We start from the raw sequence: 115343 nt of genomic DNA, 5'->3' as shown, positions 1-115343 counted from the left end.
CCCGTTGGACATCCCGATACTGAAGAAGGATCACATACCAATTCCAAGTCTGGGACAGCATCGATAAAACCTATCAAGTCCTCTTTGCTGATGAGGCTTACTGGAGAGTCAATCCCAATGGAAGACAGACTGCCTTCAGAAAACCCAAGGCCGACATCACTAAGCGAAGGAAAGGAAAACAACGGAGGCATCCTCACGCCTGCATAACTCACCGAACCGGGATATCCATTGGAGAATTTGGACACCTCATAACTGGCACCGAAGTCTAGATAGTCGAGATATCCATTTTCGAAGTCACGACGCACGCTAGCTTCACCACTAAATTTCTCATTGCGCCCCCAAAATGTCGTTTCAGCAACACTGCTGAATGCAGTGTTATCCGGGTTTTGAAAGTAATCGAATCCAGCTTCCGACAAAAGAAGATCCGGCAATCCTCCCTCACCAGCGGTTCGCGGAGCAAAAAGTGATAAAATGCGCCCCTCAACAGTATCCGTTGCTGAAGAAGCAACATAGCTCGAATCTAGAACCTGATTAGGAAACGACGTAGTGAGAGTTCTTTCAGGATTTGTTCTGCGTCCATTCGCATAACCGGCTGCATATGTGAACCGCCACTTATCAACTTCCGATTGCCCTCGAAAACTGTAGACATCTGTCAGCTTTTCTTCATTTCGAAGAGCGTACAATGAACCGCCGTAAACTGATCCATTCCAGCCCAGGGCCGAGCGTGCCTCTCCTCCCAACGCCAGAACCGGTCGCACACTATATGAATTCGATGAAGACAAACTCGATTGCCGCCAAACTGTAACATCATCTTGATCCAGCCTTTGAAAATCAAATGATAATTCTGTGTGATCGCTAATCCGCCATGCTCCGGAAATAGTCAGCGCAAGATTTTTTGTCTCCGCGTCATCAAGATTTACACTAAATCCGTCGGCATAAACTGCGGCAGCGGCGCCTTCATAAGGAAAAGGAGTGCGTGGATCAATTTGTGAAACTGAGGTTACAGGCGAACCGTCCGCGTGCAGCGGGAGATATTGACCAAATCTCAGGTCGGTAGAAAGGCGCACTTTGCTAACGTCGCGATCGCGATATTGGACTGATGCCGATAGTCCAAACTGATCCTCTCTTCCGAAGGTGCCCGAAACTGTGCCTGCAGCCAGAAACGATTCATTAAAGTCATTCGCCCGCTTTGCGCCTTCCAGCGTAAAGGAGGCATATCGTCTAGGCCGGTCCAGCGGCGTTTTGGTCTCGATCTCGATGAGAGCGCCCGTGCCTGAACTGTCCTGATTGGGCATCAGCGTTTTCGAAATCGTGACCTTGGATATGGATTCGGTCAGCACATTGCTTAAACTGGCCGAGCGTCCAGTGCCGCTTCCCTCCGGTAATTCGACGCCATTCAGCTTCACCGTGTTCAAATCGGGCTCCAACCCTCGCACGATGATGTTCGCGCCGTCGCCCGTCTGCGCATCACGTTCGAAAATTACACCGGGCGCACGGCGGAGCGATTCCGACAATGTCGTCCCCGTAAAATTACCGAGCAGATCTCCCGATATCACCGTCGAGACATTCTCCGCCGTTCGCTCTTGGTTGAGCGCCTGCGCCCGCGCAGATCTACTGCCATAAACGACAACAACATCGTCGCCCGAACCGCCTTTCATCGCGAAACTTTGGTCGAAGCGCCGTCCCGGTGCGACGTCGATCGCCGCCACAACATCGCGATACCCGAGATAAGAAATCCGCAAAGTGTAAGAGCCAGGGCGAACGCTCGGAAATCGAAAGTTACCCAAATCGTCAGTCGATGTGGACTGACCGGTCTCCTCGATCTCGACAAGCGCGCCTTTAAGGTTGCCGCCGGTGCGCTCGTCCTTGACGCCGCCGGTTACCGTGACCGGCGCGCCGTCGCCGGACGGGCCCGTCGCGCGTGGTTCGACCGACATGCCTTGCGTCGCGTTTTCTGTCTGCGCCACCGTAATGACACCGCCGAGATCGGCCTGCCTTGCATTTGCGCGAACAGCAAATGCGCCGCCTTCGCCAGCGAATACAGAAAGGCCGGTGCCGTCAATCAGCTTACCGAGCGCGACATCCGGCTCGAATTCGCCTTCGAGACCGTTCGTTTTGTAACCTTCGACAGCGTCATAAGCGAAAACCACCGAAGCATCGGCCTGTTTGGCGAAGGCATTCAGCGCTTTCGCCGCCGGCCCTGCGTCGATGTCAAACTTTTTCTCTTCCGCCAATGCTGGCGCAGTTGCGGACACGAGCATTGCGGCAAGCGACGCGCCTGCCAGATAACGCGTCTTGCGGCGCTCGATTTGCGCGTGATCCCCTTTGAAGTTATTGGCGGATTTGGTCATGGATTGACTCCTTCGTTCCCCTCCGGCCGCTCCCTTGCGTGCAGCCCTTCAATCCACCGACGCCTCAGCTCCTTTGCGCCGCCAATCGGATTTCAAAAAAACTTCAAATTATTCGCCCACGGAAATCCCTGTTGCAAATTAGCCACGCACTGAATTGCCGCGCGAAGTTGCGATCAGCACTAACCGTGCGAAGCGTCACGCAGCATAATCAGTCCATCGCCCTCGCGATCGACCTCGATGGAGAGGCCATGTTCCAAGACACTCAAGAGACTCTCGACATCATCGGTCCTGAAATACCCCCCGACGCGCCGATCCCGGATTGAATCATCAACGATGATAAAGCGCGCTTCGGAATACCGGCTGAGTTCAGACACAACATTTTCCAGCGGCTCGCCCTCAAAAATCAGCATGCCGCGCCGCCAGGCGAGCTCCCGGTCGATTGCGGCTTCGGAAACAGACGTAACTTTCTCCGGCTCCGTCATGTCGGCGCCGAGCCGTTGACCGGCCTCCAGATAAACCGTGGCGAGCGGTTTCGGTTTTTCAACAACTTCTGGTTTGTGCGCCGTTGCTGGCCGGGGCGCCGGCATATCTTTCTTCGTCACCTCGACCTTGCCTTCGGTGACGAGCACTTCGACCGGCGCATCCGGCGTCAAGCGAACATTGAAGGCGGTGCCGACGGCGCGAACCGCGGTATCGCCCGCCATTGCGATGAAAGGCCGGTCGGGATTCTTCGCCACCTTGAAATGCGCCTCGCCCTTGGAGAGCCGCACCAGGCGTTTATTGTCCGCATATTCGACATCGACGATCGAATTCGTATTGAGCTCGATGACGGACCCGTCCGCCAGTTCGATGGTGCGCTGCTGGCCGACGGCCGTCGCATAGCTCGTTGGCGGATGGGGCGCATTGCGCGGCGTTGCGATAAATAATGTCAGCGCTACCGCCAAAATCAGCGACGCGGCGATTGCGCCATAGCGCAGCACGCCGAGCGGGACCGGAACAAGACGCTGGCGTTCTTCTTCATCAACGCCGCGCTTGACCGTTTTCAGTTTTGCGTCCTGCTTCAGAACGGCGAGCTCATCGAGCCGGCCCCAGACCTTTTTGAACTCTTCGACGGCGCGTGCATGGCGCGGATCTTTTTTCAGCCATGCATTGAATTCCGCGCGCAGCTCCGGCCCGGCGTCTTCCGCATCAAGGCGCCAGACCCATTGAGCGGCCTCTTCTTCGAGCGCAGTCCGATCCTTAAGATGGTGCACGCGGTTATCGCGATCGGACGCCGTCATGAGCGGCCTCCGCGTTTATCTGCACCCGACGATGCTGAATCCCTGTCGTCATAACCGTCGTCATGCACATTCTCGCCGGCGTCATGGCGCGTAAGAAAGTCCCGGCACGCGACAATGCCGCGGCCGACATGTTTTTCTATGGTGCTGGGGGCGATGCCAAGCACGTCCGAAATCTCCTTATGGGAAAGGTTGTAGACTTTCCGCATGATAAAGACGCGGCGCGCCTGCGGCGGCAATCGATCGATCGCTTCCGCGAGCGCCCCGAGCCGCTCGCGCGCCACCAGCAGATCATCCGCCGCGGCGCACATATCCTTGACGCTTAAGGCGTCCACATCCTCCACTGCCTCGATCGGCGAATTGCGGTTTTTCCGGTAGCGCTGAATGAAGAGATTGTGAGCGGTGCGAAAGAGGAATGCGCGAGGGTTCTCGATGTCCTGGCCGCGCTGGGCTTCGTAGACTCGGAGATAGGCTTCCTGCTCGATTTCTTCGGCCTCATGCGGCGAGCGCGACAATTGCAGAAGATAGCGTTTCAGGGCCGCGGAATGCCGGTGGACATGGGCCAGGAACCAGCCGCTCCCCCCGTCGGTCCTTTCTTTTTTTTCGTCCTGGTCGGCCATATCCTGCAGGCTCCGTCACGCCCCATCAAACCACGCCCGGCGCGCCATTCCCCTGTTTTTGCTTAGGATTTTTTACCCGCCGGCAAGGCTTAGGATGACGTTTTTTTGAAAGCCCGTCCAGATGTGGCGCCGGGAACGCAGGGCCGGCTGAAAAAACTTTCAACATCGACTGGCGGCGCCCGGGGCCCCAGGCGTCAAAGGTATGCAGGCATTTTGCAGCGACCTATCGGTGCCCCACACAGCCCTCTAATTTCGCCGGTCTGGCGGAATTTCCGCTCCAGAGCGTCATAAACCATACGGGATGCCCAAGAGGGCGCGGCGGCGCAAGCCGGCGCGGGGATTTTCTATGAAACCAAGATTTTTATTGCTCGCTTCACTTGCGCTCACTGCATGCGCAACCGGCTCGTCCGGCGGACCGGAAGATGCGGGGCGCCGCGGCGAAGAAATCGACACCGTATGTTTCACCGGCGGGCTCTCCGGATTCTACGAAGCGGGGAGCAACGCGGTCATCCTGCGCCGCAGCCCGAGCGAGTCCTATCTCGTCGAGACCGGCTACTGCCCCAATATGAGAGCCGTTGAAGGCCTCAAAATCGACGACCCCAGCATGTGTCTGAAGCGCGGCTCGCGGCTTCTCGTATACGATACGCAGTTCCCCCGTTCCGGCGAACCTGCCGACCGGCCGGATCGCTGCCTAGTGAACCGGGTCTATGAATGGCTGCCGGCGCAAAACGAAGAAATGATCGCGCTCGCTGCGCCGCGACAGGCGACGAACAAAAATACGCAATAATCGCCCCTTCACTCCGCATAGATCAGCAGAATTGCGCGCCGCCCGCGCGGCTTGCGATGGATACACGCGCAACGCCTCTGAATGCAGCGTTAATGCGCGCTTGCGCGCCTGTCCCCTATCGGCCAACCGTTTGAAAAACACGATCAAATGAGCGCTTCTGAGTGGCGGCATGGTCGCCGCTCTGCGTCTTATCAAATGGAACGCGCGTGCGTGAGGCGATCCTCAATGCGCCGCGCGCCGTTTCGGTAAAGCGCCCTCTGGACCGGAGCAGCGTTCCACCTATTCGCCTGAAGCAGCGCGGGACGCCGTGTTCCCGCGCTGCTTCTTTTTCAAGTTTGTGACCGGAATGATGACAATGAAACAGACGATGTTGAAGCTGACCAAAATCGCTCTCCTCGCCGCAGCAAGCCTCGCCGTACTTTCGGCATGCAATAATGAGCAAGCATCGACGCCCAAAGCAGCGGCGGCCGCGGCGGAAAGCGCAATGACGGCGTCCAAAGTCGACGGCGTGCGCTTCATCGAAAAGGTGACGCGCGGGGAAGGCGACGACTTCGTCATTCCTTATGAAAAATACGCGCTCGACAACGGGCTCACCGTGATTCTTCATGAAGACCATTCCGATCCCCTCGTTCATGTAGACGTCACCTATCATGTCGGCTCCGCGCGCGAGGACATCGGCAAGTCAGGCTTTGCGCATTTCTTCGAGCACATGATGTTCAACGGCTCCGAGAATGTCGCCGATGAAGAGCATTTCGGGCTGATCACCGACGCCGGAGGTACGCTGAACGGCACCACCAATACCGACCGGACCAATTATTTCGAGACAGTGCCCAACAACCAGCTCGAACGCATGTTGTGGCTCGAAGCCGATCGCATGGGCTTCCTTCTGCCCGCCGTCACCCAACGGAAATTCGAAATCCAGCGCGCGACGGTCAAGAACGAGCGCGGCCAGCATATAGACAACCAGCCTTATGGGCTTGTAGGCGAAAAGCTGAATGAAGCGCTCTACCCGGAAGGTCATCCCTATTCCTGGCAAACCATCGGCTATATGGAGGACCTCGACCGGGTCGACGTCAACGACCTCAAAGACTTCTTCCTACGCTGGTACGGGCCGAACAACGCCGCTCTAACTATCGGCGGCGATTTCGACCGCGACCAGGCGCTAAGCTGGGTCGCAAAGTATTTCGGATCGATCCCACGCGGACCTGAAGTGGGCGAGCCCGAAGCGCCGACATTTACGATCAACAAGAACCGCTATCTTTCCTACGAGGACAATGTCGCCCTGCCGCTTATAGTCATGTCCTGGCCGACAACCACACTCATGGACAAAGACGAAGCGCCGCTTGACGTGTTGATGTCGATCATCGGCACCGGGGATACGTCGCTCCTTTACAAAAACCTCGTCAAGAACGGCCTTGCTGTGCAGGCGCAGGCCGGCCATGGCTGCCAGGAGCTTGGCTGCACATTCACGGTGAATGCGCTGCCAAACCCCAATGGCGGCGCGAGCCTCGCCGATCTCGAACGTATCATCCGCGAGACGTTCGAGGAATTCGAAGAGCGCGGCGTCTCGGACGCCGATATCGACCGGTTCAAAATGCGCATTGTCGCGGGCAAGGTCTTCAGCCTCGAGAGCGTTTCCGGCAAGGTCTCGCAGCTCGCCGCCTATCAGACCTTTTTCGCCAATCCCAATCTCTCGACGGAAGACATCGCACGATATGAGACGGTAACAGCCGAAGACGTGATGGCCGCGTATGAGAAATATCTCAAAGGCAAGCCGGGCGTCATCCTAAGCGTTCTGCCGAAAGGCAAAGCGCTCGCGCCCGCCAAGCCCGACAACTGGACCTACACGCCGCGCACCCTCCCTGTATATCAGCCGCTCTCGGAGAATGATCTCGAGTTCAGGACGGCGACGGATGATTTCGATCGCGGGGAGAAGCCGCCGGTTGGACCCGCGCCCGAAATCCACACACCGCCGATCTGGCGCGACACGACGCCGAACGGCATCGCGGTTCTCGGGGCTGAAAACAATGAAACGCCGACGACGGCGCTGCAATTGCAGATCCATATCGGTCAGCGCGAGGAGCCGCTCGACAAGCTCGGGCTGACGGCGCTCACATTCGCCATGCTCGATGAAGCGACCACCGGCGCCAGCAAGGAGGAGTTGAGCGACAGGCTGCAACGCCTCGGCTCCGGCGTCTCGATCGGCGCCGGTGACGATTATGCAAGCCTCGTTGTGTCAACGCTTACGGATAATCTGTCCGACACACTCGACATCGCCGCCGCGAAACTGTTCTCGCCTGCGTTCAATGAGGACGACTTCTATCGCGTCAAGGACCAGTTCCTGCAGGCCATCGCCCAGAAGGAAAAGAACCCGGGCGCGCTTGCCGATGACGTGCGCCGTCTCCTCATTTATGGCGGCGACAACGCTTTCGCGAATGCGGATATGGGAACCGCCGACACGATCAGCGCCATCACGCTGGACGACGTCAAAGCTTTTTATGAAGAGAAAGTTCAAAAAGCGAAGGCTCAGATCGTTGTCGTCTCGGACCTGCCGCAAACAAAAGTGATCAGCGAGTTCTCGGCTTTCGCGCAATGGAAGGCGGGCGATGCAAAACGCGCTGAGATCCATGCGTTCCCCGCGCTCGAAACCAACGCTATCTATCTCATCGACAAGCCAGACGCGGCGCAGTCGGAGATCCGCATTGCGCGCCGAGCCATGCTCTGGGACACCGCCGGCGAATATTTCAAAGCGAACATCATGAACTTCCCGCTTGGCGGCTCGTTCAACAGCCGCATCAATCAGAACCTACGCGAGGACAAAGGCTATACTTACGGCGCGCGCAGCGGCTTCGGCGCCAACGACTATGCGGGAGCCTTCACAGCTAGCGCCGCAGTGCGCGCCAATGCGACCGGCCCTGCGCTTACAGAGTTCTTCAGGGAAATAGACGCCTATCGCGAAGACGGCGCCACGGACGAAGAACTCGTCTTCGCCAAGAACTCGATCGTTCAGCGCGAGGCCCTAGCCTATGAGACGCCGGGCAAGAAAATCGGCTTCCTGTCGAACATGCTCACCTTCGATCTGGAGCCGGATTTCGTCGACGATCAGCGCGCGGCGCTTAACGCCATGACGCTAGCGGACGTCAAATTCCTCGCCCGGCAATATCTCAATACGGACGACATGATCGTCGTCATTGTCGGGGATCGCGACCTCATCCTTGAGGATCTCAAAGGCTTTGGCCGCCGCATCATCGAAATCGACGCAAGCGGCGCGCCGATCGCGGCAGAATAGTTGCGGCGGGGTCATGCTGATTTCGGCGCGAAAACGCCCCCCGCAGTTTTCCCTCATTCTGAAGCGGCCCGGCGCCGGCTCCATAAACTCAACCTGGGCTGAGACAATCTCGCGGACCCAGCGTTATCCCTCCTACGTTTTTCCGAAAGTCAGAATATCGCTCCCCAGGAAGGCGCTGCCGACGGCCGGCGCCCGCTTGCCTGTGGGGAAAGAACGGACCGGGCCGGAGTAGGAGAGCGCCATAAGAGCCCCCCTCGCCTGCAACTTCTGCCGCGACGCTCGCGGCGGATAGGTCGCGAATCTAAGTGGCGTGCCTTGCGATCTACAATAACGTATGCCTGCACGGGGCGTGGATCTAGTATGGCACCGCAGACGAGGTTCGCAAGGCCGTCGCCGTCATGCTGGCGGCGAGTCCTGACTCGGACGCAGAAGAACGGGCGCCATGGTGGTTTCGAGGGCACGAGCGTTTCGGAATATGCCGTGTTTGACGAGTTTGTGCCCTTGCCGAATTCATCGGGGGCACGGGAGACTTGGATCGATGCTCGGGGAGCTAGTATTAGAAAGCGTAAAATGCTCGGCTTTACGCAAATTCAGCAAGGTCAGGTTGCGTTAAGATCGGCGCAAAAAGTTCGAAGGATAAACGAGGTTGAGAATGGAAAAATGGCTATTGCAAATGGCTATTGCACACCCTAATGCACCTGCGGTGCGGACGGGCTGGCGCCCGCCTGACCATAAGCATTTGAATCTCCGGACTGAAACTTTCAGCAAGGCCGTACACAGAGTAGCGCCACGTCGATTACCCCGGCGCATGCGGCCTGTCTTATGACGCTGATCGCGTTGTCTCTTTTCCTCCGTACACGCGATTACGCATTTTCAATCCTTGCGCATGTTTGTCCTCGTTTGCGCGCTCTAACGTTCGGGCTCGCGATCCATGGCGCGGTTGCGCTGTTTCAGGTCCGGTCCGCGCGACGATCCGCCGTGCTGTGCGGGCCCCATGATTAGCTGAATCTGGCGCGCGATCTGCGCCAGTTGCGCCGCAATTTTCGCGCTCGACTGACGTTTTTTTGTATGTTCGAAGGCTCGATTTTGCGCGGGATTCAGCTCCCGATTCATTGGTTTTTGATCAAGCGCCGGCCGCTCCAGTGCGGATGAGGGCGCGCGAATCTGATCTTGCTTCAACACAAATCCGAGCGTTTTTGCTTCCTCCCGCCACGCTGAAAACAGCACTCTCGTCTCGGTTTTTTCTTTCGCCCGTCGGGTTCGCAGCGTCGCCAATTCCATGCCGCGCGGGGTCGAATAGCCATGCGCTTTTGCGGCTTCCGTAATGGCCTCGCGACGTTTGGAAAAGGCTTGTTCGACATCGCGCGGGATCGCCGCCACGCGGAAATTTTCAGCGGTTCTTTCAAGCGCGATGCCTTCGCGTTCGAGGCCTTTTGCGAACTCGTTCCGGTATTCAAGGCCGGCCTGTTTCTGGGCGAGATAGAGTTCCTTGCTGAGGATCGCGCCCCAGCTTCCGTCGCGGCGCGGCGCCAGGTTGAAGATGAAAGTATGGGTGTGAATCTGCGGGTCAAGATCGCGGCTCGTGTGGTGATCGAACTGCGCCGTGAGGAGGCCGGCCGTGCGTTCGCGAATGCGCCCGCCCTTGCCTCTGCGGGCCCAGGCGGCGTTCTGTTCGAGATATTTTGTGGCCTTCAGGACCGCGTTTCGCTGCGCGGCTTCGATGATCTGACGGTCCTGTTCTGACGAAAGCGCCCACAGGACGGAGACGGATTTGGGCGCCGAGAACGTCATGTCCCAGCCGGCGGAATGGGTGTTCTCGCGCCCGCCGCGGGCGACAAGGTCGAGCCCGGATTTGGGGTCGCGGCCCATCAGGGCCGCCTCGAATTCATGTCTTGTGACCGGGCCTTCAAGAGAGAGCTGGTCGGCGCCGCGGCCGGCCCAGCGGCCCGGCGGCTCGCCCTCACGGGCGTAGTAATTGTCGGCGCCGAGATGGCTGTAATAGGCGAGCGCCGCCTTCGCGCCGCCCCTTGCAGAGATGGTCGCGACCATCAGGATTTGAGCTTCCGGATCGCTTCGGCGCGCGCGCCGGAAATCCCTTTTCGGACCCTTCGAGGGCGCGTCGGGATCGGGTTCCGGCGGCTCTTCATTCGTCTTGGGTGGCTTTGAAGCGGCCCTTGTCCAGCGCGCCGGGACGGATGAAGGGCGCAGTTTTTCGAGCGTAATGTAAGGGAAAGTCAGCTCGAAAATGTCCTCTCCGACGCCAAGGATGAGCGCCTTCACGCCCTTTCGTGTCGGCCCGAGCCGGGTAGAGAGTTCAGACGGCGAAACGACGAGGCGCCGCTCGCGGTCCTTGCGCCAGGTGACGCTCATTCCGTTCGGGGTCTGCGTGCGGCTCTTGACGGTTTTTTCCACTTCCTGAAAGCCGATCAGCTCCGAAATTTCCTTCGCGGCGTGGGATAAATTGAGGCGCCCGACGATCTGCGTGCCGATCATGCTCATCCAGCCGTCGCCGCGATTGCGGCCGTAGGTTTCGCGCAATTGCGCGATGTCCTGGGCGCCGATCACGGTGATAATGCCCTTAGACCGGCCGAGATCGATGAGCGTCGAAAACTGGTCGAGCCGGGGCAATTGCGGGAATTCATCGAGGAAAAGCCAGATGCGGCGGTGCTTCGATTCCTCAAGCGCGGGGCTCCCCACGGCCGAGGCGAGAAGCGAGATCAGCCCGCCCATCCACGCCGCCGAAAGCTTCGGATAGCGTCCGTCCTGCTGCAGGATTACGGGGCGGAACGGCGCCGGATTTTCGAGCCAACGCGACACGGAAAAACGCTGGTTTTCGTTTTCCTCCCAGGCGTCGGCCAGCGTTGCGACCACGTTCATATGCGACTGGAAGGTCGAAAGGATGCCTTGCGTCGTCTTCGATTCTGGATGTTCGAGGCTGCGGGTTGCGTTCGGATGACTGCGCGTGGCGATCTCCAGAAGCTTGTCGGCGCTAAGCGTCGCGGTCTCCTGAAGGTCGCGCCAGGTCCAGTTTGCACCCTTCGTTTGCTGCAGATGGACGGCGCAGGCGACGAAAATCTCGCGAGCGGCATCCGCCCACATGGGATCGGAACTTGCCGGAATGATGCGCGCGGCAAGCTCGCGCGCGTCCTGCTTCGTGCGGCAGTCGCTCGCCACATCCCATACGGCGGACCGCGCGTCCTGAGGCGCGATCAGGACCGGATCGCCGGGGAGCGATGCGGTCATGTCGCCCTTCACATCGAGCACGATGACGCCGTCGCCGCGCTTAATGGCGCCAAGGATCAGGCCCAGCATGATCTGCGTTTTGCCGGCGCCGACGCTGCCCGTAACGAGAAAATGCCGGGATTCCCGGTCTCGACTCATGGGCAGGCCCCGCGCTAGATCGAGCCCTTCTCCGGAGAGTTCGCATTCTTTTCGAAGAGCCCTCTTGATGGCCCGTTTGGCGTTCGCGCCTGCATACCGCACCGGGCCCCAAACCACTTTCGCGGCCGGTTGCCTCAGGCGCGACGCGATGGCGAAGGCGAAGAGCGAAAGAAGGCTCAAGCCTGAGAACGCCAGCAGCGCGTTGATGCGGAATTCGAGCGCGCCGAGCGCGCGGTATCGCGCGAAATGCACCTTGCAATCGTTCCAGTAATATTGCGCGGCCTTGTCGCCGAAAAGGCTTAGCGCCCTGTCATGCAGACACTGGCGCATGTGATCGGCAGGCACGGGATAAGGGCCGTTCTGCGTCGCCGCCATCACGGGGAATGCATCGCCAAGAGCGAATTTATAAATGGCCACAGCGATTGCGAAGCAAAACACGGCGGCGAGAATCAACATGCGGGCTATGTTCATCGGTCGGGCTCCTGGATTCCTGAATCTTCAGTTTGTTTGTCGGTCAGCGCATCGAGCAGCGCTTCGAACATCGCGAGAAGCCGGTTCATCGATTGAAGGGCTTCCTCGGCCTTGCCCTCGTGAGCGGCGAGACGCCGGTCCATGGTCCGAAGTCGCTCGGCGATTCCCTCGAAATCGGCGCCGGACAAGCCTTTCAGGATCAGATCCCGCGCGACGCCTGCGGGCGTGCCGTTGACTGTGTAGGCGCGCGCTTTCAGCGCCTCGTGGGCGTTTGCGGGCAGTCGCAAGCTGAGCGGCCGCGCGGGGTCAGGCACGGGACTTTTCCGCATCGGCGGTCGATGCGCAGACCTTCGAGCGCATCCAGCTCAGGAGTTCGCGCCGCGGATAGCGCACGGTTTTGCTTCCGAGCTTGACAAAACTCGGGCCGCCGCCGCGCGAGCGCCAGGTTTCCAGCGTTTGCACGGGAACGCCTGTCAGCTTGCTCGCGGCTTTCGTATCGATCGCTTCTTCGAGCCAGCCGGGATTGTCCGACAGGATGGTTTCGAGCGACGGAAGGGATGGAGGAAGTTTCAGCATGGGACGCTCCGTTCACGAAGGAAGAACGTCCAAAGCCAATCACTGGAATGATCGGCGAAAAAGCAGTTTCATTTCCTCAAAACACCGCAGAGTTGCGCCGGTTTGGCGCCATTCGCGCCAATGTTCGCAAAAACGAACTACAAGGCTAGTTGTTGAGGATTTCCTTCATGCGGCGAAGAATGGTGTTCTCTGAGGGCACATCGAGTTCGTCGCAGTGCTTCAACGCTTCCTGGCGCGCCTCATGGGCGAGAACCTTATACGGTTTCTCGGGATCGGCGTCGCGTAATATGACAATGTGCTCGCGCACGATCCGCCAGCCGGGCAGCTCGGGACGGCCCTGTTCTTTCTTCCGTATGATGGTCTCGGGTATTTCAGTCGCGGCGCCTTCAATCGTTAGACGGATATCGCCTAGCTCCCTGAGAATTGGCGGCGCCGGATAGCCGTTTATCGCCAGCCATTTGGCGATGCGCGTCCGCGAAATCCTTATATCCCCTATCATTCTCCGGCCGGTCTCGGGGAAATCCGACAATGGGGTTGCCGTGAGGTGGTTGAATACCTCGCTCCTTTGAGCAGGATCATATATCCATTGATGGAGAAGGCCCTGTTCGCCCGGAAGACCGCCCTCGCAATAAATGACGCTGGCGATGGAGTCCCGGTTCATCTCGTAATAGCGAGTTACGCGCGTTTTCAGTGCGCGCTCAATCTCGGTCATTTCGCATTTCGGAATGACGACCGCAATCCGTAAGTATTCGCGACCTGGCTTGGTTCGCTCACGAACCGGCGCATCGAACTCACCGCAAAATACTGCCTGCTTGAGCCGTTCCAACATCTGATCGGCGGTGAGAAACGCATCCTCGCTTGCGATAAGCTCTGCGGCGCGCTTCAGTGCAAGATATTGCGGGCCGTCTGCTGCTGCGGATTCTGACATGATCTCACTCCTTACTCTTGGCACGAACAATACAGATTGGCAGCTGGACGAGCCGTGTCAATGTGCAGTGATCGTGCAATGAGCGCCTGAGATTGTCTGGCGTTGTCTGGCGTTGTATGGCGTTGTCTAACGTTGGATATTCTTCGAAATTTTTAGAAGGATTTTTCGCTATAGTTCAGGCGATGGTATTCCGAGCCGTGTTGCGCGCCCGGCTTCAGCCGGACCGGGCTCTCGTAAACCGAGCCCGCTTACGCGGTCTCGGCCATCCGGCTTCGATCCCTCGCGGGGTAACGGCCCGTTACCACCGGCCTTCGGCCAGAGGCCGGGCCTATTTTGTCCTTGCCACTGCGTTCCGCAGGGGCGGGCTTTATTGTTTTAGTTGCTTAGGGGCCAGCCCCTCGGCGCGCTTCAAGAGAAACAGGCGGTCTCCCGAGGCTCGCCAGCGATAGGGGCCGGCTGCGCCCGCCGCCGGTTTCTCTCTTCCGCTTGCACACCCCGTTCTCGGCGAAGGCCAGGGTTGCATTTGCAACCCCTTTCTACGGGAGAACTTCATGAGCAAGCCGGAAATCGAAATCAGAATCTATGTCGCCTGCCTTGCGGCGTACAACAATGGAATCCTTCACGGGCGCTGGATCGACGCGCTTCAGGACGCGGACGCCATCCTTAAAGAGATTGGAGGGATGCTTAAAGCGTCGCCTATTGCGGGCGCCGAAGAGTTTGCAATCCATGACTATGAGGGATTCGAAGGCGCGCGGATTGAAGAATATCAGAGCATCGACAGCGTGGCCGAGATTGCAGAGTTTATCGGCGAACACGGGAAGCTTGGCGGGAAGCTGCTGGAATATTTCGGCGACCTTGAAGACGCGCGAACTGCGATGATGGAAGATTACAGGGGCGAGTATTCATCGCGCGCCGACTTCGCGCAGGAGCTGACCGAGGAGACGACGGAAATCCCTCAAGCCTTGCAATACTATATCGACTATGAGCGCATGGGGCGCGATCTTGAAATTAACGACGTGCTCGCCGTGGAAGCGGGATTCGAAGAGTTTCACATATTCTGGCGGCGATAACGTCTAATCTTGCCCCCTCGGTATACAATTGCACCTCGGGCGAGAGACGCCCTACCCCTGCCGGGCTAGTATGTCCCGTATCTCCCCGGGATTGAAAGCGACGTCCCAGCACCATACTCCAAACCCGCCACAACCGTTGATGGCCTTCACCCATTGATCGAGAGCGTCGCGTTTCGCCTTGTTTTGGGGACTGTCTTTTCCCTTGATCTCGAGTGCGAGGATTTTCCCGCTTTCGAATTTCACCAGAAAGTCGGGAAGGTAACGTCGCCGCGATCCGCCCCACATGTACTGAATCTGGAATCCCAGATGATCGTTCTTAGCATAGGAGGCAACTTTGCCGCTCTGTTCAAAAACGTTGGCGGCATGCCCTTCCCACGCGGAGTCGCCCACAAGATGACTGATATGAGATTTGACCGCTGGAAAGCATGGTTTCGCGGTATACCACGTCCGCATGTGGCCAGTCGCACCGATCGGCCAGTCTTCATCGAAAATTGGCGTCAATTGCTGGGTATTCTGTTCGTTCACATACCGCATCAAATGCTGCACCACGAGATCGATGTTCAGCGCAATCAGAATGCGCCTGCGCAACGGGTCGGAATGGAATAGCGAGGGAATATCCAGCCGATCCGAATTTAGAAAGGTCTCGACGATTCGTACTAGTTGCGACGCCAGATAATCTTCCGTGCCCCTGAAATTGTGCCTCAGTTCCGCAAAGCCCTTGCGCGTCGCCTGAAAGACAAGACGCTGAAGTCGGAATCCATCTGGGAGTTTTTCAAGATCAATCGCCGAAACCTTGCTCATGTCAGTGGCGCCGCCAAGCGCCGGCGCCAGTTCCGCTGTGATAGGCGTAGACGCAGGATCGAGCGTGAGCGGCTCTACCTTGTCCCAGTCAACAGTCAGCTTTGGCGTGACGATTGTTTCGATGCGGAGAACATTCGGCCATTTAATCTCGAGGCTTGCACGTTCGGGCACCACTTCGATCTGCGTTGTCGGCTTTGGAGGAGGTGGCGGGTCACCGCTGTCCCCTGCTTCGGAGATCGAAAGCGGTACGCCAAAGACATTGACATATTCGGGAAGGAAAAGTCCGTTGTCGTCGGTATCGTATGATACGCGCCGAAGGCCGCGACCCACGACCTGTTCACAAAGCAACTGTGACGTAAAGGCGCGAAGCCCCATGATGTGCGTGACATTCTTGGCGTCCCAGCCTTCGGACAACATCGCCACCGAGATGACGTTCTGCAAATCTTGGCCTGCCGCTCCGCGTTTGCCTACATTGTCCACGATCTCGCGGAGCAGCTCTTCCTTCTTCAATGCTAGAAGTACTTCCTTGCGCGTTTCGGGAATGTCAGCTGCGCGGATAATATCCTGAAGTCTCTCTTCGTAGTCCTTGTCGGAGGTGGCGGCTTCGCCGATTTCCGCCTTGTCGAGCACTTTGGAGTCAACTCGCAATGTGCGGTCCGGCGATTGCAGTTCAGGCCAGTGCGAATCGCCCTGATTGAAATAGTGCTCGACCCGCGCCGCCGTCTCTGTCCTATTACAGACCGTCAGCATGACCGGAGGTGAGTGATGTCCTGCCGCCTCCCAGTCGCGCTTCGCTTCGCGCCAGTCCGCGCCAAGCAGCGTGTAGGCGTCCTGCACGAGCTTCGGCAGCGGCTCATGCTGTTCGGCGCCGGACCGGTTCAAGTCCTCCGAAACCGACGGATCGCGGTAAATATGATAGAGCTTTGACTTGAGCGTTTTCGCGTCAGGCAACGCATCATCGCGCACGACAATGCGTGGCGTCTTGACGAGACCGGACTCGATGGCGTCGTTCAAACCGAAATCCGAGATGATCCAGTCGAACAGCGCAGTGTCGGTGCTCTTCTTGCCCGTCGGGGCGAAAGGCGTCGCGGAGAGGTCAAAGCAGCGCTGTATGCGCCGGCACTTGTGTATGCGGTCAAGGCCCTCGATCCAGCGCGTCGCCTCATCAAGGTCGATGCCCTGTTCCGCCGCCTGCTTCTTGCTAATCTTGAGTTCCGGCGGCTTGCGATAGGCATGGTGCGCCTCATCATTGATGACAATAATGTCCTTATGCGCAGCAAGTTTGCCAAGAACCCGCCGCGTAAAGGCTTCATCGGACTCCTTTCCTTTCTTGACGACGGAGCGCGCAACCTCCTTCGGCGGCATCAGCGTGTGCCAGTTCTCGATCAGCACGTCGGCCTGATTGAGCTTTGATCGCAGCGCCTCCGAAGGGCACATGTTGAATTCGTCGTAATAGCTACCTTCTGTCGGCAGCAACACCTGAAGCCGACCTTTCACCGTCAGCCCGGGCGCGACGATGAAGACCGCCTTGCTGAAATCCTTGTTGCGTTTCGGGTAGGTCAGTGCATTCAGCACCTGCCAGGTGATGATCATCGCCATCACCGCGGTTTTGCCAGCCCCGGTCGCCATCTTGTTGCAGAGCCGCTGCCACGCGCCGCCATCCCCTGGTATGTAAATGCCCTGTTTGTAAGCTTCTGCGCCCTCAACCCACCAGATCAGCGTCTCGATAGCTTCAAGTTGACAGAAATAAAACGGGTATTGACGAGCCTCATGATCATGCCAGTGCCCAAGAAGTTTGCGCGTAACAATTGTAACACCAGGATAACCATCGGCGCGCCATTGATCGACGCGCTCGCGGATCGTGTTGACGAGACCAAGATTTTCCGTGCGTTTAGTATTATTTTGCGCGTCGAATATGTCATAGCTTGCCGGACGGCGCACCTGAGTGACTTCAAGCTTGCCACCCCGGGCTTCGGTCCAGTGCTGTTCCGGTCGCACATATGGGGAATTGATGATCAGGGACACGAGGACTCAGTCTTCCAGGGAAACGATCTTGAGGGACTCGATCCCGCGATCATCGACGATTTTCACCGCCACGCGTTTGTTGTCACCCGCCTCGAATGGCAGAGAAATGGTCCCATGAAACTGGTCAAGCAGGTCCTCGTCGAGTTCCGCGCGGATCGTCTTCTTCAGGCGGTTCCATCCGCCCTTGGCGTCCGCCATTGGAAAGAACACCTGATGCGGCATCAGCGAGCGCTGATCGTAATCGGTATCGAGCGACCACATGGCGATCTGTTTCGTGCCGCCGCTCTCGATCTCACCGGTCTTCGGATTGAAATAATCAAATCCATGAACCTCGACTTCCCAGTGGTCGTCTTTGCGCTTGCGCACCTCGACGTCCGGCTGTCCCATTAGCCAGAAGCTTTCGTTCGACGCCCGCTTCTTCTTGAGGTCCTCTGTTAGGAGATCGGTGTTCATCTGAACTTTGAGAAAGGTGACGCCCGGCACGTTCAACTCATCAATGTCTTTCGCCGCCTCCGGATCGAAGGTGAAGGCGCAGAATAGAATGAATTTCGGCTTCGGCATCAGCGTATAGGCTTCATTCAGCGCCTCCTCGACCTGCCGCTGTTCCAGCGCAGCGTGCTCTGGGCCGAAACTGACGACGACGCGCTCGCCAGTGTCGGCCAGCGCGCCCGACGCGTGGAGATAGCGCGTCCCCGGCAGCGTCTCGAATTCAGCGAATTTCAGCATGGCGCCGTCCTTTCCGCGCACGCCTGTCTTCAGGAGTTCATCGCGCCAAAGCGACTGGCGCGAGGTCTCGCCTGAGCGCGCGACGCTGTCGTCCGCTTCCGCCGGCGTGAAGTTTTCATCAAGCGACAACACGGTCGGCGCCGGCACCGCCTCCACCGAGAAAGGCCCGGTGATCCGTAGACGGTTCTTATCAATGGTCGGCTTGTCGTAGAGCGTTTCTTGTTCGGAGTGATCGGCGATGGAGGAGTCCATCTCCTTCTGCATCGCCTGTCGGGCCCCGTGGAAATCATCGAATGCTTTCCGCGCCAAATCGGGCCAGTCATCAGGCCAGTCGAACGGAACCTCCCACTCGTGCAGGGACTCGCCCTGGGCGAAATTGACAGCCTTGCCCTTGCGCACGCCTTGCAAGGGCGTCAGCGGGCCGGGCGGATTGGCGATCAACGCCTTGTTCAGCGCGCCGAGCGCCGCTTCGATCTTCGGATGATGCATTTCATAGATGGTGTCGATGTCCGGGTTATTCGCGATGCTGCTCAACATAATATGAGGCACGGTTTCGTAATCGAAGCCGCCCTTCAACCCCTCATGTGGGTAACGCAGGGCATAGTAGTCGAAACCGGCGGTCATCAGCCGCTGCTTCGCCAGCGTGATGGCGACGCGAGATGTGTCGCAAGTGATCCAGCGACGTCCCCATTTTTCTGCGACGAAGGCGGTGGTGCCGGATCCGCAGGTGGGATCAAGCACGAGGTCGCCAGGATCGGTGGTCATGAGCATACAGCGCTCGACAAACTTTGCTGCCGTTTCGACAACATAGCTCTTCCCCTGGGCGGCTGGCTTATCAGTCCAGCAATTGTCATATTGCGACAGAGGGAAGTCGCGTTGATATTGTTTGTAATAAGGGTCTTTGCCGAGCTGAAATAGTCTGTCGGCTTTAATTACGCGAGCCATTCCCTCAAAATTGCTTGACCAACTCTTGTTGCCGGACGGCGGAAATTTCATGCCTAAAAAAGGTAGATCGAACGTGCACGAGGGGGTGAAACCGGACGAAGTTGCATTCCGGCGACGATAGACTCGGGCGAGGAATTCCTTGCTCTTTCGATTTATGGGGGTTTCCACATCTTTGATCGGATCTATGAAACGATATTCCTTGTCGTCGCTGACGTCTCGATCCCGGTAAATTTGCCTGAATTTCAAATCGGGCAAAGATTTGCCGTACCAAAGGATATGATCATAGACTTTCGCAAGTCCCTTCTGGCCAAGTGGGTCCGTGGCTTTAAAAGCAATTTGAGCCGCGAAATTGGTCGGCCCAAACACATCATCAAGAATGTTCCGAACAGTGTGGAAGTTTTCATCGCCAATCTGGACGAACACCGACCCGCTCTCGCTCAGCAGTTCCCGCGCAAGCATTAGCCGGTCGCGCAGATAAGTGAGGTAGGAGTGGATACCCAATTCCCACGTGTCCCGGAACGCCTTGATCATTTCGGGTTCCTGGGTGAGGTCGTCGTCCGAGCGATCCTTAACGTCCCGCTTGTTCGTGAAGGGCTGAAAGTTTGATCCATATTTGATCCCGTAAGGCGGATCGATATAAATCATCTGAACCTTGCCGCCCATGCTCTCCTTGGTGACTAAAGAGTTCATGACGAGAAGCGAATCGCCCGTCACCAACCGGTTCGACCAGCCCTTTTCATGTTTGTAGAAATCGAGCGCCTGCCGCAGAGGGAGGTTTTCAAACGGCGCAGCGAACAAATCCGCCTGTTGCCATTGCGCCTTCGCGTCTTTTCCCTTTAGTCGCTTCGCCGCGTTTGACAGGATGGTCGACGGGTCCACGCGTTCATGAACGTGGAGCGAGACAGTATCGATCTCGAAGCTGGTCTTTTCCGCCTTGCCGGTCCAGTTGAGATAGGGCGCCTGCAGCCGCTTCAGCTCCGCCAGCGCATCACGCATTCGGTCCGCGTCGCCGCTTTCCAGCGCATCATCTATCAGCTTTTCAATACCGGCCCGCGCACTATCGAAGTTGAGCGCCGGGTCCAGATGCGGATCATAGGCCCATGTTGTCTTCGCGCTATCTGGGTCCGTATCCGCATGAACCATCCCAACTTCTGGGTTGTTCACCCGCATGTCGCCATGGCGATAAGCTGACACCTGAACAGGCTCGCCGGATTTCTTTGTTGCCTTCTTCTTTTTCGTTGATTTTCTCTTTGCAGGCTTAGCCGGCTCAATCTCCTGCGTCGTCAATTCGAGGTCCGTTATGTCCGACCGATAAATCGACCCGCCGCGGCCCTTACCCTTTGCCAAAACGCCCTCATCAACGAGCCTATCTCGTGCGGCCTCGTAATCCGCGTCGCTCACATTGGGTAAGCGTTCGCGCAGCAACGCGAGAAGAGCTCCGTTGCCGATGGAAGCCCCATCCTCAGGGGTGAGAGCTAGAATTAGGTCAGCAAGTCGGTCCGCCATCAAATACGCGCCATTTTCTTTCAAAACTTCAGATAGTTACCGTGAGTCATCAACGGGGGACAGCCGAGAATCACCGGTCAGGATAGATTTGAAACTACAGTATTTTCTAAGTAAAGCTGTAAATATCCGCCATGCGCCTCACAAAGTCTCTCATAGCTGCCTTTGATCAATGTCCGAAGCGCCTATGGCTTGAGGCGCATAAAGGCGCGCCAACCCAGGAAAGCCCTCAAGCAGAGCTCCGGAAGGCCGAAGGAGAGCGCATCGGCGTTATAGCACGAACGCTTCGGCCTGGTGGAACCCTTGTCGACTCGCATCTCGGTCAGGAAGAAGCCCTTGCATTCACGCAAAAACTTCTGGCAGCGACGCCGCCTGCTCCGATCTTTGAGGCGGCTTTCCTTCATGACAATACCTACATCCGTGTCGATATACTAACGCCGTTGCCGGGCGGCTCGTGGTATCTTGTTGAAGTCAAAAGTGCGGCGAGCCTCAAGGATCATTATGTGCGCGACCTCGCCACCCAGCTCTATGTAGCGAAAGGGGCTGGATTAAACATAGGCAAAGCAAGCGTATGGCATATCGATAGCTCATTCATTCTCAGGGCCATCGATGAGTATGACGGTCTCTTCTCCGAACAAAATGATACAGAGAACTTTGACGTAATCGTTGACGGGCGACCGCAGGATATCTCTACCGCGCAGCACATTTTAGATGCTGATGAACCGGATGTTGATGTGGGCGATCACTGCACTTCGCCGTACGATTGTCCGTTTCAGGATTACTGCTCTTCGTTGCATCCAAGCCCACCCGATTGGCCGACGACCCTGTTACCTGCCGCCGCCGGTAAGAAAGCCGCTGCCGCACTTGCCGACCTAGGAATTGAGGACCTTTTGCAGGTTCCTATCGGCTACTTCGACGATCCAAAATTGCACCGCATCCACCAAGCCACCGTTTCGGGTATTGCCCATCACGAGCGAGAGGCAATACGAAAGAAGATCGCAGAATGGCGCTATCCACTTCATTTTCTTGACTTCGAGACCATCCAATTCGCCGCGCCTATCTGGCTAGGCGGGAAATCCTACGCTCAAACACCATTTCAATTCTCAAATCACATTCTTCAAGAGGATGGTGCGCTATCACACCATGAATTTCTTGACCTGTCAGGGAACGATCCACGACGCGCTTGCGCTGAGGCGCTAGTTGAAATTCTCTGCGCGCCGGATGTGGAGGAAGGCTCCATCGTCGCCTATTTCGCCGGTTTTGAGAAGCAGTGCATCAAGGGCCTCGCGCTCATATATGACGATCTGCGCGAAAGCCTGATGGGCATTCACGAGCGCGTCGTTGACCTGCTTCCAGTGGTGCGCGAGCACTATTATCATCGAGATCAGCGCGGGAGCTGGTCGATCAAGGCAGTGCTTCCGACCGTTTGTCCGGAACTCGACTATGCTGATCTTGAAGTGAAGGATGGAACAAACGCTCAATCAGCTTATGTTCAGGCAATTGATCCCAGCACCCCGCCGCAGAAAAAATCTGCAATCGGCAGTGCGCTCAAAGAGTATTGCAAGCGCGATACACTAGCTATGGTGAAGCTGTTGTTGGCTCTATCCGAATAGCCAATATCAATGTCTTGATTACAAAATTCCCGCTTGACGGGTAATACCGCGGATCTGAATTCCGATAAGAAAATTTGTGGCAATGCCCTGCAGAAACGCAGAGGCACTCGAAAGTTCCGCACCGCGATTATTCGCCATCCTCTTCCTCGAGATCTTCATCGTCATCGTCGTCGTAGTAGTCCTCTTCGTCATCATCATAGTGAAACGCGCTATCATTCCAGATGGTCGCAAGGCATTTTTCGTCGGCCTTAGGAGTCAGCGAAGTGCGCCCCGTCAGTAAAAGTAAGTCGCGATAGGCGGCGAATGCGAGCATGTCGAAAGGATTGTCGAAGCTCCGAGCGTCATGATCGGTGAGGCGCCAGAGAATGAGCTTCTGCGCAATCTCTTCGAAGGTGCCGGCCCGCGTTCGCGCTCCGAACTGGATGAGTTTCTTCTCAGCGGCAAACCAGGCGCGCTCATTATCCTCGACCGCTGCAAGTTCAGGGCAATCGTTGAAAGTTTTGTACCGGGCTGACGCGTCTGCTTCGACACGGTTTCGTTCGGCCATAATACTTTCGAGTTGGGCGACCATGTGACGGTATTCGCTGATTAGTATGCCGAATGGCGACTCTGCCGCCGTCACGTCAAAGGGATTGTTTAGATCGAAATCGGCCGGGGCGATCAGCGAGGCGGCGCCTTGGAGAATTGTTCGACGAGTTGTCATTGGGCTTTCTCTCCCGTCTCGCGGAATGCGAGATATTTCGAAGGAAGATTCGAGATTTTGCGAATCGTTAGGCGCATGGGTGACCCTCCACGACTTGCCAAAAGTAACGATAATTTATATTCTAATACTATTTTTTATATCTTGCGACAAGCGCTTTTTTATATTTAGTTGCGTTTTTTGATATCCTCTGCCCATTGTTCCGGGATGATTACCCCAGAACAGTGTCGGGCGGCTCGTGGCTTGCTGGATTGGACCCAGCAGGAGCTGGCGGCGAACGCCAAGATCAGCAATCAGACTGTCCGGAATTTTGAACACAGAAGCAGCGAACTGCGAGACAGCACCGCTCAGCTTTTGCGGATGTTGTTTGAGGCCAATGGCGTCGTTTTCATCGACGAGAATGGTGGCGGTCCGGGTGTGCGGCTGGAAAAACCTGTGAAAAGCGGTGATTAGCCGAAGCCTCAATTTCGGACGGCCGTCTATTCGCAAGACACCGTGTCTTGCTTCGCGTCATCGCAATTTACCGGCAAAACAGAATTCTGCCGGTAAACCGGGAACGGCCTATCGTCCACTGTCCATGGACCGTGGACATTCGTATCCCCCGAGAATGGCGGCGGGCCGGCCGTCCGCCAGGCAAAACCTGCCAGAAATTAGGAGGGGTAGTTGGAGCCTTTAATAGCGAATTTTCTTATTAAAGGTTCGCGCGCCTACCTTAAATAAGGCTCTCCGGACCGCTTGCTGAAAGGCTGTTTCTGGTTCAAGACTATACCACAAATTATCTTTTGTGGTATATTGAGCGGCTATGACACCGATCCCACTGACTTTGCAGACGCTCTATCAGGACCTTCTTCAGGCCCATCTCGACCGCGCGCCTGAAGAAATGACCGGCTCCCCGCATATCAGGAAAAGCGGCGGAAAGTCATTCTGGTATGTGACGGTGCGGGCGCCTGGCGGGGCGCACCACCAACATTTCGTCGGTCCTGACAACGAGGATACGCGGGCGCGCATCGAGCGCTGGAATGCGGCGCGAAACGACGCGCGCGCATTCCGGGCGAATGCGTCCGAAAAGGCAGCGGCCTTGAGATCTGCGCGTCTTCCCGCGCTCGACATGACCACCGGCAAGGTTTTGCGCGCCATAGCGCAGGCCGGCGCATTCCGGCTCGGGGGCGTCCTTGTCGGCACGCATGCATTCCGGCTCTATGACTTGGAGCTTGGGGCGCGGATTTCATCGGGCGCAACTGCCATCACCGCCGATATCGACGTGGCCTCATTTGAAAAACTGTCCCTGGCCGTCGATGACCACGCCGAGCCGCAACTTCCTGAAGTCCTGCATTCTCTCGGCATGAGCCCCATCGGTTCGCTTGATGCAAAGAAACCGACACGGTGGCGCATGGCTGACAGCGATTTCGTTGTCGATTTTCTGGCGCCATCGTTCGACGAACGGGAAGGACCGCAGAAGCTCGAAGCGTTGGGCGTGTGGGCGCAAGGCCTGCATTTTCTGAATTTTCTAATCCGCGATCCAATATCGGCGGTAGCGCTCTATCGAGAAGGCGTCCTTGTGCAGATTCCGCGCCCCGAACGCTTTGCAATCCATAAGCTGATTGTCGCTGCGCGTCGCCGCGGCCCCGGCAAAGCCAAGACGGAAAAGGATATCGAGCAAGCGCGAGCCCTGATTACAGCACTCGCCGAAATGCGCCCCCAAGAACTTACGAGCGTTTACGAAGAAGCTTTGCAGCAGGGAGAAGCATGGCGGAAAGCCATCGAAGACTCATTGAAGCGCGCGCCTGACATACGCGAACTTATCAAAAACGCGATTTGAATATGCATCGAAAATTATTTCGTCCTAATGCTGACAAACATGCGCAAACGTGATACAGAATAGATCATGTTTGGGAACTGAATTACCCAAGCGTAATGAAGTGTTGGTATGATGCTTGGTACACGGATGAACAACCTCTCGCAGCATTTTGATAGTAAAATCAGACTCGGGACGGCTGATTCCTCTCCTGGCACCAAAATCATTGAAATATTTCGCAGATTCCGCCTTGATGGCCCTTGCCCGCGGCAACCGGTTGATGTCGCTCATATTTGACCGGACAATTTCCATCTAACACACTCATATCCTGTGGATTGAGGAGTTTCGGGCAATTCCGACCGACGCCCGTTTTGGCAAGGATATGCATCAAGCAACACCGCCCGGAGGCGCAGACAAGCACGCCTTCGTGACAACGGACCTGTCAAAGGTCTATGGCGAAGGGCCGGCGGCGGTTCACGCCCTGCGCGGCGTCGACCTCGAAATTCCCACCGGGGAGCTTGTGGTCCTGCTAGGTCCTTCAGGCAGCGGGAAGTCGACCCTTTTGAATATTCTCGGCGGGATCGACCGGGCCTCGAGCGGGCGCGCCTGGTTCAAAGGCGACGAACTCACCGCCATGAATGATCGCCAGCTGACTGCTTATCGGCGCCGCCATGTGGGGTTTGTTTTTCAGTTCTACAATCTCATGCCGAGCCTCACCGCGCTTGAAAATGTGGACCTCGTTGCAGAAATCGCCGCCGCGCCGATGCCGGCGCTGGAGGCGCTCGATCTCGTGGGCCTTAAAAATCGCGCCACGCATTTTCCTTCCGAACTTTCAGGCGGCGAGCAACAGCGCGTTGCTATCGCCCGCGCCATCGCCAAAAACCCGACCGTCTTGTTTTGCGATGAACCCACCGGCGCCCTCGACAGCACAACCGGCGTCGGCGTCCTGAAAGCCTTGCAGGAGCTCAACACAAGGCTCGGGACAACGACGCTGATCATCACGCATGCGGCGGCGACCGCCGCCATGGCCGACCGCGTCATCCACTTTGCCGACGGACAGATCCGCGAGGTCGTCAAGAACGACCACAAGGTCTCTCCCGCTGAAATCAGCTGGTGACGTTTCATGCTCTCGCTTACCAGTATTCTTGACCGCAAGCTTCTCCGTGATCTCTGGCGCATCAAGGGACAGGCGGCGGCGATCATCTTTGTCATCGCCGCCGGGATTTCCCTGTTCGTCATGTCCCACGGCATGATGATCTCGCTCGATGAAACCATGCGCGCCTATTATGAGCGCTATCGTTTCGCAGACATGTTCGCGCCGGCGAAGCGAGCGCCTGATCATATCCTTGAGGAGTTGCGCGCGCTGCACGGCGTCAATGACGTCGAGGGACGCATCAGCGGCGGCGGGCTTGTCACCCTGCCCGGCGTGTCGGCGCCGATCAGCGCGCGGGTTCTGTCTTATGATCCGGAAGCAGCGGCGCCGATCAACGGCGTTCATTTATCATCGGGGCGGATGATCTCGCCAACGCGTACGGACGAAATCTTGCTGCTCAAATCTTTCGCCGACGCCCATGAGCTTGAGCCGGGGGATACCCTCCCCGTCACCATGAACGGCGTTCAGCATGAGTTTATCATCGCCGGCCTCGCTTTGTCGCCGGAATTCATTTACGCCCTGCCGCCAGGCGAATTCGTGGTCGATCCAGGACGCTTTGCAGCTTTGTGGGCCAGCAAGGAAGCCATGGAAGCCGCCTACGACCTTGACGGCGCGTTCAATGAAGCCATCCTGACTCTTTCTCGCGGCGCCAGTGAACAATTTCTAATTGATGAGCTAAACCGCATCCTCGCGCCCTATGGCGCCACCGGCGCATATTCTCGCGCCGATCAGATATCCAACAAGTATCTTGTGGAAGAACTGGCGCAGCTCGACACGATGGGCCGTGTCATGCCGCCAATCTTTCTCGCTGTTTCCATCTTTCTATTAAATATCGTTATCACCCGGCTAGTGCAGACCGAGCGTGAACAGATCGGCCTTATCAAGGCGTTTGGGTATTCAAACGCGGATGTCGCCATCCACTATCTCAAATTCGTGCTGGCGATTGCGATCGGCGGCGCGCTGGTCGGTTGGGGCGGCGGCGTATGGCTTGGACGTATGATCGGAGAGATCTACCGGCTCTATTTTAATTTCCCGTTCCTCGTATTCATCGCTGATTTCTCCACGCTCGGCTTCGCTCTGGCGATCAGCGCCTTCGCCGCCGCCGCCGGCGCATTTTTCGCCGTCCGCTCCGCCATCGACCTGACGCCGGCCGTCGCCATGCGCCCGCCAGCGCCGCCGAAATTTGCAAGCGGAAACGGGTGGCAACAAGCCGTCAGCCGCTTCATGGACCAGCCGAGCCGGATGATCCTGCGCCGCCTTGCCAGAAATCCAACGCGCGCATTGCTGACCGCGTTCGGCATCGGCGCGGCTATGGGCCTTTCCGTAATGATGCGCTTCAACATCAACGCGACCGATTACATGCTCGATGTCAGTTTCAATGTAATCGACCGCAGCGATGTTCTTGTCACTTTCGTCGAACCCATGTCCGACAAGACCATTCTTGAAATTGCACGCATTGACGGCGTCACCTTGGTGGAGCCGTTCCGGTCAACAGCCGTCATGTTCAAGAATGACCGAAAGGACTATCTCGGCGGCATTACGGGGCTGCCCGATAATCCGGTGCTGAACCGCGCCGTCGACTCCAACCTCAATGACGTAGACATTTCAGGCGACGGCATCGTTCTTTCCGAACAGCTTGCGGAAATCCTGAACATCTCCGTCGGCCAGACCTTGACCGTTGAAGTGCGCGAAGGGCGTCGCCCGACGCTCGGCATTCCTGTGGTTGGGCTCGTGGAAGCCTTGATCGGCACACCCGCCTATATGGATATGGAAGCGCTCAACCGCCGGCTGAAAGAACCGAACCATGTTTCTGGCGCTTACTTGAAAATCGACCCCCGAATGCGCGCGGAGGTCTATGATCAGATCAAGGCGATCCCCATGGTCGCCGGCGTCAGCCTGCGGCGGGAGGCCTATGAAAATTTCGCCAAGATGATTGACGAAGGTCCTGGCGTCTTCCGCTACATCATGACCGTCTTCTCGATCGTGATCGCCGCAGGCGTTGTCTATAACGGCGCACGCATCGCCTATATCGAGCGCCAGCGCGATCTCGCGAGTCTGCGTGTGCTTGGCTTCACCAAGATCGAGACGGGCTATGTTCTGCTGGGGGAACTGGCTGCGCTCGCCATCATCGCCCTGCCTATCGGCTCGGCGCTCGGCTTTCTGCTCTGGTCTTATATGGCGACCGCCCTGTCAACGGAACTTTACCAAATCCCTATTATCTACAGGGAAGATGGGCTTGGCTATGCAGCGATTATCATTTTCCTGGCGACCGCAGTCGCCGGGGCGTTTGTACAGAGCGACGTTTCAAAAATTGATTTGGCGAGCGCGCTCAAAACCCGGGACTGAGTAAGATGAAGGGATTGAAATCACGCAGCACGGTCATCGCCGCCGCCCTTGGGCTGGTCGGCCTGTTCATGCTCTACGCCTTTTGGCCGCGCCCGATGGCTGTCGACCTCGGTGAGGCTGCGCGCATACCGATGATGGTGACGATCGACGAAGAAGCCAAAACGCGAGTCCGCGACGCCTATATCGTATCAGCGCCGGTCGCGGGCAGGCTTTTGCGCGTCGATGTCGAACCGGGCGATGAAGTGATTGAAGGCGAAACCGTGATCGTGCGCCTAACCCCTGCAAGCCCCGGCGTTCTTGATGTGCGCACCGAAGAACAGGCGCGCGCCGCCGTGGAAGCCGCCGAAGCCGCGTTGACGCTCGCCAAGGCGGAAGTTCGCCGCGCCGCCGCCGATGCGGACTATGCGCGCGCCGAACTGAACCGCACCCGGACATTAAGAGAGACGGATACGGTTTCCGAAGCCGCGCTCGACCGCGCCGAACGCGCTGAACGCGCCGCCAGCGCCGCACTCGACACCGCGCGCGCCGCCGTATCCTTGCGTGAAGCCGATCTCGACAACGCCCGCGCCATGTTGATGACGCCGACAGAAGCCGATGCAAAAGCGGCCGGTACAAACCCGCACCCGCAAACCTCAATACCGCTGCGCGCCCCCATATCCGGCCGGATTCTGCGCGTTATTCAGGAAAGCGAGACGGTGCTTCCCGCTGGCACGCCAATTCTTGAAATCGGCGACCCCCTGGGCGATCTTGAAATCGTGGCGGAGCTCCTCTCCACAGATGCCGTCAAAGTGTCGCCTGGCGACCGCGTCATTGTCGACAAATGGGGCGGCGATGATCCGCTTGAAGGCCGCGTTGAAAAAATCGAACCCTGGGGATTTACGAAATACTCCGCGCTCGGCGTCGAGGAACAACGCGTCAACGCCGTGATTCAATTCTCAGGACCGGAGGATGCGCGCGTAAAGCTCGGCCATGGTTTTCGTGTTGAAGCGCGGATTGTTATCTGGGAGTCCGAGGACGCGCTGGCGATCCCTTCAAGCGCCGTTTTCCGTCATGGCGATCAATGGGCGGTATTCGCCGTGGATAAAGGGCGCGCGCGTTTGCACATTATCGACGCCGGCCGCAATAACGGAATTATGACAGAAGTCCGCAGCGGCCTTGAAGACGGCGACAGCATTATCCTGTATCCAGGCAATCGCGTCAGAGACGGCGCGCGGGTCAAACAGCGCGAACTCGAATAAGTTCGTTCTTACCAGTGTTCGAGCTTACCGAGAAAATACTCGTGCAAGTCGCGCTCATTCTCGTTGGTGAGATCCTTGTCGTAAACGCCAATCAGTTTCGCCGTCGTTTCCGCAGGCAGTTTTTTTCGCAAAATGCCCAAGGCCGCTGGCGGGGCCGCCACCACGAGTTGGTCGAACCGGCCTTTCCTGTCTGCTTCCGCCACTTCCTGCGCGCAATCGACAAGAAAATCCTGTCCTGCCTTGTCATGCTCGGAGCCGCCCTCTACGGCGAAAGGCGCGCCGGTTCCGATCGTGCGCCCGCGCGCCGGACGATCACGCCCAAGATCGCGTGAAGGTTTGCGCGCATCATCGTCAGCGACGTCTTCTATCTTTGACCATGTGCCATGAGGCCCGGAACTTTCAATGATGCGGGACTTTGCGCTATCGGCGATTAAAAACCATGTTGTGCGTTTTGGCAGCTTCATAAAGCCTCCCTGTCGTCAGCCATATTGAAACGGCCCGGCGGGCTATCCTGAATAGACATTAAGGATATAGGCGCGGTATGACTTGCAACAAGGCCGTCCGCAGTGCGACGTTTACGCATGCCGAAGGAACTTTCCCCTGAAACCGCTCTCTCCCTGGCATAGCCTTTCCCCTCATGAAGCGTTCGAAAAGCTCGACGCAAAAAGCGAGGGACTGTCCGAAGCGGAAGCGGCGCGGCGCCTTGAGGCTGACGGTCCGAACCAATTGCCGGAAACCGGCCGCCCATCGCGACTGCTAATCATTCTCCGCCAGTTCAATAATCCGCTGATATTCATCCTGTTCGCGGCGGCCGCCGCCGCCTTCATCCTTGGCGAGACAGCCGATGGAATCTTTATTTGCGCGGTTGTCGCCATCAACGTGCTTATCGGCGCGCTACAGGAGTGGCGCGCGGAAGCAAGCGCCGCTTCCCTGAAGAAAACCTTGCGCATCAAACCGACAATCATCCGCGACGGCGTGCGCCGAGTTGTCGACATTGAAGATATTGTCGCCGGCGACATTATCTGTCTCGAGTCCGGCGCCGTCGCGCCAGCAGATATGCGGCTTGTCTCGGCGCACGATTTGCGCATGGATGAATCCCTCCTCACAGGAGAATCGGCGCCCGTCGCAAAGCAAAGCGATATTGCGCTCGCAACGGAAACAATGCTGGGCGACCGGCGCAATATGGCGCTCGCCGGCACGATGGTCGTCGCCGGCCGCGGCGCAGGGCTTGTCTGCGCGACAGGAGAAGATACGGAACTCGGCGCCATTGCGACCATGCTGGGCGCGCGCGGGGCGCGGCCGCCGCTTCTTATTCGCATGGAGGCCTTCTCTGCGCGGGTCGGCCTCTTGATCGTAATGCTCACGGCGCTTCTGGGCGTCGCGTTTTTTGTTCAGGGCGCATCCTTTTCAGACGTGCTTCTCCTTTCGGTCGCCCTCGCCGTATCGGCGATACCGGAGGGCCTGCCCGCCGCCATCACCGTCACGCTCGCCATTGCCTCCTCACGCATGGGCAAACGTAATGTCATCGTCCGTCGATTACCCGCGGTCGAAGCGCTTGGCTCCTGCACCCTCATCGCAACCGACAAGACCGGCACGCTGACTGTCAACCGCCTGACGGCGAAGAAAATCATTCTGCCCGACGGCGCGGAATTCGATGTCACCGGCGAAGGGCTGGAGCTCTCCGGCGAGCTGTGCGCGGCGCCCGGGGCGCCCGGCGATGAAAGCGGAAGAAGCCGCGTCCTTCGCCTTTCGCGCGCGGCGGCGCTCACCAATGAGGCTGACATCCGGGAAACCGACGGCGTTGTCGAAGCGCGCGGCGATTCGGTGGACATCGCCTTTCTCGTGCTGGCGGAAAAACTCGGCGCCCGTAAAAAGGACCTTCAGGATACATTTCGCCGTCACTCGGCCCTGCCCTATGAACCGCAGCACGGCTATTCCGCATCCCTCGATATCGAAACAGAGAATGGTTTTATCTCCGCAAAAGGCGCGCCTGAAATTGTTCTCAAAATGTGCGCCGGCGTTGACCGGGAAATCGCTGACGCGGCGCTGCACCGTCTCGCCAGCGCCGGTTATCGCGTGATCGCGGTGGCGCAAGGCTCTGCGCCTTCGGACGGCGCCGAGCTCTCCGTCGAGCATCTCGGCGATTTGGAGTTTCTCGGCTTCGTAGGGCTCATCGACCCCCTTCGCAAGGAAGCGCCGGAAGCCGTCGCATCCGCGCGCTTAGCAGGCGTCGATGTGCGCATGGTGACAGGCGATCATCCCGAGACCGCCCTCGCGATCGCCCGCCAGCTTGATCCGTCCTGGGCGCCGGATTGCGTGTTGACCGGCGCCGAACTTTCCAAACTCACAGGCGATGCTTTACGCAGCAGCATCAATAACGCCCAAATTTTTGCGCGCGTTGAACCGGCGCAAAAGAACCTCATCGTTCGCGAGCTTCAAGCCGAGGGCCATTTCGTCGCTGTCACCGGCGACGGCGTAAACGATGCGCCGGCGCTGAAAGCCGCCAATGTCGGCGTCGCCATGGGCGCCGGCGGCACCGATGTCGCCCGCGCCGCCTCCGATCTGATCATCACCGACGACAATTTCGCCTCCATCGTCGCGGGCGTTGAAGAAGGCCGCGCCGCTTATGACAATATCCGGAAAATCGTCTGGCTGTTGCTCGCCACCGCTGTGACTGAAGTCCTGATCTTTGTTCTGGCGCTCGTTTTCTCCATGCCGATCCCGCTGACGGCGGTTCAAATCCTCTGGATGAATCTCGTCACGGAAGGCGTTCAGGATGTGGCCCTCGCCTTTGAAGGCAAGGAGCCCGACCTCATGAAACGAAAACCGAGAAAACCGAATGAGCCGATTTTCAACCGGCAGATGATTGAGCAATGCCTCATCATTGGGCTTTATGTCAGCATCATTTCCTTTGGTCTGTACTATTACCTTCATGAAATTCTCGGATTTGACGTCGAAACCGCGCGAAATCTCAATCTGTTGTTTCTTGTCTCCTTCCACAATTTTCACGCCTTCAATTGCCGGTCTGAGACCCGCTCTGCCTTTCAGGTTCCGCTTAGCGCAAACCCCATTCTGATCTTCGGCGTCGCCGGGGCCCAGCTCATCCATATTCTGGCCATGTACACGCCCGTGATCAGCGATGTTTTGGAGATCGAACCTGTAGCGTTATGGGAGTGGGCGGTTGTATTTACGCTTGGAGCGACCGTTGTGCTGGTCGGCGAGCTTTATAAGTTTTTTATCGCCCGCCCCCGGGCGCAACGCCGCCACACCGGACAGAGAGAAAGTCCCGTCCATGCCTGATGACAGCAGCCAAAACGATCTGGAAAGCGGCGGCGGCAAGCCTGCGCCAACTCAACAGCAGCGGCGCACGCCGCGACTGATCGCAATCCTTGCGGGCGTCTCCGCTCTTGCCGCGCTGGTTCTTTTCATCGCCCATAGCGGCGATATTACCGCTTTCGCCCGGCAAGCCGCCAACGCCAAGGCAGGCCCGCTTGCCGGCGCTGTCGCTGTCCAAAGCCTTCCCTACATTCTCGCCGCCTATGTATGGCTTCTGTTTTTGAGACGCATGGGGACAGCGCCAAAACTCGCCTCGCTCATTCCTTTGTCCTTCGCAAAATTGTTCGCGGATCAGGCGCTGCCGTCCGGCGGCATATCGGGCGCCGCGTTTTTCCTGTTTGCGCTCACGCGACGCGGCGTGCCGGACAAGACGGCGTTTCGCACCTTCGTTTTTGCCACATCCGCCTATTTCCTCGCTTTCCTCATTGCGGCGATCATCAGCCTGATCGCGCTTTCCACGGCGGAAAAAGCCCCGCCCGCGCTTTCGGCCAGCGTCTCCGCCTTTGCCGGCCTGTTCTTGCTGCTGACGCTCATTGCCGGCCTTGTCGTTCTTTACAAACCTGAAACGGCGCCGGCTTTCGTGCGTAAAAGACGGCTGACGGCAAAGGCGGCGGAATTCGCCGGAGCCGCCATCCATGACATTCGCACGATGCCCTCGCTCTTTATGAGGATGACAATCATCCTCATCGCCGTGCGGGCGGTCGACGGCTTTACGCTGATGCTGATTTCAGAGGCGATCGGCGCGCCCATCAGCTTTTCCACCGGCTTTATCGCCGTCGCCATCGCCTCTATCGCCGCCACCATAGGCCCCGTCCCCATGGGGCTCGGCACTTTTGAAGCAGGCATGATCGCAAGCCTCAGCGTTTTTGGCGCTTCAGTCGAGGATGCGCTCACCATCACCCTGATTTACCGAGGACTGACGCTGTGGCTGCCGCTCCTGCCCGGATTCCTGATTATTCAGCGTGAGTTCTTGCACCGCCCGGCTGCTCTTTCCGTGAAAGGGACTGATGCTGATCAATCTTGAAATGCGGGTTTACAACTAAGATATGAAATAAAGGCAGAAAAAGGGAGCGTTCCCTTGTTCAAGGACCGCCAGCAGGCTGGAAGATTGCTTGCGGAGAAACTCTCGGGTTTCGCCGCTGCAAATCCTGTTGTTTATGCCCTGCCGCGCGGCGGCCTGCCCATTGCGGAAGAAATCGCCCGCCGGCTGAATGCACCACTCGATCTGATCCTCGTGCGCAAGCTTGGCGCGCCGGGGCATGAAGAACTCGCCATGGGCGCTCTTGTCGACGGCGCCGCGCCCACGACGATCCTTCACGACGATGTCATTGCCGAGCTCGCGGTTCCGGAAAGTTATATCGAACACTCAAAAGCCGCCGCCTTGCGTGAAATTGAACGCCGGCGAAAGCTTTACATGAAAGACCGCCCTGCAATCTCACCGCAAGGACGCACCGTCATCATCGCCGATGACGGTCTCGCCACCGGCGCAACCATGGAGGCGGCCGTCGCCGCCATGCGCAAGGCGAAGGCGGGCCGCATTGTCGTCGCCGTTCCCGTCGCGCCGGATGATACGGTTCAAGCCCTCCGGCACAAAGCCGACGACGTCATCGTGCTTCAAAAACCGAATCCATTCTGGTCCGTAGGGTCGTGGTACGAATCCTTTCCACAGCTCGCCGATGAAGATGTCATCGCAACGCTTGAGCGGACATATGCGGCGCAGGCGGCGCCATGACCGGTTATATCGCCTGGTTCTCCGACATATCGAGACATGATGTCGTGCGCGTCGGCGGCAAGAACGCGTCCCTCGGCGAACTTGTCAGAAATCTTTCCGCCGCCGGAATTCAGGTTCCGGGCGGTTTCGCTGTCACTGCCGCGGCCTACAGAAAATTCCTGGAAGCGAATGAGCTTGGTGAAAAGCTCTCGCGCGAATTGGCGCGATATGAACAAGATCCGACCATGCTCGCCGATGTTGGGCGAAAAGTGCGCGCGTTCATATTGGACGGCGACATGCCCGCCGACATCGCTGATGCTATCCGCGATGCTTATAAAAAACTTGCGGGAAGCGGTCCGGCGCCCAGCGTCGCGGCGCGCTCAAGCGCCACGGCGGAAGACCTTCCCGAAGCGAGTTTCGCCGGACAGCTTGAGACTTATCTCAACGTAGAAGGCGACGCCGCCCTGATCGACGCCTGCCGCAAATGTTTTGCTTCCCTCTATACGGACCGGGCCATCAGCTACCGCCGTAATCAGGGATTTGGCCAGATGGATATCGCCGTGTCCGTCGGCGTTCAGCGCATGGTGCGGTCGGATAAAGCATCTTCGGGCGTCATGTTTTCCATCGATACCGATAGCGGCTTTCCCAATGTCGTCTTGATCAACGGCGCCTGGGGCCTTGGCGAAACTGTTGTTCAGGGCATGGTCGACCCTGATGAGTATGAAATTTACAAACCGCTATTGAGCGACGAAAAGCTGACCCCCATCCTGCGCAAAAAATGCGGCGCCAAAGAACAGAAAATGATTTACGCCGACAGCGGCGACCGTCCGGTCGCCCTGACGGACACATCGACACAAGAGCGCAAGGCGTTTGTCCTCAGCGAGTCTGAAATCCTGACGCTCGCGCGCTGGGCGGTGAAGATCGAAGACCATTACGGCCAGCCCATGGATATGGAATGGGCGAAAGATGGGGAAACGGGCGAGCTGTTCATCGTTCAGGCGCGCCCGGAGACCGTGCAGGCGCGCAAGGCCGCTGGCGCGCTCAAGACCTATCGCCTGAAACAGAGCGGAACGCGGCTGCTTGAAGGCGCCGCGATTGGCGACGCAATCGCCTGCGGCAAGGTCTGCCGCATTGAAAGCGCGGACCGTATCGCCGATTTTGAAGAAGGCTCGGTGCTGGTCACGCAAACGACTGACCCCGACTGGGCGCCGATCATGAAAAAAGCCGCCGCCATCGTCACCGATCATGGCGGCCGCACCAGCCACGCCGCCATTGTCAGCCGTGAGCTCGGTCTTCCCGCGATTGTCGGCGCCGCGAACGCCACCAGTCTGCTTCATGACGGACAGGACGTCACCGTTTCCTGCGCCGAGGGCGAGACCGGTTATGTCTATGACGGCCTCCTCGACTTCGATTCAGCGGATCTTGACCTGACGGCCATGCCGGAAACGCGCACCCAAATCATGCTCAATATGGCCAATCCCTCAACCGCCTATCGCTGGTGGCGGCTGCCAAGCGACGGCGTTGGGCTCGCGCGCATCGAATTCATTATCAGCGATATCATCAAGATCCATCCGCTGGCGCTGGCGCGTTTTGACAGTCTCGACGATGAGGCGGCGCGCCGCGAAATTGAAACGCTCACAAGCGCCTATGAAGACAAGGCGGAGTATTTCGTCGATCTCCTGTCACGCGGCGTCGCACGGATTGCCGCTGCGCATTACCCAAAGCCTGTCATTGTGCGGCTGAGTGATTTTAAAACCAACGAATATGCGAGTCTGATCGGCGGCAAGATGTTTGAACCGCAGGAAGACAATCCGATGATCGGCTGGCGCGGCGCCAGCCGCTATTATCATGAAAATTACCGGGACGGTTTCGCGCTTGAATGCAGGGCAATGCGCCGCGCGCGCGAGGCGTTGGGGCTTTCCAATATCAAGCTGATGATTCCCTTCTGCCGCACTTTGGAGGAAGCCGATCAAGTGCTTGAGGAGATGGCGCGCAACGGCCTCAAACGCGGCGAAAAAGACCTTGAAATTTACGTCATGGCGGAAATTCCGTCGAACGTCATTCTCGCCAATGCGTTCGCTGACCGGTTCGACGGTTTTTCCATCGGTTCGAATGATCTGACCCAACTGACGCTGGGGATTGACCGGGACAGCGCCATGCTGCAACCGCTCTTCGACGAGCGCAACGCGGCCGTCACGACACTCATCTCGGAGCTTATCAAAAAAGCCGCGGAGACAGAGACCCCGGTCGGCATCTGCGGTCAGGCGCCAAGCGACTATCCGGAATTCGCGGCGTTCCTCGTGGAAAAAGGAATAAGCTCGATTTCCGTGAACCCCGACAGCTTCCTCAAAGTGAAAGAAGCCGTCGCCGCTGCGGAAAAAACCGCTAGCGCATCATAAAGACCGGCATTTTCGCTTCATGAATCATGTGGCGGGTAAAGCCGCCCAACACCGCCTCGCGCCAGCGGCTATGGGAATAAGCGCCCATCACCAACAGGTCGGGCTTTTCCTGGCGGATTTCTTCATCAAGCCGCGCAGTGGCGTTTTCGTTATCCTGAACCTCGACCTTCTGCCGCGCCGCCTCGACGCCATGAAGGCGCAAATAGGCCGTGATTTCGTCGGTATTGATGAAAGGATCATCGGCCTTGCGCACGGAGATCACGGTCACTGTTTCGGCGTCTTGCAAAACCGAAAGCGAAGCCGCGACGGCGCGCGCCGCCTCCTGACTGCCGTTCCAGGCCACGACAATCTTTTGCGGCGCCGCCGCAAGGCCGCTTGCCGGCGTCAGCAGCACGGGCCGGCCCGACTGAAACAACAGACTTTCAGCGACGCTTTCTTCCATGGGATTGGCGTCATCGCCGGCGGCCGCAAGAACGGAGAGATCGTGCGCCGTCGCCTTTAGCGCGTACTCCACCAGCACATCCCCCTCTCCCTCAGACCAGGACGCCGTCGCGCCATGATCGTCCTTGTGCTCTTCAAGACTGACGACGCCAGCGCCAATCTCCGTGCACAGCTTGCCAAAAAGCGCCTTCAACCCGTCAGCGAGTTTTTCTTCCGCCTGTTGGAAGCTTTCCGTAAATTCCGTGGAGACGCCGCCAAGAGGAAAATAAACTGTCGTTGCAGGGACCGGGCGACTGCGGACATGAACAGCGGAGATATGCGCCTTGCTTTCCTTCGCGAGCGCCGCCGCCGCGCGAAAAGCGGTTTCAGCCGACTTTTCCTCAAAGAACGGAACGAAAATCGATTTTAGCGCCATGATCGTTTCTCCTGAAACAGGAAGGCTACCCTACGCCGCAGCGGCGTTTGTTGATCAGCGTCAACGCGCCTTCCTTTGCGTATCTTACTCTTCTTCAAGGGCGCGGCGCAAACGCCGCAGGATCACATTCCGGGCGCGCTCATCCGCCGCGTCTTCCAGCGCTTCGCGAATATCAAGGGAAAGCTTGGCCAGATCATTGTGCCAGTCGAGATTAACGACCCCCGCCTGCCCCAGACGCCGGGGGCCGGCGCGCATAGCGACGCCTTTCCTGCCGAGTAGATCGACCTCGTCATCGAGCTGCGGAATAATAACCCGATCTTTTTCAAAACCGCGGGCGACCAGACGCTCTTGCAGCGCATTAAGCCCTTCCTCTTCGCCATGCGTTAAAAATACGCCCCGTGTCACGGGCTGGCGCGCCATCATCCAGTCAACAAGGCCGTTGGCGTCCACATGTCCGGAATAAACATCTATGGACTGAATATGCGCCTTCACGCGAATTTCCTCGCCTTGAATGCGCACCGCTTTGGCGCCCGCTTCAAGAATGGCGCCCAGCGTGCCCGGCGCCTGATAGCCTGTCATCAAGATTGTGTTCTTCTCATTCCACAGCCGGCGTTTCAGGTGGTGACGAATCCGGCCGGCTTCGCACATGCCGCTGGCGGCGATGATAATGACGCCGTTTTCGTAATTGTTGATAGCTTTGCTTTCATCGACAGTGCGCGTGAAGTGAAATGCAGGATTTTGAAAAAGCTGGCCATTCCGGCCGAGATCTTCAAGATCGCCCGCATGACGCTGGAACGCTTCCGTCGCCTTGATGGCCAGAGGCGAATCCAGAAATACGATCCGTTCTTCGATGTCGCCGTTCTTCATCAACATGCTGAGGTCGGCGAGAAGTTCCTGTGTGCGCTCGACGCTGAAAGCGGGAATAACGAGAACGCCGTCGCGCGCCATCGCCTTGCGCACAATATCGGCCAGCACCTTGCGCCGCGCATCGGGCTTCAGGACCGGGCGCTCGCGCGCGCCATAGGTCGATTCGCAGATCACATAGTCGAGATTGCTTGGACCGTCAGGATCAGGATGGAACAGTTTATGATCGGGCCCGATATCGCCGGAAAATAAAAGCCGCATGATGCGCGCATCATCTTCGCCCGTTTCGATTTCCACTTCGATTGACGCAGAGCCGAGAATGTGACCGGCGTTCCAGAAACGCGCCCGCACCCCCGGCCCCGGTTCAAACCAGCGTTGATACTCTCTGGCGATAATTTCTCCCGCGGCGGCGGCGCCCTGTTCGCTGGTGTAAATCGGTTCAACCGCCTTTCGCCCGCGTTGCGCATTGCGGCGATTGAGATAGCCGACCTCCATTTCCTGTATGTAGCCGCTGTCCGGCAGCATGAATTGCAAAAGATCTTTCGTTCCTTCCGTCGCATAGACCTCGCCGTCAAAGCCATTGCACATCAGTTTCGGCAGCAATCCACTATGATCGATATGCGCGTGGGTGAGCAGTACGAAATCCGCATCATGGGTTGGAAATGGAAAGTCGCCGTAATTGAGTTCCTTCAGGGTTTTCGATCCCTGAAACATGCCGCAGTCGATGATAAAGGCGCCTTTTTCATGTTCTATCCAATAGCAGGAGCCTGTCACCGTCCCGGCGGCGCCGCAAAACTTCATACGCATGCTCATTACGCCTCATCCTTTTCCACTATCGCGGCCAGCAGCGGTGAAATTTCTATTGCATTCGTCTCATGCGCAACCGTGTCCGTAGACCGGATCGACGCGATGCCCGCCTCCAGCATGCGTTTTTCATCGGCTTTATTAAATAGCGCATGCACGACAAGCGCATCGATGCGCGCAGCGCCATAGCGCTTGAGAAGCGAGGCCGCAGCTGAAAGCGTCGCGCCTGTGGAAACGATATCGTCCACAAGGTAAACATGTTTTCCGGCGATGTTTTCCGTTTCCTGCGCCAAAATAGAGACGTCACGGTCGCCGCTGCGATGTTTTGCAAGGATCATGAAAGCCGCCCCGGCCGCAGCGGCGACGGACGATGTCCAGCTTTGCGATTCGGCGTCAGGTCCGACAACAAGTATGTCAGCGGCGACCTCTCCGTCGCGCCGGATCAGCGCCGCCAACAACTCGGCAGCCGGCAAAGCCGAACTTTCAATGCCCGGCATAATGGCTGTCAGTGTTTTGGTGCGATGAAGATGCGGCTCCACGGTAATCACACGATCGAACCATTGCGCCAGCAGCGCACCGATAAACCGTTGTGCGACCGCTTCGCCCGGATGAAAGGCTTTGTCCTGGCGCATATAACAAAGATAAGGCGCAATCAGCACAAGCCTTTTCGCGCCCGCCTCCCTCAGCGCGGAGGCCGCCAGCCCAAGATCAACCAGCTTCCCGTTCGGATCGTTGAGTGAACAATACAAAAACACTGTTTCCGCCGCAGCAGGCGCCCGCACAAGACTTTCCCCGTCCGGGAATTTATGGACGCCGATTTCGGCGAGCGGAAGGCCGGTTTCCGCCTCAAGTCTGCGGGCCGGTTCAATATCCTCCGGCATCGCCGCAATCAGGCGCTTCATCATTCCTTTATGCTCCCGCGCACGGCGGCGCCGTTCACGGTGACGCCGGAATCTTCATGCGCCATCGCCTTGGCGAATTCAAAGTCGGACGCAAAACAGGAATGAATGCGATAAAGCGGCTCGCCCTGTTTTACGGAATCGCCAATCTTCCTGAACAGATCGATGCCAGCGCCCTTATCCATCGGCGCGCCTGCAAGGCGTGCAATACGCGCCAGACGGAAACAATCCATGGCGGCGACAATACCGTCATGGGTGGCGACAATCTCCGCCGCCAGCTCGCCCGCGCAGGCAGGTGACGCAGCACGCCCCTGCGCCTCGATGATGCGCTCCATGGCGGCGAGCGCTTTTCCGGAATCCAGCAATTCCTGCGCTCGCACCCGCCCGGCGCCGCCGCGAAGCGCCGGATCGAAATCGAGCACATGCCCCGCAAGCAACAGCGATCGCGCGCGCAAATCCGCCGGCGCATCCGGCTCATTTTTCAAGACCGCCATCACATCCCGCGCTTCCAGCACCGGGCCAACGCCGCGGCCAACAGGCTGGGCCCCATCCGTAAAGACAACATCGATCACAAGCCCGATTTCCGCGCTGACATATTCCATGAGTTTGCGCAGGCGCACCGCGTCGCCTTGTGACCTGACCTTCGCCGTCGGTCCAACCGGAATATCGAGCACAATATGCGTCGATCCCGCAGCCAGTTTTTTCGACAGGATCGACGCGACCATTTGTTCGCGCGTATCAATCGCGAGGGGTCGCTCCACCGTAATCAGCACATCGTCAGCAGGCGACAGATTGACATGCCCGCCCCAGGCGAGACAGGCGTTCTCGCGATCCACAACGCGCTTCATGTCCTCAATGGAAAGCGCCACATTAGCGAGCACTTCCATCGTGTCGGCTGTGCCGCTGGGCGATGTGATGGCGCGCGAAGAGGTTTTCGGCATTTTCAACCCATGCGCCGCAACAATAGGGGCCACGATCATCGACGTGCGATTGCCCGGAATGCCGCCGATACAATGTTTATCGACGATCAGCGGCGCGCCCCATTTGATCTCTGCCCCGCTTTCCGCCATCGCCCGCGTTGTCGCCAGCAATTCGTCCGTTGTCGTAAAACTTGCTGATGCGATCAGATAGGCGGCAATCTCCATAGGCGAATAACGGTGCGCGGCGATGTCCGAGATAATCGCCCCGATGTCTTCTGCGCTCATCACTTCGCCGCCGATCTTGCGGCGCACGGCATCGAGACTGCGCGGCGGCGTTGCTTGCGCAATCTGCACTTTCGCGCCTTCCGCGAGGCCGAGCCTTCGAAACGCCGGCGCCCCGACGCCAAGCTCATCGGGGGCTGTAATTGCGTGATCATCGGTGACGACAAGCGTCGCGAGAAGTTTTTTGGGCCCGGCGTTGACCTCAATCTTTTTCAGCGCCCGGAATTCTTCCGGGCGGTAAACGGTGCATTGGCGGGACAGAAAGACGGTATTTTCCGGCTCTGTATCAATCGCAACGCGCTTTATTTTGAGATAATCAGTCTGCGCGGCCATTTTGTCTGCTCCGGGCTAATCACTGAGCCTGATTCTGGCGATATCATTTATCGCCGGTCATCCGCAATCAGGCTATGTGTCACTCTTGCTCTATCGGAGGCCGCGACGGCTTTCATCAAAGTACTGGAGACTGCTTTCCAGAAATTGATCTGGTGCAACCGATTATCAAAAAGAGGCCACCTTAAGCGTCTCACTACCGGTCGTCAGCGCGTAATCCGCTTACGCATCCAGCAACGGCCCAGCCGCGCCACGGCGCGCCTTGCCAATGACGTTGATTGGTGCTGCTATTCGCCCGTACAGGCGCTAACTTTGGTTAGGCGCCCGCCCCTGTCGGAAGCAGATAGCGCCGGTCCCGAGGATGACAGACTCTCACGCCGCCATGATCGATCAGGATCACCTGCGCGAGATGATCGAGGTCATCAGCGGGGAGCTGGAGCTGCGCCCGCTATTGACCATTATCGTCCAGAAAGCCTGCGAGCTCCTGCACGCAGACCGGGGATCCATCGGCCTCGTCGTTCCCGATGAAGGCATTGTCAGGATCGAAGCGGTCTACCGCATGCCGAAGGAAGAACTCGGCTCGATCTCTCAACCGGATGAAGGTCTCGCCGGCAGCGTCTACGCCCGTTGTGAGCCGGTGTTGCTCGAAACCTATGGGTCGCTCAAAACGCCAAAGCTGCGCGGGATGGATGAAGATAGCGTCATCGGTATGCCGATCATGTGGCGCGGCGATATTATCGGGACCTTCGGCATCGGCGCCGCTCCGCCCAAACGGTTCGGCGACAATGACATCCGGATGCTCGGCATATTCGCGCGGCACGCCGCCATCGCCATTCACAACGCCCGTTCCTATCAAAGGGAAAAACATTATGCGGGGATGAAAGAGCGGCAACGTCTCGCCCGCGACCTTCACGATAATGTCAGTCAACTGATCTTTTCCCTGTCTCTGGTCGCCCAATCCATCGGCGCCGGATATGAGCGCAGCAAGGAGGAAGGCGACGCCCGCACTTCCCGTCTCCTCGATATCGCCAGCCTCGCCCAGCGCGAGATGAAGGCGCTCCTGTTTGAGCTGCGCGGCCCGCCCGATGACGACAATTCGCTCGCCGCCTACGCCCGCGCCAACGGGCTCGCCAAAGCACTGGCCCGCCATTGCGGCCTCACGGCGAATGAATACGCCACTGTCTCCATCGACGTGGATGACAACCGCCTCGACCAGGATCAGACCGAGGCGCTTTTGCGCATCGCGCAGGAAAGCGTGGCCAACGCCATCCGCCATGGAAAAGCCGATAACATCTTCATATCGTTGGAATATCAGGAAAATGACCTGACTTTTCGCGTGCTTGATGACGGCCGCGGCATGGCGGCCGGGCGCCCGGAAGAAAGCGCCTCGACACAGATTGGTCTTGCCAGCATGCGCGCGCGCGCCGCCCGCCTTGGCGGTGAGCTCCATGTCGCCAATCGCACCCCCCGTGGCCTCGGCGTTGAGGTTCGCCTCCCCCTCGCTTAAAAGACTGCCGAGGGAGAAGGCCAGATGACGGAACGCGCCGCCATACGCCTCATGATCGTCGACGACCATCCCATCGTCCGGGAGGGGCTGCGCACGCTATTGAGCGACGAGCCCGGCATCGAGATTGTCGGTGAAGCTGGTGACGCCGAGGAAGGCGAGCGACTCGCCGCATCCTTGAACCCTGACGTCATTTTGATGGATGTCGCCCTGCCAGGCCGCAGCGGCATTGAAGCGGCGGCGGCAATTCGCAAAAAAGGATTATCGTCACGGGTGATCTTGTTGACGAGCGCGCTTGGCGATGACCTGAAACTTCAAGAGGCCATCGACGCTGAAGTTATGGGCTATTTGCTGAAAGACGTCTCTCGCGGCGAATTGGTCTGGTCCATTGAAAGCGCTCATCGCGGCGCGCCGGTTTTCCATCCCGCCGTTCAAAAACAACTTTTGCGTCGCGCCACCGGCGAACGGTTGCCCCATGAAAAGCTGACGCCGCGCGAACTCGATATCCTGAAAGCCATCGCCAACGGTAAGAGTAACAAGGTCATCGCTTACGACTTCAATCTGACGGAAGGCACAGTGAAGGGATATGTGAGCGTGGTCCTGTCAAAGCTCGGCGTCGCGGATCGGACGCAAGCGGCGCTTTACGCCGTCAAAAATCAACTTGTCGACCAATAAAAGCGCGCCCGCCCCCCCAAAAAACATTTGCGCTAGTAACAAAACAGGCTCTTCCCGCTGGGAAAAGCCTGTTTGAAACGCAGCAAGCAAAGTCTTTTAAATGGCTCGCCTAACTGGGGCCCCTTAATTGAGACCCGGCAGGAAGAAGCTTTGCGAGACGACCTGCGACGTGACATTGCTCACACGTCTTAAGTTCATGGCGAAATCGTAATTCGTCACCTGAACGTTCATGATCCTCTCCTGAGAAATGAACACGTTGTTGCGCGAATTATTGATGACGGTGGTGAGCCCGTTCGCTTCAATGCCCCGAAGGCCTTGCGGCTCAGGCACATCTTTCAACGTTGCCGCCATGTTCGCCTTTGTTGCTGGCGGGGTCTGTGCGGCGCTGGCCGGAGGCGGTGCGCTCGCAACTGAGGTCGGCTGCTGCTGTTGTTGCGACTGCTGTGGTTGCGGCTGAGTTGGCGCCGGCGCCGGAGGAGTTGACGCGACCGTAATAGCGGGCTCTTGCGGAGCTGGCGGCGTCCCGACCGTATTTTGCGCTGACTGTTGCGGCGGGGGAGAAGCAGGCGCTGGCGCAGGGTTTGAAACCGTCGGCGCAGGGCTTGGCGCATTCGTCACAGTATTTGTCGTCTCGACAGGCGAAGGAGCCGGCGCTGGCGCCGGTTGCGGCGTTACAGTCACAGCAGGCGCCGATGGCGCAGGAGCCTGTTGCTGGGGCGACGGCGCGCTGGAGGATGACGGCGGCGTCGCGGGCACAGCCGGCGCAGGAGGCGGCGCCGATTGCTGCTGTGTGGGAGGAGGAGGAGCCGCAGGCGGCGGCGTTGCTTGTGCAACATTCTGAGGCGCAGGAGGGAGCGTATTGTTCTGATTGGCGTTGTTGTTATTGCTGTTGCCATTTCCGCCAAATGGTCCGCCATTGCCACCGAATGGGCCGCCATTTTGTCCGAACGGACCTCCATTTTGACCGAAAGGTCCGCCGTTAGATCCAAAAGGACCGCCGCTGGACCCGAAGGGACCATTGGGCAAAGGATTGACAGTCGGCGGCAAGACCTGAACGCCGATATTGAAGTCCAGGCCGCCGAAGCTGAATCCGCCGCGCGCTTCGCCAAGCTCATTCACCGACATCGGCTGTTCATCGAGCTCAAGCAGCCCTGCTGAGAAAAGATCATCCGGCTCGCTGGCGGCCGCCGCGCTGATCGAAATCAGGCTTGCTGCGCCCATGATGCTGGCGGATTTCACGAATAACATTACCGAACCTCCACAACAGTATTGATCGTGAATCCGGAGAAGGACGGACGGGTCTGGTTCAGATAGAGCGACTGAAGCGGCTCATCATCACGCGCCCGGTCGTGCGGCGCCGAAGGCGCAAGGCGCCAGTCGGCAATCTGATTGAAACTTTGCTTACCGCGCACAACATCTGAACGAATGAACAAAATCGTTCCATCCCACCGTTGCTCAAACATGTTACGCGGCAACGATACAACTCCTGCAGACGGGTCGCCGATCAATACGACCTCGTCCGTTATGCCTTTAATGACGACGAAATGTTTGTATCCGCGCACATCGACAAGCGCGATGCCGGGAACGCCAATCTCCTGAACCCGGTCGAGACTTAAAACAAAGCCGTCGGCTTTCAGGTCAAGGCTTTCAAGGTAACGCTTCATTTCCAGAAGCGAGAAGCCAAGTTCGCGAATGCGGGCCTGGTCGCCAACATCCCACATGGCCTTGAACGCGTCGGTCTCCGACGTTTCCCGGCCGTAATGATAAGTCAGTAGAGTCGCCAGCGCCGCAGAGCCGCAGCTGAAATCATATTCCTGCTTGACGACCGTCGTGTATTTGCGTTCCGCCATGCTGACGACGGGAACGCGCGCCGAAGCGCCGCCGACAAAAAGGTCGATATCGCCCGCATGCGCGCCGGTAGAGCCGAAAAAGGAAAGAGCAATCGCAATCGCCGCCCCGGCGCTGAAGCGCCGTCCGCCGCTATTAATGCGATCAAAGAAGCTCATTTTTCCCCCAAAGTCTCTAACGCTACTGCCCTGCGCCTTGCAGGAAAATGTTCAAGTTGACGACGCTCTGCATCACAACGCCGGTCCCGGTGTTGTTGAACACGGTGGTGATGCCGCTGTTGTCGGAAACAACGTTGTTCGACACGTTGCCGCTGGTGGAATTGTTGGCGTTAACGTTGTTAACGCTGCCATTGTTCTCCGCGATATTGACGCCGAGATTGGCGATGTCGATCGCCGTCTGAGAGCCGCCCGAAGCCGTCGCCATGGTCGCGTCATCAAGCGCGCTCACACCGGCCAACGAGGCGACTTCATCAAAAACATCTAGCATTTCTTCGGCGGCAACTGGCGCGTAAGCGTCAAGTTGAGCCTCTTTCTGTACATCAGAAAGTTCGGGGTTCGATGCGATCAGCACCGGCGTGATAATGAAACCCCACGCACTCATACCCATTGTTTATCTTCCCCCTGACACAACTTCCCGGCGCCTTTCGAAAGTCATTTCGCGTCTTATGCGAAGGCCGGAAAGTTGATGTCTGTAATCTAACACTGTTTTCAAGATCGAATAGTTATCTTTTATTAAGGCAGACGCTGCAGGGAAAACTCCCTGCAGCGCCCAAGGCTCGCGTGCTTAGTTAGGCACGTTGACCGTACCAACGTTGACGTTCTGCGAGTTCGAGAAGCTGCCAACACCGGTGTTGTTGTTGTTGATCGTCAGACCACGGTTGCTCGACATGGACTGGTTGTCGATGTTGCCAGTCGTAAGCGAACCGTCGAACGACGGCGTACCGAAGTTCACGTTGCTGACGGAAGCTGAAAGCTCGTTCGCGTTCAGCTGGACGTCGCCGATCGTGAGCTCCAGCGTCGTGTTGTAGGAGTCATTGATCGAGTTGTCGGAGTTGTCCGAAGCATCGACGTCAACATCAACATCGACATCGACCGAATTATCGGAGTTGTCGACATCGACCGAGCCGCTGTCGTTAGCGACGGCGGAACCGCCATCGGCCATGTTGTTGTCGGAGTTGTCGGAGTTGTCCGAATTGTCCGAGTTGTCGGAGTTGTCCGAGTTGTCAACGCTGACAGAACCGCTGTCGTTAGCGACGGCGGAGCCGTTGTCGGCGTCGTTGTTGTCGGAGTTGTCCGAGTTGTCGCTCGCCGAAATGGCGATCGAACCGTCATTGGCCGACGCGCCCTGGTCACCAGACTGTGCATTGTCGCTGGCGTCAACATCCAGGTTGCCCGAATCGTTGATCGAGTTGTCGGAGTTGTCGGAGTTGTCAGAATTGTCCGAGTTGTCCGAATTGTCGATCGACGAACCGTTGTTGGCCGAACCATTGTCAGCCGACGAGTTGTCGTTGCCGGAATCGGTGACGTCAAGATCGAGGACATCGCTGTCTTCACCCGTGAAGGCGTCAACAGAGTTGTCCGAGTTATCGGAGTTGTCGGAATTGTCCGAGTTGTCCGAGTTGTCGTTCGCGGTTACGGCGATAGAGCCGTCATTTGCCGCGGAAGACTGGTTATCGGCGCCGACATTGTCCGAATTGTCGGAGTTGTCGTTGCCGGAATTGTCGACATCAAGAACGTCGTTATCGGAACCGTCGCCCGAGAACGCGTCAACTGAATTGTCGGAGTTGTCGGAATTGTCCGAATTGTCGTTGAACGAATCCGTCGTGTCGACGTCGAGCACGTCACTGTCGTCGCCCGTGAAGGCGTCAGTGTCGGTCGAGTTGTCCGAGTTGTCGTTACCGGAATTGTCAACGTCGAGCACGTCGCTGTCATCACCCGTGAAGGCGTCAACAGAGTTGTCAGAGTTGTCCGAGTTGTCCGAGCTGTCGTTGCCGTTGTCCTGGACATCGATGTCATTCACGTCGTTGTCAGAACCATCGCCCGAGAACGCGTCAAAGTCGGCATTGCCCGAATCATTGATCGAGTTGTCCGAATTGTCGGAGTTGTCCGAGTTGTCGTTGCCGGAATTGTCAACGTCGAGAACGTCGCTGTCATCGCCGGTGAACGCGTCGGTGTCCGTCGAATTGTCGGAGTTATCCGAGTTGTCCGAGCTGTCGTTGCCGTTGTTATAGATGTCGGCGTCGAGCACGTCATTGTCGGAACCGTCGCCCGAGAACGCATCAGTGTCGGTCGAGTTGTCCGAATTGTCGTTGCCGGAGTTGTCAACGTCGAGCACGTCGCTGTCATCACCCGTGAAGGCGTCGACAGAGTTGTCGGAATTGTCAGAGTTATCCGAATTGTCCGAGTTGTCCGAGCTGTCATTGCCGTTGTCCTGGACATCGATGTCGTTGATGTCGCTGTCCGAGCCGGTGAAGGCGTCGAGATCGGCATTGCCGGAATCGTTCACGGAGTTGTCGGAATTGTCCGAATTGTCCGAGCTGTCGTTGCCGTTGTCATAGATGTCGGCGTCGATGACGTCGCTGTCGTCGCCCGTGAAGGCGTCGGCATCAGTCGAATTGTCGGAATTGTCGGAGTTATCCGAATTGTCCGAGTTGTCCGAGCTGTCATTGCCGGAATTGTCGACATCGAGAGCGTCGTTGTCGGAACCGTCGCCCGAGAACGCGTCGAGATCGGCGTTGCCGGAATCGTTCACGGAGTTGTCGGAATTATCCGAGCTGTCGTTGTCGTTACCGTTGTTGCTGAGGATATCAGCGTCAACAACATCGTCGTCCGTGGACTGGTTGCCGTCGCCGCTTTCCTGAGCGCCGGTGCCGGACTCAGTCGGTTGGGCCCAGGCGGCGCCCGCAGAAGCGAGCAGCGCAGAGGCCGCAATCGTTGTCAAAAGCTTAAGTTTCACTTGATCGTCTCCCACTATGGTTTCACTGCAAAGCGACCCTCGCACCCCTCCCCAATCTCTCTTTGGGAAAGCCACGGTGATCGCTATTGGGAGCTTGTCCCCCCCAACGCCCACTTCTTTTGCAATCGCTGTGCCAAATCGGGTCGGAGCCGCGAAAAACTTCTTTAACAATCTGTAAATGCTGGATGTTCTTTGTTACGAAACGGAAAGAAAGCGGGAATGCTGCGCTGCAAAAATGTGTTCAGATGCTGATCGAAATGCACAGCCGGTTGCGCATTCCCCGTCCCGCCATGTTGCGGACGCCGCGCTCGGATAACCGGCGGCTGGTCCCTTAAATTCATGGCCCCGGAATTGCTCGACAAGCCATCATTGATGATCTTCAATATGCGCTAACGCAGCGTCCGCCGCCGCTGTCGTTTGGGAAAGTCGGTTGGGGGAACAAGTGAACGTCACAACAAATCGGCGCCAAAAGGAAACGTCATGAACCGGTTTCTACCGGCGCTGGCGCTTGTCGCGGCCGTAGCCGCCCTGCTTTTCCTTGAAACGTCGCGTTATTCAGAAATCCGGCGCCTGCGCGACCGCACCGACACGCTTGAGCAGGAAGTGCGCGCCGCCGGTGAAAAAGCCGACGCCGCCCTTTCCGCCGTTATCGCACCGGATACGCTCGCCCATGCGACAGGCTCCGTTTATCTCATTGTCGTCAATGGCGCATCGCGCGGCACTGCGTTCGTCATCGACCGGGAGCGCGGTCTTCTCGCGGCGGCGGCGCACACCGCAAACTCGCTGCCGCTCGACGAGCCGGAGGCCAGCGTTTATCTCCTGAACCGCGCGTCGGGCGCAAAAATCCCCGTTGTCTCGCGGCGCCTTCACGCCGGCTATGGCGCGTTTCGCGCGCTGGTCGAGGATCACCAGCCGATCCGCCCTTATTCCTCCGTTTATGAGCCGAAAACAGCGCCTTTGCGCGATCTCGCCTTTGACGCTGCGCTGCTCACTGTTGATCCCATTGATCCGGAAACCGGCGAGAACAGGCTCGGCCCTGATCTTCCCATTGCGCCGGAAGAGACGCTGCTCGCGCTGGAGTCCGGAACGCCGATCGCCGTTATCGGCTATCCTTACGATACGCTTGATGATGGCTTTGCGCCTGACGCTGCAACCCCGCGCGTGGAGCGCGGCGTGATCGCCGCCATTACGCCGCCGCTCGATTCGGCTGCGGAAAAGCCGGACCCCGCGATCGCCAATCTGATCATCCACCGTCTCGCCACCGCGGGCGGCAATAGCGGCAGTCCCATTCTCAACGCAGCGGGCGAAGTGATCGGCATTCACACGCACGGCATCGAATCAAAAAGTTCGAACGCCGACGGCGCCGCGCAACGCGCCGAAGTGCTTTACGATCTCATATCCGAGACGCGCGAACAGGGGCGCCTGGATGACCTTTTCCTGCCAGCGTGGAAACGCCTGCTTGATCACTGGACGCGTGCGGAAGTGGCCCTGCCATGGTCTTTCTACATGGAGTACGCCCGCCCCGGCGAAAAACCGGCGCCGACCGTCGGCGCACTGGCGTCCACCGCCGCGCCGCCTTTCGCGCGCAGCATTGAAACCCTGGAATTCGAACCCGCAGCGCAAACGCGCCGTGTCGAAGCGCCTGAATTATCGGCCGCACTCACCGCGCCGGACGGCGTCGAGACCGGCGCACGCAGCTTCATGATTCGCGAAGAAGGCGAATATGCCGAGTTCTGGCGCACGGTGGACCGCCGCAGCGAACATGTGCTGTTCGCGTTCGATTACTCCTTGCGCTCACGCACAGGCTTTTGCCCGCTGACATCTTACTGGCGCAAAAAAGGCGATGAGCGGCTCCGGGCGGCCCGCGGGCGCGCCTCCTTCGAATTGCACTTGCCGGCCCTGCCGCAAGGGGGCGTCGAAGATTATCAGGTGCTGATCCGCCGCTCTCCAAAATGCGACCCGGTGAGCATGGAGTTTCTGGCCGGCGCGATCAGCTGGCCCGGCGGCGATGACACTGGCGCGCAAACCGTCGCCTATTCGACAGCTCAAGACGAGGAACGCCAGAATACGGCGACGAGCCGTCGCCCGGGCGCGGTTGCCGGCGCCAACGCGGCCTGGCGGCGCTTCCGCGACTGCAGGCTGAAACCCCGCAGCGCACGGCCGGACTATTGTCTTCCGCCGGAATATATTGAGCTCGACGACGCTGCGGACGGCGAATAAAGGCGCAAGTCCGTGTTTCTTTCGCGCTAAAGGCGAATTTTAGCGGGCCTCATGAATATTTCCCACCACGCAGCCGAATTCAGTTGATTCCTGCCGCGGGTGGTCTAGCTTAGCCGGCACAGCACGTTCTGCTGTCGTGTGGGAGATATAGGCCAAGCTCTTGGGAGAGGGACTGGCTGCAAAAGTGGGCGCCGTCTTCGGTGGGAAGACGACAGCGTCTATATGCGCATCAATTCCATAAGACTGAAGAACGTCCTACGCAGCTTTGGGGGAAGCGAATGGATGATCAAGAGTACGACGGCGCAAGCCGTTCGTCTGCCTACGACCAACCTTATACGCCAAGCGCGTATTCGCAGGAAACCTATATTCCTTCGAATGCAGTACGGCGTTCGGAAAGATCCCCGGCCAAGAGATCGCCGGAATCAGTTCCATCTAATCTGATCCAGCTCCGACAAGAGCCTCGCGTCAAATCGCGCACGATCCTGCCGCCGCCGGAGATTATCGGCTCCAGCAGCAAGGCCGTCCGGCTTCGTGAAGAGATCGAAATCTACGCCGATGACGACGCGCCGGTGCTGATCACCGGTGAGACCGGCGTCGGCAAGGAGCTTGTAGCGCGCCATCTGCATCTCGGCGGATCACGCGCAAAGGGCGCCTTCTCGCCGCTTAACGCCGGCGCCATGCCAGAAACTCTCGCCGCATCGGAATTATTCGGTCATGTGAAAGGCGCCTTTACCGGCTCGGTCGCCGAGCGCGAAGGCGCAATCGCGCTGGCGAATGGCGGCGTGCTTTTCCTTGATGAAATCGGCGACATGCCGCTCTCCGTTCAGACCCACCTCTTGCGGGTGCTCGAAGACGGCATGGTGACAAAACTTGGCGGCAAGACGCCTGAAAAAATCGACTTCCGTCTGATTTCCGCCACCAACGTCAATCTTCAGGAGAATGTCTGCGCCGGAAAATTCCGGCCTGACCTCTTCTACCGTATCAATGTTTTGATCATCGATGTGCCGCCCTTGCGTGAACGCGGCGATGACATGATTGAAATCGCGGAGCGGATGATCGCCAGCCACGGCGACGAACGGAACCGGAAATTACGGTTAACGCCGAAAGCCGCAGACCGTCTCAAATCCTACCGCTTCCCGGGTAATGTCCGCGAATTGCGCAATGTCCTGTTGCGGGCCATGCCTTATGCGCGGCGGGAAAAAGGCAAGATTTTGCCGGGACATCTGCGCTTCGATTTTGAGCATGCGGCGACAACGACGACGTCTTTCGCCGTCGAAGACGCCACCGCGCTGATGAACCGCTATATGCTGTTGAAAGCGCTGAACGCCGCGGACGGCAACATCGCCAAGGCCGTCACCCTTTCGGGCCGGTCACGCGGAACCTTTAACACTTTGAAGAAAAGTCTCGAAGGCGAGGATTTTGCATCGGCCTACCGGTCGGTTTGCGCCGAAGTGAAAGCCTTGTTGAACGATTGCTAAGAACCCCAGGGGGAAGCCTACATGAAACCGCACCTGCTACGCTGTTGCGCCGCAGCCGTTCTCGCCACCGCGTTAACCAACACCGCCTATGCGGAACAGGATCCGGCCGTCACGGACACGCCGGCCGGCAGCGACACGGCGATGATGCCGAAGCCCACGATCGAAGAAGACCTTGTCTATCTGAAAGACATCGTGGCGCTGCAAACCCTGCGTCTTGACGAAGCCGAAGAGTTGATCGCCAGACAGGCCGCCCTGATCGATGCGCAGGCGAAACAGATCAATGCGTTGAGCCAAACAGTCACCGCCATGAATGACGGCGCGGCGCCGCGATACGCTTCCGCCACATCAGATTATCGGGTGAGAAGCGGCGATACGCTCAGCTCTATTGCACGCCGCAACAACACGACCGTGCGCGCCATCGCCGAAGCCAACAATCTGCGCCCGCCCTATCCGCTTCGCGCCGGCGCGACGCTGACGCTGCCGGGCCAGCCGGCGCCGATGCAGGTTGCGCAGGCAGACGCCACCCCCCAACCCGCAGCGCCGACCCAGAAAGCGCAGCCTAAAACCTCGAACGCGCCGCAAGCCGCGGCGTCATCGCCGCGCACACAAACCGCCTCTGCATCTGCACCCTCTTCCAGCGGCGCGCAGCCGACGCGAGTCGCGGCCAATGATACAAAGCCGAAACCCCAGGACGATCCGAAACGCGATGGCTCCTTGCCGACGGAGGTGGGCGTCAGACCCGAAGATGAGGACGAACGGCCTTATCTCGCGATTTTCTCTGACATTGGCGGCATCCTGACGCCGCGCGGCACCATGTATGTGGAGCCGGCGATTGACTACACCGTCGCGTCCGACAACCGGTTCTTCTTCCAGGGCATTGAAATTGTCGACGCGGTGCTGATCGGCGCCATCGAGGCGACCGACACCGACCGCCGCGCCGTCACCGAAAGTCTTTCCGTGAAATACGGCATCACCAGCCGTTTTGAAATTGACGCCCGCGTGCCTTACGTATCGCGCACCGACCGCATTTCCGGCGTCGCGATCGACGACGCCACGACAACCGTTCGCGATCTCAGCGGCAGCGGCCTCGGCGATATTGATTTCGGGCTCCACTACCAGCTCAACAACGGAACGAAATGGCCTTACGCCATCGCCAATCTGCGCGTGAAAGCGCCGACGGGCACGGGGCCGTTTGATGTTGCGCGCAATACAGACAATGGCGTTGAAACAGATCTGGCGACCGGTTCAGGCTTCTGGACCATCGAGCCGAGCATGACCTTCATTCTGTCGAGCGATCCCGCCTCGCTCTACGCGAATTTCGGCTACCAGTATAATATGCCGACATCCCCGAACGAAGTTCTTGTTGATACCGAATCAGGGGTTATGCCGGCGCCCGGCAATGACAGCTTCGTTCTTTCCGACGTGGCGCCCCGGCGGTCAACATTGCTCGAATATGATCCGGGCGACGCGATCCGCACCAGTATCGGCGTCGGCCTGTCGCTGAACGAACGCCTGTCCATGAACTTCGGCTACGATCAGAGCTTCTTCCTGAGATCGAGCAACGAGTTTGAAAACATCTTCCGCAACCAGATCTTCCAGGTTGCGACAAGCACGGCTGAGAATCCGGATTATGACCCTGCCGGCGATCCTGTGCCGGCGCTCGATCCACAATCCAGAACGCCGATTCCGCTCATGATCGGCGATCAGCTCGTCTTTGGCCCGGCGCAAACAAATCTTATCTTTTCAGAATCACCGGCGACGACCGTGGGCTCCTTCCTGTTTGGCGGGTCCTACGCGGTCAACAGCCGCCTGCGCATCAATCTCAGCGGCGCCATCGGCGTCACAGAAGAAGCGCCGGATGCGCGCATCTCGCTCCGGGCGCAATATCGCCTGTTCGACTAAGCAAAAAATTATCCGAACGAAAAAGGCGGGGCCACGAGGTCCCGCCTTTTTTATTGCCGATTTTATTGCTGGCCGCCGGCGAAGCTGACAAGCGCGGCGATGCGTTTTTCAATCGGCGGGTGGGTGGCGAAGACGCCCGCAAAGGGTTGCGTATTCTCCACCATCATCTGCTGAACGTCATTCGGCGCATCGATGCGGCTATGTCCCGATATCTTTTTCAACGCCGAAATCATGGCGTCCGGATTGCGGGTCAGTTCCGCAGCGCCTGCATCCGCCAGATATTCGCGTTTTTGCGACAGGGAAAACCGGATCACCAGCGCCAGAAGATAGGCGATCACGATCATCGCAATGGCGATGAGAATGAGCACGCCGCCGCCGCGGCTATCGCCGCTTCGGGACCGCGTATGCCCGCCAACGCGAACGCCGCGATAAAACATATTGCGGAAAACAAGCTCGCCAAAGAAAGAAAAAACACCAACGAAAATCACGGCGATAATCAGCAGCCGCACATCTTTATTCATGATGTGGGTGAGCTCATGGGCGAGCACCGCCTCTAGCTCATCCTTGTCGAGCGTCTCGATCAACCCGCGCGTCACCGTCACCTTGTAGCTTTTCTCGGTCAGTCCGCTGGCGAAGGCGTTGAGCGCATCGGTTTCGATAATATTGAGCCTCGGCATGGTGAGGCCGCGCGAGACGCAGAGATTTTCCAGAAGATTGTAAAGTTCAGGCGCTTCCTTGCGCGTCAGACCGCGCGCGCCGACAGACGCTTCGATCATTTTCTGATAGGAAAAGAACGCAATCACAAACCAGAGCCCGGCGCCGAGAAGCGCGAACGGCCAGAGACGGCTCATGTGATCGGCGGCAAGAACCATCCCCTCGCCGATACTGTTGATCGGCTCCACAAGCCCGACATAGCCGACGGACAGACCATAGATCAGCAACAGGAGGAGCACCGGAAACCCCGCCAGCAGGAAGACGGATTTCAGATTGTTGTTCCAGATATGGGTTTGCAGGCCGAAGGCGCCCACCGCGTCACTCCTCCCCGAAAATGAAATGCGCAGCGGTGGCCGCATGAAGGCCCGTCGTATCAAAGACGGGAATATCGCAGTGCTCCTGCCCGAGGATCATGCAAAGCTCCGTACAGCCGAGAATGACGCCGTCAGGCTTGATGCGGTCGATGATCGCCAACAATTCCTTGCGCGAAGAATCGTACACATTGCCGAGCACCAATTCGTCGAGAATGATGCGGCCCACTTCGGCTTGCTCTTTTTCAGCCGGAACCAGAACCTCGCCATCATAGCGCCTGGCGAGCTCATTGCGGTAATGCGCCTCACCCATGACGACAGGCGTGCCGAGCAGCAATGGCCGGCGGGTCTTTCTCGTCTTCAATTCGCCAGCCAGCACATCGAGCATGTGAATGAGCGGAAGATCGACGGCGGCGCCGACGGCGTCAGCGGCCACATGCGTTGTGTTCGAGCAGATGACAAGCCCATCAACGCCCGCAGCTTCAAGATGTTTGGCGCCCTTCACCACTTCAGCGCTGAAGGCGTCCCAGTCGCGATTGTCGTAATGCTCGACCATGACGCCGTAATCGAGCGCATACAGCATTACATTCGCCGAATGGAGCGGCCCCAGACGCGTGCGCGCCGCCTCGGTCAACAGTCGATAATAAATCGCCGTCGCTTCGGGGCTGACACCACCGATGAGCCCGAGAAGTCTCATGATGCGCCTCCCGCCAATCCTGGCTGCGCAGGCCGCATCATGGCGAGCAGCGGCGGCGCACCGTCAGGCAATGGCAGCGGCGCGATAACTTCAAAGCCGAGCCGTTCATAAAGCGGCGTGTTTTTCGGATTGGAGTTTTCAAGATAGGCGGGCGCCCCGTCTTTTTCCGCGCGTTTTAACCCCTCGCGAATGAGCCGTCCGCCGAGCCCGTTGCCCTGGGCGCTGTTTCGGACGCCCACAGCGAAAAGATAGTAATGGGGCTCGTGAGGATGATGCCGGGCGAGCACTGCCGCCGTTTTCTGCGCGCGCCGGATTGAAGCCGGTCCATGATGCAGCAGGGCCGCAGCGGCAATGCGCAATTCGTTCGCCATGGGCAGCTTGATCTCCACGCCTTTGGGCAGCCACAGCGTCGCCGCCCAATCTCCTGAACTGCCGCCCGCCAGATGTCCGAAACCGTCTTTCAGATAGACGCCGCGCGCAAGCTCGCGAAAGACCGTGCGGAACGCCCCTGCGCCGCCAAAGGTCCAGTTCATCACCGGATCCCCGGCGAACGCCTCTGCAAGGATGTCGGCGATGAGGTCAGCATCGCCTCGCTCCGCGGCGCGGATTGCACAGTCCCGCCGCGCCCCGTCCATGCGCTCTAGAATTTCACTTCCGGCGCCGCCTCGATCTGGCCGCGGCTTCCTTCGGGGATTTCGAAATATTCCTTGGATCCGAACCCGCCCATGGGCGCCACGAGATTGCCCGGAATCTGCTGGATCGCCGTGTTGTATTCCTGAACCGCGTTGTTGAAGAAGCGGCGTGCGGCGGCGATCTTGTTTTCAACGTCGGAAAGCTCGCGCTGCAACTCCATGAAGTTGGTGTTGGCTTTCAGGTCCGGATAGGCTTCTGCGAGGGCGAAAAGCTTGCCCAAGGCGGCGCCAAGAACGCCTTCCGCGGCGCCTTGCGCTGCGGGCCCATGCGCGGCTTGCGCGGCGTTGCGCGCCTGGATCACAGCATCAAGCGTATCTTTTTCATGCGTCGCGTATCCCTTCACCGTCTCGACGAGATTAGGGATCAGGTCATGGCGCTGGCGCAACTGCACGTCGACATCGGCGAAAGCCTGCTCCGTGCGCTGAGAAAGCGCGACGATGCGGTTATAGATGCCGATAATGAAGACGGCGAGAACGACGATAAGGCCAATGAGAATGAGAATGCCGGACATGCGGTCTCCTTTAGCGTGGGCGCGCGAAGCAATATGGGGCGCAAGCCCCTGATATATAGGGCGCTTGCCGATCCCCCGCAATGTTTGCGGCGTTATTGCGCCGTGATGCCGCCGTCAATCTTGAACTCGGAAGCCGTGATATAGCGCGACTCGTCAGAGGCGAGATAAAGGACGCAATATCCCACATCCTCCGGCTCTGCGAGACGCTGCCAGGGGATCTGTTGCACCAGGCGCTTCTCGCCCTCATCGCCGCCGCCGCCCATGGCGATCAGCGGATCGATGATCGGCGTTCTGGTGAACACGGGGTGTACGGAATTGCTGCGAATGTCATAACCCGACCTTGCGCAATGAAGCGCAATCGATTTCGACATCATCCACACCGCCGCTTTCGCCGTGTTGTAGGCGAGCATGTTGCCGTCGGCGATCATGCCGGCGACGGACGAGATATTGATGATAGAACCCGGCTGGGAGTCTTTCAGATAAGGCATCGCCTCTTGCGTGCCCATGAAAATCGAATCGACGTCAATCGCCTGCGTCCGGCGCCAATCTTCGTCTGTTGCGGTTTCAATATTGCCGAACGTGCCGATGCCGGCGTTATTGATAAGCGTGTCGACGCCGCCCATGGCGCCGGCGGCGGCTTTAAGCGCGGATTTCCATTCGTCGCGGCTGGTTACGTCATGGCGGGCCGCAGCCGCGGCGCCCGGATGTTTTTCGTTGATCTTGGCGGCGGTCGCCTCAGCCCCCTCGCTATTCACATCAGTGATGAAAACTTTCGCGCCTTCGTCGGCGAGCATGCGCGCAAAACAGGCGCCGAGCCCCTGCGCACCGCCCGTGATAAACGCCTTTTTACCGCTGACCCGTCCCATGAACCGTCTCCTCTTGATCTCTTGCGCGGCAGCTTATCCCAGTTGGGATGGAAACGAAGGCGCTTTAGCAGTTGCCGGCGCTATGCGGGCGGCGTCATGCCGCAATGCACAGCGCCCTCGCCGGCATTAGTTCATAGCGTGGAGGCGTTGCGCATGATGAAGACACCCCACCGGAAAGGCGTCAGCAAGGGCATTGATTGGCGGTTGACCAGATTTTTGCTCTCACATCTCGCCCTTGGCGCGGTGAGCGGATGGATCTTTGTGGGCGCGCTTTTCTATTTCAATGTCGGCGGCCTTGGCGATCTGATCGCCGATCCGGTTTCAGGCCCGCTCGCCGCCGTCATGCTGTTGATCGTGGTGACAATCACCTGGGGCTCCGCCGCCATGGGCACGGCGGTTTTTCTTCTCCCGCGCGATGAAGAGGATGAAGACAAAGGCGGAGGACGCCGGGCGGGACATTCACTTCTGGCGCCAGCGCTGCAGCCCGCGCCCGTGAGCGTCAAAACGCGCCGCCGGTAAAACGCCTACTTGGCGCCGGATGTCAGAAGATAAAGACCGAGACCGCCATAAACGCTCGCTGAAATTGCTTTCATGCGGTTCTGGGCTGTGGGCGATTCAACAAGCCTGCGCCGCAACGCCCCGGCCGCCAAAGCCACCAGGATCAGGACGCTGGTTCCGGTAAAACTGAAAAGCGCGCCAAGCGTCATGATCTGAAGCCAGACGGCGCCTGTTTCCGGATTTGCAAAACCGGGCAGAAAAGCGAGAAAGAAAAGCCCGACCTTTGGATTAAAAAGATTTGTAAACGCGCCGGCGCGGAAAGATTGCAAGGGGCTCGCCCGGCCCTCCGCCCCGATGGGCGCAGGCTTTTCGACAATCGTGCGAACCGCCAGATAAAGAAGATAAAGACCGCCGACAATCCGGATCAGTGTCAGCGCATGCTCAGACGCCGCAAGCATGGCGGCCAGTCCCACCGCCGTCGCCAATGTCCAGCCAAGCGCGCCGGCGCCGACGCCGATCGCGGCGGCGATGCCTGCGCGTGCGCCGCCGCGCGCCGTTGAGGCGAGCGTGAAGGCCATGTCCGGCCCTGGCGTGATATTGAGGAGAAGCGCGCCGCCGAGAAAAAGTGCAAACGGCGCTGCTTCCATCATGTCACACCACCGCTATGTCAGGCTTATTCGCCGTTTTGAAGTTGTTTCACAGCTTCGGTCATCATCTCCTCCATATGGCGGCGGATCTGATGATCGGACTGGTTGACGCCCGCAGCGTCGAAATCGGCGCGCAGCTTGCGGAAAACGTCTTCATCGCCGGCTTCTTCAAAATCAGCCTTGATGACTTCCTTTGCGTACGCGTCGGCCTCGTCTCCGGTCTTGCCCATCAGCTCAGCGGCCCAGAGCCCCAGCAGCTTGTTGCGCCGGGCCTCAGCCTTGAAGCGAAGCTCCGCGTCATGGGCGAATTTGTTTTCGAATTTGTCCTTGCGGTCGTCGAAGGTCGTCATCGGGGCAAAACTCCAGATCGTCAGCAAAATCAGGTCGGCGGGCTGGCCGGTGACCGCGTCTTTATAGGCGACCGGGGCCCGGCGCAACGCGCCTTCCTAAAATGACGCAACGCGCCTGTGGAAAATGTAGCCCCAATGTAAGGGCTGAGGACTATCATTCAAAGGACAAGGAGCGTAAACCCCCGCTTCTCCCACCGCGCCAGCCGTGCTAGCGAAGCGGGAAGGCCAGCCTCTTGAGTCGGCTGGACCCGCCCCGAGCCGCTATTGCCGCGCCGGAAACATGGCGCGCAAGGCACTGAAAGGATTACGGAAATGGCCCGCCGCAAGCAGATCTACGAAGGCAAGGCGAAAATCCTGTTCGAGGGCCCGGAGCCAGGCACGATCATCCAGTATTTCAAGGATGACGCAACGGCGTTCAATAACCAGAAAAAAGCGGTGCTGGAGGGCAAGGGCGTCCTCAATAACCGCATTTCCGAATTCATCATGATGGGGCTGGAGCGCATCGGCGTTCCCACCCATTTCATCAAGCGCCTCAATATGCGCGAGCAGCTGGTCCGCCATGTGGAGATTGTGCCGCTGGAAGTCGTCGTCCGCAATTACGCCGCCGGCTCGATTTCCAAGCGCCTCGGGATTGAGGACGGCGTCGCCCTGCCCCGCTCGGTGATCGAATTCTATTTCAAGAATGACGATCTCGGCGACCCGCTGGTTTCCGAAGAACACATCACCGCCTTCAACTGGGCCAACCCCCAGGAAATCGACGACATGATGGCCCTGGCGCTCAGGGTGAACGACTTCCTGTCCGGGCTCTTCGCCGGGGTCGGCATCAAGCTCGTCGATTTCAAGATCGAATTCGGCCGCCAGTATGAAGGCGATATGATGCGCCTCATTGTCGCCGACGAGATCAGCCCGGACTCGTGCCGTTTGTGGGACATGGAAACCGGGCATATCATGGACAAGGACCGTTTCCGCCAGGATCTTGGCGACGTCACCGACGCTTATCGCGAAGTCGCCCGGCGCCTCGGCGTCCTGCGCGAGGCGGAAAGCTCCGGTCAGAGCGGCCCCGTTCTGGTCAGCGACAACGAGAAATAAACGAAAATTAAGCTGGCGCTAAGATTCACCGGGCATGGTCCCGCAACGCGCCAGAAGGCGCTCGTCTATCCAGCCTCAAGGAACTGTGCGGGTTTGAACGGCCGGGACCGTTCAAGACCTTGGTAAGCATGGTGAACAAAGCCTTACCGCATTAGATACAATGCAAACGGTTTTCCTAAGCCGCCAGCAATCTGTGTTCTGATAGCGTTACAAGGTTATGCCATACGCGGTTTACACATACGGCTCCGGACGAACTGGCTCAACGCCAGTGTCGGCTCTGCGCGCGACAGCGCCGGGCCGGCAGCCCGCGAGCGCGCCCAGCCGGGAGGACGACGCCCTTTCGGGCAGCTCCTTACGCAACGCTGACGCCCGCAAGCAGGAAGCTGCGCAGGCGACGTCCACAGACCGGCAAGAGGCGGAGCGCCGCGTCGCCGATCGCGCGGATGACCGCCAGCTTCAAAATCAGCGCGCCGCCGAAGAACGCGGCGCCGCCGCAGACCGCAATACCGAAAATCAGCGGGTCGCCGTACAGAAAAACGAAGCCGCGCTGCGTAACGCCGAAGCTGAGCTTCAGCGCATCGAAGCCGGCAAAAAATCCGATGAAAAATCGGCTCAGGCCGAGGCGGCCGAGGATATCGACGTCAGCGATGCGGAGGTGCCAGCAAGCCGGGAAGTGCGCCCCGAGGACATCAAAAAGCTGGAGCAGATCCGGGCGGATGCGCTTTATCCGTCTCCCCCCACCGCAGAGTCGCGTGAAATCGCCCAGCGCGCCCACACACAGATCATCCGCGCCGAGGCGGAACTCAAGGCCACGCGCCTTGAAGAATCCATGCAAAAAGCCCGCGACCAGGCGATCGCCCAATTTAACGCCGATCAGGCCGCCGCCGCCTACCGCCAGCTTGAGACTTACGCCGGCGAAGGGACCGGCCTTCTCAACTGACAATCAGCCTTCATGGCCGCCTTCATAGCGCCAGCATGACGCCCGCCCCACATTGCGCCGCCTGACGGCCCGGTGTATCAGCCCCTGACAGGCGAAAAGCGGGCACAGCTCATGAAAGCGAAAATCACTATCACCTTGAAAAACGGCGTTCTCGATCCGCAAGGCGCCGCGATTGAAAGCGCCCTCGCCGGGCTCGGCTTTGACGGCGCCCAAGGCGTGCGCCAGGGCAAGGTGATTGAGATGAAACTCACCGAAACCGACGAGGCGGCGGCGCGCGCGACAGCCGAAGAAATGTGCAAAAAGCTGCTCGCCAATCCGGTGATGGAAAACTATTCGATTGAAATTCTGGCGTAGCCTTCGGACGGGGACGTGTTCGCACAACCACATTACATACGCGAATACCAACGGCTCCTGCGCAATCTTCGCAAGACCAGCGCCAGCGAAACCGAAGCTCTCGAACGCGCCGTGGGCGGCTATTACAAAGCCGCCGGAAAAGCCCAGGCGGCGATCATTTCCGATCTTGCGCCCGATGGCCCGTTCCATGTCATTGATGTCGGCTGCGGGTCGGGCCGGCTTGCCGCCGCCTTGCGCGACGATGAGCGCGTCGCCTATTCCGGCTTTGACATCCTCCCCGACCTTGTGGCGCACGCAAAGAAAGTTTGCGACAGGTCCGACTGGCGTTTTGAAACGATTTCGTCGCTGGCCTTGCCCGTCGATGATGCAACCGGCGACATGATCGTCTTCATGTCGGTGTTCACCCATCTGAAGCCTGACGAAATCAAAACCTATCTGGGCGAAGCTGCGCGCGTCCTGAAACCGGGGGGCCATATCGTCGCCTCCTATTTCGACGCCGGCGATCCCAAACACGCAAAACTGTTTCCGCCGAAGCCGGTGCAATATCTCGCGCGCATCCTGGGCCGGGACGTCTTGCGCGTCCGCCAGCCGCGCGAGGAGCTTGAGGCGTGGATGCAGGAAGCGGGCTTTAGCGTGGAGCGCGCCATTACGGAAAGCCCGCTTGGACAACATGTGCTGATCGCATGCAAACAAGGCGGCGCCGAACCAGACGGCCAGGCGCCGTCATGATCACGCTCGCCGCCCGTCCTGATCCGGTTGACGTCGCGCTCGATCAATCCGCGCTCGTCGTCGTCGACATGCAGAATGCATTCGCCTCCAAAGGGGGCATGCTCGATCTCGCCGGTCACGATATTTCGGCGGCCGCGGCGGTCGTCGACATCAACAAAAAGATCATCGCCGCCGCGCGCGAGGCCGGCGTCAAGATCGTTTATCTTCAGGTCGGTTACAAACCCGATCTCAGTGACGCCGGCGGGCCGTTATCGCCGAACTATCACAAGGAGCTTTCCTTGCGCACCATGCGCGAGCGGCCGGAGCTCGACGGCAAGCTGCTCATCCACGGGACATGGGACTGGGAAATCGTTGACGCCCTCAAACCGCAGCCGGGCGATCTTGTGATCCGGAAATCACGCTATAGCGGCTTTGCGGGCACGACCCTCGACAATGATCTGCGCGCCCGCAATATCCGCTATCTTTTCTTCACGGGAATCGCCACAAATGTCTGTGTGGAAAGCACGGCGCGCGACGCCTATTTCGAGGAATACTGGCCCATCATGGTGGAGGACGCCATGAACCACGCCGGCCCCGATTTTGTGCGCGATGCGACCATATGGAACTTCGAAAACGTCTTCGGCTGGGTGACCGACTCGGACAATCTGATCGGGGCCTTCAGGAACAGAACCAATCTCTCATGAGGCAGTCATGAAAACCGCAGTCATTGTCTTCCCGGCGTCGAATTGCGATCGCGACATAGCGGTCGCGCTGGAACAGGCGACGGGCAAGAAACCGGCCATGGTCTGGCATGGCGACACGGACGCGCCGGAGGTCGACCTCATCGCCCTTCCCGGCGGCTTTTCTTACGGCGACTATCTGCGCGCCGGCGCCATGGCGGCCAAATCACCAATCATGCGCTCCGTCATCGAGAAAGCGAAAGCGGGCGTGCCGGTCATCGGCGTTTGCAACGGGTTTCAGGTTCTGTGCGAGACCGGACTGCTGCCGGGCGTTCTCATGCGCAACGCCGGGCTCGATTTCGTTTGCCGCGACGTCTCTCTGCGGGTCGAAAACAACCAGTCGATCTTCACCCGCGGTTTCGAAAAAGGAAGCTATGTCACCTTCCCGGTCGCCCATCATGACGGCAATTATGTTGCCGATGAAGAAACGCTCGACCGGATCGAAGGCGAAGGCCGCGTCGCGTTCCGCTATGTGGAAAACCCCAACGGGTCAGCCCGCGATATCGCCGGGCTTATCAATGACGCGGGCAATGTCCTCGGCATGATGCCCCATCCGGAACGGGTGATCTCGCCGCTGCTCGGCGGCATGGACGGCGCAACATTCTTCAAGGGACTGGTCGAGGCCGTTTCCTAACCGAACACCGCTGGCTTGCGCCCGGCCCAGGGCCGCGCCTCCTCCATCTCGAACCCGAGACCGATCAGCAGGTCCTCACGTCCCATGGCGGCGCCGAACATGGCGCCGATGGGAAGCCCCTCCGGCGACATGGAGAGCGGCAGGGAGATCGCCGGCGCGCCGGAGACATTGTAAAGCGGCGTGTACTGAACGTAGTCGGTGAGCCGCCCGATCAAGGTTTCATAATCAAGCGCGCCGTCCATATAGCCGATTTCCGGCGGCGGTGTGCACAGGACAGGCGACAGGATGACGTCATAATTTTGGTGAAACTCCGCCATGACGTTTTCAATGGCAAAGAGGCGCGCAAGCGCGTCTTGAAACCCGGCCTGATTGGCCTGAAAGACTTCAGCAAGGCCAAGCGTGAACGGTTCGAAAGCGAGCCCGTTGCGCGGCATGCCTGTCGCCTGTTCCCAGCTTGTCATCACCTGGTCTGCAATCGCCGCCCAATAGAGGCTGAAATCGGCGGAAAAGCCCTCATCCACCGGAAAGACGGCCTCTTCAACATGATGGCCGAGATCGGCGCACAGCGCCGCGACGCTTTCCGTCGCCTCTTTCACGGCGGGGTCGGCGGAATAGCCGCCGCCGGGCCCATCCATGACGACGGCGATCCGCAAACGCTCTTTGAGCGGCGCCGTCACAAGCTCCAGCGGGGGCAATCCGCTTTCCGCCGATGGCCGCGCCATCGCCGCCGAAACCGCCGCCGTATCGCGCATGGTGCGGCTTTCAACGCCATGGGTCGACAGCGACAACGGCATGTCGGACGGCTCGCCCCGCGGCGTGCGCCCTCTTGAGACCTTCAAGCCCACCGTGCCGCAACAGGAGGCGGGAATGCGAATCGACCCGCCGCCATCGGTTGCATGCGCAATCGGAACCACCCCGCTCGCCACAAGCGCCGCCGCGCCGCCCGACGATCCGCCGGTTGAATAATCGAGATTCCAGGGATTGCGCGTAGCCCCGGTGGCGATCGATTCCGTCGTCGCCGTAAGGCCGAATTCCGGCGAAGTCGATTTGCCGAGACTGACGACGCCGAGATTTATAAACTCCGTGACAAAAGGCAGTTGCTCGCCGCCCACATAGCCCGGAAAGGCGCGGCTGCCGAAGCCGGAAGGAACGCCGGTGACGTCATAAAGATCCTTGATGAAGGTCGGCACGCCGGCCATGACGCCTTCAACATCAGCAGCGTCTTCGCGCGCCGTGTCGAAGGTCTGCGTCGCGATGGCGTTGATCTCTTTGTTGATCCGTTCCGCCCGGTCAATCGCCGCGCCAACCGCCTCACCCGCGGAAATCTCGCCGGACTTGATGCGCGCCGCCGTTTCTGCGGCGTCAAGATCGGCGAGATTGTCCGCCTGTTTCTGATCGGACCGCGAACAGGCGCCGGCCGCCGTTAAGAGCATGGCGCCAAGGCCGCCCGACTGCATCAGATGTCGCCGCGTTAAAGACATGCAAAGCTTCCTTTTATTCCCGCCCCGATTCCGGCATCATCGGATGCTGAAAGGGCGCGCGCCCGAAATCAAGGCAGATGCGCAGGAACATGCGCAACGGGACCAAGGGGAACAACATGAAAAGCCAGGCCTTCGCGTGTGCAGCATTATTGCTCGTAACCGCATGCGGACAAAAAGACGAAGCGGCGGCGCCGGCGGACGCCTCCTATCAAGAAACCCTGATGAGCCAGCTTCTCGATGCGCAGCCCGGAGACACGATCGAAATTCCCGAAGGCCGTTTCGCCTTTGACCGTTCGTTGAGCCTCACCGTGGACGGCGTCACCATTAAAGGCGCCGGGATGGATAAATCCGTCCTCAGTTTCGCCGGACAGATCGCCGGCGCCGAAGGGCTTTTCGTGACAGCAAATGATTTCACGATTGAAGACCTCGCCATCGAAGACACAAAAGGCGACGCCCTCAAAATCTCGGAAGCGGAAAATGTCATTATTCGCCGGGTGCGCACGGAATGGACCGGCAAGCCGAAAACCGAAAACGGCGCCTATGGCATTTACCCGGTGCAGGTGAAAAACCTGTTGATGGAAGAGAGCGTCGCCATCGGCGCCTCCGACGCCGGGCTTTACATCGGCCAGTCGCAAAATGTCGTCATCCGCAACAATCGCGCCGAATACAATGTCGCCGGCATCGAGATCGAGAACACTTTCGACGCCGATGTCTATGGCAATGTCGCGACCAACAATACCGGCGGCATTCTCGTCTTCAACATGCCGAACCTGAAACAGCCGGGCGCGCGCACTCGCGTCTTCAATAACGAGATATACGAGAACAACACGAAGAATTTCGGTCTCGAAGGAACGCCGGTCGCCTCTGTGCCCGCCGGTTCCGGCGTTGTCATCAATTCAAACGATGAGGTGGAAATCTTCGACAACGATATTCGCGACAACAAGACGGCGAATGTCATTGTCTCCAGCTTTTATTCGTCCGGTTTTTCCGAAGACGGCATGCAAAGCGACTTCGACCCCTATCCGCAGGGGGTCTATGTTTATGGCAACAGCTTTGACGGCGGCGGCGACAACCCGGACGGCCTTAAATTGCAGGCGCTGAAAATCGCGGTCGCGGGCCCCCTTGGCCGCATCCCCGATGTGTTGTGGGACGGTTATGTGGACCCGGCGCTCACCGGCGCGAGCGATGTTCTCTGCGTCCAGAATGGCGAAGCGAAGGTCCTCAATGTGGACGGACCCAACGACAATAAGAGCCCGCAAGTGGCGGAAGACGGCGTCCATGACTGCGCCTTTGATAAACTCCCGGCGATCAGCCTGACCGGGCCGCTTTCCGGCTTGTAGACGCCACACGCAAGGCGGGAAAAACACCTCAAAAAGCATGAATTTGGCCGGTTTTTTGAGGTTTGGTGAAGAGTTATCCACCGCCTTTGCGGCTGGGTTATGATGCTCACCGTCGTCATCCCGGCCGTTACAGGCGCCAACTGCGAAGCATTTGGTTTGCGTCTGTTAGAGCCGGGATCTCGTGAAGTTTGGCGGGAGATCCCGGGTCTGCGCCGCAACACTGCGTGCTGCAGCGCGCCCGGAATGACGAGAATGGAACCAAGGCCCACGAAAGCAGAAGACATGCGTAGCCAAGAGCAAAAACCAGACAACGCCAGACGGCGCCAGAAAAATGCGGTTCTCGCCGCTGCCGTACTGCTGCTTTCGGCCTGCTCACAGCAACAGACCGCGGCGCCGACTTATCACGCAGAAGAAAACCCGGCGCAGTTGAGCGACTGGGGCATGGTGAGCGTGAAGGACCGCGCACTGCGTCTTGGCGACGGCGTCACGCCTTATGATCTCGCGACGCCGCTCTTTTCCGATTACGCGCTGAAGCTGCGCACTGTGTGGACGCCGGACGGCGCGCCCGCAATTTACGATGCGGACGAAGCCTTCGACTTTCCCGTGGGCACGGTCATCACCAAGACGTTTTATTATCCGACCCCGGAGAATGAATGGAACGGCGATGTTTCCTTTGGCCGCGAGCGCAGCATCAATGACGGAGAAATGTCGCTCGATCACCTGCGTCTTGTCGAAACGCGCGTGCTGGTCCGGCGCGAGGCGGGATGGGACGCCCTGCCCTATGTCTGGAACGACGACCAGAGCGACGCGGTGTTAAAACGCACCGGCGCGGTGATCCCCATGACGCTGATCCGCGATGCTCATGAAGATGGGGGGCGCATGGAGCCTTTCGCCTATCTCGTGCCCAACGCCAATCAATGCGCCGGCTGTCACGCCACCAACGCGACGACGAAGGCGATCAAACCCATCGGCCCGAAGGCGCGGCACCTGAACAAGCCGTCAAGCTTCGCCGAAGGCTTCAACCAGCTCGATCACTGGCTGGCGAAAGGCCTCCTCACCGGAGAGATCGCGCAACCGGCGCCGCGAAACGCCGTGTGGACCGACCAGGCGGAACCGCTAAACACCCGCGCGCGCGCCTATCTCGATATCAATTGCAGCCACTGCCACAATCCGAACGGCCCGGCGGATACGTCCGGCCTCAACCTTGAACCTGACGCAGCGGGCCCGGCGCTCGGCAATTGCAAGACGCCGGTGGCGGCGGGGCGCGGCACGGGCGGGCGCCCCTATGACATCGTGCCCGGACGGCCCGACCTTTCCATCACGGTGTTCCGTATGGAAACCACTGACCCCGGCGCCATGATGCCGGAGCTCGGCCGCGCGGTGAGGCACGAAGAAGGCGTGAAGTTAGTGAGCGAGTGGATTGCGGCAATGGAAGGCGGATGTAGTTGAGCGCCGCCCCGCCGCCTGATAGCGTCCGCCCGCATACCATAAGGGGAGCGAGATGAGCGATCTAAATCCGCAACGAATCATTGAGACCGGTATGGCCTTCTGGCCGTCTAAAGTGCTGCAGTCGGCGACCGAGCTGGAGCTCTTCACAAAACTCGACGATAAGGCCCTCACGGGCGGAGAATTATGCGAGCTGCTTGAGTTGCACCCACGCGCCAATCCTGATTTCTTCGACGCCCTTGTCTCAATAAAATTTCTGGAACGCGATGGCGACGGCCCGAACGCACGCTATCGCAACACACCCGAAACGGCCGCTTTCCTTAACAAGAACAATCCCGCCTATATGGGCGGCATGCTCGAAATGGCGAATGAGCGTCTGTACCCGTTCTGGGCTGATCTCACCGAAGCGCTGAAAACCGGCAAGCCGCAATGTGAAATCAAACATACAGGCAAGCCGATGTTTGAAGAACTTTACTCAGATTCCAAGCGGCTTGAGCAATTTATGGAAGCGATGACAGGCGTTTCCGCCGGTAATTTTATGATGCTTGCGAAAAAATTCGACTTTTCCAGCTACAAGACGCTTTGTGATATCGGCGGCGCCGCGGGCGTGCTTTCCATGATGGTCGCGCAAGAACATCCGGATCTCGCCCTGATCTCAGCGGATCTTCCAAGCGTTACGGCGATCGCAAAGAAAAAGATAGCGGCGGCGGGGCTTTCCGATCGCATCGACGCTGTCGACCTGGATTTTTTCAAGGATGATTTTCCTAAAGCGGATGTCATCACCATGGGAATGATCCTTCATGACTGGAATCTCGACAATAAGATGATGCTTATCCGCAAGGCCTTTGACGCCCTGCCTGAAGGCGGCGTTTTTATCGTTGTCGAGCAACTGATTGATGATGCGCGCCGGGAAAATGTCTTCGGCCTGATGATGTCGCTCAACATGTTGATCGAATTTGGCGACGCGTTCGATTACACCGGCGCCGATTTTGACGGCTGGTGTAAGGAGGTTGGCTTTTCCCACACGGAAGTCATTCCCCTTGCAGGGCCTTCCAGTGCGGCGGTGGCGTATAAGTAGCTAGGCTCCAGCCATCATTTTCCGCACGCGCCCCATCGCCATCAGCGGGAAATAGTGGCGGTAAAGATTGTAGTTGATCATGAAGGCGCGGGAGAGTTCAGGCCCCTGCTTCAGCCGTTCTTTCAAGAGCGGATCGTTGAGCTTGATGGTTTGCCCGACGCCGTAACCGGGAAAGCCCGTGCCGGTATATTCCGGCTCTTCCCAGGTGCCCTGCTTTTGGCGCTCGATCAGGAACTGTATGCCGTCGGCGATGGCGCGTTCATCCTCCGCGCGGCCCACCGCGGCGAGCCCCATGAGCGCCCAGGCGGTTTGTGACGCCGTCGACTTGCCGCGGCCCATTTGCGCCGGGTCCATATAAGACGCGCAGCTTTCACCCCAGCCGCCATCTTCATTTTGATGGAGGATCAGCCAGTCCGACGCCTTGCGAATATAAGACTGCGTCATGTCTTCGCCGATTTCCCTCAGCGCCGGCAGGACTGCGCCCGTGCCATAGACATAATTGACGCCCCAGCGGCCGAACCAGGCGCCGTCCGCCTCCTGCTCCGCCCTGATGTAATCAAGCGCACGCACCATCGAGGGGTGGTTCTTGCCAATGCCGAGCTTGCCGAACGCCTCGATGATGTGCGCCGTGACGTCGACCGAAGGCGGGTCGAGCGCCTCGCCAAAATCGCAGAACGGAATCTTGGTCAGGATCTGTTTGTCATTATCCTTGTCGAACGCGCCCCAACCGCCATTCTTGCACTGCATGCCGATGAGCCAGTTGAGCCCCTTTTCAATCGCGGTCTCAACGCCCTTGCCTTTCCAGTTCGCATCATTGCGGAAGGGCGCCAGCGCGATCAGCGCTACCGCCGTATCGTCCGTATCGGGATAGAAGTAGTTTTTATATTCGAACGCCCAGCCGCCGGGTTCGAGCTTCGGCAATTTGATGCTCCAGTCCCCGGGCCTCAGCACCTGCTGATCGAGCAACCAGTCTATCGCCTTCTCAACTTCCTTTTCCTGACGCTCGTTGAGATCACAATCCTCGAACGCAAGCAACGTCAACACCGTGTCCCAGACCGGGCTCGTAGAGGCTTGTATCCAAGTCGCCTCGCCCACATCGACGCGCCAGCGCGGATCGTCGAGCGCGGCGAGCCCCTTGGCGACCACCGAATGATCATGGGCGTAGCCTTCATTGTAGAGGGCCATCAACGAATAGATCCATGGCGGCTGGATGCCGCCCCAGACGCCGTCGGCGTCCTGATGCTTGATGATCCATTCCAGCGCGCGGGAAATGGCGCCCTGACGCAGGAGGCCAATGCCCGCTGTTGCGCCCAGGCCCTGCAACCCGTGCAGGATCTTGTCCGCGGTCAGGAAGAAGGCGTCGAGGAAACCGGCGCCCGGTTTCGCCGGATAAGCGTAATCATATTTGTCGCGGCCTTCGGGAAACAGTTCGTCCAGCCGCCGCGACGCGGGCAAGGCGCGCGACGGGCGGCGCGCCGACAACACAGCGATCGGCATCAAGGTCGCGCGGGCCCATTGTGCGAAATTGTAAATCGAAAACACAAACCAGTTCGGGAAGAAAATCACTTCCGGCGGCAGGTTCGGCGTCTTCTCCCAAGGCCACTCGCCGATCAGCGCCAGCCAGTAGCGGGTGAAAACACGAATGTTTTTAAGACCGCCCTTGGACATGATCCAGTCGCGCGCCTTGACCATATGCGGGGCGTCCTTGCGCTCCCCCACCGACCGCAACGCCGCATAGGCCTCAACCGTCGTGTTGATGTCGCCGGCGGGCGCCTCATGATAAATCTGCCAAGAGCCGTCTTCGCGCTGGGTTTCGCGCAAGGATTGCGCCAGACGCGCACGCAAGGGATGGGTCTCAAGCCCCATGAACCAGAGGGCGAGAATCCACTGCGCCTCCATGCAGGCGTTGGATTCAAGCCGGCCAACCCAATAGCCCTCGGGCTTTTGCCGTTCCGCCAGCCAGTCCGCCGCCGCCCCTATCGACGCCGTCAATTGCCGGTCAAAATTCGAGCGCCGTTCAGACGCCGCCTCTTTTTCGTCGAACATGCCATAACCCTTTGACGCCCAAGCACTTAAGGCAAGAGGTTCTTAGCGCGTGGCGCACCTCCCCGCTAGACCCTGACGGGGCGCCGGGCATGGGCCGTCAACAGCCGCCTCGCAGCCCCTTGCAATCACAAATATATCACTTATGTAAAGTGATAAGTATAGGGCCAACCGATGACGAAACCTGTAGCAATCAAAGAACTGAAAGAAAACGCGGACGACGTGTCTGCGCTACTCAAGACCATGTCCCATTCAAACCGCTTGCTGATCGCCTGCGCCCTTACCGCGGGCGAAAAAAACGTCAGTGAGATTGAGGATGAGATCAAGGTTCCGCAACCGCATCTTTCCCGCGAGCTCGGCCGCCTGCGCGATGCGGGGCTGGTGACAGCGAGACGCGCGTCAAAGAATGTCTATTACAAGCTGTCCGATCAGCGATTGAGCAATCTGATTGCAGCGCTCTGCGACGCCTTCGGTTCAAAAACACAACAATCCCGGAAAGGAGACCGGTCATGACGCCTGTTGTTAAAACCTTTTTCGACGAGGCTACTTTCACCGCCAGCCATGTGGTGATGGATTCGGCGACAAAGAAATGCGCCATCATCGACTCGGTGCTCGATTATGACCCCGCGTCAGGCCGCACCACCACCAAATCAGCGGATGAGATCATCGCCTATGTGAAAGATAACGGCCTCACCGTCGAGTGGATTCTCGAAACCCATGTCCATGCCGATCACCTCACCGCGGCGCCTTATCTCAAGGAAAATCTTGGCGGCAAGACCGCCATCGGCGACAAGATCGACGTTGTCCAGGGCGTCTTCGCAAAGGTGTTCAACGCCGAAAGCGCCTTCAAACGCGACGGCAGCCAGTTCGACAAGCTCTTTGCAGACGGCGAAACGTTCAAGGTTGGCGAGATTGACGCCCACGTCATTCACACGCCGGGGCATACGCCCGCCTGTTCCACCATTATCATCGGCGACGCCGGTTTTGTCGGCGATACGCTCTTTATGCCCGATTACGGCACGGCGCGCTGCGATTTTCCGGGGGGCGATGCAAAAACGCTCTATCGGTCCATCCAGAAGATCTTCGCACTCCCTTCTGAGACGCGCCTTTTCATGTGTCATGACTACAAGGCACCGGACCGGGACGAATTTGTCTGGGAGACAACCGTTGGCGAGGAACGTGAGAAAAACATCCACGTTCATGACGGAATCACCGAAGAGGAGTTCGTCAAGATGCGCGAGGCGCGCGACAAAACGCTGGCTATGCCGCGACTGATCCTGCCTTCCGTGCAGGTGAACATGCGCGCCGGGGACATGCCGCCGGCGGAAGACAATGGCGTCGTCTATCTTAAAGTGCCCCTGAACCAATTCTGATTCCCGCAACCGGGTGGCCCTGATGCTCAGTCGTTATTTTCCTGTCCTGCGTTGGGGCCGAGCCTATTCGCCATCGCTTTTCGCCGATGACGCGCTCGCGGCGATTATCGTTACGATTATGCTGATCCCGCAATCGCTCGCCTATGCGATGATTGCGGGACTGCCGCCTCAAGTCGGGCTTTACGCCTCCATGACCCCTCTCATCGCTTATGCGGTGTTCGGAACCAGCAACACGCTCGCCGTCGGCCCGGTCGCCGTTGTCTCGCTCATGACGGCCTCCGCCGTCGGACGCATAACAGAGAGCGGCGGGCCGGATTATATCGTCGCCGCGGCGGCGCTGGCGCTGATCACCGGAATTATTCTTCTGGCGCTCGGTCTGATGCGTTTAGGGTTTCTCGCAAATTTTTTGAGCCACCCGATCATCGCCGGGTTCATCACCGCGTCAGGCGTTCTCATTGCCGCCAGCCAGCTAAAGCATGTCCTCGGTGTGCCGGCTCATGGCGAAACGCTCGTCGCCATTCTTCAAAGCCTCGCCAGTCATATCGCACAAACTAACCTGATCACACTTATCATCGGCGCCGGGTCAATATTATTCCTGTTCCTGACCCGTTCTTACTTGCAAAAGCTTTTACGAAAGGCAGGTCTTGGTGAAAAGCTCGCCAGCGCTATCGCAAAGGCCGGGCCGCTTCTCGCTGTGATCGGCGCCACCCTCATCGTCGCCGCGCTTCATCTTGATGCTAAAGGCGTCGCAATCGTCGGTGATATTCCAAGCGGGCTGCCGCCGTTAACCGCGCCAGCATTCGACACCGACTTATGGCGACAACTCACTGGCGCCGCATTCCTCATCGCCATCATCGGTTATGTGGAATCGGTCTCCGTGGCGCAAACACTTGCCGCCAAAAGGCGCGAGCGTATCGACCTTGATCAGGAACTGATCGGCCTCGGTACATCGAATATCGCCGCCGGAATGAGCGGCGGCTTCCCAGTGACGGGCGGCTTTGCACGCTCCGTCGTCAATTTCGACGCCGGCGCCAGAACGCCTGCGGCCGGGGCGTTCACCGCGGTCGGCATCGCGCTCGCAGCGCTGTTTTTGACCCCGCTTCTATACTACCTGCCACAAGCGACTCTTGCAGCGACAATCATCGTCGCTGTTCTGTCACTCATCAATCTGCGCGTTATTCGTGAGACATGGGTTTATTCCAAAAGCGATTTCACCGCGATGGCGATAACGATCGCCGGTGTCTTTTTCTTCGGCGTGGAAGTCGGCGTTGTCGCCGGCGTCGCCTTATCGATCCTTCTGCTTCTTTATCGCGCCTCACGCCCCCACTGCGCCATTGTCGGACAAATGCCGGGCACAGAGCATTTCCGCAACATCAGCCGTCATGACGTTATAACGAGTCCTATAGCCGTATCCCTGCGTATTGACGGCAACCTGTTCTTCGCCAATGCACGCATCCTTGAAGACAAACTTTTAGGCCTCGCGACCGACTCCCCTGCGGTGAAACATGTAGTTCTCATGTGCTCGGCGATAAACGAAATTGACGCCAGCGCGCTGGAAAGCCTTGAGGCGATCAATGAGCGCCTGAAAGACGCCGGGGTTGTCTTTCATCTTTCAGAAGTCAAAGGCCCCGTTATGGACAGGCTGAAGAGAACGCATTTCCTTGACCACCTGACGGGACGCGTCTTCCTCAGCCAGTATGACGCAATGCACAGCCTCGACCCGGAAACCTTCTTTTTGCCAAACGGCGCCCCCTCGCCTTGAGTGCTCAAACCGCTTAAACAGGCATGATGACCAACAAAAATTTCTTTGCGACGCTTCAAGCCGCCTATGCGCTCCACCCGGAACGCCCTTTTTTGACCCTGCCGGACGGCGCCAGCATTTCTTACGGCGAGATGGACGCCCGCGCCGCAACTATGGCTGGCGCGCTGCGCCAGCTGGGCGCGAAACACGGCGATCGCATCGTTGTGCAGGTTGAAAAGTCACCCGAGAATGTCGCGCTCTATCTCGGCGCCATGCGCGCGGGGCTTGTCTATGTGCCGTTGAACACGGCTTATACAGACGCGGAAGTGAGTTATTTTCTCGACGACGCTGAGCCGGTGATTTTTGTCTGCGCGCCGGAGAATGAGAAAATGCTTTTGCCCGTCGCAAAGCAGCAAAATATAAAGCATGTGCTGACGCTCGGAACGACTGGCGACGGAACGCTCCTTGAAGCAGCGGCGAAGGCTGCGCCTTTTGAGGACACCGCCGCGCGCGCCAAGGACGATCTTGCCGTCATCCTATATACTTCAGGCACGACAGGCCGCTCCAAGGGCGCGATGCTCACACATGAAAACCTGTCGTCAAATGCAAAGACCCTGAATGCCCTTTGGGGATTCTCAAGCAAAGATGTTTTGCTGCATGCTCTGCCAATCTTTCATATTCATGGGCTGTTCGTAGCGCTCCACACAGCCATGCTCAGCGCCTGCGAGATCATCTTTCTGCCGAAATTCGATGTCGCCGAATTGCGCCGGCGTCTTCCAAAAGCGAGCGTCCTCATGGGCGTGCCGACCTTTTACACGCGCCTTCTCAACGAAGAGGGTTTCGGCAAGACGGATTGCGCCAACATGCGGCTTTTCATTTCCGGTTCCGCGCCGCTAACCGTTGAAACGTTCAACGCATTCGCAGCGCGCACCGGCCAAAGCATTCTAGAGCGCTATGGCATGTCGGAAGCCGGTATGATCGCCTCCAACCCGCTCGAAGGGGAACGGATTGCGGGGACTGTGGGGTTTGCGCTTCCGGGTATTTCCGTTCGCATCGCAGGAGAAAAAGGCGCGCCCGGCGAAGTCGAGGTGAAGGGACCGAATATCTGCGCCGGATACTGGAAAAAGCCGGACAAGACCGAGGAGGCCTTCACGGAAGACGGCTGGTTTCGCACGGGTGATGTCGGAACGCTGGACAAGGATGGCCGACTGTCGCTTGTGGGCCGGGAAAAGGATCTGATTATCGCTGGCGGTTTTAATATCTACCCAATTGAAATCGAACAGATTCTCGACAAGCTTCCCGGCGTCGTGGAAAGCGCCGTTATAGGCGTTCCTCATCCCGATATGGGAGAAGGCGTTGTTGCAGTGATCGTCGCCAAGAATGACGCGCCGGACGATGCAGCGCTTGCGGACGCCTTGTCGTCACTGGCGAAATTCAAACGGCCGCGGAAATTCTTCCGGCTCGACGTCCTACCCCGCAACACGATGGGAAAAGTGCAAAAACAGGCGCTGCGCGAACAATTCAAGGATGCATTCCCCGCTGCATCCTGATGTCCTGGAAGTGCATTTCCTTTTTACAGGCGCCGAAACAGCATTGCGTCCCAGGCCCGAATGCGCCGTTAGCGCAGACTATTGAGCACACTGCCCTCGCGAGTTTGATGCGCTGACAGTGAAAAACGCTGACGATAGAGATTATCCATGAGGCGCAATAGGCCGGTGATAAACATTGATCGCTTTGCCATTATAGTGGGCTGAAGCGATAAAGGAAAAGCCGCACTTTTCAGCAATGCAGATTGATGGCGTATTCTCAACGCCGATAATGCAACACATTTTCTTCTTTTCAGAAAAATTCGCATCGCCCCACCGGATTGCCGCGCGCGCCGCTTCGGTCGCGTAACCCTTGCCTTGATGGTCGGGTGAGATAATCCAGCCAATTTCCGGCATTTCACGCAAGGACGGCGTCAAATTACGGTGAAAATCGGCAAAGCCGACCTGGCCGACAAGAGCGTCGGTATTGCGTTCGAAGACGTGCCAATAACCGTAACCGACAAGTGGCCACAGCCCTGCATTGCGCAACAGGCGTGTCCAGGCTTCCTCTTCGGTGAGCGGTTTGCCGGTAATTTCACGCGTAAGTTCAGGACGCGCCCACATCGCCGCAAAGGCCGGAAAGTCTTCCACTTTCGGGCCTTTCAACTGCAACCTTTCGGTGTCAATGACCGGAATGCTTTCGCTCACTCAGCGCGCGCTTTCACCTCGTCGATGTAGTCATCGATCCGTTCGCGAAGAATATCGAGAGGCAAGCCGCCGCCAGTAAGCACCGCATCGTGGAACTCGCGGATGTCAAAATCATCGCCAAGCTCACGCTCCGCCTTCCGCCGCAACTCCCAGATGGTGAGTTCGCCCATTTTATAGGCAAGGGCCTGGCCCGGCCAGGCGATGTAGCGGTCAACCTCGGTCTGAACATTGTGCAGCGACAACGCCGTATTGTCTGCGAGGTAATCCATCGCCTGTTCTCGCGTCCATCCTTTGGCGTGAATGCCCGTGTCGATTACAAGACGGCAGGCGCGCCACATTTCCATGGAAAGCCTTCCAAAATCGTCATAGGGCGTTTCATAAACGCCCATTTCAAGTCCCAGCTTTTCCGAATAAAGCCCCCAGCCTTCGCCAAATGCGTGCGGATAAAAGTCCTTGCGGAATTCCGGCGCGTTTTCGATTTCAAGCGCCAGTGCATTTTGCAAATGATGCCCCGGCACAGCTTCATGCAGGGTAAGCGCAGTCATTTCGTAATAAGGCCGTTTGTCGAGAGCGTAGGTGTTGACCCAATATTGTCCGCCGCGCGTACCGCCCAAAGGCGCACCCACATAACGCCCGGTCGTATAGTTCGGCGCAATCTCCGCCGGCACCGGCTCCACCGAATAAGGCTGCCGCGGTAATTTGCCGAAATAGGCGGGAAGCCGGCCGTCGATATCCTTTGCAATCCACGCCGCGCGCTCCAGAAGGTCTTCCGGCGTCTTTGGGTAGAACTGTTCGTCGGTGCGTAAGAACTCGATAAAATCCTTGAAATTGCCCTTGAAGCCTGTCTTCGACATGACGCCGGCCATTTCCTTGCGAATGCGCGCCACCTCTTTTAAACCAAGCGCGTGGATGCTTTCCGGCGTGACCGTCTCGAGCGTCGTATAATAGCGCACAAGCGCGCGGTAATAGTCACGCCCGTTCGGCAACTCATAAGCGCCAAGGGTGTCACGCGCGCCCGGTGTATATTCATCCTTCATGAAATCGAGCAACCGCGCGAATGCCGGGATCACTTCTGTTTCGAGAACCTCGCGCGCTTCCTGGCGCAGCGCCGCCTGACGCCGAGAGGAAATGGAATCCGGCATTTTCACAAAAGGTTTGTAGTAAGGATGGGCCGCAGCGTTGTCTTTTACCTGCGCCTCGAAAGAGGGGAGAATATAAGGGAGAATTTCTTTGGGTTGAGTGAACCCGTCAGCGAGCCCTTGCCGCATATTCTCCACATGCTGATCCAGGAAACCGGGAAGGCCTTTGAGGCGCTCGATGTAATTCTCAAAATCTTCTTCAGTCCTGAAGCTCGTCGCGCCGACTACATATCCAAAATTGGTGTGAAAGCCGGTGTCGGCGAGAAACGGGATGCGCCAGCGATCGAACTCCGCAAGCGCCAGATCATGCTTCAGAATGAATTCAAGAAGATCCGCGCTCAACACGTCCCCTTTGTCGAGCTGGCTGCGGTCGATGGCTTCAAGGCGGTCGTAAAAGCTTTGCGCTTGCGCAGTGCGACGCGCCTGGTCTTCCGGCGTCACGCTTGGAACCTTGTCTTCATAACCGGAAACGCCTGAGCCTGTGGCACTGAACGGATTCTCCGCCATCTCATTGGCCCAGTACTCATCAAATAGGGCGTGGAGGTCATCCGCTGGCGCCGCCTGCGCCGCCCCAGCCATCAGAACGCCCGCAAGCGCCACAAAAGCCGTTAAAATCCGCTTCGCCATTACCCGCTCCCTCGCCGGCCCTATCACCCGCATCCTGCCGCTTTTTCTACCATGTATCGCTGCGGCGCCGAAACCCGCCCCAAAAGCGGCGGAACGATTGGATTTCCTGCCTGTTCGAACAAAGAGCCATCCTTATTTCCCCGAATCAGCAGGCCACGAGTTCTGATGAAGCCGTTTCCACCACTTGTTGTGCAGGCCGCGCCGGATAGCGGCGCAGATGAAAAAACCACCGACGCGGCCAAAGACGCCGCAAGCGAGGTTGAAAGTTTCATGAGCGGAGTCGGCCCGCGTCTGGAGGAAGGCTGGGCGTGGATCCAGGCCAACGCCTCTGAATTTTCTATCGCCGTTGGCGCCTGGATTGCGATCTTTCTGGCCTTGAGGATCCTGCGCGCCGTGATCGCCGGCTTCATCCGCAGGAAGAAGAAAGACCATTATGCTGTTAACAATGTGGCTGCGCGCCTCATTAGCAGCACATCAAGCCTGTTTCTGCTTGTTCTTTCAGCTGCGCTGGTCGCGCCCTTCTTTCCCGTCATCCCGGAAGGCTGGGGCGTTTATGCACGCACCTTCGCCATTATCATCGGCATTCTGCAGGCGGCGGCATGGGCGCGAGAGCTTTTGACAGCCGGGATTGTCGGCTACGCCCATTCGCGGGCGGAACACTCCGGCGTTCTGACCAATGCGGTGAACCTCATCAAGACGCTTGTCGCCATCGGCGTATGGACAATTGCGCTGTTGATGATTCTTTCCAATCTCGACATCGAGATCACAGCGCTGATCGCCGGTCTTGGCGTCGGCGGCATTGCAATTGGCCTCGCGGCGCAAAGTCTCTTCAAAGACCTTTTCTCTTCACTGGCGATTGTCTTCGACCAGCCATTCTTGCGCGGTGATTTCATCACCTTCGACGATGGTGAATATCTTGGCGATGTTGAACGCATCGGCATGAAAACAACGCGCATCCGCTCTCTCAGCGGAGAGGAAATTATCATCGCCAATTCGCAATTGCTGGACAAGGAAATCAGAAACTACCGGCGCATGGACGAGCGGCGAATTCTGTTTTCCGTTGGCGTCTTGTACCAGACCCCTCACGAAAAGCTGCGTAACATTCCTGACCTTATCAAGAAAGCTGTTGAAGACGCCGACAAGACGCGCTTCGACCGTTCGCATCTGAAGGAATACGCCGACAGCTCCATTACCTTCGAAACGGTATATTGGGTCAAAGACCGCGACTATAGCGTCTATATGGAGGCCAATCATGAGGTCCTCCTCAATATTCACAAAGCTTTTGAAGATGAAGGCATCGATTTCGCCTATCCGACCCGAACGCTGCATGTGGAAAGCTTTCCGGAGGGCCCGGCAAGCGAAAGCTGACTGACGCCTCGCAGCGCCGTGAACGCATTTGATTTGCAGCGCTCGGCGAAGGCGGGCTAAGGGGTGATGCCTTTAAGATGGAGCCCCTTCATGTTTCGCCTTCTCGCCCACAAAAGCCTCGCCGTGCTGGCGCTTTTCCTCGCCGCGCTCACGCCCGCAGCCGCCTTCGCTAAAGACCCTGTTTATACGGGACGCTTTTCCTCCCTCGCTGTCGACGGCCATGATCCCGTCGCCTATTTCACCGAAGGCGCGCCCGTGAAGGGAAGCAAAGAATTTTCAACGACTTATAATGGCGCAGAATGGCGCTTTTCATCCGCCGACAACCTCGCCGTCTTTGAAGCCGAGCCGGAAAAATATGCGCCCCAATATGGTGGTTATTGCGCATGGGCCATATCGCAGAATTATACGGCGCGTGGTAATCCGAACAACTGGTCGATTGTCGATGGCAAACTCTACCTCAACTATAATGACGAGATCCAAAAACGCTGGGAGGCGGACATTCCAGGCTTTATCGCTAAAGCAAATGAAAACTGGCCAGATGTTCTGAACTAAGAAAACCGTCTGAAATGAGTTTAAGTAAGGGCTGCTTTCGGGCGGTCCTTTTCTTTTGACGGCTTAGGCGCCTTCTTCCTCGCCAGGCTCTTTTAGCGGAACGAGTTTGAATTCGCCGTCATTGACGAGCTGGCGCACGACTGACGTGACTTCCCGCTGGGCCGCTTCACCGTCTTCTTCGGAAGGCGTCTCCATTTCGGCGAGTTCTTCTTTATATTGCTCGACCATGCGCTTAGAGATGTTGCCGAACAGGAATTCCACTGTCTCCTGGGCGTTGGTTTCGCCATATTTAATCGCTTTCAAGAGCACTTCACGATCGAGATCGCGCAGGAGCGCCGTTGCGCCTGACGCCGGCATACGGACATAAAGCTCCTCGAAGGTAAGAACGGCGCGCCGGACTTCGGCGCCTACTTCCGGATCAGCTTCCTTGAAATGCTCAAGCAGGGCGTCGCGCTTGACGCCTGGAAGATAGTTGATGATCTCGCCAACTTTTGCGCCAGCATTGCCTTTCGCCGCCGCTGGCGCCGGCTCTTCGTCGCCGTCTTCGTCTTCGGCCGCGCTTGGCGCCGCTCTCAGAAGCTCCTCCTCGAGAACATTCGAGATCGCTTCAAGCGCGTCAGGCGATGACGGCTTTTTACGGGCGATCTCGAGAAGAACTTTTTGGGCGTATTCAGCTTCTGCGAGATTCAACACCGCCGCAGTTTTCTCATAGGACAGTTTGGACAGAATCGTCGCCGCAATCGGCATGCGCTGGGCCTGCACATATTGGGCGAGCTCTTCATCCTCGACTTTCTCAACGCGAGACCAGACCGCCGATTCTCCGCCGCCCCCCATATCGGCGAGGATGCGGTCGGCCCGCTCTTCTTTCGCCATCAACGTGAGCACGCGGCGCGCTTCGTCGGAGCCGCCGGCAAGGTCATTTTGTTCAGGACTGCTCGCGGCGGCGAGAAACTCTTCCGCCACCACTTCGAGAAGCTGCGGCGAGACGGTCTTGAGATCGGAAAACGCTTTTGCAAAATTGCGCAATTCGTCGTCAGACATTTCATCGACGATGGCGGCGGCTGATTCAGCGCTTAAAGATGCAAGTACGATCGCCGCCTTATGCGCCTTTGTAAACCAGCTTTCTATGCGGGTGTCGCTGCGTTCACCTGCTTTCGGCGTCCGCAAATCCATTTTTTGCAAAGCCGTCGCCATTACGAATACCCTCTCACCAAGGCGCCGGAAACGGCGACCCAGCCATTAGTCAACACGAAAAACGCCACCTTGAACGGCAACGATACGATTGCCGGCGGCACCATCATCATACCCATGGCCATCAGGATCGACGCCACCAGCAGATCAATCACCAGGAACGGCAAAAGAACGATAAATCCGATTTCAAAGGCGCGCTGAATCTCAGACAGCACAAAGGCTGGCACAAGCAACGACAATGGCGTCATTCCGTCTTCCGCGGGCGATGTTTCTATGGGCCGCGCATCTTCCAGAATATCGACGGCGCCCGGATCAACCCGCGCTTCCATAAAAATCCGAAACGGCTCCATCATTTTCGGGAACGCTATCTCTTCGGTGATTTCACCGTTCAAGAGCGGCGTTACGCCAGCGGCCCAAGCGTCTTTAAACACCGGTTCCATGACGAAATAGGTAAGAAAGAGCGCGACAGAAACGATCAGCATGTTCGGCGGCGCCTGTTGCAGGCCCACGCCCTGACGCAGAATAGACAGGACAATCAGCATAAAAGGCAGGCAGGTGACCATCATGGCGATGCCGGGCGCAAGGCTTAGCACCGTAACCATGAGGAACATCTGAACAACGCGGCGCGTCAGCCCCCCGCCAGCCGTTGCTTCCGAAACAGCCGCATCAAGCGCGTCGGGCTGCGGCGCAATATCCTGCGCGGCCGCCGGCGCACCGGCGAGCGCCGCCAGCGCCAACAGCAATAGAATTATAACCCGCGAACGCCCCATGCCCGTTGCTTTGTCCTAGTTCCCAATTCTAACAATTTCGAGAAGCTTCACACCGATGCCGTTTTCATTGTCAGTCGCCTCGACAAGTTCGCCTTTCGCGATCAGCCGGTCGCCGACAAAAATATCCACAGGGTCATCGATCAGCTGCTCAAGATCGATCACGGTTTCCTGGGTCAATTCCAGAAGCTTTTGTACAGTGATCTTGGCCGAGCCAATGGATACCACAACACGCACCGGCAATTCGAGAATGTTGCGATTACCGGCGCCGCCATCACCGCCATTCAAAACATCGGCGACGATCTCATCATCGCTCGGGTCAGCTTCGACAACCTGATTTTCGTCACTCATGACTCATCTCCTTCAGCGCCGCCGGTTTCTTCGTGGAGCGCCTTCAAAACATCCTCGATAAAACTGTCGGGATCGTGGTAAAGACCGCCCTTTTTCCACTGCGCATCGACCGTTGCGGGAGCACAGGACTCATCGGATTTCAACGTCACTAAAGGAGTTTCCTTCAACACCTTTTTTTCGGCTTCGGAAAGATGCGCGATCAACGACGGATGCGTGCGCAATGAAAGCTCCGAATGGTCACGTTGAGCACGCTCCTCAACAATATGCATGATGTCAGCAAGCGACGACTTTACCGCCAGTGTCGGCGCCACCGCGCCGAAAAGACGTTCGATAAGACTCAAGGCTTCCTGACGGTACCGCGTTTCCATTTCGGCAATCATGTCGCCAATGCTGTTGACGAACGTCTCATGACGGGCTTTCTGCTCGGCCATTTCACCGCGAAGTTCCGCCATTGCTGCGTTGTAGCCTGTTTTATAAGCATCGCATTCAGTATCCACTTGTGGCGCACCGGGCTGGCGGCCAGGCAAGGATGGAATGCGTACGGCCTTTGCCGCACTGTCGCCTTCGTTGATCTGGAGAGCGCCGCCGGCCATTTACGCCGCCCGCTCTGTGTCGCCGAGCCACTCTTTCAAGAGCGTCGCCGTTTTTTCCTTGTCGGAGGTCGAAAGATCACGCAACTCTTCCAAAGGCGTGCGCGAAATCATACCGGCTTCAACACCAATGTCTTCCGGCATGCCGACTTCAGCAATGGCTGTTGAGCCGGAAATGTCTTGCGTGAGAACGGGTTTCAACACGAACATGCCAAGAATAATCACGACAATCGCCGGTATGACGATCTGCAAGACCGACATAACGTTCTGCTGCAGCCACAGCATGATCCCGCCAGACTCTTCAGGTGTTTCAACGGGCGCATATTCGTGGAATGGCATGGATTTCACGGTGACGATATCGCCGCGCGCTTCGTCAAAACCGACAGCCGCAGTAACAAGGTCACGGATCGATTGAAGCTCTTCATCGGCGCGCGGCGCGGGCGCGGCGCCGTCGGCTGCGGGAACGTCATTGACAAGCACCGCCACATGAACTCGCGAGATAGCGCCCGGCAATTTTTCACGCTGACGGTTCACTTCGGAAATATCGAACCGGGTTGTTTCATTGGTTTCCGAGCGCGATGAATTCGATTGGGTTCCGGCAGCGCCGTCGCCTTCAGGCAGGTTGCTGGCCACCGTCACGGCGCTCGAACCGGAGCCCGACTCCGATTGAGTCATATCCGTCGTCTCGCGGCCCATCATCACCCGGCTTTCAGGGTCAAGAATACGCTCCGAGACGGTTTCCCGCTCCCGGTCGATGTCCAAGGAGACTGTGACACGCGCATTTCCGGGGCCCACACGGGCCTCGAGAAGGCTCATAAGATTGGCTTCGAGCCGGGTTTCACGGTCGAGGCTGTCGCCTTCGGCGTCGATAATCGGGTCCCCGGCCCCCGGTTTCAATATGACGCCGTTGATACTGTCGAAAATGCCGACCTGTTCAGCCTCCATATCAGGGATTGCAAGCGCGATCAGATAGCGCATGGCCATGGCCTGTTGCATATCGAGACGTCCGCGGCTCATGGTGATGGTCGCCGAGGCCGTGGGCGGGCGCCGCCGCCGGGCAAAGGAAGAGGATTTGGGCACTGCGATATGGACGCGCGCCGACTTTACGCCCGGCGTCGCCAGCAAGGTGCGGGCGAGCTCGCCCTCTTTCGCACGCCAATAGGCGGCGTCAAACATTTCTGAAGTCGTTGCAAAACCGTTTAATTCATCAAGCAATTCGAACCCGGGCTGGCCCTGTTGAGGCAGGCCCTGACGAGCGAGCGCCATACGAAGAGAGTCGCGGCGATTCTCGGGCACATAGATAGCGTCGCCCCGCACCTCGGGGTCTACATCCATGGTCTCGAGCGCGCTCAAAATATCGCCGGCCGCAGAAGCGTCCAGTCCGCCGTAAAGGAAGGCCATGCGTGGCTTTGCCGCCATATTCATGACGGCTGAAAACACAATCAGCGTCGCCACAAGAACCCCTACAAGGATCACCTTGCGCGAGAGCGACATTTCATTCCAGACAGAGGCAAGTTTGAACATACGATAGGCCACCGGTGACGCGGGATGCGTAGAAAACGCATTCCTGAAATTTCTTGGTTAATTTCCGGGGCTTTGATTAAATAAGCGTTTACGTCTCGGCGCCTATGGTGCGGCTGGTAACCATAAGGCGCCTCTCTTTTGTCTGACGTCACACCTATAGCGCTCGACCTCGATCTCGGCGAACTCGAATCGGAAGCCGATGGCGAGGAAGCTGCGCCGAAAAGTAAAGGCCTGGGGCTTATCCCCATGGTCGCTGCGGCGGTCGTTGCGGCGGGTGTCGCTGGCGGCGCAGCCTTCGTGCTGACGCCGGGCGCCAAAGAGGTCAATCCAGCCTGCATCGATCCAGCCGAAAGCGGCGGCGAGGCGCATGGAGACGATCACGAGGCTGACGCATCCCATGGCGAAGATCATGATGGCGAAACGTCAGACCATGGTGATGACGCTGCATCCCTGGAAGAATGCGTCGCCGAAGATCACGACAATAAAAAAGAAGAGAAGAAGAAAAAGAAGAAAGCCGACAAGGGACATGGCGGCGGAGACGCCGCCGAAAGCGACGTCAAACCTTTGGGCGCTATTCAGCATTCTGAACACGCGACCTTTCTCGTTCTTGATCCCATGGTCATTTCGATACAGCCCATCGGCCGTTCCAAACATCTGCGCGTCTCACTTGTTTTCGAAACGGACGATGAAGGCGCGGAAATTCTGCTGGATAACGGGTTTTACGTACAAGACGTTCTCAACACTTATCTTCGGTCTGTGGACCATACAGTGCTTGAAGACCCATCTTCCATGTCGCGCCTTCGCGCACAAATCCTCCGGCGCATTCGCGTCATCGTTCCGGACGCTTCGGTTACAAACGTCCTCATCACTGAATTCATCCTAACGTAAGGGGCACTCAAATGGAGATGATCATTGACTTTATGTTGCTCGCCGCCTCCGGCGCCGCAACATTTTATTGCTTCATCCTCAGCCGCAAGCTCGAAGCCTTGAAGAGCACGGAAAAAGGCCTCGGCGCAACGATCGCGACAATGTCGCATACGGTGGACCAGGCCCGCGCTACGGTGACGCTCGCCAAGGAGTCGAGCGCCGAAAGCATTAACGAGCTGACGCCCTTGATCGAGGAAACCAAGGAAATTCTGCCGCAACTAACTGAAATGATCGATGTCATTTCCGAGCTTGCCGAGATCGCCATTCGCGACGTCAGCGAAGCCTCCGGCAAAGCAGGCGCCGAACTCGACGCTCGCCTCGCCAAGGCTAAAGAGCTGCAGGCGCGTCTTGATGAACAAATCGATTTCTTTCTCGTCGACAATCCCGATCCGGATGGTCCCGGCACACGGATGACGCCAAACGGGCGCAGCGATGAAGATGTCGCCTATCTGGATGATGATGAGACCGACCTCCCCGCAAAAACTGCACAAGCGAAAGCAAAAGCCAAAACAACGTCTAAGGTCACAGCGGTTTTGATGCAGGCGCGCAACCAGCGCAAAATGAGAAAGCTCGCCGGGTAAATCATGAAGACGAAAGCGCTTTTTGTCCTGGGGCTGGTGTTTTTCGGCTCTTTCGTGGGACGTATTGCAGTTTTGGCGTCGGAAGCGACAGCCAAGACCGGCGGCATGCCCCATGAAGGCGACATTGCAGGAGTAGCCTCCTGCATAGACGGTGATCTTGCGGCTGCGGTGAAAGACCGCATGTATTCGCTCGACACGCGTGAACTCGCCATCGCGGATCGCGAGGCAGAGTTAAAAACTTATGAAGCGCAGATCGACAAGCGTCTCGCCGAACTCGAAGACGCCAACCAGGAACTGCAGGACAAAATCACGGTCGTTCAGGACGCCCGCAATGCCGATATTCAAAAACTGGCCGCCATTTATGAGGGGATGAAGCCGGCGCAAGCTGGACAGATCATCAACGAGATGGACGCCAAGTTCGCCGCCGGTCTGATTTCGTCAATGAATAGTGAACAGGCGGCCCTCGTCGTTGCAAATATGGACGCTCAAAAAGCCTATCTCGTCACTGTCATTCTCGCCAACCGCAACCAAACCGATCAATAAAACTTGCGGGTTTCAGCGAAGATTAACTTCTTCGTGAAAATATTCGTTAAGCGAATAACTAAATTTGTTCACTTTTAGCGGGCTGTTATGGGACCAATTCTCGGCATCGTCATCACGCTGGGCATGGTGTTCGGCGGGTATACTATCGCCGGTGGTAAGATGGGAATCATCACCCATTCCTTGCCCTATGAAATGATGATGATCGGCGGCGCCGCAATCGGCGCATTCGTCGTCGGCAATGATTTCGGCGTCATCAAACAGGCTGGCGGCGACATCATGAAGGCGTTAACCGGCTCAAAGTGGAAGAAGAAAGACTTTCAAGATCTTCTTTGTCTTATGTATGAGCTCCTGCGCGTCGCGAAAGAGAGCCCGGTACAAGCCGAAGCTCATATCGAGAATCCTTCCGAGTCATCTATCTTTCAACGCTACGAGAAAATCGCAAAAGACCACGATGCCGCTGATATTATTTGCGATACAATCCGGTCTATCCTGATGAACTTCGACAACCCGCATCAGGTCGAAGACCTTCTCGAAAAACAACTCGAGGCCATGCACCACGAAAGCATGCATGGAGGTCACGCCTTGCAGAAAATGGCGGACGCTCTGCCGGCGCTCGGCATTGTCGCCGCCGTTCTCGGCGTTATCAAAACCATGGCGTCTATTGATAAGCCGCCGGAAGTACTTGGCCAAATGATTGGCGGCGCACTTGTGGGCACCTTTCTTGGCGTATTCCTCGCCTACTCCATTGTTGGCCCGCTGGCCGAGAAAATAATGGCTGTACGGGAACAGGAGCAGCAATTTTACAAGTTGATCCGAGAATGCATAGTGGCGCACCTCCAGATGCATACGCCGCAAATGTGCATCGAGGTCGCACGGCGAAACATTCCAGGCCATGACCGCCCCGGTTTCTCTGAAATCGATGAGGCTTTGAAGCAGCTCAAGAAGGAGGCCGCATGATCACTCGCGCCCTCCTCATTCTGGTTACTTTTCTCACTCTCACGGCCGCCGCTGCAGCGGGTGAAACCTTATCTGTGCGCGCCGGCGAGCACGGTGACTATTCCCGCCTGGTCATCCCGAAAGCGCCTGCAGACTGGAAGATTGCAACCTCTGACCGTAAAATCGAAATCACTTTTCCGAGCAAGGATTATGCTTTTGAGCTTGGCGACATTATCGACAAGCGCAAGGCTCACCGCGTTCTCAATGCTCGCATTCTTGACACGGACGAGACCCGGGCGCTGGTGCTGACCCTGACCTGCGACTGTCCGGTGCGCACGTCGAAAAGCGCTGGTGACTCTATTGTCATCGATATTTTCAACGAAGCTCCGGTCACTCTCGCAGAAGAAGAAACACCGAGAGAACCGGTCTCGGACGCCGCCCGTAATACTGTTTCCGGGACGCCGGAATCCATGCGTGAAGCGCGGGACCGGATGATCGCCCTCCTCGCCGAGGCGCGCCACCAAGGCGTCGTCCAGCTTAAAACCGACAACAAAAAAGAAGAAAGCCACAGCACCGCCATCGAAGCGAGCCCGGCCTCGCATTCACCAGAGCCCGAACCCGAAACACCACAGGCGCCTGATCCCCATGCTGCACCGCTGCCTGAACATGCCGCCGCGCAAGTCACGGAAGACACCCATGGCGATGCCGATCAACATGGCCCCTCCCTGGCGGACGGACCGCCCCAGCCGCTCGTCATGTCGGAACATCTCGCCAATGAAAATTGCGCAGACCCGTCGCTTTTCCACGAGCCGGAAGACGGCGCGCTGGACTTTTCAGCGATCGCCAATCTGCGCCGGAAATTCGATGAAAGCGTCACCGAACAAGACCGTGCGGATATCGCCGCCACGCTGGCGCTCGCCTATATCCATATCGGCTTTTTCGAAGAAGCGGGCGCCATCGCCTCTCCGCTCGCCAACGCGGGCGATCATAATATGGCCATGGCCGCCGGCCTTGCCGATCTCGCATCAGGAACGCGGCCGCGCGCCTCGCGTATTCTTGCACCCTACCGGAAGTGTGGGCCGTTCGGTGAACTTGCTTTCGCCGCCGCCGCATCCATTGATGACGATCGGGTTGTTTCCCTGCAAGAAAAACACATCGCCGCACTGAAACCGGTGACGTCTGAGCTACGTGCGCCGCTTGCCGAGTGGTTGGGCCTCAATGCTATTGAGCGTAATGAACTGACCATCGCCAAGGAATTCTACGACGTCGCCAAAACCGCGCGCGGCGGCGATCGCAGCCCCGCGCTCGCTATTATGGAAAACGCCCTCTTTGACCGCATTGCCGAGACCGGTCATGCGGATGATGGTCATGACTCGACGGCGAAACCTGAAGCGCAAAAGGCGGAAGCCAGTCACGGACCAACGCCTGTCATCACTGATGAACTGAGACAGATCGCACAAACGCCCGGGCCATTACAGGCGAAAGCGCTTTCCATCCTCGCTGAAGATTACGAGAAACGCGCCAATGTCGCGTATGAAGGCTTTCTCGATGATATCGCCGCGCAAAGCGGGCGACGCAACTCGTCCCTTGCTGAAGCGCGCGCCTCCTTTACCGGCGCCAAGGCGCTCGTATCCGCCGGCCGCCTGCGTGAAGGCGTCGCCGTGCTGGAAGCCGCGGCGCATGCTGCGCCTGGCGCTGAAAACGCCGGACGCGCCCTCGCCCAGTCCTTAATTATGAATGGCCTGACGAGTGACGCAAAGACACGTCTCAACGCGGTTTCCGCATTCTTCTATCACCGCGAATTTGTGGATGTAAAAGACAATGGCGATCTGAATGTCGCTGTTGCGCGCGAGCTCGCCGCCTACGGCGCCAATGATCTGGTGGATGAAGCGCTCTCAGGCATACCCGGAAAATGGCGCGCGGATGCAGACGCCGTGCGCGCTCTTTCCTATCTCAATAGCGGCGACCCTCATGGCGCACTCGCCATCGCCGATGAAGGCGCTATGAGCGCCGATCTCGGCATTGTGGCCGCCAAAGCCCATGAACGCCTCAATGACCGCGCCGGAACGATCGCCTTGATTAAGTCCTCGCTTCGCCGCGGCGAAGCCGACAATGAATTCGCCACAACGGCCTGGCGCGCCGGCGACTGGCCGCTTGCGACCGCCGCTTTCAACGCGGTGCCGAAAAAGGAACGCGAAACCGCCGCCGCTTCCCGCGCAACGCTGGCCGCACTTAATGCGGGCGCAGGCGATGTGCCGGCGGCGGCGCGCGAAGCACTCGCCAATGATCCCGAAGCGCTCGCCGCCCTTGCTCATATGTTTAAAACGGCGCCCACCGTCAGCGTGCGCGCTATTGATGTCCTCGCCGATTTTACGTCGGGCGTGAAAAAAGAAACTGATTTCATGGCGCGGGGCCTTGAACCCGCAGGAAGAGACGGACGATGAGCAACGCCGTTTACACCGCCCTGTCCAAGCAGGCGGGCCTCATGAAGGAAATGAATTCGATCGCGAACAATATCGCGAACGCTTCAACCGCAGGCTATCGCCGCGACAGCTTTGTGTTCTCCGAATATGTCCAGCGTCTCGAGAGCCAGGATCAATCTCTCTCGCAAACGAATGTCGCCGGCCGCTTTTTTGATGCAACGCCGGGCTCCCTCACCCGCACTGGCGCCACTTTTGACGTCGCTATCGACGGCGACGGCTATTTTCTGGTCGAAACGCCCCGCGGAGAGCGCCTGACCCGCATGGGCAGCTTCCTTGTGGACGCCGAAGGACAACTCGTCACTCATGACGGCAATCGTGTGCTCGGCGACGGCGGTTCGCCGGTCGCCATTCCCGCAGGAGCGAATAACATCACCATCGCGCCTGACGGCACGATTGCGGCCGACGGCGCGCCCGTCGGCAAGATTGGCGTCGTCACCGCATCGCCAACCGGTCTTGCCCGCGAAGGCAATAACCTGTTGCGCTCCGACGAAGATTATCAGCCCGTGGAGTTCGCCAGCGTCCGTCAGGGCTTCATTGAAGAATCAAATGTCAACGCCGTGATCGAAGTATCCCGCCTTATCGAGGTGCAGCGCGCCTATGAGCTCAATCAACAGCTCATGCAAGATGAGGATGAAAGGATCAAGAAAACCGTTGAGGCTATGAGACGCCGTTAAAGGCGCACATAAGTAAGGAGGCCATGAAATGCAGGCTCTGAGAATCGCCGCCACCGGCATGGATGCGCAGCAAAAACGCGTCGAAGTCGTGTCAAACAATATCGCGAATATGAGCACCACCGCCTATGATGCGCGGCGGGCCGAATTCGCCGACCTTCACTATCAGCAATTGCGCGCGCCAGGCGCTATCTCCTCGTCGACAGGTTTAATCGTACCCTCTGGCGTCGAGCTTGGCCTGGGCGTCAGGACGGCTGCTATCTCGGTCAATCATGCACAAGGCTCCCTGCGTCAGACTGGCAGCGATCTCGATCTCGCTGTCGAAGGCCTTGGCTATTTCGAAGTCACGCTGCCTTCAGGCGATCCGGCGTTCACCCGGGACGGCACGTTCAAGAAAACCGGTGAAGGGCTGATCGTCAATAATGACGGCTATCCGCTCGCCGGTAATATTACGATTCCGCAGGACGCCCGTTCGATCACCGTCAACAACAGCGGCGAAGTGTTCGCTTATTTTGACGGCCAGACCGGCGGTCAACAGATCGGCACAATTACACTGACCACTTTCGTCAATGAAAAAGGCCTGGAAGCATTGGGCGGCAACCTTTATCGCGAGACGGAGGCATCCGGCTCCCCGCTTCAGGGAGAGCCCGGACTCGACGGTCGCGGCACCCTCCGGCAGGGTTTCCTGGAAGAGAGCTCTGTGGATGTCGTCGCCCAGATCGCAGACATGATCGAAGCCCAGCGTGGTTACGAACTCAATTCAAAAGTGATCTCCGCTGCTGATGAAATGCTCAGCTCGGCGACACGAATCCGGTAACATACATGAAACGCTCCCTTTCAATTCTTGCTTTTTTCGCGATCGCCGCAGCGCCAGCGGGCGCACAGCAGCAAGTCGCAGCGGTCTCGCCGCAAGCGCCGCGCGCCGTCGCCGACGAGCTTTTGACGACGTCCGTCATGCCCGCCGAAAAAAAGCCGACTGTTGTCCGCGCCGCCAATAATCTACGCGCCGGAACAGTCCTCCATAGTTCTGACCTCATGGTGGAAGGCGACAACGCCAAGGCGCTTGAACTTTTTGTCGGGCTTGAGCTCAAGCGCGCAATTTATCAAGGCAAGACGCTTTCGCCGAGCGATGTGGGACCGCCCACTGTCGTCACGCGCAACGCCATTGTCCAGCTCGAGTTCATACGCGGCCCTCTCATGATCACGACCGAAGGACGCGCGCTCGACGCCGGGGCTGTGGGCGACAGCGTACGCGTCATGAATCTAAGTTCCAAAATAATCCTGACGGCCGTTATTACCGGCCCGAACAAAGCGGTGACGCAATGACCAAGAATCTCTTGCTTCTGACCGTTCCTTTTCTTGCGCTCGGCGCCTGCGCGTCGCGCACGGATCACATGTTCAACCCGCCAAGCATTTCCCCGGTGGGCGACATGCGCAACCCCATGCCGGCCCCGGACCCACGCCGCTACGAAGTCCCGCCAAAAGCGGTGCATCCAAGCGACGCGAAGGTCACGACAGCCTCACTCTGGCGCTCCGGCCCCTCCTCCTTGTTTGGCGACCGTCGCGCCCGCTCGCTTGGCGATATCGTCACCGTCGTGATTGAAATTGACGAAGAAGCAGAGATCAAAAATTCCACGACTCGCACCCGGAGTTCGTCGGACGATATGTCCGTGTCGAATTTTTTCGGTCTCAATTCCCTTGCAGAAGACCTGCTGCCTAATGGTGCGACACTCGACCCGGCGATCGGCGCCACTTCCGGCACCTCGTCGTCAGGCGATGGACAAATCAAACGTGAGGAAAAGATCACGCTCCGCGTCGCCGCAACGGTTATCAACGAGCTGCCCAACGGCCATCTCGCCATCACCGGCAGTCAGGAAATCCGTGTGAACTACGAACTGCGCGAGCTTCTCGTCGCCGGGATCATTCGCCCCGAGGACATCGCGCGCAACAATACGATTACCTATGACAAGATCGCCGACGCACGCATCTCTTATGGCGGGCGCGGCCAAATCTCCGACATGCAGCGTGCGCGCTACGGCCAGCAGATCATCGATATGATCTCGCCCTTCTAAAAGGACGCTCTCATGCTTCAGAAATTGCTTCCCGTGATTGTTATCATTGTCGCCGGCGCTGTCGGCGGCGGCGGCGGCTTTTTCGCTAAATCCATGATGTCAGGCGGCGACAAGGAAGCCGCTCATGAAGAAGGTGAAGACCGTCACGGCAAGGAAAAGAAGAAAAAAAGCGGCGGGCATGGCGAAGAAGAAGCCGGGTCCACAAGCTACATGAAATTCTCTCGTCAATTTGTGGTGCCTGTCGTGCGTCGCGGCAAACCGAAATCCATGGTCATTCTCGACATCAATATCGAGGTGGATAATTCCCAGAATGAAAGCGTCTACGCCTTGGAGCCTCGCCTGCGGGACGCCTTGCTCACGCGCCTTCTTGCGCTTGCCGGCGAAGACATGCTGCCGCAGATGCTGGAGGACGTTGAGAAGATGGAATTGATGAAAGCCGCGCTGTTGGAGACCAGTCGTGAAATCATGGGCGACGCCGCACTCAATATCCTCATTCTCGATCTTGGCATTCAAAACTACTGATTGCGCTCTTCCGGCCTGAACATCCGCATGTGAAAAAGCCGCCTCAAGAGGCGGCTTTCTATTCAATGACATTGAAGTGACTTCGTTCTATTGGCCCAGACCGGCCACTTGATCCGGTCTCAGTTCGACGCCGCCATTGAGAACGATTTTCGGATTGCCATCATCAAGGCGAACGGCCTGCACGCCACCGAACGTACTTGCGATCTCTTCGCCAATCACATTGCCTTCCTTGCCATAATAAAGCGCCGTCACGGCATAGACGCCAGCGGCGGCGGGCTGGCCGTCAACCATACCGTCCCAGCTTTGCGTCATAGATCCGTTCAGCGAAGTGAAGCGTGTGACTTCCTCACCGGAGGGACCCGTAATCACCGTTTGCACACTGGCCGCTGCACTATTGCCTGAAAGGCGATAGCCGACTGGCGTTGAGCCGTCGAAATATGCAGGAGCGGAATTGACTTCAGCTTGCTTGCCGATCCAGCTGGCATATTTGTCGATGCCCTCGGCGACTAATGCAGTCGCAAGGTTATCAATCTTGTTGTTGACGTTGACCAACTGCTCGACAGACGTGAACTGCGCAAGCTGCGCTACAAATTCCGTTGAATCCGATGGATCTAGCGGATCCTGATTGCGAAGTTGCGCCGTTAACAGAGTCAGAAAGTTCTGAAAATCAACGGACTCCAGCGCCCCATTCTCAGAGCTTTCGCTGGCGGCGCCGGAACGCGACGCCGCTGCGGAAGACGCCTGGAACGGCGATATGGTCGGGGAAGCTTCCATGAGTGGTCTCCTTGATACGGTCCAGCCTAAAGTCGGCGGTCCAGGCGGCCGAGCACGACCCGCGGGCCTTGCTCCGTCGCTACTGTATTGGCGCCTTCATCTTCTGACAGGGAGAAGAACTGGCCAGTATCCCCAGCGTCTTCTTGCGCATTTTCATTGGCGCTCCTGTCGGCGAACTGAAGGTCGAGATTGGAAAAGCCCTGCTCCGCCAACGCACGCTGAAACACATCAGCATTGCGGCGCATGAGATCGAGCGTATCCGGCGAGTCCGCTGTAACGACAGCGCGCACAATATCCGCGCCATCGCGATCAAAACCGATCATCACCCTGCCGAGCTCCGGCGGATCAAGGCGAATCTCTAACTTCGACTCCCCTGGACGCGCAGCCACAGCGGCCACGATCTGGTCGCGAACCGGATTAAGGTGAGTATTTCGCTCTCCGGACTGCGTAACAGTATCAATGCGGGTCGACACCATGCGATCAAAACCGGCATCTCCTTCGCGAGTAAGCGCCGAATGAGATAACGCGTCCGGCGCCGCATGATCGGCAATCGGCGTTGCGCCATTGGCAAGGGCCTTAAGATTGGGATCATGAGCTTTCGTCTGCAGACGATCAATATGCGGCGCAGGCCGTTCGCCGACCTCACCTAGGCCCGGCTCCACTTGAGCCGCCTGATCTGGAAGCGTTTTCGTGACAGACCTGGCTTCAATGGCGACGGCCGTTTGCGCCTGAACCGCCACCAGTGGCGGGGTTGCAGGTTCTGCAGGAATGGCGGGCTGCGCAGGAGTTGCTGGTTGCGCCTTAGCGCCTGGAACGGCCGGCTGAGCTGGCTCAGCTAATGGGGGACCATCACTATCAAGGCCCGGCGCCTGCTTTACAGGCGGCTGCAAGGCGGTTGCGCCAAGCTGCGCTTGAATCTCCGGCTCAACACCGGCCGAACCGGCGACTGTAGTCCCGACTGCGATAATTCCAGTTTCAGGAGGTGCCGCTGTAACCGACGCCGATGTAGCGGGTTCTACGTTATTAAATGGTGTCACCACAGTGGGTGCAGTGATAACAACATCCGCACCCCTGCTTGCTTGCGGCGAAAGCGTATCAGGCGCGGCAAGCGCTTGAGGCTCAGCGATAACGAAAGACGCCGCTGCGATAGCGTCGCCATCAACCGGCGCAGTTTCATCGCCAGATAATTTTCTTATTACTTCAACCTGAAGACCGGGAAACCTTTTTTCGGCTCCGTCTTTCGGCGCCAAAGGTGCGTTAAGAACTTCTTTACCTGTCTCCGATGTCTCTGCCGTCAGACTCTCCAGAAATGAGAAAAAACCTTGCGGATCCTGTTTAATCTGATTTTCGCCGGGAAACGGCTTTTCCTGGAGGGCTGCGTCTCCAGGAGCTTTGCCGCCGAAGAGCGCATTCAGCAATGACAGTTGAGTGTTTTCCATAAAGCTTTTCTACGTTTGATAACTTATTTTTTAGTTACACGGCCTAGGGTGGTTAAAATTTTTCCTATCTGGAGCGCGCCTATGAACGCCGCCAGCCTAAGCCTCGTTGTCAACGCCAACACCGCCGATCACGTGAAAGAGGCGACGAAGACCGCTGCTGAAAAAGATGCGGCCCTGCGCAAGACTGCGCAGGAGTTCGAGGCTGTTTTCATCAAGGAAATGTTGACTCATTCGGGTCTCGACAAGGCGCTCGCAAGCGACAGCGGCATTGGCGGCGAAGCCTTCTCATCGATGCTTGTGGAAACCTATGCCGACGGGATCGCTGAAAAAGGCGGTTTTGGCCTCGCCGACCAAATTTACCGGCAGCTTAAGGAAAAACTCTAGTGAAACCGCTCGATAAAATTAAGGCGATTGTCGCGAAGCTGAAAGCTATTACCGAATCCGAAAGCCTTGCGATCGGAAAGCGCGCCTTCGACCAGGTGGCCGCGCTGACAGCGCAAAAGGAATCCCTGCTTGCGGAATTTGATGAAGCGGCACAGGCCATGGAAGCCTCCGACTTGAGCGAACAGATTATCGCCGAGCTCGAATCCGTACGCCGGCAAGCAGAAGAAAATGCGGCTATTTTGAAAGCAACGGCGCAAGGCGTTCGCGAGGCGCGCTCTCGCCTTAAAAAGATCCGCGAGGCCGAGCTTAACACCGGCGCTTATGCGCGCGGCGGCGCGGCGTTGCGCAATCCCGACGCGTCAACAATTGTCGCAAAAGCGTAATTTTAATATTTGCGAAACCATACTTCTTAAAAACTTATTATTTTCAGCACTGTATAGCTGACCTTGTGCAACCGCGTGGTTGCTGCGGACATGCTTAAACGGCCTGCCGTGAGCTAAAAAGGCTCAAAAAAACCCGCCAGGCGCGGGGCTCCCGACAACTCCATCGCGAGGTCGGACCGTTGAAAAAAACGATCCAACTTGGAGTCTCATCATGACTAACAGCCTTCTTACAAACACGTCCGCGATGATCGCGCTTCAGAACCTTCGTACGGTCAATAAAGGCCTCAACATGGTTCAGGAGCAGATCTCGACTGGTAAAAAAGTTTCGACTGCTAAAGACAACGCGGCGATCTTCGCGATCTCCACGGTCATGCAATCGGACGTGAAAGGCTTTGAAGCCATCAACCAGTCGCTCAACCTCGGCTCCGCTTCTGTCGGTGTTGCTCGCGGCGCGGCTGAAAAAGTATCTGAACTGCTCGTTGAGATGAAAGGTCTCATCGTGGCGGCTCAGGAAGATAACGTTGACCGTACGAAGATTCAGACGGATATCGGACAGCTTCGCGACCAGATCGACGGCATCGTCGAAGCGGCGCAGTTCAACGGCCTGAACTTCCTTAAAGGCGCTGATTCGACAGACTTCCTCGCCTCGCTTGACCGTGATTCCAGCGGCAACGTGACGGCAAGCACGATCTCTGTCGACGCCTACAGCCTTGAAACGACGGCTGGAGCTGCTGTGGTCGGTCTCGACACCACTGGTACGACAGGGGTAAACGGTGCAGGTGATTCTGCTGCTGCGCTTATCGCTGACACCAATGACTTCGAAATCCATGTGGACACCGGCGCCACCTTCACTGAAGGCGACGTCTGGGAACTGCGTATCGACGGCCGCAAGATCAACTACACGGTTGCTGCGGGCGCCGACCATGACGACGTTGCGGCTGGTCTTGAATCCGCCATCGACGCCGCCGGCATCACCGGCATCTCTGTCGCCCTCGCGGGCGGTGGCGCTGCTGACGCAGAAGTCATCATCACCAACGGCACCGGCGGTGCAGTTGGTTTCGAAGTCACCGTCACTGATGGCGCTGGCGGCGGCCTCGCCAACCTGAATGGCCTTGACGTTTCGACTGCAGCTGGCGCCGCCGCTGCGCTCGTCTCGATCGAGGGCCTCATTCAGGAATCGGTCGACGCTTCGGCTGAATTCGGTTCCGCTCAAAAGCGTATCGAAATTCAGAACGAATTCGTCTCAGAACTGACGGACTCGCTGAAAACCGGTATCGGCGCCCTGACCGACGCTGACCTGGAAGCCGCTTCTGCTCGCCTGCAGTCCCTGCAGGTCCAGCAGCAGCTCGGCATTCAGGCGTTGTCGATCGCCAACGCCGCGCCGAACTCGATCCTCGGCCTCTTCCGTTAATCGGAACTGACGAACGACTAAGCCCGCGAAGGTGTTTGGCCTTCGCGGGTTTTTTTTATGTCTGGATGCTAAGGGGCGGCAATACTGCTTTGCGGAAAGCCTAATAGCGCGAGGAGGAAAAGCAGCTTATATTAACAAATACTTGACTTCCGAATGGCGCAACAAAACCAGGTAGCTTGCTCTGACGACAAAGTTTCGAGCCGTTAAGAGCTTATTATCCCTAACCGGATATTTAAAGCTTGAATTTCTTGTTGTGATCCAACTCGGAGTCTAACAATGACTAACAGCCTTCTTACAAATACGTCCGCGATGATCGCGCTTCAGAACCTTCGTACGGTCAACAAAGGCCTGTCGATGGTTCAGGAACAGATCTCGACCGGTAAAAAAGTCGCGAACGCCAAAGACAACGCGGCGATCTTCGCGATCTCCACGGTCATGCAATCGGACGTGAAAGGCTTTGAAGCCATTTCCCAGTCGCTCAATCTCGGCGCCGCCTCAGTCGGCGTTGCGCGGGGCGCAGCGGAAAAGATCACTGAACTGCTTGTCGATATGAAGGGCCTGATCGTTGCAGCCCAGGAAGATAATATTGACCGTACGAAGATTCAGACGGATATCGGCCAGTTGCGCGAACAGATCGACGGTATTGTCGAATCGGCGCAGTTCAACGGCCTGAACTTCCTGAAAGGCACCGATTCCACAGACTTTCTGGCTTCGCTTGACCGCGACGCCGCCGGCAATGTGACGGCAAGCGCCATCACAGTCGATGCTTTCAGCCTGGAAACAGCGGCTGGCGCGGCAGTGGTCGGTCTCGACACCACCGGTTCGACGGGCGTTAACGCCGCAGGTGATGCTGCAGCCGCCCTTATCGCCGACACGAATGACTTCGAAATCCATGTCGACACCGGCGCCACCTTCACCGAAGGCGACGTCTGGGAACTACGCATCGACGGCCGCAAGATCAACTATACGGTTGCAGCGGGCGCCGATCATGACGACGTTGCGGCTGGCCTTGAATCCGCCATTAACGCGGCTGGCCTCTCCGGCATCACTGTTGCTCTCGCGGGCGGCGGCGCGGCTGACGCGGAAGTCATTATCTCCAACAACACTGGCGGCGCTGTCGGTTTTGAAGTTACTGTTACTGACGGCACTGGCGGCGGCCTCGCCAATCTGAACACTCTCAGCGTTACGACCTCTGCTGATGCTGCGGCTGCACTCGTCTCGATCGAGGGGCTTATTCAGGAGGCGGTCGACGCCTCCGCTGAATTCGGTTCCGCTCAAAAGCGCGTCGAAATTCAGAACGAATTTGTCACAAATCTGACTGATGCGCTGAAAACCGGCATCGGCGCCCTGACCGATGCTGATCTGGAAGCCGCTTCCGCCCGCCTGCAATCCCTGCAGGTCCAGCAGCAGCTCGGCATTCAGGCGCTCTCGATCGCCAATTCGTCCCCGAATTCGATACTCGGCCTGTTCCAATAAGAGACAGGAGCCCGTGAAGGCTCCTGGGTCTTTACGGAATTTTTAAGGTAGTAAAAATACAACGTGGGGAAGAACCACGGAAGGGGCGTTTAGGGAAATGACGGCATCGACGCTTGCGCGAAACGCCTATCATGAATCTGCACGTACAACAGCATCGCCGCGAGCTGTCGAACGTCAACTGCTTTCCAAGCTGACAACGGCGGTTGTCGTCGCACAGAAAAACCGCAGCGCTGATCCGGCGGCGTTTGCTCGCGCGCTTGGCAAGAATCTCGAATTCTGGAACGTTGTCGCTGTCGATGTTGCAAGCGAAAGCAATCAGCTTCCTGTCGAGTTACGGTCGCAGCTATTCTATCTCTTTGAGTTTACTCAGCATTACACACGTAAGCTGTTGGCTGACGAAGACCGCTCACTCGATGCAGAGCCTTTAATCGAAATCAACCAGAATATTATTCGCGGACTGCAGGGATCGGAGGAAGCATCTGCCTCATGACAGGTCTCGTCATAAAGCTGAAGCCTAACGAGAAAGTGCTCGTTAATGGCGTGCTTCTCCAAAATGGGGATCGCGCCGCACGCATTCGTGTGCGCTCCAGCGATGTGTCGATCCTGCGCGCCCGCGACGCTATCCCAAAGGAAGAAGCCAATACGCCGTTGAAGCGCGTATACTACATTGCACAGCTGGCGCTCGCCGGCGAGGCTGATCCGGATCAGGCAGTGGGAGAGCTGCTACAAGGGCTCAGCGCCCTTAAAGGCGTTTTCCCAGGCGAGGCCGGTGACGATGTTCTGCGCGCTATCGAAGCAGCGCGCGATCAGAAATTTTATGTTGTCATGCGCGCGGTGAAAAAACATTTCGAATTTGAACACGCCCTTCTCGCACGCATGCCTTCCGGCGCACAGGCGCTGGCTTCCTGATGTTTACGCCCGCCATACCCCTTGGTGGATATCTCGGCTGGCGCGTGCTTCAAAATACGGCCGAGCGGCAGTTCGAAACTTTTCAGAAATCTCCGGAAATCGTCCGTAATGTGGATTACTTCCGCGAACATATCGTGGAAGCCGATACAGCTGAGAAACTTGTTGACGATCGCCGGCTCCTGACGGTTGCCCTCGGCGCATTTGGCCTGGAAGAAGAAATCAACAAAAAGGCTTTCATCCAGAAAATCCTTGAAGAAGGTACGGATGCAAGTGATAGCTTCGCCAATCGCCTTTCCGATACGCGCTGGCGTCAATTTGCCAAAGCTTTTGGCTATGGAAATTTCACAGGCGCAAATACAGGCATTCCTTCTTTCCGCGAGCAAACAGCAAACGACTATCTCGAACGTGCTTTCGAAGTGAGCGTCGGCGAAGTCAATACTGACATGCGCCTCGCCATGAATTTCCGCCGCGAGATTACGGCTATCGCGAACGGATCAAACGTCGAAGATGTCGGCTGGTTCCAGATTATGGGACAGGAGCCTTTGCGCGCCGTTATGGAAGGCGCTTTTGGCCTTCCCTCTTCTATCGGTTCAGCTGACATCGACCAGCAGAAAGAACTGTTTGAACGCAAAGCTGACCAATTCTTTGGCGGCAAGTCACCGGCGATTTTCAAAGATCCGTTGAAAGTCGAGGAGGCGCTGCGCCGGTTCTTTGTGCAATCAGAAATTCAAAACGGGCCCTCAGCCTCCACGCCAGGCTCAGCGGCCCTTTCCATGCTTACAGGCAGCGCCAATGGCAGTCTGTCCGGAAACAGCATCGTCAATCTCTTCATTTCCAATTTCTAACAGCTAGCCGAGCGCGCTCGCCTGCGCTGACGTCGCTGGCTTTTTGGCGCCCGTGTGAACGATGGCGTTTAAGCGCTTATAGCTGCCCTCAACGCCGTCCTCGGACTTTTCCGAGATAAATTTGTCAAGCTTCGGCCATATCTCAAGCGCACGATCGATCTGCGCGTCAGCGCCATGTGCGTAGAGGCCGGCGCGCACGATCGTTTCAGAGTCCTCATAGGCCCGTATGATGGCGCGCGCTTCGCGCAGGAGGGCGTTTTCCTCCTCACTTGCCGCGCCCGGCAGAGAGCGCGAGACAGACCGCGAAACATCGATTGCCGGAAATCGCCCCCGTTCGGCAATCTTGCGTTCAAGCACAATATGACCATCAAGAATCCCGCGGATCATATCCGCTACGGGTTCATTATGGTCTGAACCGGCGACCAGCACTGAAAATACGGCGGTGATATCGCCCTGGCCTTCTTCTCCAGGCCCGGAACGCTCCACAAGCTGTGCAATCGTGCGGAAGGTTGACGGCGGAAAGGCGTGCAACGACGGCGCTTCACCAGCCGACAACGCAATTTCACGATGAGATTCGGCAAAGCGTGTCAAAGAATCGAACAGGAGCAGCACCTGTTTGCCCTGATCACGGAAATATTCCGCCGTCGCCATGGCGAGATGAGCGCCACGTTTTTTCGCCAGCGGTGACTGGTCCGCCGTGGAAGCGATGATCACAGATTTCTTACGGCCTTCAGGACCGAGCGTATCTTCGATAAAGGCGCGCACTTCACGGCCGCGCTCACCAATCATGGCGATCACCGCGACGTCACAATCAACGCCATTGGCGATATCGCCGAGGAGGCTTGATTTGCCAACGCCAGAGCCCGCGAAAAGCCCGATCCGCTGCCCACGGCAGATCGGCAGGAGCGTGTCGAGCACGCCTAGACCTGTGGAAAGGCGCGCACCCAGCATTTTGCGTTTGGCGGCGTTTGGCGCCGGATGCTCCAGCTGCATAGTTGTCTCGCCAACCCCTATAGGCCCATCATCCATGGGCGCGCCAAAGGGATCGATAATCCGGCCGATCCAGTCATCAGACGGCATAGCGTCGCCGGCAGCCCTATCCAGGGTCGCAACATTTCCGACGGCGGCCCCGGTTAATGAACCGTAAGCAAATCCCGTAGCTACATCTCCGTCCATGGCGACAATCTTGGCCCGCACATCGCGGCCGGAGGCTGTCGCCACCATCACCGTATCGCCAAGCGCAGCATAGCCGGCAAGCCCTGCGATCTTCAGCGACAACCCGTCCGTCGCCGTGACAACACCATAGCGGCGCGGCCCTGCGGTTTTCAAAAGTTTCTCAATCTTTAAAGGTGCCAGAGGCAGCGTCATCGCACTCAACGTGGTTAACAGTTCATTCAACTTATCAGTGCATTTATCCCTTACCGCTGGTTAAGGCGAGGTGTACATGTTTAGCGATCTCAAAATTATGCATACGGCCTCCATGCTCGCGCGCCACTCGGTGCAACGTCATGCACAGGTTGCCGAGAACATCGCCAATGCCGACACACCCGGTTACAAGGCTAAAGATCTCGAACCTTTTGCAGAAGCCTTTGCAAAGAGCCAGCGTTCGCAAATGGACGCACGCGCTTCCGGTTTCGCAAGCCATGCATTCGAAGCCAGAAAAATCGATGTTGAAGGCGTCGCCTCCCCCGACGGCAACACCGTATCCCTTGAAGATCAGATGACGCGGTCCACCGCCGCCGTGCGTGACCACGACACCGCTCTCACCGTTTATTCCAAGGCGCTCGCCATGATGCGTGCGACCCTTGGCGGCGGCCGCTAAGGAGACAGGCCATGAACCCCTTTGACAAGATCAGCGGCGCCGCGACATCCGGCATGCGCGCGCAAGCACAGCGGCTCCAGGTCGTCAGCGAAAACATCGCCAATGTCGACACCCATGGCTACAAGCGCAAACAAGTCACTTTTGAGAACGTCTACGACCGGTCCGAAGACGTCACTCGCGTGGAAGTTGACCGCGTATTTCTCGATCAGAAAGAAGGCGAACGGGTTTTCGACCCCAGCCATCCGCTTGCTAACTCTGAAGGCTATGTCATCATGTCTAATGTCAACATGATGACCGAATTCGCCGATGCGCGTGAAGCGACCCGCTCCTATGACGCCGGGCTCGAAGTCTTTCGCCAGGCGCGTGAGATGTACACATCACTCCTCGACATATTGAAATCGTGAGGGACTGAACCATGAAAATGCCAGCATTCCAGGCGGCCCAAAGCTATAACCTCGCCAAGACGGCGCTGAAGTCCGATAACGCGCCGACCAAAACTGGCGCCGAGGCTACGACCGTCAAAGGCCTTGATGATAACCCTGCTTTCAAGGCGGTTCATGAACTTGCCGGAACGGTCGCCAAGGGCGAAACCGCCGCCATGAATTACATGACCGGCTCGGCTGACCCGCATTCTGTCGTTGAGGCCCTCGCGGCCGCCGAACTTGCGGTCGAGACCGCCGTGACTGTGCGCGACAAGGTCGTCGAAGCCTATCAGGAACTTATCCGGATGCCGGTCTAGGGGGGACGGGAACGTGACGGAAACGGAAATCGCCGACATCTTCCGGCAATTCATGTGGACCGCCGCCTGGATGGGCGCACCGATGATCGTTACGGCGCTCGTCGTCGGTATCGTCGTCGGCCTGTTTCAGGCGCTCACCTCAATTCAGGAGATGACGCTCACTTTCGCTCCAAAACTGCTCGCCATGCTGCTGGTCTTCTGGCTCACCGCGGGACATATGGCGCGGCTTCTCGCCAATCTTTTTGACAATGTCATTCTGCCCGCCATCGCGGGCGCGTAAGGCGTACAGGTAACAAGGTTTTTTCATGGAAAGCGCGCTGAAGCTGAATTTGCCGGGCCAGACGACGGTGCTTCTCGCCTTCGGCCTCATGGCGATCATCGTCATGATGGTTCTGCCTGTGCCGTCTATCGTGCTCGACATTGGCCTCACGGTCTCGTTTGCACTGGCCATCCTGATCTTTACGATGACGCTTTTTATCGAACGGCCGCTTGATTTCTCGGCGTTCCCGACCGTTTTGTTGGGCTCGCTGATGCTGCGCCTTTCGCTCAACGTATCCTCGACAAAGCTCATCATCGGCGACGGCCATACAGGCCCTGATGCGGCAGGCTCGGTCATTCACGGCTTCGCCATGTTCGTTATGGGTGGAAATATTTTCCTCGGGCTGGTTGTTTTCGGTGTTCTCCTGATCGTCAACTTCATGGTGATCACCAAGGGCGCCGGTCGTATGGCCGAAGTCGGCGCCCGTTTCGCCCTGGATGGCATGCCCGGCAAACAGCTCGCTATCGATAGCGATATCGCCGCCGGCGCCATCACGCATGAAGAAGCAAAAGCCCGCCGCAAACTCGAACAGGATGAAACCACATTCTTCGGCTCTCTCGACGGCGCCTCGAAATTCGTCAAAGGCGACGCTATCGCCGGCCTCCTGATCACTCTTTTGAACCTTGTGGTCGGTCTCGCCATGGGCGTCGGCGTCCATCAAATGTCGGCTGGCGACGCCGTCGCGACTTATTCTATCCTGACAGTGGGCGATGGTCTCGTCAGCCAGATCCCGGCCGTCATCATTTCCATCGCCGCCGCGCTTCTCCTGTCAAAAGGCGGTGTCGCAGGCGCCGCAGACAAGGCGATGCTCGCCCAGCTTGGCGCCAACCCGCTCGCTCTTGGCACCGTCGCCGTCATCATGGGCGTCTTCGCGCTGATGCCTGGTCTTCCTTTCCTGCCGTTTTTTGTGGGCTCCGCTGGTTTCGTGGCCGCAGCGTATCTCATCTATCAGGATCAGGAAGCGAAAAAGAAAGCCGCCGCAACAACGGCAGCGCCAAAGCCCAAGGAAACCAAAAAGCAACTTGGCGACATTCTCGATGTCGACGAAATTCATGTGGAATTTTCCGGAGACCTTATTCCGTTGGCGCTGGATAATGTAAACGGACTTGAACCACGCATCGTCAAAATCCGTCACTACATCGCGGCGGAGTTCGGTTTCATCATCCCCCCTATTCGCCTGACGGATAACCTTGATCTCGCTTCAAACGAGTATGTCATCAAGATTCAAGGCGTCGCGGCGGCAAAAGGTATACTCTATCAGGAGCGTGTGCTTGTCATTGTGGACGACCTGGCAAATCTGCCTATTCCAGGCGAAGACTGCGAAGAACCGGTTTATGGCGCTCCGGCGCGCTGGGTTGACCGCAAAGCACGTGAGGACGCCATGTCGCTGGGTCATGCGGTTGTTGAACCAGCAGAAGTGGTTTCGACCCACCTGCTTGAAACTATCAAGCAGAACTTCTCACGTCTTGTCACACGCCGTTCCGTAAAACGCATCTTCGAAGAATTTACGCACAATTCCGATTCTGAACGCGCAGCCTCCAACAAGCGCCTGCTCGATGACTTCGTGCCGGATAAAACGCCGACTGAATTCGTTCAGGCCGTCTTCCGTTTCCTTCTTGAGGAACGCGTGCCAGTTCGGAACCTGCCGGTAATGCTCGAAACCATCGCTGAAGGTCGCGGCCTTTACAATACCGCCGAAGATGTCACTGAATTCGTGCGCCAGCGGATCGCCAGAAATTTTGTGACGCCGATGCTAAACGAAGACGGCGCCCTGCCTCTCGTGCAGGTTGGTCTCGATTGGGAGCAAGTCTTCTCCGAACACGAAACACAAGGCGCCAACGGACATTTGGACGTCGCGTTGCCGCCGGAGGAGTTCAACAGACTCGCCCAGGCCGTCGTTGAACAGATCAACAATGCTTCCGCGCGTCAGCTCTACCCCGCGATTGTCACATCGGCCAAACGGCGGCGTTTCATTCGCGCCGTGCTGCACGCCAAGAAAATTCGCAATCCCGTGCTTTCCTATGAAGAGATCGACACCGGCGCGAAACCGCTGTTGATCGGGACGGCGTGAGGTCATGGACTATCTGGACGCGCTGGCGCCGATAGTTGATGCGGGCGCGCCCTTCATTATCCTGATCGGCGCAGTGTTCACCCGGGTCTCTGCGGTTGTCTTTCTGGCGCCCGGTCTCGGCGAACAGGCGATCCCCATGCGAGCGCGCCTCACCGCTGCGATCGCTATCGCTATTGTGCTGACCCCTATTGTGCTGTCGCCGGATATGACGCCGCCCGCGACAACAGCCGGCATTGTCTCGCTCTTTGCTGCGGAATTCATGTCCGGCGTTCTTATTGGTTTCGCCTTACGCTTAATGGTTTTCATCCTGCAGGTCGCCGGCGCCATTATCGCTCAGAGCTCCTCGCTGTCCCAGTTATTCGGCCCGACTGTGGGTTTCGATTCTGAGTCGCCCTTCGCAGCGCTCCTCGTTATGGCGGGCGTCGCTATGGCCGCGGCCGCGGGACTCCATATCCATCTTGTCGGCGCTATGGCGGACGCGTATCAGCTTCTTCCTTTCGGCGCATTTCCGGGCGCACAGGAAACCGGCGAATGGTCGACGACGCGCGTCGGGTCAGCTCTGTTTAAATCTCTCGCGCTTGCTTCGCCTTTTGTGATTCTCGGCTTTCTCTATTCGTTGGCGCTCGCGGCGGCGAGCCGCGCCATGCCGCAATTGATGGCTGCTTTTGTCGGCGCGCCAGCCGTGACACTCGCAGCGCTTTTCCTTTTCGCCGCGGCGGCGCCCATCATCCTTTTTGACTGGCTGGCGAGTTTCCAGCGCGTCCTGTTTGATCTCTTCTCGGCGGCGCTATGAGCGATAAACAGGAAGACAGCGGCCAGGAGAAAAGCCACGATCCAACCCCGTCGCGTATCGATAAGGCGCGGCGGGAAGGTGATGTCGCACAGTCCAAGGAAGCGAATGCCGCCGCCGCCTATATCGGATTTTATATCGCGCTCGCCGCCGCATCGACAGGCGTCGCTGCAGCGCTCGCCTTCGGCCTGACCCGCCTGCTAGAAAGACCTGAACAGTTTGCAGCGCAGGCTTTCGCCGCCGATTCCGGCGCTTTCATCCAGTCCCTTTCTGGCCTTGGACTGCAGGCGCTTTTCCCATTTCTTGCGCTTCCGGCGCTCGGGGTGCTGGCGGCGCTATTTGCACAACAGGCGGTCACCTTCGCGCCTACCAAAATCCAGCCAAAATTCAACCGGCTCTCAATCATCGCCAACGCCAAGAAAAAATTCGGGCCCGATGGGCTCAGCGAATTCGCAAAGAGCGCCGTCAAACTGTGCGCCGTTTGCGTCATGTTCGCTGCCGTTTTCGCCCACCGTTTCGCCGTGTTGCCCATAGAAGCTCGTCTGCCGGCGCAAGGCCTGCCGGCAGCGATCCTTCGGGAAGGCGTGATCTTCACAGCGCTAATCGTTCTTTTTTCCGCCGCACTTGCAATGGTCGATGTGCCCTGGTCACGTCATCGTCACACCCACAAGCTCAAAATGACGCTGGAAGAACTTAAGAAAGAAATGAAGGAGCAAGAAGGCGATCCGACTATGAAACAGTCGCGTCGCGAACGCGGTCAGGCGATCGCCCGTAACCGGATGATGAAGGACGTGCCGGATGCAGACGTCGTCATCGTCAACCCGACGCACTACGCCGTCGCGCTCAAATGGGACCGCAAAACGGGCGGCGCGCCGGTCTGTGTCGCAAAGGGCACAGACGAAGTCGCTCTCAAGATCAGAGAAGTCGCCACCATGTCCGGCGTTCCGATTCGTTCCGACCCACCGACTGCACGTGCAATCCATGCGACAGTCGAGATCGGCGATGAAATTCTGCATGAACATTTTGCGGCGGTCGCGGCGGCAATTCACTTCGCCGACTCCATGCGCAAGAAAGCGAGGTCCTATGACCACGCCAACTGAGCAGTTGAAAGAGTTGAAAAAGATCGCCCAGATCCGCTTTGACAAAGAACGCCATAAACTTGCCGCCATCAATGATGAAATGGCCCGGCTTGAAGCAGAGCGAAAAGCCGTGCGCAAACAAATGACCGACCTGACCAATGGAAAAGACGCCACTCCCGCTTCACTGATGAACGCCTACGCTTACCTCGACTCATTGTCACAAAAAGCCGACCGGCTGGCAGCGGAACGCCTGGAGGCGAGCGAGCGCACAAAAGCTCAGCGCGAGAAAATCAAAACCGCTCTCGCCTCGAAAATCCGCGTCGACGGTATGGACGAAGCCTAGGCTGAAATGTAAGCCTTCAGGGCTTCAATTGCTTTGTAACTTGTGCGGATATCATCGCGATCAGCAGCAGTGCGCATGTCGCGCAAGGTTTCCAAAGCACGCATGAGCACCGGCAAAGGCGGGCCACTCGCCGTCACTTGTGCGAGCTTATCGGCTTCAAGCGCTGCAGATGGTTCTTCGATAAATGACTTCACAAGCTGATTGTGATGCTGCGTAGCCGTCTCGCCATGGAGACGGCAGACTTCTAGAAACGCGCTGGCATTGCGCTTAAACCATGGTTCCTTGGCGGATTGCGGCGCAAGGTCCAGGAACTGGTCAAGAAGGCTGCGCATGCGCATGCAGTCACGTAAACTCGCCTGATCTTCAGGTGTCATGAACAGCATCTTATCCACCAGTAATTGGGCGTAATAAGGGTCATTTGCCTGACAGAGACCAAGCAGCATATCAATTTCATTGATGCCGGAAAAATCGCCCGCATTGGCGCCGCGATATTCATGTCGACCGACACGATAAGGCTTGTAATAAGGTCTTACTGAATAAAAGAACCGATCCGTATCGAGCTCTTTGTATAAAATATCATTGTATTTTATGACATCGCGCAGTGCGTTCGCAGCGTCCTGCAACAACGTTTCCGTAACCGGATGCGATACGCCTAAGGGCAAGGCTCTCATCAGCGCATCTGCGCAGCGCATAAAGGAGAAAATACCGCGCGTATTATAGTCGAGAAAGAGAAACTCATCTTTCAGCGACGTAAAGCTCTTCTGCCTTCCATTTACAGCCGCATTCCGCGTTGCAAGGTGAGCCGTTGCAAAGCGCGGCGCCATGCCAACCGACGCAGCAATATGGAGGCCAAGCGCCGAAGCTTCCGGAAAAGGTGATTTCTCTTCGCGCGCCGGATTGGTGAGTTCATGGCGCCGCAGAGCGCCAAGATAAAGCCCGAGGTCGCCGAGAAGATCGAAGGCGTTATCAAAACCTTCGTCAGTGTTTCCCTCTGCAAGAAGGCGAACAACGAAATCATGCCCCTCATCGCGGATCTGCACCTTGATGGCGTCGCCGATGCCCTCAACAGCCTCCTTTTGATCCTGGCTGAAGTAAGCCTCTTCAAGCTCCGTATTCATTTCGACGAAAGACGTGCGTATCCAGCGTTCGAAAGCCTCGGAATTGCTGCTCATGACATTCCTTTCAGCCCTGCTCCAGGGCTCTGGTCATTTTCCTCCCCTCATATAGGGTTTGACGGCTTCTGAAAACGCCGGAAAATGTCGCGACTCTGCGGACCTGTACGGAATGGCTTGCGCCATAGGTCAAGCGCAGCCCTGCAGACATCACTATGATGGAGCCAAGTAACAACAAGGCCGCGCCGGCAGGTGGCAGGTAAGGCAGGGAGGAATCCGTGAACAACTTCGAAAGAGCGGTCTATGAGTGCATGGCCCCGACGGAAACGCTGTATGAGCGCACCACCAATCCCCTGCACAAGGCGATGCTCCTCAACTTCTGGCGCCACGTGCATCTCGAAGGCTCTGGCCAGTATGAGAAGATCGTTGCTTCTGATATGATGGTGGATCACCCTGTCTATCGCGTAAGCTGGGGCGCCAACCCTGTCGTCGTTGAGGGCAAAAAAGGCGTCGTCGATTTTTATAACAGCGTCGGCGAAGTCGTTTTGTGGAATTCCGATGACATTATTGCAGTAAGTGATTGGGGCATCTTCGACGAGTTGACTTTCCACCAGCTCGCCAAGGGCTCAGACCTCATGGCGATGAACTACGGCATCGATAATCCAGACGGGATTTACCACATCTCCAGCCGGCAGGCCTTTTTTTGGCCTTATGATAATAAGGCGCGGCTTGCTGGCGAGCACCTCTATGAAGACAAGACAAGCCTGAAGATTGAGGAGATTGACCCGCAAGACGCTATCACCCCCGCGCGAGTGCGCGAAATACAAAGAGAACAGCTCGACAAGCTCGAAGCCCGGTTTGGCCCTGATTATTGGGTCTACAAAGGATAGTGGAGACCAGGCGCCGCTAAACGGCGATCTTGTCGGCGCCGCTGTCTGCCAACGGGACAAATTCTGAAATCACATTTTTAAGTTCAGCGGCGTTCACCGGTTTTGACAGATAAGCGTCAAAACCACTATCGAGATATTTCTCGCGATCGCCCACCATCGCATCCGCCGTTACAGCCACCACGGGTGTCGCTTTATTCAGATTGTCGACGCTGCGAATTTTCGCAAGCGTCGCCTGTCCGCACATCATGGGCATATGAATGTCCATAAGAATGAGATCAAACGCGGTTTTCTTGCAACGTTCCAACGCTTCTCCGCCGCTTTCCGCCTCGTGTATTTCAGCCCCGAACGCCCGAACAAAAGAGCCGATGACCTTCCGGTTCACGAACTGGTCATCGACAATCAAGACCGACGGCGCAAAAAATGGCGCCGGCCTCGCCTCACCGTTGGACAAAGGTGAACGCTCAGTGTCCTTGGGGGGCTTGGCCGACCCGACGGCGCGAAGCGGCTTGATAGGAATCTCAAAGCTGAAGACTGATCCCTGCCCGGCGCCGCTATCAAGGGACATGGAGCCGCTCATGGCGTTAACAAGCTCGCGGCAAATGGCGAGTCCTAATCCAGCGCCGTTATGCATCCGTGACCGGCCATCCTGCACTTGAACAAATCGATCAAAGATTTTCGCCTGGGCCTCTTCGGGCACGCCGCAGCCCGTATCTTTCACAGAACAGACAAGCATGGAGGCGCCATCTGAGTCCTCGATCTTTGCAGTCACGACAATTTCACCCTGATCAGTGAACTTGATCGCGTTGTTGACGAGATTAGTTAGGATCTGGCGAATACGCTTCGGATCCCCCTCATAGTGAACGTCGCCCAAAGTTGTGTTCATCTTCAGGCTCACAGCTTTTTCGTCCGCCAGCAACCGCCGTGGCGCAATCACACTTTCGAACAATTGCTGCAGATCGAATTCCTGTTTTGCAATACTCAGCGTGCCTTCCTCAATCTTACAGATGTCGAGGATATCGTTGAGCAGCAACAGCAAGTTTTCGCCGGAATCCCTGATCATCTCGATCCACTCGCCCGCGGAGGCGTCAAGATTTTGGGTTTTCAGAATTTGCGCAGCGCCAAGCACGCCGTTGAGCGGCGTGCGCAGTTCGTGGCTCATCGTCGCCAGGAACGCTGATTTCGCCTCGCTAGCTGCTTCAGCTTTTTTCTTGGCTTCCGTCAATTCGGCTTCATGTTTCTTTTCTTCCGTAATGTCCCGGAGAATCGTCGTGAAATAGGTGCCGTCTGGCGTCTGTAATTTTGACAAAGACGCCTTGGCCGGGAACTCTTGGCCGCTTTTTCTGCAGCCAATAATCTCCCGGCGCTCCCCCATCTGCTTACTCGCCGTTTGGGACGCTCCAAAATCTTTAACCAAATCCCGATGCCGAGCTCTCGCACGCTCAGGCATCAAACAATCAACACGCCGGCCGATAACCTCTTCAGCACTGAACCCAAATATGTTTTCTGCACCAGCGCTGAATATCGTTATTCGGCCTTCTTCGTTCGTAACGATCATGGCCTCAGGAGAAATATTCAATATCCCTGAAAGCGTAACCTGACTGCGGCGCAGCGCCTCTTCTGTCTCACAAATATCAGTGATGTCTTTGACGGCCCCGAGCATGCACGCAGGAGCGCCGTTTTGATCATACTCAACTTCTCCTTGTTCATGAAGAATCTTGATCTGTCCGTTTGGCAAAACGATTCGGTGATTTATGTCATATGGCGCACGGTCTTCTAATGCACGCTTGACTGCTGCCTGCACCATTTCACGATCATCCTCATGAACATGTTGCAAGAACACATGAAAAGTCGGGTCTATGGCTCCGACTTCGTAGCCGAAGATGCGGTAAATTTGATCGGACCAGGAAATCTCATCAGTAGCGATGTTCCATTCCCAACTTCCCATTTCGGTGATGCGTTGAGCGCGGTCCAGCGTATTCTTCGCATGTCTTAGAGCCTGCTCCGCCTGAAAGCGGTCATTGATGTCCAGTAGAGACGTTAAAATACATTTCCGGCCAAGAAAATCGATGACAGTGGCGAACGCCTCTAGCCAGTACTTTTCGCCGTCATCCGTTTTTACGGCGACTGCCTGGCCTGCAATTTTTTGTGTTTTGCTGATAGCGCTGACATAGGCGTTGCGATCTTCAGGCGTCCACCAGATATCGAGCGTCCGCCGCTTCGAAATATCGAAACCGAGTTTTTCGCGGCACAAACGCACCGCAGCCACATTGTAAAACTTAAACTCACCGGTCTCAAAATCAGAGATAACAACAGGCACTGGCGTCGTCTGCGCTATCTCTCGAAAGAGAGTTTCGTTCTCTTCGAGCGCATCTTCCAAAGCAGCGGCGCCCATAGCGGCATTTTGACTTGAAACAGTTGGGATAGCCTCGTGCTTAGCCCCATATGAGCGGCGCAGAAAGTTGCTCACTGCGAGCGCGGTCATGCCCCCGAAGGAAAAGAGCCCTAGCCCCAAGGCGACTTGCGCCAAATTTCCACCCAATTCAGGCGACATGCGAATTCCTCGCAACCGGCGTTCAGCCGTGTCTGAATGAACTCACGGCGCTCAAACGCCGCCAGTCAAATTCCACATTATGAAATCGATCAAAAAAATAGGTTAACGGAAAGGCGTGTTATGAATTTGTCAACGAATGCGCACACCATCCGTGTACGCCATTATGGCGATAATATACAGTGCACAGAAAATTTTTGGGATCAGGTGAATCCCGGCGTTTCAATATGGAGGACGCGCCCGCAATGCCGGCAATGCACAGCATCGCGGTCGTGGCGCATCAGGCCGCAATCCGGGCATTCAAAGTCTACCTTATGATCGGGCTCTACGAGCGCGCGCAGCAACTGAAGAAACAGGGTCAGCCCCAGCCCCATAATGACAATCGAGAGTATTTTGCCCGCCTTGCCCTGCATCAGAATATCGCCGTAACCCGTTGTGGTCAGCGTCGTCATCGTAAAATAAAGCGCATCAATATAGGTATGAACGCCCGGGTTCACGCCGACCTGCGTCGCATAGACCATGGCCGCCATGACAAAGACGAAAACGACAAGATTTGTAACCTTGTCGATGATGCGCGAATGACGCTGAAAAAAAGGCGTCAGGACTTTAATCCGGCGAATAAAGGTGAAAGCGCGCACCGCCCGCACTGCCCGCAAAATACGCAGGAACGCAAAATTCGACACGAGCAACGGCGCCAGCATGGTGATGACGACAACCAGGTCAGTCCAATTGAGCCAATTCAATAGAAAACGGCTTTTATGACGGGCGATATAAAATCGCGCTGCGAGATCCGCAGCAATGACCGCGCCGATGGCGAAATCGACAGCGACGTGCGTTTTTCCCCGCGCTTCAAACGGCGCCCAGAGGAAGTAGCAGATTGTGAGAAGATCGAAGATCAAAAACGCCCAGCGAAAATAATAAGGCGCTGTTCCGTAACCTTCATAAAGCCAGAACAGGAAGCGGTTCAGCCCTTTCCGGCCGTTCTCACCCGCCGCCTCACTCATCGGCTTTCACGAATCGCAGAAAGTAGTTTTCTTCAAGCCCTGCAACCGCTTTTTCTTCGGCAAGCGTAAAGCCGACATATTCGATTTCTGAGATGACGCCGGCACGCCCGAATCGCACATGGACCTTGTCTTCCGGCCGCGGCTCGCCGGGTTTCAAATCGTAGTCCACAATGACTAGAGATCCCCCGGGCTTCAGCGCGTTCAGGACTGACTTCATGACCGCTTCTCGGTCGCCGAAATAATGATATGTGTCGGCGATAAAAACGATGTCGGCTGAATTTTCCGGAAGGGTCACATCATTTTCACGCCCCAGGACGGCGGTGATATTCTCAAGACTTGAATCTTCCGCTCGCCGGTTGATGAGATCGAGGAATAAGGGCTCGATGTCTTCAGCGTAGACCCGGCCATGTGCGCCCACGGCGTCGGCGAACAACAGCGTATAAAGACCGGTGCCAGCGCCAATATCCGCGATGGCGTCACCTTCCTCCAACGATAAGGCGGCGACAACCGCTTCGCGGGCTGAGTAAAGCTCGCGGCTGCCAACCTCCATCCGCTCAAGCCAGACATCAAGATTAAGATCGTCCTCAGCTTCGGCCGCCGGCGGCGTCTCTCCAGCCTCTTCCGGCGACGGGCCGCGCGAACAAGCCGCAGCAAGCGACGCGATGATGACCGCCATGAAAGTCCTTACCGCTGCGCCCCGCATAACCCTATTCATCTCCTTCGAGCCAGCCGTCCTGGCTGGCCACGATTCTGCTGTTTCCAGAGTAACTTATTGAGACGATTGTCAAAAGGCCAGCGGCAGGGCGGACACTGCCCGAACATAAAGGCGGATTATATCTAGCCCGCTTGTTCGGCGACCGTCTTGGCGACAATGGCGTTGAGATTCTCCTGATTGAGGACGCTTGCCCCAAGCTCAGCAGCGCTGGCGCGTAAACTCTTCATCCGTGATGGGTTTTTAAGGAGGTCAAGCAGAATCGCGGTCAAGTCGTCGCGTCCTTCGCCGGCCAGAACGTGCTCGCCCGCTTTCACGACACCCTCATAGCCGGCGACGGCATGATTAGTCGTCACGATGGCGCTGCCATATTGCAGGGCTTC

At 57.7% G+C, this 115343-nt stretch carries 103 protein-coding genes (2 of these 103 cut by a window edge); 60 read left to right on the top strand and 43 right to left on the bottom strand.

The annotated features are described in order from the left end of the window. The 3 genes from ACFC5L_RS08225 to ACFC5L_RS08215 form a co-directional block, all read right to left on the bottom strand. On the bottom strand, positions 1–2351 hold the 5' portion of the coding sequence (locus tag ACFC5L_RS08225) for a TonB-dependent receptor (protein WP_375204232.1). It extends 1264 nt beyond the left edge of the window; the window shows 2351 of its 3615 coding nt (coding positions 1–2351); the start codon lies at positions 2349–2351; the stop codon falls past the left edge of the window. Between the two features lie 179 nt (positions 2352–2530). Then, positions 2531–3631 (bottom strand): FecR family protein, encoded by a 1101-nt coding sequence (locus ACFC5L_RS08220; protein ID WP_375204233.1) that lies wholly within the window; start codon positions 3629–3631, stop codon positions 2531–2533. Beyond that, positions 3628–4248 carry an RNA polymerase sigma factor gene (locus tag ACFC5L_RS08215; protein WP_375204234.1) on the bottom strand — a complete coding sequence of 207 codons (621 nt, stop codon included), beginning with the start codon at positions 4246–4248 and terminating at the stop codon, positions 3628–3630. Before ACFC5L_RS08215 ends, ACFC5L_RS08220 begins: the two co-directional genes overlap by 4 nt. Before the next feature lie 346 nt (positions 4249–4594). Here ACFC5L_RS08215 and ACFC5L_RS08210 point away from each other — a divergent pair, with 346 nt between their 5' ends. Beyond that, entirely contained in the window at positions 4595–5035 is a 441-nt protein-coding gene (locus ACFC5L_RS08210) for a DUF6491 family protein (RefSeq protein WP_375204235.1), read from the top strand. Between the two features lie 355 nt (positions 5036–5390). Next, entirely contained in the window at positions 5391–8324 is a 2934-nt protein-coding gene (locus ACFC5L_RS08205) for a M16 family metallopeptidase (RefSeq protein WP_375204236.1), read from the top strand. A 909-nt stretch (positions 8325–9233) separates the two neighbouring features. On the opposite strand, the gene mobF is transcribed toward ACFC5L_RS08205, so the two are convergent. The 4 genes from mobF to ACFC5L_RS08185 form a co-directional block, all read right to left on the bottom strand. Then, complete coding sequence (gene mobF, locus ACFC5L_RS08200) at positions 9234–12176, bottom strand: MobF family relaxase (protein WP_375204237.1); 2943 nt, start codon at positions 12174–12176, stop codon at positions 9234–9236. Continuing rightward, positions 12173–12490, bottom strand: coding sequence for a hypothetical protein (locus tag ACFC5L_RS08195; RefSeq protein ID WP_375204238.1), 318 nt, complete (start codon positions 12488–12490; stop codon positions 12173–12175). Before ACFC5L_RS08195 ends, mobF begins: the two co-directional genes overlap by 4 nt. Beyond that, positions 12483–12752 carry a helix-turn-helix transcriptional regulator gene (locus ACFC5L_RS08190; RefSeq protein WP_375204239.1) on the bottom strand — a complete coding sequence of 90 codons (270 nt, stop codon included), beginning with the start codon at positions 12750–12752 and terminating at the stop codon, positions 12483–12485. Before ACFC5L_RS08190 ends, ACFC5L_RS08195 begins: the two co-directional genes overlap by 8 nt. Before the next feature lie 145 nt (positions 12753–12897). Next, positions 12898–13680, bottom strand: coding sequence for a hypothetical protein (locus ACFC5L_RS08185; RefSeq protein WP_375204240.1), 783 nt, complete (start codon positions 13678–13680; stop codon positions 12898–12900). A gap of 551 nt (positions 13681–14231) precedes the next feature. On the opposite strand from ACFC5L_RS08185, the gene ACFC5L_RS08180 reads away from it, so the two are divergent. Then, positions 14232–14750 carry an antirestriction protein ArdA gene (locus tag ACFC5L_RS08180; RefSeq protein WP_375204241.1) on the top strand — a complete coding sequence of 173 codons (519 nt, stop codon included), beginning with the start codon at positions 14232–14234 and terminating at the stop codon, positions 14748–14750. 51 nt (positions 14751–14801) lie between these two features. Here the strand turns inward: ACFC5L_RS08180 and ACFC5L_RS08175 are convergent, their stop codons facing one another. Both ACFC5L_RS08175 and ACFC5L_RS08170 read right to left on the bottom strand, forming a co-directional pair. Further along, positions 14802–17576 (bottom strand): BPTD_3080 family restriction endonuclease, encoded by a 2775-nt coding sequence (locus tag ACFC5L_RS08175; protein ID WP_375204242.1) that lies wholly within the window; start codon positions 17574–17576, stop codon positions 14802–14804. A gap of 6 nt (positions 17577–17582) precedes the next feature. Continuing rightward, the gene (locus tag ACFC5L_RS08170; RefSeq protein WP_375204243.1) at positions 17583–20753 is read right to left on the bottom strand and encodes a site-specific DNA-methyltransferase; all 3171 of its coding nucleotides are present in this window, start codon (positions 20751–20753) and stop codon (positions 17583–17585) included. Positions 20754–20884: 131 nt separating this feature from the next. Between ACFC5L_RS08170 and ACFC5L_RS08165 the strand changes: the two genes are divergently transcribed. Continuing rightward, positions 20885–22363 (top strand): DUF2779 domain-containing protein, encoded by a 1479-nt coding sequence (locus tag ACFC5L_RS08165; RefSeq protein WP_375204244.1) that lies wholly within the window; start codon positions 20885–20887, stop codon positions 22361–22363. A 127-nt stretch (positions 22364–22490) separates the two neighbouring features. On the opposite strand, the gene ACFC5L_RS08160 is transcribed toward ACFC5L_RS08165, so the two are convergent. Then, positions 22491–23066: a hypothetical protein gene (locus ACFC5L_RS08160; RefSeq protein ID WP_375204245.1), complete on the bottom strand. Its 576-nt coding sequence runs from the start codon at positions 23064–23066 to the stop codon at positions 22491–22493. Between the two features lie 204 nt (positions 23067–23270). Between ACFC5L_RS08160 and ACFC5L_RS08155 the strand changes: the two genes are divergently transcribed. The 5 genes from ACFC5L_RS08155 to ACFC5L_RS08135 all read left to right on the top strand — a co-directional run bounded on the left by ACFC5L_RS08155 (position 23271) and on the right by ACFC5L_RS08135 (position 29595). Then, the gene (locus tag ACFC5L_RS08155; RefSeq protein ID WP_375204246.1) at positions 23271–23516 is read left to right on the top strand and encodes a helix-turn-helix domain-containing protein; all 246 of its coding nucleotides are present in this window, start codon (positions 23271–23273) and stop codon (positions 23514–23516) included. Between the two features lie 349 nt (positions 23517–23865). Continuing rightward, positions 23866–24882: a nucleotidyltransferase family protein gene (locus ACFC5L_RS08150; protein ID WP_375204247.1), complete on the top strand. Its 1017-nt coding sequence runs from the start codon at positions 23866–23868 to the stop codon at positions 24880–24882. 358 nt (positions 24883–25240) lie between these two features. Then, positions 25241–25975, top strand: coding sequence for an ABC transporter ATP-binding protein (locus ACFC5L_RS08145; RefSeq protein ID WP_375204248.1), 735 nt, complete (start codon positions 25241–25243; stop codon positions 25973–25975). Between the two features lie 6 nt (positions 25976–25981). Beyond that, positions 25982–28357 carry an ABC transporter permease gene (locus ACFC5L_RS08140; protein WP_375204249.1) on the top strand — a complete coding sequence of 792 codons (2376 nt, stop codon included), beginning with the start codon at positions 25982–25984 and terminating at the stop codon, positions 28355–28357. A gap of 5 nt (positions 28358–28362) precedes the next feature. Beyond that, positions 28363–29595 (top strand): efflux RND transporter periplasmic adaptor subunit, encoded by a 1233-nt coding sequence (locus tag ACFC5L_RS08135; RefSeq protein ID WP_375204250.1) that lies wholly within the window; start codon positions 28363–28365, stop codon positions 29593–29595. Between the two features lie 8 nt (positions 29596–29603). On the opposite strand, the gene ACFC5L_RS08130 is transcribed toward ACFC5L_RS08135, so the two are convergent. Next, a complete protein-coding gene (locus ACFC5L_RS08130) occupies positions 29604–30059 on the bottom strand; it encodes a host attachment protein (RefSeq protein WP_375204251.1) in 456 nt (151 codons plus the stop codon). Between the two features lie 82 nt (positions 30060–30141). On the opposite strand from ACFC5L_RS08130, the gene ACFC5L_RS08125 reads away from it, so the two are divergent. Genes ACFC5L_RS08125 through ppsA form a run of 4 tightly spaced genes read left to right on the top strand, consistent with a single transcriptional unit; the run spans position 30142 to position 37041 of the window. Further along, a complete protein-coding gene (locus ACFC5L_RS08125; protein WP_375204252.1) occupies positions 30142–32895 on the top strand; it encodes a cation-translocating P-type ATPase in 2754 nt (917 codons plus the stop codon). Next, positions 32888–33955 (top strand): lysylphosphatidylglycerol synthase transmembrane domain-containing protein, encoded by a 1068-nt coding sequence (locus ACFC5L_RS08120; protein ID WP_375204253.1) that lies wholly within the window; start codon positions 32888–32890, stop codon positions 33953–33955. Before ACFC5L_RS08125 ends, ACFC5L_RS08120 begins: the two co-directional genes overlap by 8 nt. Positions 33956–34009: 54 nt before the next feature. Continuing rightward, entirely contained in the window at positions 34010–34663 is a 654-nt protein-coding gene (locus ACFC5L_RS08115) for a phosphoribosyltransferase (RefSeq protein WP_375204254.1), read from the top strand. Next, positions 34660–37041, top strand: coding sequence for a phosphoenolpyruvate synthase (gene ppsA, locus ACFC5L_RS08110; RefSeq protein ID WP_375204255.1), 2382 nt, complete (start codon positions 34660–34662; stop codon positions 37039–37041). Before ACFC5L_RS08115 ends, ppsA begins: the two co-directional genes overlap by 4 nt. On the opposite strand, the gene ACFC5L_RS08105 is transcribed toward ppsA, so the two are convergent. The 4 genes from ACFC5L_RS08105 to ACFC5L_RS08090 all read right to left on the bottom strand — a co-directional run bounded on the left by ACFC5L_RS08105 (position 37028) and on the right by ACFC5L_RS08090 (position 41999). Beyond that, complete coding sequence (locus ACFC5L_RS08105; RefSeq protein WP_375204256.1) at positions 37028–37897, bottom strand: universal stress protein; 870 nt, start codon at positions 37895–37897, stop codon at positions 37028–37030. The two genes, ppsA and ACFC5L_RS08105, sit on opposite strands and share 14 nt — an antisense overlap. Before the next feature lie 84 nt (positions 37898–37981). Continuing rightward, positions 37982–39574, bottom strand: a complete 1593-nt coding sequence (locus ACFC5L_RS08100; RefSeq protein WP_375204257.1) for an MBL fold metallo-hydrolase — start codon at positions 39572–39574, stop codon at positions 37982–37984. Then, positions 39574–40470, bottom strand: a complete 897-nt coding sequence (locus ACFC5L_RS08095; protein ID WP_375204258.1) for a ribose-phosphate diphosphokinase — start codon at positions 40468–40470, stop codon at positions 39574–39576. The genes ACFC5L_RS08100 and ACFC5L_RS08095 overlap by 1 nt, the downstream gene beginning before the upstream one ends. After that, entirely contained in the window at positions 40467–41999 is a 1533-nt protein-coding gene (locus ACFC5L_RS08090) for a thymidine phosphorylase family protein (RefSeq protein ID WP_375204259.1), read from the bottom strand. The genes ACFC5L_RS08095 and ACFC5L_RS08090 overlap by 4 nt, the downstream gene beginning before the upstream one ends. A gap of 358 nt (positions 42000–42357) precedes the next feature. Here ACFC5L_RS08090 and ACFC5L_RS08085 point away from each other — a divergent pair, with 358 nt between their 5' ends. Together ACFC5L_RS08085 and ACFC5L_RS08080 are read left to right on the top strand one after the other, a co-directional pair. Then, a complete protein-coding gene (locus ACFC5L_RS08085) occupies positions 42358–43503 on the top strand; it encodes a GAF domain-containing sensor histidine kinase (protein WP_375204260.1) in 1146 nt (381 codons plus the stop codon). A 24-nt stretch (positions 43504–43527) separates the two neighbouring features. Next, positions 43528–44175 (top strand): response regulator, encoded by a 648-nt coding sequence (locus ACFC5L_RS08080; RefSeq protein ID WP_375204261.1) that lies wholly within the window; start codon positions 43528–43530, stop codon positions 44173–44175. 123 nt (positions 44176–44298) lie between these two features. Here the strand turns inward: ACFC5L_RS08080 and ACFC5L_RS08075 are convergent, their stop codons facing one another. From ACFC5L_RS08075 to ACFC5L_RS08060, 4 genes are all read right to left on the bottom strand, one after another. Beyond that, on the bottom strand, positions 44299–45423 hold the full coding sequence (locus tag ACFC5L_RS08075) for a hypothetical protein (RefSeq protein WP_375204262.1): 1125 nt from the start codon (positions 45421–45423) through the stop codon (positions 44299–44301). Next, a complete protein-coding gene (locus ACFC5L_RS08070; RefSeq protein WP_375204263.1) occupies positions 45423–46181 on the bottom strand; it encodes a C39 family peptidase in 759 nt (252 codons plus the stop codon). The genes ACFC5L_RS08075 and ACFC5L_RS08070 overlap by 1 nt, the downstream gene beginning before the upstream one ends. 22 nt (positions 46182–46203) lie before the next feature. Continuing rightward, positions 46204–46623: a hypothetical protein gene (locus ACFC5L_RS08065; RefSeq protein WP_375204264.1), complete on the bottom strand. Its 420-nt coding sequence runs from the start codon at positions 46621–46623 to the stop codon at positions 46204–46206. Positions 46624–46806: 183 nt separating this feature from the next. Further along, positions 46807–48978: a hypothetical protein gene (locus ACFC5L_RS08060; protein ID WP_375204265.1), complete on the bottom strand. Its 2172-nt coding sequence runs from the start codon at positions 48976–48978 to the stop codon at positions 46807–46809. Positions 48979–49458: 480 nt separating this feature from the next. Here ACFC5L_RS08060 and ACFC5L_RS08055 point away from each other — a divergent pair, with 480 nt between their 5' ends. From ACFC5L_RS08055 to ACFC5L_RS08045, 3 genes are all read left to right on the top strand, one after another. After that, on the top strand, positions 49459–51198 hold the full coding sequence (locus ACFC5L_RS08055) for a S1 family peptidase (RefSeq protein ID WP_375204266.1): 1740 nt from the start codon (positions 49459–49461) through the stop codon (positions 51196–51198). Between the two features lie 278 nt (positions 51199–51476). After that, the gene (locus tag ACFC5L_RS08050) at positions 51477–52676 is read left to right on the top strand and encodes a sigma 54-interacting transcriptional regulator (RefSeq protein WP_375204267.1); all 1200 of its coding nucleotides are present in this window, start codon (positions 51477–51479) and stop codon (positions 52674–52676) included. A 21-nt stretch (positions 52677–52697) separates the two neighbouring features. Further along, complete coding sequence (locus ACFC5L_RS08045; RefSeq protein WP_375204268.1) at positions 52698–54578, top strand: LysM peptidoglycan-binding domain-containing protein; 1881 nt, start codon at positions 52698–52700, stop codon at positions 54576–54578. 62 nt (positions 54579–54640) lie between these two features. On the opposite strand, the gene ACFC5L_RS08040 is transcribed toward ACFC5L_RS08045, so the two are convergent. From ACFC5L_RS08040 to ACFC5L_RS08020, 5 genes are all read right to left on the bottom strand, one after another. After that, positions 54641–55606 (bottom strand): M48 family metallopeptidase, encoded by a 966-nt coding sequence (locus ACFC5L_RS08040; protein WP_375204269.1) that lies wholly within the window; start codon positions 55604–55606, stop codon positions 54641–54643. Positions 55607–55610: 4 nt separating this feature from the next. After that, positions 55611–56300, bottom strand: a complete 690-nt coding sequence (locus ACFC5L_RS08035; RefSeq protein WP_375204270.1) for an aspartate/glutamate racemase family protein — start codon at positions 56298–56300, stop codon at positions 55611–55613. After that, complete coding sequence (locus tag ACFC5L_RS08030; protein ID WP_375204271.1) at positions 56297–56935, bottom strand: GNAT family N-acetyltransferase; 639 nt, start codon at positions 56933–56935, stop codon at positions 56297–56299. The genes ACFC5L_RS08035 and ACFC5L_RS08030 overlap by 4 nt, the downstream gene beginning before the upstream one ends. A gap of 5 nt (positions 56936–56940) precedes the next feature. Beyond that, entirely contained in the window at positions 56941–57504 is a 564-nt protein-coding gene (locus tag ACFC5L_RS08025; protein WP_375204272.1) for a LemA family protein, read from the bottom strand. 92 nt (positions 57505–57596) lie between these two features. After that, positions 57597–58370 carry an SDR family oxidoreductase gene (locus ACFC5L_RS08020; protein ID WP_375204273.1) on the bottom strand — a complete coding sequence of 258 codons (774 nt, stop codon included), beginning with the start codon at positions 58368–58370 and terminating at the stop codon, positions 57597–57599. A gap of 153 nt (positions 58371–58523) precedes the next feature. Here ACFC5L_RS08020 and ACFC5L_RS08015 point away from each other — a divergent pair, with 153 nt between their 5' ends. Next, positions 58524–58889, top strand: a complete 366-nt coding sequence (locus tag ACFC5L_RS08015) for a hypothetical protein (RefSeq protein ID WP_375204274.1) — start codon at positions 58524–58526, stop codon at positions 58887–58889. Positions 58890–58894: 5 nt separating this feature from the next. On the opposite strand, the gene ACFC5L_RS08010 is transcribed toward ACFC5L_RS08015, so the two are convergent. Both ACFC5L_RS08010 and ACFC5L_RS08005 read right to left on the bottom strand, forming a co-directional pair. Next, positions 58895–59518: a LysE family translocator gene (locus ACFC5L_RS08010; RefSeq protein WP_375204275.1), complete on the bottom strand. Its 624-nt coding sequence runs from the start codon at positions 59516–59518 to the stop codon at positions 58895–58897. 23 nt (positions 59519–59541) lie between these two features. Next, positions 59542–59865, bottom strand: coding sequence for a DUF1476 domain-containing protein (locus ACFC5L_RS08005; RefSeq protein ID WP_375204336.1), 324 nt, complete (start codon positions 59863–59865; stop codon positions 59542–59544). A 312-nt stretch (positions 59866–60177) separates the two neighbouring features. On the opposite strand from ACFC5L_RS08005, the gene purC reads away from it, so the two are divergent. The 6 genes from purC to purQ all read left to right on the top strand — a co-directional run bounded on the left by purC (position 60178) and on the right by purQ (position 64330). Next, positions 60178–60954 carry a phosphoribosylaminoimidazolesuccinocarboxamide synthase gene (gene purC, locus ACFC5L_RS08000; protein ID WP_375204276.1) on the top strand — a complete coding sequence of 259 codons (777 nt, stop codon included), beginning with the start codon at positions 60178–60180 and terminating at the stop codon, positions 60952–60954. A 217-nt stretch (positions 60955–61171) separates the two neighbouring features. Then, complete coding sequence (locus ACFC5L_RS07995; RefSeq protein WP_375210741.1) at positions 61172–61894, top strand: hypothetical protein; 723 nt, start codon at positions 61172–61174, stop codon at positions 61892–61894. A gap of 111 nt (positions 61895–62005) precedes the next feature. Further along, the gene (purS, locus tag ACFC5L_RS07990) at positions 62006–62248 is read left to right on the top strand and encodes a phosphoribosylformylglycinamidine synthase subunit PurS (protein WP_375204278.1); all 243 of its coding nucleotides are present in this window, start codon (positions 62006–62008) and stop codon (positions 62246–62248) included. 15 nt (positions 62249–62263) lie between these two features. Further along, entirely contained in the window at positions 62264–62977 is a 714-nt protein-coding gene (locus ACFC5L_RS07985) for a class I SAM-dependent methyltransferase (RefSeq protein ID WP_375204279.1), read from the top strand. Then, positions 62974–63660 carry a cysteine hydrolase family protein gene (locus ACFC5L_RS07980; RefSeq protein ID WP_375204280.1) on the top strand — a complete coding sequence of 229 codons (687 nt, stop codon included), beginning with the start codon at positions 62974–62976 and terminating at the stop codon, positions 63658–63660. The genes ACFC5L_RS07985 and ACFC5L_RS07980 overlap by 4 nt, the downstream gene beginning before the upstream one ends. 7 nt (positions 63661–63667) lie before the next feature. Next, positions 63668–64330: a phosphoribosylformylglycinamidine synthase subunit PurQ gene (purQ, locus tag ACFC5L_RS07975; protein WP_375204281.1), complete on the top strand. Its 663-nt coding sequence runs from the start codon at positions 63668–63670 to the stop codon at positions 64328–64330. Here the strand turns inward: purQ and ACFC5L_RS07970 are convergent. After that, positions 64327–65811 (bottom strand): amidase, encoded by a 1485-nt coding sequence (locus ACFC5L_RS07970; protein WP_375204282.1) that lies wholly within the window; start codon positions 65809–65811, stop codon positions 64327–64329. The genes purQ and ACFC5L_RS07970 overlap by 4 nt on opposite strands. Before the next feature lie 116 nt (positions 65812–65927). Between ACFC5L_RS07970 and ACFC5L_RS07965 the strand changes: the two genes are divergently transcribed. The 3 genes from ACFC5L_RS07965 (at position 65928) to ACFC5L_RS07955 (ending at position 69675) form a co-directional block, all read left to right on the top strand. Then, the gene (locus tag ACFC5L_RS07965; protein WP_375204283.1) at positions 65928–67151 is read left to right on the top strand and encodes a parallel beta-helix domain-containing protein; all 1224 of its coding nucleotides are present in this window, start codon (positions 65928–65930) and stop codon (positions 67149–67151) included. 282 nt (positions 67152–67433) lie between these two features. Continuing rightward, a complete protein-coding gene (locus tag ACFC5L_RS07960; RefSeq protein WP_375204284.1) occupies positions 67434–68600 on the top strand; it encodes an SO2930 family diheme c-type cytochrome in 1167 nt (388 codons plus the stop codon). 52 nt (positions 68601–68652) lie between these two features. Beyond that, complete coding sequence (locus ACFC5L_RS07955; protein ID WP_375204285.1) at positions 68653–69675, top strand: methyltransferase; 1023 nt, start codon at positions 68653–68655, stop codon at positions 69673–69675. Here the strand turns inward: ACFC5L_RS07955 and shc are convergent, their stop codons facing one another. Next, a complete protein-coding gene (gene shc / locus ACFC5L_RS07950) occupies positions 69676–71721 on the bottom strand; it encodes a squalene--hopene cyclase (RefSeq protein ID WP_375204286.1) in 2046 nt (681 codons plus the stop codon). A 171-nt stretch (positions 71722–71892) separates the two neighbouring features. Between shc and ACFC5L_RS07945 the strand changes: the two genes are divergently transcribed. The 4 genes from ACFC5L_RS07945 to ACFC5L_RS07930 are packed head-to-tail and all read left to right on the top strand — an operon-like array spanning position 71893 to position 76382. Further along, on the top strand, positions 71893–72231 hold the full coding sequence (locus tag ACFC5L_RS07945) for an ArsR/SmtB family transcription factor (RefSeq protein WP_375204287.1): 339 nt from the start codon (positions 71893–71895) through the stop codon (positions 72229–72231). Further along, a complete protein-coding gene (locus tag ACFC5L_RS07940; protein ID WP_375204288.1) occupies positions 72228–73091 on the top strand; it encodes an MBL fold metallo-hydrolase in 864 nt (287 codons plus the stop codon). Before ACFC5L_RS07945 ends, ACFC5L_RS07940 begins: the two co-directional genes overlap by 4 nt. 22 nt (positions 73092–73113) lie before the next feature. Further along, positions 73114–74853: a SulP family inorganic anion transporter gene (locus ACFC5L_RS07935; protein WP_375204289.1), complete on the top strand. Its 1740-nt coding sequence runs from the start codon at positions 73114–73116 to the stop codon at positions 74851–74853. Between the two features lie 23 nt (positions 74854–74876). After that, entirely contained in the window at positions 74877–76382 is a 1506-nt protein-coding gene (locus tag ACFC5L_RS07930; RefSeq protein ID WP_375204290.1) for an AMP-binding protein, read from the top strand. A gap of 141 nt (positions 76383–76523) precedes the next feature. Here the strand turns inward: ACFC5L_RS07930 and ACFC5L_RS07925 are convergent, their stop codons facing one another. After that, on the bottom strand, positions 76524–77066 hold the full coding sequence (locus tag ACFC5L_RS07925) for a GNAT family N-acetyltransferase (protein ID WP_375204291.1): 543 nt from the start codon (positions 77064–77066) through the stop codon (positions 76524–76526). Further along, complete coding sequence (locus ACFC5L_RS07920; protein WP_375204292.1) at positions 77063–78832, bottom strand: DUF885 domain-containing protein; 1770 nt, start codon at positions 78830–78832, stop codon at positions 77063–77065. Before ACFC5L_RS07920 ends, ACFC5L_RS07925 begins: the two co-directional genes overlap by 4 nt. A 165-nt stretch (positions 78833–78997) precedes the next feature. Here ACFC5L_RS07920 and ACFC5L_RS07915 point away from each other — a divergent pair, with 165 nt between their 5' ends. Next, on the top strand, positions 78998–80200 hold the full coding sequence (locus ACFC5L_RS07915) for a mechanosensitive ion channel family protein (RefSeq protein ID WP_375204293.1): 1203 nt from the start codon (positions 78998–79000) through the stop codon (positions 80198–80200). 90 nt (positions 80201–80290) lie between these two features. Further along, positions 80291–80752, top strand: a complete 462-nt coding sequence (locus tag ACFC5L_RS07910; protein WP_375204294.1) for a YHS domain-containing (seleno)protein — start codon at positions 80291–80293, stop codon at positions 80750–80752. A gap of 63 nt (positions 80753–80815) precedes the next feature. Here the strand turns inward: ACFC5L_RS07910 and ACFC5L_RS07905 are convergent, their stop codons facing one another. From ACFC5L_RS07905 to fliF, 5 genes are read right to left on the bottom strand one after another with little or no spacing between them, the layout of a single operon-like run. Then, on the bottom strand, positions 80816–81946 hold the full coding sequence (locus ACFC5L_RS07905; RefSeq protein ID WP_375204295.1) for a FliG C-terminal domain-containing protein: 1131 nt from the start codon (positions 81944–81946) through the stop codon (positions 80816–80818). Continuing rightward, positions 81946–82713 (bottom strand): flagellar type III secretion system pore protein FliP, encoded by a 768-nt coding sequence (fliP, locus tag ACFC5L_RS07900; protein WP_375204296.1) that lies wholly within the window; start codon positions 82711–82713, stop codon positions 81946–81948. The genes ACFC5L_RS07905 and fliP overlap by 1 nt, the downstream gene beginning before the upstream one ends. Positions 82714–82728: 15 nt before the next feature. Continuing rightward, the gene (locus ACFC5L_RS07895; protein WP_375204297.1) at positions 82729–83061 is read right to left on the bottom strand and encodes a FliM/FliN family flagellar motor switch protein; all 333 of its coding nucleotides are present in this window, start codon (positions 83059–83061) and stop codon (positions 82729–82731) included. Continuing rightward, positions 83058–83654 carry a hypothetical protein gene (locus ACFC5L_RS07890; protein ID WP_375204298.1) on the bottom strand — a complete coding sequence of 199 codons (597 nt, stop codon included), beginning with the start codon at positions 83652–83654 and terminating at the stop codon, positions 83058–83060. The genes ACFC5L_RS07895 and ACFC5L_RS07890 overlap by 4 nt, the downstream gene beginning before the upstream one ends. Beyond that, a complete protein-coding gene (fliF, locus tag ACFC5L_RS07885; RefSeq protein ID WP_375204299.1) occupies positions 83655–85175 on the bottom strand; it encodes a flagellar basal-body MS-ring/collar protein FliF in 1521 nt (506 codons plus the stop codon). Between the two features lie 138 nt (positions 85176–85313). On the opposite strand from fliF, the gene ACFC5L_RS07880 reads away from it, so the two are divergent. The 10 genes from ACFC5L_RS07880 (at position 85314) to ACFC5L_RS07835 (ending at position 93910) form a co-directional block, all read left to right on the top strand. Further along, positions 85314–86063 (top strand): flagellar basal body-associated FliL family protein, encoded by a 750-nt coding sequence (locus tag ACFC5L_RS07880; RefSeq protein WP_375204300.1) that lies wholly within the window; start codon positions 85314–85316, stop codon positions 86061–86063. Positions 86064–86074: 11 nt separating this feature from the next. Beyond that, positions 86075–86683, top strand: a complete 609-nt coding sequence (locus tag ACFC5L_RS07875) for a hypothetical protein (RefSeq protein ID WP_375204301.1) — start codon at positions 86075–86077, stop codon at positions 86681–86683. Between the two features lie 3 nt (positions 86684–86686). Beyond that, positions 86687–87226 (top strand): MotE family protein, encoded by a 540-nt coding sequence (locus ACFC5L_RS07870; protein ID WP_375204302.1) that lies wholly within the window; start codon positions 86687–86689, stop codon positions 87224–87226. 87 nt (positions 87227–87313) lie between these two features. Continuing rightward, positions 87314–88183, top strand: coding sequence for a flagellar motor stator protein MotA (motA, locus tag ACFC5L_RS07865; protein WP_375204303.1), 870 nt, complete (start codon positions 87314–87316; stop codon positions 88181–88183). Further along, entirely contained in the window at positions 88180–90606 is a 2427-nt protein-coding gene (locus ACFC5L_RS07860; protein ID WP_375204304.1) for a hypothetical protein, read from the top strand. The genes motA and ACFC5L_RS07860 overlap by 4 nt, the downstream gene beginning before the upstream one ends. Further along, positions 90603–91319, top strand: coding sequence for a flagellar hook-basal body complex protein (locus tag ACFC5L_RS07855; protein ID WP_375204305.1), 717 nt, complete (start codon positions 90603–90605; stop codon positions 91317–91319). Before ACFC5L_RS07860 ends, ACFC5L_RS07855 begins: the two co-directional genes overlap by 4 nt. Positions 91320–91347: 28 nt before the next feature. Further along, entirely contained in the window at positions 91348–92133 is a 786-nt protein-coding gene (flgG, locus tag ACFC5L_RS07850; protein WP_375204306.1) for a flagellar basal-body rod protein FlgG, read from the top strand. 5 nt (positions 92134–92138) lie between these two features. Beyond that, positions 92139–92642, top strand: a complete 504-nt coding sequence (flgA, locus tag ACFC5L_RS07845) for a flagellar basal body P-ring formation chaperone FlgA (RefSeq protein ID WP_375204307.1) — start codon at positions 92139–92141, stop codon at positions 92640–92642. Beyond that, the gene (flgH, locus tag ACFC5L_RS07840) at positions 92639–93388 is read left to right on the top strand and encodes a flagellar basal body L-ring protein FlgH (protein ID WP_375204308.1); all 750 of its coding nucleotides are present in this window, start codon (positions 92639–92641) and stop codon (positions 93386–93388) included. The genes flgA and flgH overlap by 4 nt, the downstream gene beginning before the upstream one ends. A gap of 12 nt (positions 93389–93400) precedes the next feature. Further along, positions 93401–93910, top strand: a complete 510-nt coding sequence (locus tag ACFC5L_RS07835; protein ID WP_375204309.1) for a hypothetical protein — start codon at positions 93401–93403, stop codon at positions 93908–93910. Between the two features lie 87 nt (positions 93911–93997). Here ACFC5L_RS07835 and ACFC5L_RS07830 read toward each other — a convergent pair whose 3' ends face one another. Continuing rightward, entirely contained in the window at positions 93998–94684 is a 687-nt protein-coding gene (locus ACFC5L_RS07830; RefSeq protein WP_375204310.1) for a flagellar hook assembly protein FlgD, read from the bottom strand. A 26-nt stretch (positions 94685–94710) separates the two neighbouring features. Next, positions 94711–96102 (bottom strand): flagellar hook-length control protein FliK, encoded by a 1392-nt coding sequence (locus ACFC5L_RS07825; RefSeq protein ID WP_375204311.1) that lies wholly within the window; start codon positions 96100–96102, stop codon positions 94711–94713. Positions 96103–96204: 102 nt separating this feature from the next. Between ACFC5L_RS07825 and ACFC5L_RS07820 the strand changes: the two genes are divergently transcribed. The 7 genes from ACFC5L_RS07820 (at position 96205) to ACFC5L_RS07790 (ending at position 101531) form a co-directional block, all read left to right on the top strand. Beyond that, positions 96205–96507 (top strand): rod-binding protein, encoded by a 303-nt coding sequence (locus ACFC5L_RS07820; protein WP_375204312.1) that lies wholly within the window; start codon positions 96205–96207, stop codon positions 96505–96507. Further along, a complete protein-coding gene (locus tag ACFC5L_RS07815; RefSeq protein WP_375204313.1) occupies positions 96507–96890 on the top strand; it encodes a hypothetical protein in 384 nt (127 codons plus the stop codon). Before ACFC5L_RS07820 ends, ACFC5L_RS07815 begins: the two co-directional genes overlap by 1 nt. 211 nt (positions 96891–97101) lie before the next feature. Then, complete coding sequence (locus ACFC5L_RS07810) at positions 97102–98301, top strand: flagellin N-terminal helical domain-containing protein (protein ID WP_375204314.1); 1200 nt, start codon at positions 97102–97104, stop codon at positions 98299–98301. 276 nt (positions 98302–98577) lie between these two features. Continuing rightward, positions 98578–99777 (top strand): flagellin N-terminal helical domain-containing protein, encoded by a 1200-nt coding sequence (locus tag ACFC5L_RS07805; RefSeq protein WP_375204315.1) that lies wholly within the window; start codon positions 98578–98580, stop codon positions 99775–99777. Positions 99778–99874: 97 nt separating this feature from the next. Then, positions 99875–100267: a flagellar biosynthesis regulator FlaF gene (gene flaF, locus ACFC5L_RS07800; protein ID WP_375204316.1), complete on the top strand. Its 393-nt coding sequence runs from the start codon at positions 99875–99877 to the stop codon at positions 100265–100267. Next, on the top strand, positions 100264–100686 hold the full coding sequence (locus ACFC5L_RS07795) for a flagellar biosynthesis repressor FlbT (protein ID WP_375204317.1): 423 nt from the start codon (positions 100264–100266) through the stop codon (positions 100684–100686). The genes flaF and ACFC5L_RS07795 overlap by 4 nt, the downstream gene beginning before the upstream one ends. Beyond that, the gene (locus ACFC5L_RS07790) at positions 100686–101531 is read left to right on the top strand and encodes a DUF1217 domain-containing protein (RefSeq protein ID WP_375204318.1); all 846 of its coding nucleotides are present in this window, start codon (positions 100686–100688) and stop codon (positions 101529–101531) included. The genes ACFC5L_RS07795 and ACFC5L_RS07790 overlap by 1 nt, the downstream gene beginning before the upstream one ends. Positions 101532–101534: 3 nt before the next feature. Here ACFC5L_RS07790 and ACFC5L_RS07785 read toward each other — a convergent pair whose 3' ends face one another. Beyond that, entirely contained in the window at positions 101535–102860 is a 1326-nt protein-coding gene (locus tag ACFC5L_RS07785; protein ID WP_375210740.1) for a FliI/YscN family ATPase, read from the bottom strand. A gap of 115 nt (positions 102861–102975) precedes the next feature. On the opposite strand from ACFC5L_RS07785, the gene ACFC5L_RS07780 reads away from it, so the two are divergent. The 8 genes from ACFC5L_RS07780 to ACFC5L_RS07745 are packed head-to-tail and all read left to right on the top strand — an operon-like array spanning position 102976 to position 108694. Further along, entirely contained in the window at positions 102976–103353 is a 378-nt protein-coding gene (locus tag ACFC5L_RS07780; protein WP_375204320.1) for a FlgB family protein, read from the top strand. Positions 103354–103364: 11 nt separating this feature from the next. Beyond that, positions 103365–103757 (top strand): flagellar basal body rod protein FlgC, encoded by a 393-nt coding sequence (gene flgC / locus ACFC5L_RS07775; RefSeq protein WP_375204321.1) that lies wholly within the window; start codon positions 103365–103367, stop codon positions 103755–103757. 11 nt (positions 103758–103768) lie between these two features. Further along, complete coding sequence (locus tag ACFC5L_RS07770) at positions 103769–104092, top strand: flagellar hook-basal body complex protein FliE (protein ID WP_375204322.1); 324 nt, start codon at positions 103769–103771, stop codon at positions 104090–104092. 13 nt (positions 104093–104105) lie between these two features. Then, complete coding sequence (locus ACFC5L_RS07765; protein WP_375204323.1) at positions 104106–104372, top strand: flagellar biosynthetic protein FliQ; 267 nt, start codon at positions 104106–104108, stop codon at positions 104370–104372. 25 nt (positions 104373–104397) lie between these two features. Further along, the gene (gene flhA / locus ACFC5L_RS07760) at positions 104398–106482 is read left to right on the top strand and encodes a flagellar biosynthesis protein FlhA (protein WP_375204324.1); all 2085 of its coding nucleotides are present in this window, start codon (positions 104398–104400) and stop codon (positions 106480–106482) included. A 4-nt stretch (positions 106483–106486) separates the two neighbouring features. Beyond that, on the top strand, positions 106487–107275 hold the full coding sequence (locus tag ACFC5L_RS07755; RefSeq protein ID WP_375204325.1) for a flagellar biosynthetic protein FliR: 789 nt from the start codon (positions 106487–106489) through the stop codon (positions 107273–107275). Next, positions 107272–108372, top strand: a complete 1101-nt coding sequence (locus ACFC5L_RS07750) for an EscU/YscU/HrcU family type III secretion system export apparatus switch protein (RefSeq protein ID WP_375204326.1) — start codon at positions 107272–107274, stop codon at positions 108370–108372. Before ACFC5L_RS07755 ends, ACFC5L_RS07750 begins: the two co-directional genes overlap by 4 nt. Further along, on the top strand, positions 108356–108694 hold the full coding sequence (locus ACFC5L_RS07745) for a hypothetical protein (RefSeq protein WP_375204327.1): 339 nt from the start codon (positions 108356–108358) through the stop codon (positions 108692–108694). Before ACFC5L_RS07750 ends, ACFC5L_RS07745 begins: the two co-directional genes overlap by 17 nt. Here ACFC5L_RS07745 and ACFC5L_RS07740 read toward each other — a convergent pair. Then, positions 108691–109866: a PrnB family protein gene (locus tag ACFC5L_RS07740; RefSeq protein ID WP_375204328.1), complete on the bottom strand. Its 1176-nt coding sequence runs from the start codon at positions 109864–109866 to the stop codon at positions 108691–108693. The genes ACFC5L_RS07745 and ACFC5L_RS07740 overlap by 4 nt on opposite strands. Before the next feature lie 218 nt (positions 109867–110084). On the opposite strand from ACFC5L_RS07740, the gene ACFC5L_RS07735 reads away from it, so the two are divergent. Then, positions 110085–110696, top strand: coding sequence for a hypothetical protein (locus ACFC5L_RS07735; protein WP_375204329.1), 612 nt, complete (start codon positions 110085–110087; stop codon positions 110694–110696). A gap of 16 nt (positions 110697–110712) precedes the next feature. Here ACFC5L_RS07735 and ACFC5L_RS07730 read toward each other — a convergent pair whose 3' ends face one another. The 4 genes from ACFC5L_RS07730 to ACFC5L_RS07715 all read right to left on the bottom strand — a co-directional run. Continuing rightward, complete coding sequence (locus ACFC5L_RS07730) at positions 110713–113247, bottom strand: PAS domain-containing hybrid sensor histidine kinase/response regulator (protein ID WP_375204330.1); 2535 nt, start codon at positions 113245–113247, stop codon at positions 110713–110715. Between the two features lie 200 nt (positions 113248–113447). Then, positions 113448–114248 carry an ion transporter gene (locus ACFC5L_RS07725; protein WP_375204331.1) on the bottom strand — a complete coding sequence of 267 codons (801 nt, stop codon included), beginning with the start codon at positions 114246–114248 and terminating at the stop codon, positions 113448–113450. Further along, positions 114241–114924 carry a class I SAM-dependent methyltransferase gene (locus ACFC5L_RS07720; protein ID WP_375204332.1) on the bottom strand — a complete coding sequence of 228 codons (684 nt, stop codon included), beginning with the start codon at positions 114922–114924 and terminating at the stop codon, positions 114241–114243. Before ACFC5L_RS07720 ends, ACFC5L_RS07725 begins: the two co-directional genes overlap by 8 nt. 161 nt (positions 114925–115085) lie before the next feature. After that, a protein-coding gene (locus ACFC5L_RS07715) for a glycosyltransferase family 4 protein (protein ID WP_375204333.1) crosses the window boundary here: on the bottom strand, positions 115086–115343 show its end. It continues 831 nt past the right edge of the window; the window shows 258 of its 1089 coding nt (coding positions 832–1089); the start codon falls outside the window, past its right edge — the gene reads right to left on this strand; it ends in the stop codon at positions 115086–115088.

Source organism: Hyphococcus sp. (assembly GCF_041986965.1).
In the GTDB taxonomy this organism is placed as follows: Bacteria; Pseudomonadota; Alphaproteobacteria; order Caulobacterales; family Parvularculaceae; genus Hyphococcus.
This window is presented reverse-complemented; position numbering and strand designations above follow the sequence as displayed.

Bases quoted from the DNA above. Each gene is read 5' to 3' on its own strand.
- flgA (WP_375204307.1), top strand. From the start codon at position 92,139: ATGAAACGCTCCCTTTCAATTCTTGCTTTTTTCGCGATCGCCGCAGCG.
- ACFC5L_RS08105 (WP_375204256.1), bottom strand. From the start codon at position 37,897: ATGGCGCTAAAATCGATTTTCGTTCCGTTCTTTGAGGAAAAGTCGGCT.
- ACFC5L_RS07740 (WP_375204328.1), bottom strand. From the start codon at position 109,866: ATGAGCAGCAATTCCGAGGCTTTCGAACGCTGGATACGCACGTCTTTC.
- ACFC5L_RS08190 (WP_375204239.1), bottom strand. From the start codon at position 12,752: ATGCTGAAACTTCCTCCATCCCTTCCGTCGCTCGAAACCATCCTGTCG.
- ACFC5L_RS08015 (WP_375204274.1), top strand. From the start codon at position 58,524: ATGATGAAGACACCCCACCGGAAAGGCGTCAGCAAGGGCATTGATTGG.
- ACFC5L_RS07790 (WP_375204318.1), top strand. From the start codon at position 100,686: ATGTTTACGCCCGCCATACCCCTTGGTGGATATCTCGGCTGGCGCGTG.
- ACFC5L_RS07910 (WP_375204294.1), top strand. From the start codon at position 80,291: ATGTTTCGCCTTCTCGCCCACAAAAGCCTCGCCGTGCTGGCGCTTTTC.
- ACFC5L_RS08185 (WP_375204240.1), bottom strand. From the start codon at position 13,680: ATGTCAGAATCCGCAGCAGCAGACGGCCCGCAATATCTTGCACTGAAG.
- ACFC5L_RS07915 (WP_375204293.1), top strand. From the start codon at position 78,998: ATGAAGCCGTTTCCACCACTTGTTGTGCAGGCCGCGCCGGATAGCGGC.
- mobF (WP_375204237.1), bottom strand. From the start codon at position 12,176: ATGAACATAGCCCGCATGTTGATTCTCGCCGCCGTGTTTTGCTTCGCA.
- ACFC5L_RS07935 (WP_375204289.1), top strand. From the start codon at position 73,114: ATGCTCAGTCGTTATTTTCCTGTCCTGCGTTGGGGCCGAGCCTATTCG.
- flgH (WP_375204308.1), top strand. From the start codon at position 92,639: ATGACCAAGAATCTCTTGCTTCTGACCGTTCCTTTTCTTGCGCTCGGC.
- ACFC5L_RS08215 (WP_375204234.1), bottom strand. From the start codon at position 4,248: ATGGCCGACCAGGACGAAAAAAAAGAAAGGACCGACGGGGGGAGCGGC.
- shc (WP_375204286.1), bottom strand. From the start codon at position 71,721: ATGTTCGACGAAAAAGAGGCGGCGTCTGAACGGCGCTCGAATTTTGAC.
- ACFC5L_RS08160 (WP_375204245.1), bottom strand. From the start codon at position 23,066: ATGACAACTCGTCGAACAATTCTCCAAGGCGCCGCCTCGCTGATCGCC.
- ACFC5L_RS08025 (WP_375204272.1), bottom strand. From the start codon at position 57,504: ATGTCCGGCATTCTCATTCTCATTGGCCTTATCGTCGTTCTCGCCGTC.
- ACFC5L_RS08045 (WP_375204268.1), top strand. From the start codon at position 52,698: ATGAAACCGCACCTGCTACGCTGTTGCGCCGCAGCCGTTCTCGCCACC.
- ACFC5L_RS07730 (WP_375204330.1), bottom strand. From the start codon at position 113,247: ATGTCGCCTGAATTGGGTGGAAATTTGGCGCAAGTCGCCTTGGGGCTA.
- ACFC5L_RS08080 (WP_375204261.1), top strand. From the start codon at position 43,528: ATGACGGAACGCGCCGCCATACGCCTCATGATCGTCGACGACCATCCC.
- ACFC5L_RS08140 (WP_375204249.1), top strand. From the start codon at position 25,982: ATGCTCTCGCTTACCAGTATTCTTGACCGCAAGCTTCTCCGTGATCTC.
- ACFC5L_RS07955 (WP_375204285.1), top strand. From the start codon at position 68,653: ATGAGCGATCTAAATCCGCAACGAATCATTGAGACCGGTATGGCCTTC.
- ACFC5L_RS07890 (WP_375204298.1), bottom strand. From the start codon at position 83,654: ATGGCCGGCGGCGCTCTCCAGATCAACGAAGGCGACAGTGCGGCAAAG.
- flhA (WP_375204324.1), top strand. From the start codon at position 104,398: ATGGAAAGCGCGCTGAAGCTGAATTTGCCGGGCCAGACGACGGTGCTT.
- ACFC5L_RS07830 (WP_375204310.1), bottom strand. From the start codon at position 94,684: ATGGAAGCTTCCCCGACCATATCGCCGTTCCAGGCGTCTTCCGCAGCG.
- flgG (WP_375204306.1), top strand. From the start codon at position 91,348: ATGCAGGCTCTGAGAATCGCCGCCACCGGCATGGATGCGCAGCAAAAA.
- ACFC5L_RS08130 (WP_375204251.1), bottom strand. From the start codon at position 30,059: ATGAAGCTGCCAAAACGCACAACATGGTTTTTAATCGCCGATAGCGCA.
- ACFC5L_RS08155 (WP_375204246.1), top strand. From the start codon at position 23,271: ATGATTACCCCAGAACAGTGTCGGGCGGCTCGTGGCTTGCTGGATTGG.
- ACFC5L_RS07755 (WP_375204325.1), top strand. From the start codon at position 106,487: ATGGACTATCTGGACGCGCTGGCGCCGATAGTTGATGCGGGCGCGCCC.
- fliF (WP_375204299.1), bottom strand. From the start codon at position 85,175: ATGTTCAAACTTGCCTCTGTCTGGAATGAAATGTCGCTCTCGCGCAAG.
- ACFC5L_RS07870 (WP_375204302.1), top strand. From the start codon at position 86,687: ATGAAGACGAAAGCGCTTTTTGTCCTGGGGCTGGTGTTTTTCGGCTCT.
- ACFC5L_RS07970 (WP_375204282.1), bottom strand. From the start codon at position 65,811: ATGTCTTTAACGCGGCGACATCTGATGCAGTCGGGCGGCCTTGGCGCC.
- flgC (WP_375204321.1), top strand. From the start codon at position 103,365: ATGAACCCCTTTGACAAGATCAGCGGCGCCGCGACATCCGGCATGCGC.
- ACFC5L_RS07750 (WP_375204326.1), top strand. From the start codon at position 107,272: ATGAGCGATAAACAGGAAGACAGCGGCCAGGAGAAAAGCCACGATCCA.
- ACFC5L_RS08055 (WP_375204266.1), top strand. From the start codon at position 49,459: ATGAACCGGTTTCTACCGGCGCTGGCGCTTGTCGCGGCCGTAGCCGCC.
- ACFC5L_RS08165 (WP_375204244.1), top strand. From the start codon at position 20,885: ATGCGCCTCACAAAGTCTCTCATAGCTGCCTTTGATCAATGTCCGAAG.
- ACFC5L_RS07995 (WP_375210741.1), top strand. From the start codon at position 61,172: ATGCCATACGCGGTTTACACATACGGCTCCGGACGAACTGGCTCAACG.
- ACFC5L_RS07720 (WP_375204332.1), bottom strand. From the start codon at position 114,924: ATGGCGGTCATCATCGCGTCGCTTGCTGCGGCTTGTTCGCGCGGCCCG.
- purS (WP_375204278.1), top strand. From the start codon at position 62,006: ATGAAAGCGAAAATCACTATCACCTTGAAAAACGGCGTTCTCGATCCG.
- ACFC5L_RS08210 (WP_375204235.1), top strand. From the start codon at position 4,595: ATGAAACCAAGATTTTTATTGCTCGCTTCACTTGCGCTCACTGCATGC.
- ACFC5L_RS08065 (WP_375204264.1), bottom strand. From the start codon at position 46,623: ATGAGTGCGTGGGGTTTCATTATCACGCCGGTGCTGATCGCATCGAAC.
- ACFC5L_RS07835 (WP_375204309.1), top strand. From the start codon at position 93,401: ATGCTTCAGAAATTGCTTCCCGTGATTGTTATCATTGTCGCCGGCGCT.
- ACFC5L_RS08205 (WP_375204236.1), top strand. From the start codon at position 5,391: ATGAAACAGACGATGTTGAAGCTGACCAAAATCGCTCTCCTCGCCGCA.
- ACFC5L_RS07960 (WP_375204284.1), top strand. From the start codon at position 67,434: ATGCGTAGCCAAGAGCAAAAACCAGACAACGCCAGACGGCGCCAGAAA.
- ACFC5L_RS08075 (WP_375204262.1), bottom strand. From the start codon at position 45,423: ATGTTATTCGTGAAATCCGCCAGCATCATGGGCGCAGCAAGCCTGATT.
- ACFC5L_RS08020 (WP_375204273.1), bottom strand. From the start codon at position 58,370: ATGGGACGGGTCAGCGGTAAAAAGGCGTTTATCACGGGCGGTGCGCAG.
- ACFC5L_RS07945 (WP_375204287.1), top strand. From the start codon at position 71,893: ATGACGAAACCTGTAGCAATCAAAGAACTGAAAGAAAACGCGGACGAC.
- ACFC5L_RS08005 (WP_375204336.1), bottom strand. From the start codon at position 59,865: ATGACGACCTTCGACGACCGCAAGGACAAATTCGAAAACAAATTCGCC.
- ACFC5L_RS07820 (WP_375204312.1), top strand. From the start codon at position 96,205: ATGAACGCCGCCAGCCTAAGCCTCGTTGTCAACGCCAACACCGCCGAT.
- ACFC5L_RS07745 (WP_375204327.1), top strand. From the start codon at position 108,356: ATGACCACGCCAACTGAGCAGTTGAAAGAGTTGAAAAAGATCGCCCAG.
- ACFC5L_RS07965 (WP_375204283.1), top strand. From the start codon at position 65,928: ATGAAAAGCCAGGCCTTCGCGTGTGCAGCATTATTGCTCGTAACCGCA.
- ACFC5L_RS08090 (WP_375204259.1), bottom strand. From the start codon at position 41,999: ATGGCCGCGCAGACTGATTATCTCAAAATAAAGCGCGTTGCGATTGAT.
- ACFC5L_RS07725 (WP_375204331.1), bottom strand. From the start codon at position 114,248: ATGAGTGAGGCGGCGGGTGAGAACGGCCGGAAAGGGCTGAACCGCTTC.
- ACFC5L_RS08170 (WP_375204243.1), bottom strand. From the start codon at position 20,753: ATGGCGGACCGACTTGCTGACCTAATTCTAGCTCTCACCCCTGAGGAT.
- ppsA (WP_375204255.1), top strand. From the start codon at position 34,660: ATGACCGGTTATATCGCCTGGTTCTCCGACATATCGAGACATGATGTC.
- ACFC5L_RS07930 (WP_375204290.1), top strand. From the start codon at position 74,877: ATGATGACCAACAAAAATTTCTTTGCGACGCTTCAAGCCGCCTATGCG.
- ACFC5L_RS08035 (WP_375204270.1), bottom strand. From the start codon at position 56,300: ATGAGACTTCTCGGGCTCATCGGTGGTGTCAGCCCCGAAGCGACGGCG.
- fliP (WP_375204296.1), bottom strand. From the start codon at position 82,713: ATGGGGCGTTCGCGGGTTATAATTCTATTGCTGTTGGCGCTGGCGGCG.
- ACFC5L_RS07895 (WP_375204297.1), bottom strand. From the start codon at position 83,061: ATGAGTGACGAAAATCAGGTTGTCGAAGCTGACCCGAGCGATGATGAG.
- ACFC5L_RS08150 (WP_375204247.1), top strand. From the start codon at position 23,866: ATGACACCGATCCCACTGACTTTGCAGACGCTCTATCAGGACCTTCTT.
- ACFC5L_RS08145 (WP_375204248.1), top strand. From the start codon at position 25,241: ATGCATCAAGCAACACCGCCCGGAGGCGCAGACAAGCACGCCTTCGTG.
- flaF (WP_375204316.1), top strand. From the start codon at position 99,875: ATGACGGCATCGACGCTTGCGCGAAACGCCTATCATGAATCTGCACGT.
- ACFC5L_RS08135 (WP_375204250.1), top strand. From the start codon at position 28,363: ATGAAGGGATTGAAATCACGCAGCACGGTCATCGCCGCCGCCCTTGGG.
- purC (WP_375204276.1), top strand. From the start codon at position 60,178: ATGGCCCGCCGCAAGCAGATCTACGAAGGCAAGGCGAAAATCCTGTTC.
- ACFC5L_RS08050 (WP_375204267.1), top strand. From the start codon at position 51,477: ATGGATGATCAAGAGTACGACGGCGCAAGCCGTTCGTCTGCCTACGAC.
- ACFC5L_RS07805 (WP_375204315.1), top strand. From the start codon at position 98,578: ATGACTAACAGCCTTCTTACAAATACGTCCGCGATGATCGCGCTTCAG.
- ACFC5L_RS07780 (WP_375204320.1), top strand. From the start codon at position 102,976: ATGTTTAGCGATCTCAAAATTATGCATACGGCCTCCATGCTCGCGCGC.
- ACFC5L_RS08100 (WP_375204257.1), bottom strand. From the start codon at position 39,574: ATGAGCATGCGTATGAAGTTTTGCGGCGCCGCCGGGACGGTGACAGGC.
- ACFC5L_RS07905 (WP_375204295.1), bottom strand. From the start codon at position 81,946: ATGGCGACGGCTTTGCAAAAAATGGATTTGCGGACGCCGAAAGCAGGT.
- ACFC5L_RS07810 (WP_375204314.1), top strand. From the start codon at position 97,102: ATGACTAACAGCCTTCTTACAAACACGTCCGCGATGATCGCGCTTCAG.
- ACFC5L_RS07980 (WP_375204280.1), top strand. From the start codon at position 62,974: ATGATCACGCTCGCCGCCCGTCCTGATCCGGTTGACGTCGCGCTCGAT.
- ACFC5L_RS07940 (WP_375204288.1), top strand. From the start codon at position 72,228: ATGACGCCTGTTGTTAAAACCTTTTTCGACGAGGCTACTTTCACCGCC.
- ACFC5L_RS07855 (WP_375204305.1), top strand. From the start codon at position 90,603: ATGAGCAACGCCGTTTACACCGCCCTGTCCAAGCAGGCGGGCCTCATG.
- ACFC5L_RS07875 (WP_375204301.1), top strand. From the start codon at position 86,075: ATGGAGATGATCATTGACTTTATGTTGCTCGCCGCCTCCGGCGCCGCA.
- ACFC5L_RS07920 (WP_375204292.1), bottom strand. From the start codon at position 78,832: ATGGCGAAGCGGATTTTAACGGCTTTTGTGGCGCTTGCGGGCGTTCTG.
- ACFC5L_RS08030 (WP_375204271.1), bottom strand. From the start codon at position 56,935: ATGGACGGGGCGCGGCGGGACTGTGCAATCCGCGCCGCGGAGCGAGGC.
- ACFC5L_RS08120 (WP_375204253.1), top strand. From the start codon at position 32,888: ATGCCTGATGACAGCAGCCAAAACGATCTGGAAAGCGGCGGCGGCAAG.
- ACFC5L_RS08095 (WP_375204258.1), bottom strand. From the start codon at position 40,470: ATGATGAAGCGCCTGATTGCGGCGATGCCGGAGGATATTGAACCGGCC.
- ACFC5L_RS08180 (WP_375204241.1), top strand. From the start codon at position 14,232: ATGAGCAAGCCGGAAATCGAAATCAGAATCTATGTCGCCTGCCTTGCG.
- ACFC5L_RS07860 (WP_375204304.1), top strand. From the start codon at position 88,180: ATGATCACTCGCGCCCTCCTCATTCTGGTTACTTTTCTCACTCTCACG.
- ACFC5L_RS07795 (WP_375204317.1), top strand. From the start codon at position 100,264: ATGACAGGTCTCGTCATAAAGCTGAAGCCTAACGAGAAAGTGCTCGTT.
- motA (WP_375204303.1), top strand. From the start codon at position 87,314: ATGGGACCAATTCTCGGCATCGTCATCACGCTGGGCATGGTGTTCGGC.
- purQ (WP_375204281.1), top strand. From the start codon at position 63,668: ATGAAAACCGCAGTCATTGTCTTCCCGGCGTCGAATTGCGATCGCGAC.
- ACFC5L_RS08010 (WP_375204275.1), bottom strand. From the start codon at position 59,518: ATGATGGAAGCAGCGCCGTTTGCACTTTTTCTCGGCGGCGCGCTTCTC.
- ACFC5L_RS07770 (WP_375204322.1), top strand. From the start codon at position 103,769: ATGAAAATGCCAGCATTCCAGGCGGCCCAAAGCTATAACCTCGCCAAG.
- ACFC5L_RS08220 (WP_375204233.1), bottom strand. From the start codon at position 3,631: ATGACGGCGTCCGATCGCGATAACCGCGTGCACCATCTTAAGGATCGG.
- ACFC5L_RS08070 (WP_375204263.1), bottom strand. From the start codon at position 46,181: ATGAGCTTCTTTGATCGCATTAATAGCGGCGGACGGCGCTTCAGCGCC.
- ACFC5L_RS08085 (WP_375204260.1), top strand. From the start codon at position 42,358: ATGACAGACTCTCACGCCGCCATGATCGATCAGGATCACCTGCGCGAG.